This window comes from Rhizobium halophilum, assembly GCF_021648825.1.
Lineage (GTDB): Bacteria > Pseudomonadota > Alphaproteobacteria > Rhizobiales > Rhizobiaceae > Neorhizobium > Neorhizobium halophilum.
Genome location: NZ_JAKJHS010000001.1, coordinates 784,096 through 896,798, shown reverse-complemented (window position 1 = coordinate 896,798; position 112,703 = coordinate 784,096). Strand labels below are relative to the sequence as shown.

At 59.9% G+C, this 112,703-nt stretch carries 108 protein-coding genes and 1 pseudogene (2 of these 109 only partly in view); 54 read left to right on the top strand and 55 right to left on the bottom strand.

All coding sequences use genetic code 11. The annotated features are described in order from the left end of the window. The 3 genes from ehuR to LXM96_RS04475 form a co-directional block, all read right to left on the bottom strand. On the bottom strand, window positions 1–1,139 hold the 5' portion of the coding sequence (ehuR, locus tag LXM96_RS04485; RefSeq protein WP_239997137.1) for a MocR-like ectoine utilization transcription factor EhuR. 310 nt of this gene lie to the left of the window's left edge; the window shows 1,139 of its 1,449 coding nt (coding positions 1–1,139); its start codon is at window positions 1,137–1,139; its stop codon lies off the left edge, out of view. A gap of 173 nt (window positions 1,140–1,312) precedes the next feature. Then, window positions 1,313–2,716, bottom strand: coding sequence for an aspartate aminotransferase family protein (locus tag LXM96_RS04480; protein WP_239997136.1), 1,404 nt, complete (start codon window positions 2,714–2,716; stop codon window positions 1,313–1,315). 12 nt (window positions 2,717–2,728) lie between these two features. Further along, window positions 2,729–4,207 carry an NAD-dependent succinate-semialdehyde dehydrogenase gene (locus tag LXM96_RS04475; RefSeq protein ID WP_239997135.1) on the bottom strand — a complete coding sequence of 493 codons (1,479 nt, stop codon included), beginning with the start codon at window positions 4,205–4,207 and terminating at the stop codon, window positions 2,729–2,731. Between the two features lie 117 nt (window positions 4,208–4,324). On the opposite strand from LXM96_RS04475, the gene LXM96_RS04470 reads away from it, so the two are divergent. Then, window positions 4,325–4,792: an Lrp/AsnC family transcriptional regulator gene (locus tag LXM96_RS04470; protein ID WP_239997134.1), complete on the top strand. Its 468-nt coding sequence runs from the start codon at window positions 4,325–4,327 to the stop codon at window positions 4,790–4,792. Window positions 4,793–4,992: 200 nt separating this feature from the next. On the opposite strand, the gene LXM96_RS04465 is transcribed toward LXM96_RS04470, so the two are convergent. The 3 genes from LXM96_RS04465 to LXM96_RS04455 form a co-directional block, all read right to left on the bottom strand. Next, complete coding sequence (locus LXM96_RS04465) at window positions 4,993–5,652, bottom strand: ABC transporter ATP-binding protein (RefSeq protein ID WP_239997133.1); 660 nt, start codon at window positions 5,650–5,652, stop codon at window positions 4,993–4,995. A 7-nt stretch (window positions 5,653–5,659) separates the two neighbouring features. Continuing rightward, window positions 5,660–5,812 carry a hypothetical protein gene (locus LXM96_RS04460; protein WP_239997132.1) on the bottom strand — a complete coding sequence of 51 codons (153 nt, stop codon included), beginning with the start codon at window positions 5,810–5,812 and terminating at the stop codon, window positions 5,660–5,662. Window positions 5,813–6,034: 222 nt separating this feature from the next. Continuing rightward, window positions 6,035–6,679, bottom strand: a complete 645-nt coding sequence (locus tag LXM96_RS04455; protein ID WP_239997131.1) for a GntR family transcriptional regulator — start codon at window positions 6,677–6,679, stop codon at window positions 6,035–6,037. A 193-nt stretch (window positions 6,680–6,872) separates the two neighbouring features. Between LXM96_RS04455 and LXM96_RS04450 the strand changes: the two genes are divergently transcribed. The 5 genes from LXM96_RS04450 to LXM96_RS04430 are packed head-to-tail and all read left to right on the top strand — an operon-like array spanning window position 6,873 to window position 12,706. Then, the gene (locus tag LXM96_RS04450) at window positions 6,873–7,805 is read left to right on the top strand and encodes a TRAP transporter substrate-binding protein (RefSeq protein ID WP_394801887.1); all 933 of its coding nucleotides are present in this window, start codon (window positions 6,873–6,875) and stop codon (window positions 7,803–7,805) included. Between the two features lie 59 nt (window positions 7,806–7,864). Next, entirely contained in the window at window positions 7,865–8,437 is a 573-nt protein-coding gene (locus LXM96_RS04445) for a TRAP transporter small permease subunit (protein ID WP_239997129.1), read from the top strand. Next, window positions 8,434–9,750 carry a TRAP transporter large permease gene (locus LXM96_RS04440; protein WP_239997128.1) on the top strand — a complete coding sequence of 439 codons (1,317 nt, stop codon included), beginning with the start codon at window positions 8,434–8,436 and terminating at the stop codon, window positions 9,748–9,750. The genes LXM96_RS04445 and LXM96_RS04440 overlap by 4 nt, the downstream gene beginning before the upstream one ends. Continuing rightward, the gene (locus tag LXM96_RS04435) at window positions 9,747–11,174 is read left to right on the top strand and encodes a malonyl-CoA decarboxylase (RefSeq protein WP_239997127.1); all 1,428 of its coding nucleotides are present in this window, start codon (window positions 9,747–9,749) and stop codon (window positions 11,172–11,174) included. Before LXM96_RS04440 ends, LXM96_RS04435 begins: the two co-directional genes overlap by 4 nt. After that, the gene (locus LXM96_RS04430) at window positions 11,171–12,706 is read left to right on the top strand and encodes a malonate--CoA ligase (RefSeq protein WP_239997126.1); all 1,536 of its coding nucleotides are present in this window, start codon (window positions 11,171–11,173) and stop codon (window positions 12,704–12,706) included. Before LXM96_RS04435 ends, LXM96_RS04430 begins: the two co-directional genes overlap by 4 nt. Before the next feature lie 136 nt (window positions 12,707–12,842). On the opposite strand, the gene LXM96_RS04425 is transcribed toward LXM96_RS04430, so the two are convergent. Next, window positions 12,843–13,517 carry a FadR/GntR family transcriptional regulator gene (locus LXM96_RS04425; RefSeq protein WP_239997125.1) on the bottom strand — a complete coding sequence of 225 codons (675 nt, stop codon included), beginning with the start codon at window positions 13,515–13,517 and terminating at the stop codon, window positions 12,843–12,845. 265 nt (window positions 13,518–13,782) lie between these two features. On the opposite strand from LXM96_RS04425, the gene LXM96_RS04420 reads away from it, so the two are divergent. The 11 genes from LXM96_RS04420 (at window position 13,783) to LXM96_RS04370 (ending at window position 23,986) form a co-directional block, all read left to right on the top strand. Continuing rightward, window positions 13,783–14,772: an ABC transporter substrate-binding protein gene (locus LXM96_RS04420; protein WP_239997124.1), complete on the top strand. Its 990-nt coding sequence runs from the start codon at window positions 13,783–13,785 to the stop codon at window positions 14,770–14,772. A 79-nt stretch (window positions 14,773–14,851) separates the two neighbouring features. Next, entirely contained in the window at window positions 14,852–15,619 is a 768-nt protein-coding gene (locus LXM96_RS04415) for an ABC transporter permease (RefSeq protein WP_394801886.1), read from the top strand. A 1-nt stretch (window position 15,620) separates the two neighbouring features. Beyond that, window positions 15,621–16,427: an ABC transporter ATP-binding protein gene (locus tag LXM96_RS04410; protein WP_239997123.1), complete on the top strand. Its 807-nt coding sequence runs from the start codon at window positions 15,621–15,623 to the stop codon at window positions 16,425–16,427. 6 nt (window positions 16,428–16,433) lie between these two features. Next, window positions 16,434–17,186 (top strand): ABC transporter permease, encoded by a 753-nt coding sequence (locus LXM96_RS04405; protein ID WP_239997122.1) that lies wholly within the window; start codon window positions 16,434–16,436, stop codon window positions 17,184–17,186. After that, window positions 17,186–17,893: a fumarylacetoacetate hydrolase family protein gene (locus LXM96_RS04400; protein WP_239997121.1), complete on the top strand. Its 708-nt coding sequence runs from the start codon at window positions 17,186–17,188 to the stop codon at window positions 17,891–17,893. Before LXM96_RS04405 ends, LXM96_RS04400 begins: the two co-directional genes overlap by 1 nt. 107 nt (window positions 17,894–18,000) lie before the next feature. Then, window positions 18,001–18,834, top strand: a complete 834-nt coding sequence (locus tag LXM96_RS04395) for a sulfite exporter TauE/SafE family protein (RefSeq protein WP_239997120.1) — start codon at window positions 18,001–18,003, stop codon at window positions 18,832–18,834. Window positions 18,835–19,197: 363 nt separating this feature from the next. Further along, window positions 19,198–20,025, top strand: coding sequence for a transporter substrate-binding domain-containing protein (locus LXM96_RS04390; RefSeq protein ID WP_239997119.1), 828 nt, complete (start codon window positions 19,198–19,200; stop codon window positions 20,023–20,025). Between the two features lie 55 nt (window positions 20,026–20,080). Further along, window positions 20,081–21,361 (top strand): NAD(P)/FAD-dependent oxidoreductase, encoded by a 1,281-nt coding sequence (locus LXM96_RS04385; protein WP_239997118.1) that lies wholly within the window; start codon window positions 20,081–20,083, stop codon window positions 21,359–21,361. 13 nt (window positions 21,362–21,374) lie between these two features. Further along, on the top strand, window positions 21,375–22,346 hold the full coding sequence (locus LXM96_RS04380) for an amino acid ABC transporter permease (RefSeq protein ID WP_239997117.1): 972 nt from the start codon (window positions 21,375–21,377) through the stop codon (window positions 22,344–22,346). Beyond that, the gene (locus LXM96_RS04375; protein ID WP_239997116.1) at window positions 22,336–23,247 is read left to right on the top strand and encodes a DMT family transporter; all 912 of its coding nucleotides are present in this window, start codon (window positions 22,336–22,338) and stop codon (window positions 23,245–23,247) included. The genes LXM96_RS04380 and LXM96_RS04375 overlap by 11 nt, the downstream gene beginning before the upstream one ends. A 22-nt stretch (window positions 23,248–23,269) precedes the next feature. Further along, complete coding sequence (locus LXM96_RS04370) at window positions 23,270–23,986, top strand: amino acid ABC transporter ATP-binding protein (protein WP_239997211.1); 717 nt, start codon at window positions 23,270–23,272, stop codon at window positions 23,984–23,986. A 108-nt stretch (window positions 23,987–24,094) separates the two neighbouring features. On the opposite strand, the gene LXM96_RS04365 is transcribed toward LXM96_RS04370, so the two are convergent. Then, window positions 24,095–24,826, bottom strand: coding sequence for a GntR family transcriptional regulator (locus tag LXM96_RS04365; protein WP_317208190.1), 732 nt, complete (start codon window positions 24,824–24,826; stop codon window positions 24,095–24,097). Between the two features lie 204 nt (window positions 24,827–25,030). Here LXM96_RS04365 and LXM96_RS04360 point away from each other — a divergent pair, with 204 nt between their 5' ends. Then, window positions 25,031–26,044, top strand: a complete 1,014-nt coding sequence (locus tag LXM96_RS04360) for an SIS domain-containing protein (RefSeq protein WP_239997114.1) — start codon at window positions 25,031–25,033, stop codon at window positions 26,042–26,044. A 61-nt stretch (window positions 26,045–26,105) separates the two neighbouring features. Next, window positions 26,106–26,933, top strand: a complete 828-nt coding sequence (locus tag LXM96_RS04355) for a PfkB family carbohydrate kinase (protein WP_239997113.1) — start codon at window positions 26,106–26,108, stop codon at window positions 26,931–26,933. Between the two features lie 172 nt (window positions 26,934–27,105). Here the strand turns inward: LXM96_RS04355 and LXM96_RS04350 are convergent, their stop codons facing one another. The 4 genes from LXM96_RS04350 to LXM96_RS04335 are packed head-to-tail and all read right to left on the bottom strand — an operon-like array spanning window position 27,106 to window position 30,626. Continuing rightward, a complete protein-coding gene (locus tag LXM96_RS04350) occupies window positions 27,106–27,627 on the bottom strand; it encodes a winged helix DNA-binding protein (RefSeq protein ID WP_239997112.1) in 522 nt (173 codons plus the stop codon). Between the two features lie 55 nt (window positions 27,628–27,682). Beyond that, window positions 27,683–28,672: a TRAP transporter substrate-binding protein gene (locus LXM96_RS04345; RefSeq protein ID WP_239997111.1), complete on the bottom strand. Its 990-nt coding sequence runs from the start codon at window positions 28,670–28,672 to the stop codon at window positions 27,683–27,685. Window positions 28,673–28,689: 17 nt separating this feature from the next. Continuing rightward, the gene (locus LXM96_RS04340; protein WP_239997110.1) at window positions 28,690–30,006 is read right to left on the bottom strand and encodes a TRAP transporter large permease; all 1,317 of its coding nucleotides are present in this window, start codon (window positions 30,004–30,006) and stop codon (window positions 28,690–28,692) included. A gap of 2 nt (window positions 30,007–30,008) precedes the next feature. Next, window positions 30,009–30,626 (bottom strand): TRAP transporter small permease, encoded by a 618-nt coding sequence (locus tag LXM96_RS04335; RefSeq protein ID WP_262913463.1) that lies wholly within the window; start codon window positions 30,624–30,626, stop codon window positions 30,009–30,011. Between the two features lie 166 nt (window positions 30,627–30,792). Here LXM96_RS04335 and LXM96_RS04330 point away from each other — a divergent pair, with 166 nt between their 5' ends. After that, window positions 30,793–34,401 carry a hydantoinase B/oxoprolinase family protein gene (locus LXM96_RS04330; protein WP_239997109.1) on the top strand — a complete coding sequence of 1,203 codons (3,609 nt, stop codon included), beginning with the start codon at window positions 30,793–30,795 and terminating at the stop codon, window positions 34,399–34,401. Between the two features lie 621 nt (window positions 34,402–35,022). Here the strand turns inward: LXM96_RS04330 and LXM96_RS04325 are convergent. The 11 genes from LXM96_RS04325 to LXM96_RS04275 all read right to left on the bottom strand — a co-directional run bounded on the left by LXM96_RS04325 (window position 35,023) and on the right by LXM96_RS04275 (window position 46,062). Further along, entirely contained in the window at window positions 35,023–35,601 is a 579-nt protein-coding gene (locus tag LXM96_RS04325; protein ID WP_239997108.1) for a rhodanese-like domain-containing protein, read from the bottom strand. 10 nt (window positions 35,602–35,611) lie between these two features. Then, window positions 35,612–36,427, bottom strand: a complete 816-nt coding sequence (locus tag LXM96_RS04320) for a quinoprotein dehydrogenase-associated SoxYZ-like carrier (RefSeq protein WP_239997107.1) — start codon at window positions 36,425–36,427, stop codon at window positions 35,612–35,614. A 28-nt stretch (window positions 36,428–36,455) separates the two neighbouring features. Beyond that, window positions 36,456–37,358: a quinoprotein relay system zinc metallohydrolase 2 gene (locus tag LXM96_RS04315; protein WP_317208193.1), complete on the bottom strand. Its 903-nt coding sequence runs from the start codon at window positions 37,356–37,358 to the stop codon at window positions 36,456–36,458. A 229-nt stretch (window positions 37,359–37,587) separates the two neighbouring features. Continuing rightward, on the bottom strand, window positions 37,588–39,312 hold the full coding sequence (locus LXM96_RS04310) for an ABC transporter substrate-binding protein (RefSeq protein ID WP_239997106.1): 1,725 nt from the start codon (window positions 39,310–39,312) through the stop codon (window positions 37,588–37,590). Window positions 39,313–39,377: 65 nt separating this feature from the next. After that, window positions 39,378–39,797, bottom strand: coding sequence for a DUF2160 domain-containing protein (locus tag LXM96_RS04305; protein ID WP_239997105.1), 420 nt, complete (start codon window positions 39,795–39,797; stop codon window positions 39,378–39,380). After that, a complete protein-coding gene (locus tag LXM96_RS04300) occupies window positions 39,797–40,615 on the bottom strand; it encodes a carbohydrate ABC transporter permease (RefSeq protein ID WP_239997104.1) in 819 nt (272 codons plus the stop codon). The genes LXM96_RS04305 and LXM96_RS04300 overlap by 1 nt, the downstream gene beginning before the upstream one ends. A 10-nt stretch (window positions 40,616–40,625) precedes the next feature. Next, on the bottom strand, window positions 40,626–41,492 hold the full coding sequence (locus LXM96_RS04295) for a carbohydrate ABC transporter permease (RefSeq protein ID WP_239997103.1): 867 nt from the start codon (window positions 41,490–41,492) through the stop codon (window positions 40,626–40,628). Then, entirely contained in the window at window positions 41,489–42,565 is a 1,077-nt protein-coding gene (locus tag LXM96_RS04290; protein ID WP_239997208.1) for an ABC transporter ATP-binding protein, read from the bottom strand. Before LXM96_RS04290 ends, LXM96_RS04295 begins: the two co-directional genes overlap by 4 nt. After that, on the bottom strand, window positions 42,565–43,644 hold the full coding sequence (locus LXM96_RS04285; RefSeq protein WP_239997102.1) for an ABC transporter ATP-binding protein: 1,080 nt from the start codon (window positions 43,642–43,644) through the stop codon (window positions 42,565–42,567). Before LXM96_RS04285 ends, LXM96_RS04290 begins: the two co-directional genes overlap by 1 nt. A 40-nt stretch (window positions 43,645–43,684) precedes the next feature. Further along, window positions 43,685–45,199: a glycerol-3-phosphate dehydrogenase gene (gene glpD, locus LXM96_RS04280; RefSeq protein WP_239997101.1), complete on the bottom strand. Its 1,515-nt coding sequence runs from the start codon at window positions 45,197–45,199 to the stop codon at window positions 43,685–43,687. Window positions 45,200–45,300: 101 nt separating this feature from the next. Beyond that, window positions 45,301–46,062: a DeoR/GlpR family DNA-binding transcription regulator gene (locus LXM96_RS04275; protein WP_239997100.1), complete on the bottom strand. Its 762-nt coding sequence runs from the start codon at window positions 46,060–46,062 to the stop codon at window positions 45,301–45,303. Between the two features lie 325 nt (window positions 46,063–46,387). On the opposite strand from LXM96_RS04275, the pseudogene LXM96_RS21720 reads away from it, so the two are divergent. Further along, window positions 46,388–46,831, top strand: a pseudogene (locus LXM96_RS21720) (hypothetical protein); the annotation flags it as partial. A 21-nt stretch (window positions 46,832–46,852) separates the two neighbouring features. On the opposite strand, the gene LXM96_RS21715 reads toward LXM96_RS21720, so the two are convergent. Then, window positions 46,853–47,371, bottom strand: coding sequence for a hypothetical protein (locus LXM96_RS21715; protein ID WP_317208194.1), 519 nt, complete (start codon window positions 47,369–47,371; stop codon window positions 46,853–46,855). A gap of 30 nt (window positions 47,372–47,401) precedes the next feature. Between LXM96_RS21715 and LXM96_RS04265 the strand changes: the two genes are divergently transcribed. From LXM96_RS04265 to LXM96_RS04255, 3 genes are all read left to right on the top strand, one after another. After that, window positions 47,402–50,203: an EAL domain-containing protein gene (locus tag LXM96_RS04265; protein ID WP_239997098.1), complete on the top strand. Its 2,802-nt coding sequence runs from the start codon at window positions 47,402–47,404 to the stop codon at window positions 50,201–50,203. A 240-nt stretch (window positions 50,204–50,443) separates the two neighbouring features. Next, window positions 50,444–51,148, top strand: a complete 705-nt coding sequence (locus LXM96_RS04260) for a GntR family transcriptional regulator (RefSeq protein WP_239997097.1) — start codon at window positions 50,444–50,446, stop codon at window positions 51,146–51,148. Window positions 51,149–51,257: 109 nt separating this feature from the next. Further along, a complete protein-coding gene (locus LXM96_RS04255; RefSeq protein WP_239997096.1) occupies window positions 51,258–52,220 on the top strand; it encodes a dihydrodipicolinate synthase family protein in 963 nt (320 codons plus the stop codon). An 11-nt stretch (window positions 52,221–52,231) separates the two neighbouring features. Here the strand turns inward: LXM96_RS04255 and LXM96_RS04250 are convergent, their stop codons facing one another. Continuing rightward, entirely contained in the window at window positions 52,232–53,269 is a 1,038-nt protein-coding gene (locus tag LXM96_RS04250) for an Ldh family oxidoreductase (protein ID WP_239997095.1), read from the bottom strand. Between the two features lie 418 nt (window positions 53,270–53,687). Here LXM96_RS04250 and LXM96_RS04245 point away from each other — a divergent pair, with 418 nt between their 5' ends. From LXM96_RS04245 to LXM96_RS04235, 3 genes are all read left to right on the top strand, one after another. Further along, a complete protein-coding gene (locus tag LXM96_RS04245) occupies window positions 53,688–54,689 on the top strand; it encodes a 4-hydroxyproline epimerase (protein WP_239997094.1) in 1,002 nt (333 codons plus the stop codon). Further along, window positions 54,689–56,377, top strand: a complete 1,689-nt coding sequence (lhpI, locus tag LXM96_RS04240) for a cis-3-hydroxy-L-proline dehydratase (protein WP_239997093.1) — start codon at window positions 54,689–54,691, stop codon at window positions 56,375–56,377. Before LXM96_RS04245 ends, lhpI begins: the two co-directional genes overlap by 1 nt. 103 nt (window positions 56,378–56,480) lie before the next feature. Next, window positions 56,481–56,714, top strand: coding sequence for a hypothetical protein (locus LXM96_RS04235; protein WP_239997092.1), 234 nt, complete (start codon window positions 56,481–56,483; stop codon window positions 56,712–56,714). A gap of 30 nt (window positions 56,715–56,744) precedes the next feature. Here LXM96_RS04235 and LXM96_RS04230 read toward each other — a convergent pair whose 3' ends face one another. Further along, window positions 56,745–57,491, bottom strand: coding sequence for a GntR family transcriptional regulator (locus tag LXM96_RS04230; RefSeq protein WP_239997091.1), 747 nt, complete (start codon window positions 57,489–57,491; stop codon window positions 56,745–56,747). Between the two features lie 205 nt (window positions 57,492–57,696). Here LXM96_RS04230 and LXM96_RS04225 point away from each other — a divergent pair, with 205 nt between their 5' ends. From LXM96_RS04225 to LXM96_RS04190, 8 genes are all read left to right on the top strand, one after another. Beyond that, window positions 57,697–58,467 (top strand): LamB/YcsF family protein, encoded by a 771-nt coding sequence (locus LXM96_RS04225; protein ID WP_239997090.1) that lies wholly within the window; start codon window positions 57,697–57,699, stop codon window positions 58,465–58,467. A 49-nt stretch (window positions 58,468–58,516) separates the two neighbouring features. Further along, window positions 58,517–60,124 (top strand): 5-oxoprolinase subunit PxpB, encoded by a 1,608-nt coding sequence (gene pxpB, locus LXM96_RS04220; RefSeq protein ID WP_239997089.1) that lies wholly within the window; start codon window positions 58,517–58,519, stop codon window positions 60,122–60,124. Beyond that, entirely contained in the window at window positions 60,121–61,899 is a 1,779-nt protein-coding gene (locus tag LXM96_RS04215; RefSeq protein ID WP_239997088.1) for an acetyl/propionyl/methylcrotonyl-CoA carboxylase subunit alpha, read from the top strand. Before pxpB ends, LXM96_RS04215 begins: the two co-directional genes overlap by 4 nt. A 1-nt stretch (window position 61,900) precedes the next feature. Then, on the top strand, window positions 61,901–63,721 hold the full coding sequence (locus LXM96_RS04210) for an ABC transporter ATP-binding protein (RefSeq protein ID WP_239997087.1): 1,821 nt from the start codon (window positions 61,901–61,903) through the stop codon (window positions 63,719–63,721). Window positions 63,722–63,763: 42 nt separating this feature from the next. Further along, a complete protein-coding gene (locus LXM96_RS04205; RefSeq protein ID WP_239997086.1) occupies window positions 63,764–65,296 on the top strand; it encodes an ABC transporter substrate-binding protein in 1,533 nt (510 codons plus the stop codon). A 61-nt stretch (window positions 65,297–65,357) separates the two neighbouring features. Further along, window positions 65,358–66,281, top strand: a complete 924-nt coding sequence (locus tag LXM96_RS04200) for an ABC transporter permease (RefSeq protein ID WP_239997085.1) — start codon at window positions 65,358–65,360, stop codon at window positions 66,279–66,281. 5 nt (window positions 66,282–66,286) lie between these two features. Next, on the top strand, window positions 66,287–67,132 hold the full coding sequence (locus tag LXM96_RS04195) for an ABC transporter permease (protein ID WP_239997084.1): 846 nt from the start codon (window positions 66,287–66,289) through the stop codon (window positions 67,130–67,132). A 5-nt stretch (window positions 67,133–67,137) separates the two neighbouring features. After that, window positions 67,138–68,880 (top strand): M14 family metallopeptidase, encoded by a 1,743-nt coding sequence (locus LXM96_RS04190; protein ID WP_239997083.1) that lies wholly within the window; start codon window positions 67,138–67,140, stop codon window positions 68,878–68,880. A gap of 138 nt (window positions 68,881–69,018) precedes the next feature. Here LXM96_RS04190 and LXM96_RS04185 read toward each other — a convergent pair whose 3' ends face one another. Genes LXM96_RS04185 through coxB form a run of 3 tightly spaced genes read right to left on the bottom strand, consistent with a single transcriptional unit; the run spans window position 69,019 to window position 72,484 of the window. Next, window positions 69,019–69,369: a hypothetical protein gene (locus LXM96_RS04185; protein ID WP_239997082.1), complete on the bottom strand. Its 351-nt coding sequence runs from the start codon at window positions 69,367–69,369 to the stop codon at window positions 69,019–69,021. Further along, entirely contained in the window at window positions 69,366–71,867 is a 2,502-nt protein-coding gene (ctaD, locus tag LXM96_RS04180) for a cytochrome c oxidase subunit I (RefSeq protein ID WP_239997081.1), read from the bottom strand. The genes LXM96_RS04185 and ctaD overlap by 4 nt, the downstream gene beginning before the upstream one ends. Beyond that, window positions 71,864–72,484 (bottom strand): cytochrome c oxidase subunit II, encoded by a 621-nt coding sequence (gene coxB / locus LXM96_RS04175; RefSeq protein ID WP_262913509.1) that lies wholly within the window; start codon window positions 72,482–72,484, stop codon window positions 71,864–71,866. The genes ctaD and coxB overlap by 4 nt, the downstream gene beginning before the upstream one ends. A gap of 111 nt (window positions 72,485–72,595) precedes the next feature. On the opposite strand from coxB, the gene LXM96_RS04170 reads away from it, so the two are divergent. Beyond that, a complete protein-coding gene (locus LXM96_RS04170; protein ID WP_239997079.1) occupies window positions 72,596–73,096 on the top strand; it encodes a DUF2231 domain-containing protein in 501 nt (166 codons plus the stop codon). Here the strand turns inward: LXM96_RS04170 and LXM96_RS04165 are convergent. Further along, window positions 73,050–73,574, bottom strand: coding sequence for a CopD family protein (locus tag LXM96_RS04165; RefSeq protein WP_239997078.1), 525 nt, complete (start codon window positions 73,572–73,574; stop codon window positions 73,050–73,052). The two genes, LXM96_RS04170 and LXM96_RS04165, sit on opposite strands and share 47 nt — an antisense overlap. 280 nt (window positions 73,575–73,854) lie before the next feature. On the opposite strand from LXM96_RS04165, the gene LXM96_RS04160 reads away from it, so the two are divergent. The 3 genes from LXM96_RS04160 to LXM96_RS04150 all read left to right on the top strand — a co-directional run bounded on the left by LXM96_RS04160 (window position 73,855) and on the right by LXM96_RS04150 (window position 76,927). Continuing rightward, on the top strand, window positions 73,855–74,385 hold the full coding sequence (locus LXM96_RS04160; RefSeq protein ID WP_239997077.1) for a DUF992 domain-containing protein: 531 nt from the start codon (window positions 73,855–73,857) through the stop codon (window positions 74,383–74,385). 166 nt (window positions 74,386–74,551) lie between these two features. Beyond that, the gene (nspC, locus tag LXM96_RS04155) at window positions 74,552–75,646 is read left to right on the top strand and encodes a carboxynorspermidine decarboxylase (protein ID WP_317208192.1); all 1,095 of its coding nucleotides are present in this window, start codon (window positions 74,552–74,554) and stop codon (window positions 75,644–75,646) included. 39 nt (window positions 75,647–75,685) lie between these two features. Then, window positions 75,686–76,927 (top strand): saccharopine dehydrogenase family protein, encoded by a 1,242-nt coding sequence (locus LXM96_RS04150; protein ID WP_239997076.1) that lies wholly within the window; start codon window positions 75,686–75,688, stop codon window positions 76,925–76,927. A 48-nt stretch (window positions 76,928–76,975) separates the two neighbouring features. Here the strand turns inward: LXM96_RS04150 and LXM96_RS04145 are convergent, their stop codons facing one another. Then, window positions 76,976–77,704 carry a response regulator transcription factor gene (locus tag LXM96_RS04145; RefSeq protein ID WP_239997075.1) on the bottom strand — a complete coding sequence of 243 codons (729 nt, stop codon included), beginning with the start codon at window positions 77,702–77,704 and terminating at the stop codon, window positions 76,976–76,978. A gap of 14 nt (window positions 77,705–77,718) precedes the next feature. Next, window positions 77,719–78,945, bottom strand: a complete 1,227-nt coding sequence (locus LXM96_RS04140) for a GAF domain-containing sensor histidine kinase (RefSeq protein ID WP_239997074.1) — start codon at window positions 78,943–78,945, stop codon at window positions 77,719–77,721. Between the two features lie 262 nt (window positions 78,946–79,207). Between LXM96_RS04140 and LXM96_RS04135 the strand changes: the two genes are divergently transcribed. The 5 genes from LXM96_RS04135 (at window position 79,208) to LXM96_RS04115 (ending at window position 84,611) form a co-directional block, all read left to right on the top strand. After that, a complete protein-coding gene (locus LXM96_RS04135) occupies window positions 79,208–80,224 on the top strand; it encodes an ABC transporter substrate-binding protein (protein WP_239997073.1) in 1,017 nt (338 codons plus the stop codon). Window positions 80,225–80,315: 91 nt separating this feature from the next. Then, window positions 80,316–81,776, top strand: a complete 1,461-nt coding sequence (locus LXM96_RS04130; RefSeq protein ID WP_239997072.1) for a sugar ABC transporter ATP-binding protein — start codon at window positions 80,316–80,318, stop codon at window positions 81,774–81,776. Next, a complete protein-coding gene (locus LXM96_RS04125) occupies window positions 81,773–82,714 on the top strand; it encodes an ABC transporter permease (RefSeq protein WP_239997071.1) in 942 nt (313 codons plus the stop codon). The genes LXM96_RS04130 and LXM96_RS04125 overlap by 4 nt, the downstream gene beginning before the upstream one ends. Further along, complete coding sequence (locus tag LXM96_RS04120; RefSeq protein ID WP_239997070.1) at window positions 82,711–83,658, top strand: ABC transporter permease; 948 nt, start codon at window positions 82,711–82,713, stop codon at window positions 83,656–83,658. Before LXM96_RS04125 ends, LXM96_RS04120 begins: the two co-directional genes overlap by 4 nt. Before the next feature lie 44 nt (window positions 83,659–83,702). Next, the gene (locus LXM96_RS04115) at window positions 83,703–84,611 is read left to right on the top strand and encodes an SMP-30/gluconolactonase/LRE family protein (protein WP_239997206.1); all 909 of its coding nucleotides are present in this window, start codon (window positions 83,703–83,705) and stop codon (window positions 84,609–84,611) included. Here the strand turns inward: LXM96_RS04115 and LXM96_RS04110 are convergent. Together LXM96_RS04110 and LXM96_RS04105 are read right to left on the bottom strand one after the other, a co-directional pair. Then, window positions 84,608–84,877 carry a DUF982 domain-containing protein gene (locus tag LXM96_RS04110; protein ID WP_239997069.1) on the bottom strand — a complete coding sequence of 90 codons (270 nt, stop codon included), beginning with the start codon at window positions 84,875–84,877 and terminating at the stop codon, window positions 84,608–84,610. The genes LXM96_RS04115 and LXM96_RS04110 overlap by 4 nt on opposite strands. 123 nt (window positions 84,878–85,000) lie before the next feature. After that, window positions 85,001–85,480 carry a pyridoxamine 5'-phosphate oxidase family protein gene (locus tag LXM96_RS04105; RefSeq protein WP_239997068.1) on the bottom strand — a complete coding sequence of 160 codons (480 nt, stop codon included), beginning with the start codon at window positions 85,478–85,480 and terminating at the stop codon, window positions 85,001–85,003. Between the two features lie 259 nt (window positions 85,481–85,739). Between LXM96_RS04105 and LXM96_RS04100 the strand changes: the two genes are divergently transcribed. Continuing rightward, window positions 85,740–86,561: a bifunctional allantoicase/(S)-ureidoglycine aminohydrolase gene (locus LXM96_RS04100; RefSeq protein WP_239997067.1), complete on the top strand. Its 822-nt coding sequence runs from the start codon at window positions 85,740–85,742 to the stop codon at window positions 86,559–86,561. A 19-nt stretch (window positions 86,562–86,580) separates the two neighbouring features. On the opposite strand, the gene LXM96_RS04095 is transcribed toward LXM96_RS04100, so the two are convergent. The 4 genes from LXM96_RS04095 to LXM96_RS04080 form a co-directional block, all read right to left on the bottom strand. After that, on the bottom strand, window positions 86,581–87,201 hold the full coding sequence (locus tag LXM96_RS04095; RefSeq protein WP_239997066.1) for a nucleoside/nucleotide kinase family protein: 621 nt from the start codon (window positions 87,199–87,201) through the stop codon (window positions 86,581–86,583). Further along, the gene (locus tag LXM96_RS04090) at window positions 87,198–87,977 is read right to left on the bottom strand and encodes an ATP-binding cassette domain-containing protein (protein ID WP_239997065.1); all 780 of its coding nucleotides are present in this window, start codon (window positions 87,975–87,977) and stop codon (window positions 87,198–87,200) included. Before LXM96_RS04090 ends, LXM96_RS04095 begins: the two co-directional genes overlap by 4 nt. Continuing rightward, window positions 87,977–89,059: an ABC transporter permease gene (locus LXM96_RS04085; protein WP_239997064.1), complete on the bottom strand. Its 1,083-nt coding sequence runs from the start codon at window positions 89,057–89,059 to the stop codon at window positions 87,977–87,979. The genes LXM96_RS04090 and LXM96_RS04085 overlap by 1 nt, the downstream gene beginning before the upstream one ends. 105 nt (window positions 89,060–89,164) lie before the next feature. Continuing rightward, complete coding sequence (locus LXM96_RS04080) at window positions 89,165–90,190, bottom strand: sugar ABC transporter substrate-binding protein (RefSeq protein ID WP_239997063.1); 1,026 nt, start codon at window positions 90,188–90,190, stop codon at window positions 89,165–89,167. A 183-nt stretch (window positions 90,191–90,373) separates the two neighbouring features. Here LXM96_RS04080 and LXM96_RS04075 point away from each other — a divergent pair, with 183 nt between their 5' ends. Continuing rightward, on the top strand, window positions 90,374–91,612 hold the full coding sequence (locus tag LXM96_RS04075; RefSeq protein WP_239997062.1) for an ROK family transcriptional regulator: 1,239 nt from the start codon (window positions 90,374–90,376) through the stop codon (window positions 91,610–91,612). 45 nt (window positions 91,613–91,657) lie between these two features. On the opposite strand, the gene LXM96_RS04070 is transcribed toward LXM96_RS04075, so the two are convergent. Beyond that, window positions 91,658–91,846, bottom strand: coding sequence for a hypothetical protein (locus tag LXM96_RS04070; protein ID WP_239997061.1), 189 nt, complete (start codon window positions 91,844–91,846; stop codon window positions 91,658–91,660). Window positions 91,847–91,941: 95 nt separating this feature from the next. Between LXM96_RS04070 and LXM96_RS04065 the strand changes: the two genes are divergently transcribed. Then, entirely contained in the window at window positions 91,942–92,361 is a 420-nt protein-coding gene (locus LXM96_RS04065; RefSeq protein ID WP_239997205.1) for a DUF4112 domain-containing protein, read from the top strand. 27 nt (window positions 92,362–92,388) lie between these two features. Here LXM96_RS04065 and LXM96_RS04060 read toward each other — a convergent pair whose 3' ends face one another. The 7 genes from LXM96_RS04060 to uxaC form a co-directional block, all read right to left on the bottom strand. After that, window positions 92,389–92,727, bottom strand: coding sequence for a cupin domain-containing protein (locus tag LXM96_RS04060; RefSeq protein WP_239997060.1), 339 nt, complete (start codon window positions 92,725–92,727; stop codon window positions 92,389–92,391). Window positions 92,728–92,750: 23 nt separating this feature from the next. Beyond that, window positions 92,751–93,599, bottom strand: coding sequence for a 5-dehydro-4-deoxy-D-glucuronate isomerase (kduI, locus tag LXM96_RS04055; RefSeq protein WP_239997059.1), 849 nt, complete (start codon window positions 93,597–93,599; stop codon window positions 92,751–92,753). 32 nt (window positions 93,600–93,631) lie between these two features. Continuing rightward, on the bottom strand, window positions 93,632–94,402 hold the full coding sequence (locus LXM96_RS04050) for a FadR/GntR family transcriptional regulator (RefSeq protein ID WP_239997058.1): 771 nt from the start codon (window positions 94,400–94,402) through the stop codon (window positions 93,632–93,634). Between the two features lie 9 nt (window positions 94,403–94,411). Beyond that, window positions 94,412–95,692 carry a TRAP transporter large permease gene (locus tag LXM96_RS04045; RefSeq protein WP_239997057.1) on the bottom strand — a complete coding sequence of 427 codons (1,281 nt, stop codon included), beginning with the start codon at window positions 95,690–95,692 and terminating at the stop codon, window positions 94,412–94,414. A gap of 4 nt (window positions 95,693–95,696) precedes the next feature. Next, a complete protein-coding gene (locus tag LXM96_RS04040) occupies window positions 95,697–96,257 on the bottom strand; it encodes a TRAP transporter small permease (RefSeq protein ID WP_239997056.1) in 561 nt (186 codons plus the stop codon). 99 nt (window positions 96,258–96,356) lie between these two features. Next, window positions 96,357–97,331: a TRAP transporter substrate-binding protein gene (locus LXM96_RS04035; RefSeq protein WP_239997055.1), complete on the bottom strand. Its 975-nt coding sequence runs from the start codon at window positions 97,329–97,331 to the stop codon at window positions 96,357–96,359. 40 nt (window positions 97,332–97,371) lie between these two features. Continuing rightward, window positions 97,372–98,781, bottom strand: a complete 1,410-nt coding sequence (gene uxaC, locus LXM96_RS04030) for a glucuronate isomerase (RefSeq protein WP_239997054.1) — start codon at window positions 98,779–98,781, stop codon at window positions 97,372–97,374. A gap of 152 nt (window positions 98,782–98,933) precedes the next feature. On the opposite strand from uxaC, the gene LXM96_RS04025 reads away from it, so the two are divergent. Further along, window positions 98,934–99,947, top strand: coding sequence for a Gfo/Idh/MocA family protein (locus LXM96_RS04025; RefSeq protein WP_239997053.1), 1,014 nt, complete (start codon window positions 98,934–98,936; stop codon window positions 99,945–99,947). Between the two features lie 6 nt (window positions 99,948–99,953). On the opposite strand, the gene LXM96_RS04020 is transcribed toward LXM96_RS04025, so the two are convergent. Further along, window positions 99,954–101,558: a sulfatase-like hydrolase/transferase gene (locus LXM96_RS04020; RefSeq protein WP_239997052.1), complete on the bottom strand. Its 1,605-nt coding sequence runs from the start codon at window positions 101,556–101,558 to the stop codon at window positions 99,954–99,956. Window positions 101,559–101,656: 98 nt separating this feature from the next. Between LXM96_RS04020 and LXM96_RS04015 the strand changes: the two genes are divergently transcribed. Then, entirely contained in the window at window positions 101,657–101,842 is a 186-nt protein-coding gene (locus LXM96_RS04015; RefSeq protein ID WP_239997051.1) for a lysylphosphatidylglycerol synthase domain-containing protein, read from the top strand. A 288-nt stretch (window positions 101,843–102,130) separates the two neighbouring features. Continuing rightward, window positions 102,131–102,655, top strand: a complete 525-nt coding sequence (locus LXM96_RS21835) for a lysylphosphatidylglycerol synthase domain-containing protein (protein WP_394801875.1) — start codon at window positions 102,131–102,133, stop codon at window positions 102,653–102,655. On the opposite strand, the gene LXM96_RS04010 is transcribed toward LXM96_RS21835, so the two are convergent. From LXM96_RS04010 to ribA, 3 genes are read right to left on the bottom strand one after another with little or no spacing between them, the layout of a single operon-like run. Further along, window positions 102,588–103,334, bottom strand: a complete 747-nt coding sequence (locus LXM96_RS04010) for an FkbM family methyltransferase (RefSeq protein WP_239997050.1) — start codon at window positions 103,332–103,334, stop codon at window positions 102,588–102,590. The two genes, LXM96_RS21835 and LXM96_RS04010, sit on opposite strands and share 68 nt — an antisense overlap. Beyond that, window positions 103,324–104,130 carry a CDP-alcohol phosphatidyltransferase family protein gene (locus LXM96_RS04005; protein ID WP_239997049.1) on the bottom strand — a complete coding sequence of 269 codons (807 nt, stop codon included), beginning with the start codon at window positions 104,128–104,130 and terminating at the stop codon, window positions 103,324–103,326. The genes LXM96_RS04010 and LXM96_RS04005 overlap by 11 nt, the downstream gene beginning before the upstream one ends. Next, window positions 104,123–105,268, bottom strand: coding sequence for a GTP cyclohydrolase II RibA (gene ribA / locus LXM96_RS04000; protein WP_239997048.1), 1,146 nt, complete (start codon window positions 105,266–105,268; stop codon window positions 104,123–104,125). The genes LXM96_RS04005 and ribA overlap by 8 nt, the downstream gene beginning before the upstream one ends. A gap of 179 nt (window positions 105,269–105,447) precedes the next feature. On the opposite strand from ribA, the gene LXM96_RS03995 reads away from it, so the two are divergent. From LXM96_RS03995 to LXM96_RS03980, 4 genes are read left to right on the top strand one after another with little or no spacing between them, the layout of a single operon-like run. Further along, a complete protein-coding gene (locus tag LXM96_RS03995) occupies window positions 105,448–106,452 on the top strand; it encodes a zinc-dependent alcohol dehydrogenase (RefSeq protein ID WP_239997047.1) in 1,005 nt (334 codons plus the stop codon). Between the two features lie 12 nt (window positions 106,453–106,464). Then, entirely contained in the window at window positions 106,465–106,863 is a 399-nt protein-coding gene (locus LXM96_RS03990; RefSeq protein ID WP_239997046.1) for a 6-pyruvoyl trahydropterin synthase family protein, read from the top strand. Beyond that, window positions 106,860–107,897, top strand: a complete 1,038-nt coding sequence (locus LXM96_RS03985; RefSeq protein ID WP_239997045.1) for a glycosyltransferase family 4 protein — start codon at window positions 106,860–106,862, stop codon at window positions 107,895–107,897. The genes LXM96_RS03990 and LXM96_RS03985 overlap by 4 nt, the downstream gene beginning before the upstream one ends. After that, window positions 107,894–108,682 (top strand): class I SAM-dependent methyltransferase, encoded by a 789-nt coding sequence (locus LXM96_RS03980; RefSeq protein WP_239997044.1) that lies wholly within the window; start codon window positions 107,894–107,896, stop codon window positions 108,680–108,682. The genes LXM96_RS03985 and LXM96_RS03980 overlap by 4 nt, the downstream gene beginning before the upstream one ends. Here LXM96_RS03980 and LXM96_RS03975 read toward each other — a convergent pair. From LXM96_RS03975 to LXM96_RS03955, 5 genes are all read right to left on the bottom strand, one after another. Next, a complete protein-coding gene (locus tag LXM96_RS03975; RefSeq protein WP_239997043.1) occupies window positions 108,641–109,507 on the bottom strand; it encodes a RibD family protein in 867 nt (288 codons plus the stop codon). The two genes, LXM96_RS03980 and LXM96_RS03975, sit on opposite strands and share 42 nt — an antisense overlap. A gap of 107 nt (window positions 109,508–109,614) precedes the next feature. Continuing rightward, window positions 109,615–110,385, bottom strand: coding sequence for a carbon-nitrogen hydrolase family protein (locus tag LXM96_RS03970; RefSeq protein ID WP_239997042.1), 771 nt, complete (start codon window positions 110,383–110,385; stop codon window positions 109,615–109,617). Next, entirely contained in the window at window positions 110,382–111,176 is a 795-nt protein-coding gene (locus LXM96_RS03965; protein WP_239997041.1) for an ABC transporter permease, read from the bottom strand. The genes LXM96_RS03970 and LXM96_RS03965 overlap by 4 nt, the downstream gene beginning before the upstream one ends. Then, complete coding sequence (locus tag LXM96_RS03960) at window positions 111,173–112,027, bottom strand: ABC transporter permease (protein WP_239997040.1); 855 nt, start codon at window positions 112,025–112,027, stop codon at window positions 111,173–111,175. The genes LXM96_RS03965 and LXM96_RS03960 overlap by 4 nt, the downstream gene beginning before the upstream one ends. Next, window positions 112,024–112,703, bottom strand: the 3' portion of a protein-coding gene (locus tag LXM96_RS03955; protein WP_239997039.1) for an ABC transporter ATP-binding protein. It continues 355 nt past the right edge of the window; 680 of the gene's 1,035 nt are visible here — the last part of the coding sequence; its start codon lies beyond the right edge, outside the window; it ends in the stop codon at window positions 112,024–112,026. Before LXM96_RS03955 ends, LXM96_RS03960 begins: the two co-directional genes overlap by 4 nt.

Below are 112,703 nucleotides of genomic sequence, written 5' to 3'. Positions count from 1 at the left end.
GCTTCCCGGCGCTGGACGTCGAGCAGCCTCTGGGCCGTACCGTTCTCGATCCATCGGGTCGCGATCTCACCGCTCAGATAGGTGCCGCTCCAGCTCGACACGCGCAGGATCGACGCAGCGCGGATTGAATAGGACGGGGGGACCACCAGATAGCCGACGCGCAGTCCCGTCAGCACCGTCTTCGTAAAGCTGGTGACGAAGAAGCCGAGCTCCGGCAGCATCTCCGCGACCGACGGGAGATCCTCGTCGATCATCGGGCGGCAGACTTCATCCTCGACAACGAAGATTCCGTAGCGAGCGGCAATGGCGGCGATCTCCTTCCGCCGTACCGCCCCCATGACGTGTCCCGTTGGGTTGTTAAGAGTCGGGATCAGGACCATCGCGCGCACGCCGCCGGCAGCACAAGCCGCCTCCAGCGCGTCAGGCAGGATTCCGTCGTTGTCCGTGGGTAGGCCCCTCAAGCTAAAGCCAAGGACGTTGGAGAGACCGATGATGCCGTGATCTGTCAGGTTTTCGCACAGCACGACGTCGCCTGAGCGCACGACGCAGCTGAGCGCGAGAAAGACACCGTGGGCTGCGCCGTTGGTGACGATGATGCGATCGGCGCCGGCCGTGACGCCCAGTCTGCGCAGCCAGAGGCGCGCCGTCTCGCGATGCCGGTCAAGGCCTGCAATCGGCCGACAGGGGCGCATGAAGCTTGCAGTGTCGCTTTCGGCAAGCTCGTGGAAGATCTCGCGGCAGGCCGCCTCATGTTCCTCGAGATAGACTCCGCGAATGATGGAAAGGTCGAGCACCTCGTTGGGGCTGTGATCGAGCATCATGCGCCCGGCGCGGTCGGTCACGCGCGCCTTGACGAAGGTGCCGCGGCCAATCTCGCCGCTAAGAAAACCCAGCCGTTCCGCTTCCTTGTAGGAGAGGCTGACGGTCTGGACGGAAAGACCGAGATCGCGCGCCAGGTCGCGATGCGTCGGCATGCGATCCATCGGCTTCAGCACGCCGGCATCGATATCGGCGATGATGCGCTCGGTCAGCGCCGCGTGCTTCGTCACACCCTTCTGCTTGGTGAGGTGCGGCCGCCACGCCACGGGTCTCGTCGCGAGAACGGGACCGGTGGCGAGCGGATTGGCTTGGCGACGCATGAAATTGACTCGTTATTCGAGAACATGATTTCATGACAATATGCATGCTTCAGTGCAAAAGATGAAGCACTATGCAGTCCCGCAGCGCCTTTGCCTTTTGAAGAGGCGATGTGCTGGTGTTTGCACGCCGGGGCAAACGGCAGCCGAGGTGAAAGGCCCGCGGCCCGGAGAAGTCAAACCGCTTCGCCCGCGCGCACGAGATCGTCCATGACGGCACGAACCGCGGCCTCGGCAATGGAGACGATCTCGTCGACCTCGGCCGTCGTCGTCACCAGCGGCGGTGCAAAGCCAAGGATATCGCCATGCGGCATGGCGCGGGCGATGAGGCCGCGCTCGCGCGCCGCCTTCGACACGCGTGCTCCGACCGTCAGGTTCGGCTTGAATCGTGTCTTCTTCTCCCGGTCCGCGACGAACTCGATCGCGCCCATCAGTCCCACGCCGCGTACTTCGCCGACGATCGGAAGCTGTGCGAACTTCGTCTTCAGCTGTTCCTGGAAATAGCTGCCCACCGTGCGGGCATTGCCCGGAAGGTCCTCCTTCTCGACAATGTCGAGGACGGCGTTTGCTGCGGCGGCGCCGATCGGGTGGCCCGAATAGGTATAGCCATGGGAGAATGCGCCGACGCGGTCAGCGCCGTCTTCCAAGACCTTGAACACCTTCTCGCCGACGATTGCGCCCGAGAGCGGGAAATATGCGGACGTCAGTCCCTTCGCGACGGTGATCAGGTCGGGTTCGATGCCGTAATGCTGCGATCCGAACATCGAGCCGGTGCGCCCGAAGCCGGTAATGACCTCGTCGGCGATGAGCAGGATGTCGTACTTTCTGAGGACCTTTTGCACTTCCTCCCAATAGCCCTGCGGCGGCGGCGTGATGCCCCCGGTCCCGAGAACGGGTTCGGCGATGAAGGCACCGATCGTGTCCGGATCCTCGCGCAGGATCAGAGCCTCGAGCTCATCTGCGCGGCGCTTGGAGAATTCCTGCTCCGTTTCGTCTGCTTCCGCGCCCCAGTAGTGATGCGGGGCTCCGGTATGGAGAATGCCTGCACGCGGCAGGTCCATGTGGTCGTGATAGAAGCTCATGCCGGTCATCGAACCGGAAACGACGCTGCAGCCGTGATAGCCGCGCTCGCGGGAGATGATCTTCTTCTTGTTCGGCTTGCCGCGCAGGTTACTGTAGTACCAGACGAGCTTGGCCTGGGTCTCGTTGGCGTCCGAGCCGGACATCCCATAGAACACCTTGCTCATCTTGCCCGGTGCCATCTTCACCAGGCGATTGGAGAGGATCGCCAGTTCATCCGTCGTGTGGGCGGCATAGGAGTGGTAGTAGGCGAGGCGGTAGGCCTGGCGGGAAATGGCCTCGGCGACTTCCGTCCGGCCATATCCGACATTGACGCAGTAGAGCCCGGCAAAACCGTCGATCAGTTCCTTGCCATGTGCATCCTGGATGCGGATGCCCTTGCCGGTCTCGACGATGGTCGGGTCGCCCATCTTGCCGGAGGCGAAGTCCTTGAGCTGCGTGAAGGGATGCAGGACCGAGTTGCGGTCCATCTCGGCGACTTGGTTAAGGTTCATGGTCATGGGAGGCTCCTTTCATGCAGCGAGGTTGCCGAAGCAGACGTATTTTGCCTCGAGATATTCCAGCAGGCCGTGGCGTGATCCCTCACGGCCAAGGCCGGATTGTTTCCAGCCCCCGAAAGGAATCGGCGCTCCGGTGAATTTCGGGGTGTTGACGGCAACCATCCCGTATTCGAGCCGGTCGGTAAGACGCATGGCGCGGCCCAGATCGTTTGTGTAGACATAGGCTGCGAGTGCCATTTCGCTCGCATTGGCACGGGCCAGCACCTCTTTCTCGTCGTCGAAGGGAAGGATCGCGGCCACCGGCCCGAACGTCTCCTCCCGTGCGATCAGCATGTCGTCGGTGACATCGGCAAGCACGGTGGGCGTGACGAAATTGCCGCCGAGTGGGCTGTCCTGCCCGCCGCAGACGAGACGCGCGCCGGCTGAAAGAGCCTGTGCGATCTGCTGGCGGCACTTTTCCCCGACCGACGGGCGCGTCATCGGGCCGATATCGACGTCGGGTTCAAGGCCGTGCCCGACGTTCAGTTCATAGGTAGCCTTGGTGAACTGCTCGACAAAGCGATCGTAGATGCTGCGCTGGACGTAGATGCGATTGGCGGCCAGGCAGTCCTGGCCGGACGTAGCGAATTTCGCCTTGATGCAGTCGCTGACGGATCTGGAAAGTTCGGAATCGTCGAACAGGATGAAGGGGGCATGGCCACCCAGTTCGAGCGAGGCCTTCTTTACCGTCGCGGCGGACTGGGTGAGGAGGATGCGCCCGACCTCCGTCGAGCCGGTGAACGAAAATGCCCGCACCTCGGTGTTTTCCAGGAGGCGGCGGGCAAGCGGCGCGGCCTCGCCCGTGAGGACCTGGAAGACGCCCGCCGGCACTCCGGCCTCCTTGGCGAGCCTGGCCAGGGCAAGCGCCGAAAGCGGCGTTTCGGGCGCGGGTTTGACGATCATCGTGCAGCCGGCCGCGAGAGCAGCGCCGGCCTTGCGTGTGATCATGGCGGAGGGAAAATTCCATGGCGTGATGGCGACGGTGACGCCGAGAGGCTGCATCTGCACCGAAAGGCGGCTGCCGGGCAGATGGCTGGGCATCGTCTCCCCGTAGGCGCGCTCGCCCTCGGCGGCGAACCAGTCCAGGAAGTTCGCCGCATAAGAAATCTCGCCCAGGGATTCCGCCAGCGGCTTGCCCTGTTCGCAGGTCATGATGACGGCAAGGTCCCGCGCGTTTTCCTGCATCAGCCTGGCCCATGTCCGCAGGATCTCCCCACGTGCAGCCGGCAGCCTGTTGCGCCAGTCGAGGAAGGCACGTTTCGCTGTCTCCACAGCGTCGTCAGCATCCTGCAGCGAGCAGGCAGCGACGTCGGCGAGACGTTCTTGTGTCGCCGGATCGATGACGCGCAGGGTTTCCCGGCGCTCCGCCCACTCGCCGTTCAAGAAGGCGCGGCTTTCGAGCAGATCCGGCCGGCGCAGGTTTTTCAGAGCAGCAATAGCGATGCCTTCCATGGGGCCTCCAGGGGGTTTACACGCAGTCTAGTCTCGGACGAAGGTCGAGAGGCTGCGTCGCCTAGGGAGGTGGTGCAGTAATTCGGCTTGTTTCAACTCAGATCGCAGGAATTCTGCATGACCTCACTCGATAGGGCTGACCGAGCTCTGCTTGAAGCCGTTCAGAAGAACAACCGACTGACATCGGAAGAGCTGGCGCAGATCGTCAATCTTTCACCGACCGCCTGCCAGCGGCGATTGAAGCGGCTGCGTGAGGAAGGCGTGATCGAGGCAGACGTATCGATTGTTTCGCCTAAGGCGGCCGGGCGTGGCATCACGATGATCGTTCTCGTCTCCCTTGAACGCGAACGGGCGGATATCGTCGACCGGTTCAAAGCCGCGATCCGGGCCACGAAGGAAGTGATGATCGGCTACTATGTGACCGGAGATGCAGACTTCATCCTGGTCATCACCGCTAAGGACATGGAGGACTATGAGGCCTTCACCCGCCGGTTCTTCTACGAGAACCATGACATCAAAGGGTTCAAAACCATGGTGGTGATGGATCGCGTTAAGGCCGGCTTCGCTTTTCCCATCGAAGACTGAAGCCTTCAGAATTCAGACCCATGACGATTCAGGTTCCGCTCAAATGCGAAGCCGTAATGGATCTGCAGGCAGGGCGCTCGAGACAACGGGCCTGCTCTATGGTCGGAGCGGGTCGGGCGATGGTGCGCTTCGGGTAGCAATCGCCGATATACGGATCTCCGGCCATTCTCCGTATGGTTCTTGATGCCATTTCCGTCATACTAACGCCGTCGCAAATTGTTTTCATGCACGGCGATAGCTTCGTCCAACTTGTCGTAATACGTGAGCATTCCGTCTTCCAGCACGACGCCCGTCTCGCAATAGTCGCGCAGGGTCGACGGGCTATGAGATACCATCACCACATCGGCATCCCTAAGTCGCTCCTTGAACGCCTTCTGAGACTTTCGCTTAAAGTTGGTATCGCCGACGGCGGTGATCTCGTCGACCAGATAGTAGTCGAATTTGACGCCCATGCTGACTCCGAATGCAAGCCTTGCCTTCATGCCTGATGAATAAGTCCGAACGGGTGCTCTGAAGAATTCGCCGAGTTCTGCAAATTCCGCCACGTACTCAACAAGTTCATCGGTATCCACGCCGTAAATCCTGGCAACGAAACGGACGTTCTGCTCCCCCGAAAGACTCCCTTGGAAGCTGCCGGCAAAGCCGAGCGGCCACGATACCTTGCCCTTGCGAATGACGCGCCCGCTGTCGAGGTCGAGCGTGCCAGCGATGATCTGCAGCAGGGTCGACTTCCCCGCCCCGTTGCGCCCCAGCAAGCCGATGCTCTTGCCGCGGGGGATCGTCATCGTCACGTCGTCGATGATCGTTTTTTTCACGCCCTTCATGCGGACGAGCTTAGTTGCATTTTCCAGCCGGATCATCGCGCTCTCAACGCTCCTTGGAACATCGTACGGATAATACCAAAAAACGGGAAAAAGGGCGTGCCACCGCATCCGTCGTTACTGGCATATCGTACCACTTTGCATTGGCAATAAGGGCCATGCGGAGCTCCATCATGATATGGGCGAGCGGATTCATCATGATGGCTTCCTGGTCCCGGTGAGGAGAACACGGCAGATAGACCACGTCCGAGACAAGGACAAGCTTCTGAAGCCGACCGTTCGGCGTTGTCGGCAACGCGCGTACGCGGGACATCGTAGTTGTAGCGACGCCTGACTATAGGTCCCTAACTCAGGACTTGCGAGGACGGTAGCTTAGCACAGTTCTCTTTCAATTCGCTCGTGTAACCTCCGAATTTCGCGGCTACGTCTTCAGGCTTGAGATCAGATCGCCAAAACGATCGCCTTGGACGGCAATATGGTTGCGAAGCAGGAATCTTGCCTGTTCGGCGTCACCGGCGGCGATCGCTTCCACGATGTCGCCGTGCTCGGAAAGTGACATCTTCATGCGGTTGCGCACCCTCAGTTGAAGTCGGCGGTAGGGGCGCAGGCGGCGGTGCAGGGCCAGGCACTGTTCCTCAAGAAAGCTGCTGTGGCTCGCCGAGTATATCGCGCGGTGGAAGATCTCGTTCTCATAGTAGTATTGGTCGGTATCATCGCTTGCGGCGGCATTCTGGCATTGCTCCAGCGCCGCGAGAATGGAGGCCATGTCGGCTTCATTATGGCGACGAGCAGCCAATGCGCCGGCCATGGCTTCGAGCTCCGCCATGACTTCAAACATCTCAAATACCCGCTCCGGGCCATGCTCTGCCACAACAGCACCACGTCGGGGCCGGATCTCAATCAAGCCGATAGCTCCGAGCTGCATCAAGGCTTCCCTGACGGGAGTTCGCGAAACCCCATAGCGGGTCGCAAGCTGAACCTCGTCCAGGCGCTCCCCAGGCTGAAAGTCGCCGGTCACGATACCATTCTCGATCTCGTCCCGCAGCGTTTTTGATGTCGCTGTCATGCGCCCCCTTCCTCGGTATGCAATGGCTGATCTCTTGTATACAAAATGGTTGACTTCGTGTGCAAGGTCATTTCAACTCTTGTCGATCCAACGGGAGGGTTGGAGCAACGGGAGGATAATCATGTTCAATCTAAAAAGTGCAGTGAAGCTGTCGACGGCCCTCGCACTCCTTGGTGCGCTTGCTACCGGCGCCATGGCGCAGACGGTACTTAAGGCCTCGCACCAGTTCCCTGGCGGCAAAGGGGATATCCGCGACGAGATGGTTCAGATGATTGCGCGCGACGTCGCTGCCGCCGACGTCGGCCTTGAAATCCAAGTATTTCCCGGATCGTCGCTCTACAAGCCGAACGACCAGTGGAACGCTGTGACCCGCGGTCTCCTCGACATGACGTCGTTTCCGCTGGACTACGCCTCGGGCCGCCACCCGGAGTTCTCCGCCACCTTGATGCCAGGGCTGGTCGGCAACTTCGATCGCGCCAAGCGTCTGAACGATTCCGAGTTCATGGCCGACATCAAGAAATCCATCGAGGATGCAGGTGCGATCGTGATCGCGGATGCATGGCTGTCGGGCGCTTTCGCGTCGAAACAGGGCTGCATCACATCCCCCGACAGCCTGAAGGGGCAGGTGATCCGCGCTGCGGGTCCGGCGTTCGAGGAGATGCTTGTTGCTGCTGGCGCGTCAATTTCGTCGATGCCCTCTTCCGAGATCTACACGGGAATGCAGACCGGGGTGCTCGATGCAGCCAACACATCGTCGGCAAGCTTCGTTTCTTACCGGCTCTTCGAGCACGCCAAGTGCCTGACGGCTCCTGGAGAGAATGCACTGTGGTTCATGTATGAGCCGGTGCTTTTCTCCAAGAAGGTCTTCGATCGTCTAACGCCAGAACAGCAGGAGGCGATCACGGCGGCCGGAGAGAAGGCTGAAGCTTTCTTCGATGAAGAAGTCCGCAAGGGCGATCAACTTATGGTCGATACCTACAAGAAGGCGGGCGTCGAAGTCGTGGAAATGTCGAAGGAAGACTATGATGCGTGGCTCGAGTTGGCCAAGCAGTCCTCCTACAAGAATTTCGCAGAGAAGGTTCCGGGCGGTGACAAGCTGATCGAGAAGGCTCTGGCCGTGGAATAGCGAGTGTGAGGCGCGCGCAAGCTGCGCGCCTCGTCGCACCACTCCTCAAGGAAGCAACCATGATCAAGGCTTACATCCGTTGGACAGGCAACCTGTCTCGCCTGTTCGCGATCCTGTCGACCATCCTCATCATCCTCGCGATGCTGGTCGTCTGCCAGATGATCCTGATGCGCTATGTTTTTCGCGTCGCCACCATATGGCAGACAGATTTCGTCGTCTTTTCCGCAACTGCGGCGATGTTCGTGGGAGCGCCTTACGTGCTTCTCAAGGGCGGCCACGTCGGGGTTGACGTCGTTGAACTGCTTTTAGCGGACAAGAGCCGGGCGCGGCTTCGCCTCGTTGGCGCCGTCCTTGGCTTGATCTTCTGCGTGATCATGCTGGCAGCGACCTGGGTCCAGTTTCATGAAGCCTGGGTCGGCGATTGGAAGCATTCCAGCGTCTGGGCGCCGCCTTTGTGGATCCCGCTGCTCGCGCTGCCGGTGGGGTTTGCCATGCTTTGTCTGCAGTACGTCGCCCAGATCCTCGTGCTCGCGATGCCAGGAATGCATGCGGTTGTTCATGATCCGCTCGCAGTCGTTCCGGCCATTTCGCGGGACGAACATTCCAGCAAGGTGAAGGAGTATCCGCGGTGAGCGTTACGGTTTCGGGACTTCTGATCATCTCCGCGCTGTTCCTACTGCTGGCGACCGGGATGCCGATCGCCTTCGCGCTCGGGCTTGCTGCTTTCGTCGCCCTTTTCCTGCAGGACGGAATGCAGATCTTCTACATTCTTGGCGACACCATGTTCTCGGGTATCGCCAATCTTGCCTATGTCTCGATTCCCATGTTTGTCCTGATGGGTGCAGCCGTTGCCTCATCTCCCGCAGGCTCAGACCTCTATACCTCGCTTGATCGGTGGCTGAACCGGGTCCCTGGGGGGCTGGTGCTGTCGAACATCGGCGCCTGTGCCGTCTTCTCCGGAATGACGGGATCGTCGCCGGCCACCTGTGCGGCGATCGGCAAGATGGGGATCCCGGAGATGCTGCGCCGAGGCTATCCAAATTCCGTCGCGACGGGTTCGATCGCCGCCGGTGGCACGCTCGGCATTCTCATTCCGCCGTCGGTCACGCTCATCGTTTACGGGATCGCCACGGAAACATCGATCGGCCGGCTGTTCATGGCCGGCGTCTTTCCGGGGATCTTGCTCACAGGCATGTTCATGACCTGGGCCATCATCGACTGCAAGCGAAAGGGCTACGAGTTCAGCGCGCGCTCCGTGCGCTACACGTTGAAGGAGCGCCTGTCCGGCCTGCCGCGGATCCTGCCCTTCCTGCTGATTATCGCAGGCACTCTTTATGTCCTCTACGGCGGGATCGCCACGCCGTCGGAAGCGGCGGGAGCCGGCGCGTTCCTGACCCTGATCGTGGTGATCATCGCCTACCGGCTGTTTCGCTTCAGCGCTGTCAGCGGCATTTTCGGCTCTGCCATGCGCGAGAGCGTCATGATCATGATGATCATGGCTGCGGCGGAATTGTTCGCCTTTGCGCTTTCCTCGCTGTTCGTCACCCAGACCGTTGCCGCCGCCATCGCGGACATGGACGTCAATCGCTGGGTTCTTATGGCGGTCATCAATGTGTTCCTGCTCGTCTGCGGGATGTTCCTGCCTCCTGTCGCGGTGATCGTGATGACGGCGCCGATGCTTTTTCCGATCATCACGCAGGCAGGCTTCGACCCCTATTGGTTCGCCATCATCTTGACCATCAACATGGAGGTCGGGCTGATCACGCCGCCCATCGGGCTCAATCTCTTTGTCATCAATGCGATTGCACCGACCGTGCCGACGAGAGACATTCTTTGGGGTTCGCTCCCGTACGTCCTCGTCATGTTCCTGGCGATCTTGATCCTGTGCATCTTTCCGGAAGTCGCCACCTGGCTGCCCGACCAGATGCTGGGAGTAGTCGAATGAACACGTCGTCCTTTCTAGCAGACATGCTGCAGACGATCAGCGAGCGCGGGCGGCGCTTTCTCGCCTTCAACCAGCGGGAGAGCCTGGATGACCCGATGGGGTCTGCGAGCGCGCTTTGCGAAACGCTGCTGTCGAGCCGCGGAGAAGCTTCAGGCATGGCGCTGGCAAAAAACATTCTCGACCGTTGGCGAAGTTTCGACGAGGCTGAGAAGCGTGAGTTCATGATCATGCTGCTCGACCGTTTCGGTCCGGATACGCAGCGGCTGGAGACAGCAATCGACGCCTATCGCGGACATCGGGATGCTTCGGCTCTCCTGGAACTGCACTTGGCAGCCGAACCAAGGCGGCAGGAGTTGATCCGCCGCTTCAACCTAGCCCCAAACGGGATCGAGACGCTGGTGCGGATGCGGGAGGTCCTGCTGAGGCTGACGAAAGAGCGGCCGGACCTCTCCGCGGTGGATTCCGATTTCTCCCATCTGTTCGGATCCTGGTTCAACAGAGGCTTCCTTGTGCTGCGCCCGATCAGTTGGTCGACGCCAGCCAATATCCTCGAGAAGATCATTCGATACGAAGCCGTGCACGACATCGGCGGCTGGGACGAACTGCGCCGCCGGCTCGAGCCTGAAGATCGTCGTTGCTTTGCCTTCTTCCATCCACAACTGGCGGACGACCCGCTGATTTTCGTCGAGGTGGCGCTCACGCGGGATATTCCTTCGCGCATCGATGACCTGTTGCGGGAAGATCGTACAGTCGTTCCCAAGGGCGAGGCGACAACCGCGGTCTTCTACTCCATCTCCAATTGCCAGGAAGGCTTGAGAGGTATTTCCTTCGGCAACTTTCTGATCAAGCAGGTAGTCGAGGATCTTCGCCGGGATTTGCCGAAGCTGGATCGGTTCGTCACGCTCTCGCCCGTTCCGGGCTTTGCCGCATGGCTGGCGCGCGAGCGCCGGGACGAGGCGTCGGAGGCCCTTTCTCCTGCGGCAAAGGCGATCTTGTCCGTGCTCGACGATGAGGACTGGGCAGAAGACGCCGAGAAGGCTTCGGCGGTGGAACCGGTGATGACGGCTGCTGCGGCCTGGTACTTCCTGAGGGCGCGCGATGCCGCCGGTCGCACCATCGATCCGGTGGCGCGGTTCCATCTTGGCAACGGGGCCCGGCTGGAGCGACTGAACATCTTGGGAGATCGTTCTCAGAGAGCGCTCAGGCAGGCACACGGGCTGATGGTCAACTACCTCTACAAGCTGGATGACATCGAGGCCAACCACGAGGCCTTCGCGGGCCGGCGGGAAGTGGTGACAACACAGCAGATCCGGCGCCTCGTGCCGGCCAACAAACCCAGCCTGAGCATCGGGTCGGGCCAAGGTTCCTCGTCGACCAGACAGGTCGCGATCAACGAGCATGCGAGTACGGAGCGCACCTCATGAACAACCACCTCTTCGACGCTATCCGCGCGGCCGCGAACAGGGGAGGCGTTTTCATCGAGACTATTGATGGCAAACGATGGACCTATGACCAGATGCTCACGCAGTCGGCAGCGCTCGCTGGCAGGCTCGTGGACCTGGGCGTTCAGCCGGGCGACAGGGTGGCCGTGCAGGTCGAGAAGAGCCCCGAAGCGCTGCTGCTGTATCTGGCTTGCGTGCGGGCCGGCGCAGTCTATCTGCCTCTCAATACAGCCTATACACTCGCCGAACTGGAGTATTTCATCGGCGACGCGGGGCCGAGGCTTGTCGTTTGCACTCCTGTGGCGCGGGGAGGATTGGCCCCTGTCGCTGCTGGACACGGAGCCCGTGTGGAGACGCTTGACGAGCAGGGCGGCGGAACGCTTCTGCAGGGGCTCAAACAGGGAAGCTCCTTCGAGGACGTCGGGCGCGGACCGGACGATCTTGCCGCAATCCTCTACACCTCGGGTACGACGGGCCGATCCAAAGGCGCCATGCTGACCCATGACAACCTGCTGTCCAACGCGCAAACGCTGCGGGAATACTGGCGCTTTTCCGAAAGCGACCAGTTGATCCACGCATTGCCGATCTTCCACACGCACGGGCTGTTCGTGGCTTCGAATGTCGTCCTGCTGTCCGGCGCTTCGATGTATTTCCTGCCCAAGTTCGACGCCGACCAGGCTCTGAACCTGATGCAGACGTCGACGGTGATGATGGGAGTACCGACGTTCTATGTCCGGCTTGTCCAGCATGACGGTCTGACGCGGGAGGCGGCCTCCAGGATGCGCCTTTTCATCTCGGGCTCAGCGCCTCTGCTGGCCGAGACACACAAGGCGTTTGCTGAGAAGTCCGGCCACCAGATCCTTGAGCGCTACGGGATGACTGAAACGAATATGAACACATCCAATCCCTACGAGGGAGAACGGATTGCGGGTACGGTGGGCTTTCCGCTGCCAGGGGTCTCATTGCGCGTCACCGATCCGGAAAGCGGTCAGCTCTTGCCTGACGGCGCGACTGGAATGATCGAGGTGAAAGGCCCCAACGTCTTCATTGGCTACTGGCGAATGCCGGAGAAGACCGAGGCCGAGTTCAGGCCAGACGGCTTTTTCATCACCGGAGACCTCGGGAAGATCGACGAGAAGGGCTATGTCCACATTGTCGGCCGCGGCAAAGACCTGATCATTTCAGGCGGCTACAACATTTATCCGAAGGAGGTCGAGGGAGAGATCGACCAGATCCCTGGCGTCATGGAGAGTGCTGTCATCGGCGTCCCGCATCCCGATTTCGGTGAAGGCGTCACAGCACTCGTAGTGAAGAAAAGTGGTGCAACTGTCGACGAAAGCGCGGTTATGGAGGGGCTGAGGGAGCGCTTGGCCCGCTACAAGCAGCCGAAGCACGTGATTTTCATCAAGGAGCTGCCGCGAAACACGATGGGCAAGGTGCAAAAGAACGTCCTGCGCGACCAGTACAGGCAGTTGTACCAGCCAGCCGCAGCCTCCGTTGGCCGGTCAAGTTGATGCCTCCCTTATTTCAAACTCCCCCACCTTGCCCCGACGGTAGGCTGTTGCCCGCTCATCGCAATTGAGCTTGGTCGGCGGAGGTGGCCTGTTGCAGGAGTCCGCCCTCTGTGACGGCCCTCCACCGCCCCCTTGGTCAGCGCCTGTCGCGCAGATGGCTTTCGACGCTGCGAAGATGGCGCCTCATGGCGTCGGCCGCAGCTGCGCCGTCGCGATCCGCGATCGCTTCGACGATCTGCTCGTGTTCGGCGAAGCTGTGATGGTCCATGGGAGGGCGCAGGGGCGTCTGGCGCAGCCGTCCCCACGTAACGGCGCGACGCACCGCGTTGAGAGTATCAAGGAGCCCCAGCAGCAGTGAGTTCTGGGAGGCCTCTCCGATGGTGCGGTGCAGGCGGTTGTCCCATTGCTCGTATTGCCGCCATGTCGGTGCCTGCTGTGCCTTGATCATGCAATTGCGGATTTCGGCAATCTGAGCGCCCGTCGCATTGAGGGCAGCGCAGCGTGCTACCTCCGGCTCGAATGCAATGCGTGCCCCCATGACCTCAAGCGGATTGGTGCGCTGGACCATGGCGTTGATGTCAGCGACCGTGTCGATAGGTCGGTCCCCGATGAAGGTACCCTTGCCAACATGTCGCCACACTGTGCCTTCCGCCTGCAAGGTTGCAAGCGCCTTGCGCAGTACGGCGCGGCCGACATCCAGCGATTGAGCCAGCTCCCGCTCCGGCGGGAGGCGCCCATCGTCCGGTAGCTCTGCGGTGGCAAGGAAGCCCTTGAGCTTTGCCAGCACATCCATTTCCAAGTTTTGATCCATCTTCGAAACCAATATATGAATTGGTTTATAAATAGCTGGCGTGTGTTGCAGTGTCAATACGCAGGTAAGTTCTTATTAGGGGGTTGTTAATGTCTGGTAACGCTCTGAAAAGTTGAGAAATTTGCATGAGAGCCGGTGGATTCCGCTTGCTTCTCGCCTTGATCAGTAACGGCATCGGCAAAGAAATTAGTTGACAGAAATCTATGTTAATAGATGATTGGTTCGCAATTGGGTTCTGGGGAGGGCCCAGTAAAGGGAGGAAAAAATGAAAATGCTTGCCAGAAAGATCCGGGCGTCGGCGTCTGCCGCTGCCGTCTGCTTTGCTGTCGCTGTGCCGGGCATCGCCTGGGCAGATCCCATGCGCGTTGCCTTCGGCGACATTGCGACGGTGGAATCGCTTCATCTTCTCGCAGCCTTCGAGCGAGCTAAGGAAAAAGGCGTCGATGTCCAGATCACCTATCTGAAGAGCGAGGATATCGCAGCCCAGGCGGTCGTCAGCGGTCAGGCCGATATTGGCGTGGGAGCGCCATACGCCCTGCTTCAGAAGGTGAAGGCGCCTATCCGCATCTTCATGCAGTTGAGCAAGCTGCAGTTCTATCCGGTGGTCAACACCGAATTCTATAAGGAGTGGAAGGATCTCGACGGTCAGGAGATTGCCGTCCATTCGCGCGGGTCCGGCACTGAAGCCATCATGCAACTGATGGCTGAAAAGAATGGCATCAATTATTCCAGCATCGCTTACGTTCCAGGGGCGGAAGTGCGCACCGGCGCATTGCTGCAGGGCAATGTAAAGGCGACGATCGTGGACTCGTCCGGAAAGCGCGTGCTGGAGGACAAGGCGCCCGGCAAGTTCGCGTTCCTGCCGCTCGGCGAGGTCGCCGCAACGGATGAGGCGCTCTTCGCGAACACGGACTATCTTGCCGCCAATATCGAGGACGTGCAGATCCTGATCGAGGCGATCCTGACAACATGGCGGGAAGTCGCCGCGGATCCGAAGTCGGTCGCGGCCCTCAAGGAAAAGTACAATCTTCTTCCCGACGCTACACCCGAAATGGTCGCCGATATCGAGCCGTACTTCACGGAGGCCGCGCCGAACATGCCCCTCAATGGAGGGGGCGAAGATGCTGCGCGCGATGACTTCGATTTCTACACGATCTCGGGGGCACTTGAAGGAGAGGCGAAGGACCTGAAGGTTGAAGACTTCTGGGACCTCACGGCGCTCAACAATGTGCTCTCGAAGGTCGGTACGAAGTAAGATGCAGATGTCAATTTCGCCAGCAAAAATCGACAACGGAATCGGAGCCTCACAAGAGGCTCCATCCACCACCGCCGAGATGATCCGGACATTCGCCGACGAGCGGCGTTCGTTCTGGATTGTCGTATCGCTCGCTGTTCTCTTCATTACCTGGGAGATTGCGGGGCGTGTCCCCATCAGCTTTGCGTTCCCAACCTTTCTCGAAACCGTTTCCGCCTTCGGCGAGATGGTAGCGGACGGAAGCATGCATAGGGCCTACTTCCTAACACTGCAGCCGCTGGTCCTGGGGATTGTGGTCTCCGCGATCGTCGGAATCGGCCTTGGTGTCGCCATGGGGCTTTCGGACAAGGCGGAGTGGCTGCTGGCTCCTGTGTTCATCGTCCTCCAGGCAGCCCCGATGGCCGCGCTCGTTCCGCTCGTGACCTTCGTCTACGGCATCGGCCTGACGGCAAAGACGCTAGCGGTCATCATGCTGGCCCTGCCGGTCATCGTGCTGAACTCCTACAAGGCCGTGCGGCACGTCAATCCTTCTCTGGTGGACATGTGCCGCTCCTTCCAGGGCTCGCGGATGCAGCAGATCTTCAAGATCATCATTCCGGATGCGTCTCCGGTCCTGTTTGCCGGCCTCCGCCTTGGTATCGCCGCCGGTTTCATAGGCGTCATGCTGGCAGAGCTGCTGATCACGCCCACCGGTATCGGCGACCTCATCACCTATCACCGTTCGGTTGCGAACTACGCGCACATGTATGCGGCAGTTGCCTCGATCATTGCTGTCTCGACATTGACGCTTGCGGGCTTGCAATACGTCGAAACGCACCTGCTACGTCCCGAAAAGAGGAGAAAGTAACATGGCCAATCCTGCTTTGGCACGCAGCGGCAGCGTGACGTCCGCAGCCAGCAATGATGCGGTCGTTCAAGTCCGCGAAATCTGCAAGAACTACGGAGACGTTGAAGCGCTCCGTGGCATCAACCTCGAATTCGAGCGCGGCAAGCTCACTACTCTTCTTGGCCCTTCTGGCTGCGGGAAGACAACACTGCTCAAGATCATCGCAGGCCTTGTTCCTGCTACCTCGGGGGAAATTTGCGTGAACGGTCACGCCGTGACGGGGCCGGGGCCGGAGCGAGCCTTCGTCTTTCAGGATTTTGCTTTGATGCCCTGGGCGACGGTGCTGCGCAATGTTGGTTTTGGGTTGGAACTGAAGCGGGTGCCGGCCGCGGAGCGAGACCGCACCGCCCGACGTTACATCGAGCAGGTGGGGCTGGCAGGCTTCGAGCAAAAGTATCCACACGAACTCTCCGGCGGCATGCGCCAGCGCGTCGGGATTGCACGAGCCTTCGCAGTGAATGCCGACGTGCTTCTGCTGGACGAGCCGTTCTCCGCTGTCGACGAGCAGAACCGCCGCAAGTTCCAGGAGGATCTGCTGCGATTGGTCGAGCTCGAGAAGAAGACGTTCATCTTCGTGACCCACTCCATCGAAGAGGCCGTTTATGTCTCGGACAGGATCGTTCTCCTGTCTCCTCGGCCGGGCCGCGTCTCCCAGGTCATCGATCCAATGATCGACCGCAGCGCTTCCCCGGACGATATTCGCCGTGATGCCGGTTACCTCGACGTGGTTGAGGAGATCTGGCAGGGGCTGCGGCAATATGCGGAGTGATACGCCATGACCCTATTCGGCACTCGCGTTCCCATGATGGCGTCTCTGCTGTTCTGGTTGCTCGTATGGGAGATCGTCGGGCGGCTTGACGTCATGTTCCTCATCCCACCGTTCACTTCCATTGTCAGCGCGGGCTTCGAACTCGTCCAAACCGGCTCCTGGCAAAGCGCATCGATGATTACGCTGCGCTCTTTCCTGTACGGCATGACCCTTGCCATCACCGTTGGCGTGCCGCTTGGGGTGCTCATGGGACGCTTCAAGGTCATCGACAACATCTTTGGCCTGTGGGTGAACATGTTCGTCAGCGCTCCGCTGTCGGCGCTGGTGCCCATCCTCATGATCCTGTTCGGCATGGGCGAGACGACCGTCGTCGTCACCGTCTTCCTGTTCGCAGTCTGGATCATCGTTCTGGATGCCCGAGCCGGTGTTATGCAGGTTCCGACATCACTCATCGAGATGGGGCGCAGCTATGGCGCCTCCCGATGGACCATCTTCACCAAGATCATCCTTCTCTCGGCGCTGCCGGAAATACTGGCCGGCATCCGGATCGGGCTCATCCGCGGGGTCAAGGGAGTGGTTATCGGCCAGATCCTGGTCTCCATCATCGGTTATGGAGAGCTTTTCGAACTCTACTCAAGAAGCTTCGACATGGAGCGGTTCTGGGCTCTCACCATGCTTCTCTTCGCGGCGGCCATGCTGCTCTCCGCCGGAGTCGAACACTTCGAAAAACGCATCGAATATTACGCAGGAGCGCGATAATGAACGAAATGCCTCAACTCAAGAACTATGTCATCAAGCCGGCGCCGGTGCCGACGCTGGCGGTCGCCGGAAGCGACGCGCTCTTTCCCATCCACCGCATTTACTGCGTCGGCCGCAACTTCGCCGACCATGCCATCGAGATGGGCCATGATCCCAACAAGGAGCCGCCCTTCTTTTTCCAGAAGAACCCGGACACCATCGTTCCGCTCGGTGAAGATTTTCCCTATCCAACGGAAACCAAGGACGTTCATCACGAAGTTGAACTGGTCGTGGCGCTCAGCAAGGGCGGCATCAACATCCCGCTCGAGAGCGCCCTCGACCACGTCTATGGCTATGCTGTTGGCCTCGATATGACACGCCGCGACCTGCAGGGGGAGGCCAAGAAACTCGGACGTCCTTGGGAAACCGGCAAGGCATTTGAAGCGTCGGCACCCTGCGGGCCGCTGCATCCCGTCAGCGAAGTCGGGCATCCGACGGAAGGGGAAGTCTGGCTGAAGGTGAATGGCGAGACGCGCCAGAGCGGCGACCTCAATCAGATGATCTGGAAGGTGCCGGAGATGATCTCCTACCTGTCGCGCCTGTTCGAGCTGAAGGCAGGCGATCTGATCTTTGCAGGAACTCCGGCGGGCGTCGGCGCCGTCGTCAAGGGCGACGAAATGGTCGGATACGTGGCCGGCGTGGGCGAGATTCGTTTCCGGGTCAGCTGACCGGCGCACGGGCGCTATTACATCCAAGGGACAGGGTGCGCTCTGCGCGCCCTGTCCCTTGAAAGAGCCTTTCGGGCACCTCCATCACCCCATTTTCTGGACTCGCTATGCCTGCATCGATCATGCTGCTGACTTCGTTTGCCCTCGTTCTTGGTCTGGTGGGATGCGTTTCCGGCTTTTTGGCCGGGCTCCTGGGGGTCGGCGGCGGGATCGTTGTGGTGCCGGTTCTCTACCACGTGCTTGCGGCGTTCGACGTCGATGTCGGTTTGCGGGCACACATAGCCGTGGCAACATCCCTTGCAACGATCATTCCAACATCGATACAGTCGATCCGCACCCACAAGGCAAAGGGGGCGGTCGATACGGAACTTCTGAAGCTGTGGGGGCCATTTGTGGCCCTCGGCGTTATCCTGGGCGTTGTTGTTGCCGCCTATGCGTCAGGGTCCTTGCTGACTAGCGTATTCGGTATCGTTGCCGCGCTAGTGGCGCTCTACATGCTGTTCACCCGTGAAGGCTGGCACCCGGTCACGGGGCTACCCCGACGGCCGGGACAAGCGGGTATGGCGACAGCCATAGGAACCATCTCCACGCTCATGGGGATAGGCGGCGGAACGTTGACGGTTCCTACACTGAGTGTCTTCAGCTACCCCGTCAGACGGGCGATCGGCACTGCATCGGTGATCGGATTGATCATCGCGGTTCCCGGGACCGTCGGCTACGTCGTTAATGGCTGGGGTAAGACTGGGCTGCCGGTTTTCTCACTCGGTTACGTGAACCTGGGAGGTTTGGTTGCCATTGTCGCCACTAGCATGTGGTTTGCACCCTTGGGTGCCCGCACCGCCCACTCCATCGAGCCACACACTCTTCGCATCCTCTTCGGCATTTTCCTGACCATCACATCGGCCAAAATGCTGTTCGACAGCTACCGGATGCTGTTCTAGCGGTGCCAGCCTGCGTAACCAGATGTCGGTCGCGATGAGACGCCAGGACGGCGCAGCATGAAGCACCCGCTTACCCGATTGTTTGCTGGCCTCGATAGGAAGCCATTAGTGGGTCGACGCTGAAGCATGGGCAGATGGGGCGCCTTTAATCGCACCTAATGCTGGAGCTGATGTTTACCTAACGTTACTTGAGGTATGTGCGCAAGCTCGCCCTATCATTCATTCCGCTCAAACATCAGCGCATCAGGATTTTTCATAAGTCCCTTCACGCACGGCGATTGACATGTTTCGTCCGATGTCTTCAAATCCTGTTGTCAGACATCTTACACGGAGAGGGCGGTCTGGCACTCATAGGAGGAGAGAATGAAGGCTTTCATGATCAAGTTTGCAATCGGTGCAGCAGCGCTAGCTGCGGCAACGGTCGCACATGCCGGGGCCACGCTGGACCGCGTGATGGAGAGAGGCGCGATGGTCGTTGCGACCAACAGTGGATGGCCTCCACAAAGTTTCCTCGACGATAGTAACCAACTGACCGGTTTTGACGTCGATGTGGCCAAGGAAATCGCTAAACGGCTAGGAGTTGAGGTGTCGTTCGAGACGCCGGACTGGGCGACGCTCACCGGAGGGCGCTGGCAGGGACGGTATGATCTTGGCGTTGGTTCGGTTACGCCGACGAAGGCTCGTGCCCAGGTCATCGATTTTGCCGGCGTCTACTATTACAGCCCCTATGTCTATGTCGTTCACAAGGACAGTGACGCCAAGTCGGTCGAGGACCTCAACGGGAAGGTGATCGGAGTCGAAACAGCTACGACCTCGGAAGATTTTATCCGGCGCCAGCTGGAGATCGACGCTCCTGGACTTCCCCCCATCGAGTACAAGCTGGAGCCGGGCGACATCCGCACCTTCGCGGACTCCATGCTCCCCTTTGACGATCTGCGGCTGGGCGCCGGCGTTCGTCTGGACGCCGTTATCGCGCCGGAACAGACGGCAGAGAATGCCATTAAGAATGGCTATCCTCTCCGAATTTTGGAAGGTGACTACGCCTTCCGCGAGCCGCTCGTGGTGATCGCAGAAAAAGGCGACGACGAGTGGACCGCCAAGATCGGCGAGATCATCGACCAGATGAAGGGCGACGGCACTTTGTCGGCTTTGACGACAAAATGGTACGGGAAGGATTTCAGCGCCGACTGACCATCTTTTCGGGTGCGGGAGCATCATCCCGCACCTCCTTCGGGGAGGCGTTTTCATGGACTATCCGGACACCTACTATTCACGAACCATTACAGGCACGGCGACACGAGCCGCTGTCACCGGGACTATCGAATGCGACACCGTCATCGTCGGCGGCGGGCTCGCAGGATTGACCACGGCGCTACAACTCGCGCGAGGGGGCCAGTCGGTCGTGGTTTTCGAAGCCCATAGCATCGGTTTTGGCGCCTCGGGGCGCAACGGCGGATTTGTCAGTCCTGGTTATGCAACGGGCGGTGACGAGATTGCCCGCATGGCCGGTTTGGAGACTGCGCGGCACCTGCATTTGATGTCCATCGAAGGCGTCGATTTCGTGCGCGATACGATCGCGGAGCTCAACCTCGCGGATGCTGATCCAAAACCCGGGATCATCAGTGTTCTGCGATACGACGACGGCGAAAGCTTGAAGCGTCACGCGCAGAGCATGGCTCAGACCTACGACTACCCGCTCGAGTATCTTGACACGGCGACAGTGCGGGGCGTGTTACGCTCCAAGCGCTATTTCCAGGCACTGCGCGACGAACGCAGTTTTCACATCCACCCCCTGAACTATCTGCGCGGGCTGGCGCTGGAGATCGAGCGGCTTGGCGGACGGATATTCGAGCAGTCCCCGGTCACCAGACTCGACCTTGATCAAACCCGTAAGACCGTGCGCACATCCTCAGGCGAAGTGCGTGCGAAGGATGTGGTGCTTGCCAGTGGCGGCTACACTGGGAAACTGGACCGCCGGCTCAGCCGCGCCTTCTTGCCCATCGCAACCTACGTGATGATCAGCGAGGAGGCGCCGGATCTGATTGGAACGGCGATCGCGACCGGCGCTGGCGTCGGAGACAATCGCCGTGCGGGAGACTACTACCGCCTGGTTGACGGCGGGCGCCGTCTCCTCTGGGGCGGCAGGATCACCACGCGTGCTGCGTCTGCGTCCGGCGTGGCCGCAGAGCTGCGCCGCGAGATGCTGACAACCTATCCGCAATTGGCGGGGCTGAAGACAGAGCTCGCCTGGTCAGGACTGATGTCCTACGCCCGCCATCTCATGCCACAGATTGGGCAGCTTCAGCCTCACGTCTGGCATTGCACGGCGTTCGGAGGGCACGGCCTCAACACAACAGCAATCGGCGGCAAGGTGGTGGCGGAAGGCATCCTCGGACATACCGAGCGCTACAAGCTCTTTCAGCCTTTCCGCCTGGCTTGGGCGGGAGGCGTCGCGGGTCTTGCGGTGGCGCAACTGACTTACTGGAAACTGCAGGCACAGGACTGGTGGCGCGAGCGCGCTGCCTAGGCTGGAAAGTTCGATGATCGCTAAACTGATACTTGCGCATCCAGACGCATCGCGGCGTCTCGGTGCATTCTTGGCACTCCTTCTTGTCACTGCTGCACTCTATCTCCTTGGGGTAAGCCCCGACTGGATCGGGTATGTTTTGCCCGGAAGCGTCGATTGGCTGACACAGCACCCCTCATACGGGCGGATCCTGTCAGCCTTCCTGATTGCGATGATCCTGGCGGCCAACTGGAAAGCCCTGCAGACGCTGAGCCGCTTCCAGCAGATCGTTGCCGTGTGGGTGGAGCTTTTCGCCCTGTTGATGCTTTTCTTCTACTCGTTCGATCTGTCGTTCGCGTTTATCGCCAAGAAGATCGGCTTTCTCATCACTCAAGGCGTGACGACCACCCTTTACATCTCCGCGATCTCCATCGTCATCGCTACGGTGATTGCACTGATCGGAGCGATTGCAAAGCTTTCCCGCAACGGCGTCGTCTATGGATTGGCCACCTTCTACACGTCGCTTTTCCGCGGCCTGCCACTGCTGATGCAGATCTACATCATCTACCTAGGCCTGCCCCAGGTGGGCTATGTGATAGGCGCCGTCCCCGCCGGTATTCTGGCGCTTTCGCTCTGCTACGGTGCCTATATGACCGAGATTTTCCGTGCAGGCATCGAGAGTATCTCCCGGGGCCAACGAGAGGGGGCAACCGCGCTCGGTCTGAGCCCGAGCCAGACCATGGTGCTCGTGATCCTTCCACAGGCTATGCGCGTTATCATTCCTCCGACCGGGAACCAGTTCATTGCAATGCTGAAGGACTCGTCGCTCGTGTCTGTCGTCGGCGTGTGGGAGATCATGTACCTGGCTCGTACGCAAGGGCAGACGGAGTTCCGGCACATCGAAATGCTGATCACGGCGTCAATGATCTACTGGGCACTGTCGATCTGCCTGGAGTACATCCAGGCCAGGGTCGAAGAACGCTTTGGTCGCTTCAATGTCCGTTGACGGCGTGCCTATCGTTGACTCTCGCGATGCGGCCGCGTCGAACGTTCGGGCCAGTATGCTCGTGCTGGCTGCGTTCGCGGTCTTCTCGGGAACCGACGCCATCGTCAAGCTGCTGGCGATAGAACTGCCCGTGGCCGAGGTTACCTTCCTTGTCACCGCGGTCGCCTTCCTTCTCTTGGTTCTGGGCATGGTGGTCCGAGGCACGGTCAAGCGGTTGGTGCCGCGACAGCCGCGACTAGCGCTTCTTCGTGCGCTGCTTTTGGCGGGCGATACTTTGCTCATCCACTACGCATTCGCAATGTTGCCAATGTCGGAAGCCTATCTCCTCGCCTTCTTGACGCCTGTCATCGTTGCAGTGCTGTCGGCCGTTCTTCTGCAGGAGCGGCTATCGGCCGTGGGATGGCTTGGCGTGCTCCTGGGTTTTGCCGGCGTAGCCGTTGCCCTCCGCCCCGATGTCGGCTCCCTCAACCTCGGGCATGCGGCGGCTGTGGGTTCTGCCTTGCTGTTTGCCTTGTCGCTGATCCTCCTGCGCTGCACCAAGGCGCAGGAGAGTGACGAGGCTCTTGTAGCCACCCTGCTGCTGGTGCTCATGCCGTTGTCACTTTCTGCAGCTTACTTGAGCGGTGGACTGATCGAGCCGACGCCTTTTCATCTTCTCCTCGTTTGCGTTGGCGGACTGGCGCTGCTGGCGGGCCATGCCCTGCTTGTGCGGGCCTTCAGGATTGGCGAGGCCTCCGTCGTCGCCCCCTTCCAGTACAGCCAGATCATCTGGGGATGCATCTACGGGCTGCTGCTGTTTGCAGCGCCGATTGAAATCTACACGCTGGTTGGAGCAGGCATCATCATCCTGTCGGGCTGGCTGGTCTTGCGAAAATCAGCGGAGGAAACCTTTGCCCACTGACATCGACGCCCCGGAAATCCTCATGCGCAATGTCCACAAGTGGTACGGCATCTATCATGCTTTGAATGATATCAGTCTTGCCGTCGCGCCGCGGGAGCGTGTTGTCATCTGTGGCCCGTCGGGATCCGGAAAGTCCACACTTATCCGCTGCGTTAATCGGCTGGAGGCACACCAGGGCGGAGAGATCATCGTCGGTGGCATTGAGCTGGACGGCGACGAGCGAAAGGCCGAGGCAGTCCGTCGTGACGTCGGTATGGTCTTCCAGCAATTCAACCTCTTCCCGCATCTGACGATCCTGGAGAACTGCACCCTTGCGCCCATGTGGGTGAAGAAGATGCCCCGCAAAGAGGCGAACGAGATCGCGATGCACTTTCTGGAGCGAGTGCGCATCCCCGAGCAGGCCAACAAATACCCAGGCCAACTGTCAGGAGGGCAACAGCAGCGCGTCGCAATTGCCCGGGCGCTGTGCATGAGCCCCCGGGTCATGCTGTTCGATGAACCGACCTCTGCGCTGGACCCGGAAATGGTAAAGGAAGTGCTGGACACAATGGTCGAGCTTGCTCGCGAAGGCATGACGATGATTTGCGTGACGCACGAAATGGGCTTTGCACGGCAGGTGGCCGACCGAGTGATCTTCATGGATCAGGGTCGCATCGTGGAAGAAGCGCACCCGCAGGAGTTCTTCGCACATCCGAAGTCCGAGCGGGCGAGCCTGTTCCTCAGCCAACTACTACACTAGGCGCTGCCGTGGTGACACTCAGCCACGTTGCGAGATTTGGCGCAGTTCATGGGGTCCCAGATGAGACCGCCGCCCTTCTGCACTCAACCGATCGTGCGCGGCAGCGGGCTACTTCCTGGCGAGGCTGAATGTGAAATGAGTTCCGCGATGATAGTCCAACGCGTAATTCACGGCAACGCCGGCTGCGTTGAAGCAAGTTTCCGCGATCAGCAGAGCAGGCCCGAAACCTTCAAGATCATGGCGTCCTATAACGTCGCTCGGTAACATTACCGCCGAGACATTCGCCGCCGACATTCTCGGCCGGTTCTTGTACTTCTCCAGGAGATTGAGAAGCGAGCCGCTCCAGTCGACGTCGTAGAGCTTGGTCGGGATGATCGTTCGCGGCACATAGTCAATACTGTAAATGATGGGCTCCGAGCCCTGCATGCGAAGCCGCTCGACACGGATCACCCGTGCCTGTTCATCGAGCTTCAGCTTTTCCCGGAGTAGATCACTCGCGACCTCCTCCGAGATGGAAAGAACCTTGGTCGCTGGCTTATAACCGAAGTGCCGCGTCATTTCGGTGACGCTCTCGAACACGGTGATCGGCCGATCCACCTGAACGGCCGACATCGCCGAGACGAAACGCCCCCGGCCATGTTCGACGTAGATGATGTCGTCCTGTTCCAGGAGCTTGAAGGCTTCCCGCAGGACCGGACGAGAAATCTTAAATCGCTGTGTCAACTGCGCTTCCGTCGGAAGCTTGTCGCCGGGGCGCAATCCTTCTTCTCGGACAAGGTCCGCAAGTCGGTCCCTCAACTGGACAACCAGAGAGCGGGAATCTCTTAAGGGCTCTTCCAAGGCGTTCCTCGTCTGTGCAACCAGCCAATGTTCTTGTCCGACAACGTGGGGCAGGTCAAGCTTCAAGTCCTGAGGGGGAGGAGGCAGATAAGCATGCATATCGCTAACGAGGACCGTCCTTCCACTCTTGACGCCATGGCGTCTGAATGTAAGATGTCTTACAATCATTCGCCTGAGGCAGATTCCAAACGGAGACACTAGAGAATGCTGAATTTCGATGAGCAGCGATTTCTTCGCATCCAAAGCGGAGCGACGTCGCTCCAGAAGCGGATCAATACGGTAATCTCATCCTGTTTGGCGGGTGGAGCAGAAAACATCTTCTTTCTGGGCACCGGAGGCGCTGCCATCTTGATGCAGCCGGCCGCCGAGCTCTTGCGGCATCGGTCGCGTTTCCCAGTCTTCCTCGACATGCCGGCCGAGATCGTGATCACCGGCTCTATTCACCTGACCAGCAAGTCAATCGTGGTCATGCCGTCTCTGTCGGGTACCACGAAGGAGAGCGTGGCGCTGCTGGAAAAGCTGAAGGAAATCGGTGCCACGGTTATTACCTTGGTTGGTCATGAGGAAACGCCTCTCGGCAAGGGCGGCGACCATGTCTTCGTGAACTTCGCCGAAGACGATACATCCTGCGAGTCCTTTTATCTGCAGTCGCTCTTCATCGCGCTGTCGATCCTGCATTATCACGGCGAGATTTCGAACTACGAGCAACTGGCCGGCGAACTTAGCCGAATGCCCGAACTCCTGCTGGACGTTAAAAGGGCTTTCGAGCCACGGGCAGAAGCCTTCGCGCGGGTCTTCGCGGGCTCCGATTATCACATCATCACTGGCGCCGGTAACGTCTGGCCTGAGGCCTTCTACTATGGGATGTGCATCTTGGAAGAGATGCAATGGATCCGAACGCGCCCCGTGCACGCCTCCGACTTCTTCCATGGCACGCTGGAACTTGTGGACAAGGATGTCAGCCTCATTCTGTTCAAGGGCGAGGATGCGCTGCGCCCGCTTGCAGAGCGAGTGGAGAGCTTCGCGCCAAACTACACCAACAAGCTGACGGTGCTGGACACAGCGGAATTCGATTTGCCCGGCATCTCGTCCGAAGTGCGTGCGCTTGTTTCTCCCATCCTGCTGGCGACCGTCCTCGAACGGATCAGCGCCCATCTTGAGGTCATGCGCAATCACCCCCTGACAACCCGCCGTTACTATAAGCGGGTGGCTTACTAGCGCAAACAGGTGCAAGCAGAGCCGTGCGGCATCGCCGGCTCTGCTTGAATGGGAGGTGGCCATGAAGAAGCTTCGCTTCGCCAGTGTGGGCGACAACTGTATCGATCGCTTTAGGGCACCCGTTGCCCAATCGCTGGTTGGCGGAAATGCGGTCAACGTAGCCGTGCAACTCGCCCGGCTGGGCCACATCTCCTACTATTTTGGCGCCATCGGCCCGGATCCAGACGGGGTCCGTACCCGCGCGCTTCTGGCGGAAAATGGCGTGAAGGTCGATCACGTTCAGGTGCGCAACGGCAAGACAGCCTTCACGGATATCGAGGTTCTCCCATCTGGCGACCGCGTGCTCGCCTTCGAGGACTTCGGTGTCTGTGCCGGCTACCGCCCAACGCCGCCGGAAGTCGAGGTGTTGAAGACGATGGATCACGTTCATCTTGGCTGGTTGGACGACGATGGCGCATTGCGGCAGATCCTTTCCGAAGCAGGAGTTAGCGTATCGCAGGATGTCTCCGTCAACACCGACATTGCCAATATTGGCGTTGCCGGTCTCAGTATTGCGTTTGGATCGGCCGGTTCCGATGACGCGGCAATGGAGCGCATGCTCCTAGACTTTGTGTCAGAGGGCGCCGCGTTGGCGGTCGTGACGCGTGGGGAGAAGGGATCCGTCGCCGCGTCTGTGTCCGTTCGTGCCTCGACCGGCATCGTGGCCGTCGACGTGGTGGATACCACGGGTGCGGGCGACAGCTTCATCGCCGGGTTTCTTTCCGCTAGGCTGCAGGGAGGCGCATTGGAGTCATGCCTTGTTGCGGGTCGGGACATTGCCGCCGAGACCTGCCAGCACGTTGGTGGGTTTCCACAGCAGCCGATGGCCTTCGTAGACGCCCCCCGCTAGGTCGGCTGTAGGACAAGTCTTCCATGAGGCTCGTCGGCTGTATTGGGATCTCGTAGCGTCTAGTCCCATTGTATTGCGACAGCTGTTTTCCTCGCTCAGGGGCGGTCAGGAGTTCCGGGGGGCGAGGCCGCTACGGTGCATCTTGAGGATCACGAGTCTGCCAGGTGACGGATCAAAGCGATGCTGCGGCTCTTGCGGCATGGTCGTAGTGACCGGAGAGGGCTCTGAGGCGGGAGGCAATGCCAGATAGGGTCTCAGGCGAGACTTCGGTTGCAAGTACGGAAGGCACGAGCAAACTTTCCCGCATCGCCTTATAGCGCTTGCAGGATTCGGCGCCTGCTTCCGTCATCATCACGAGCTTTTCCTTGCCGCGTCGTCCCGATTTGATGAGCTTCATGCGCTCCAGCTTTTTGAGCGCATAAGTGACGACGTGGGTGTCCTCAATGTTGAGCACGAGGCAGATGTCGGCGAGCGTCTTTGGCTTGTTGCGGCTGTTGATGTTGTGCAGGACCAGGATGTCCACGGGAGAGAGATCCGGAATGCCGGCGGCAGCCATGCAGCGCACCATCCACCGGTTGAAGGCGTGGTTCAGCATGATCAAGCCGAACTCAATCTCGGAAAGCGCTGGAAGGGCACCACTTGCGAGATGACCGGAGGAGACGATGGGCCCGAGTTCTTCCTTCTGCGCCGACATGTTCTTCCCTACCTAGAAAAGAAGCGCCGCCAGCTTTCCCGGCGGCGCTTGTTGATTACATCTTCTTGTAGGCGTCGATGATGGCCTTGCCTTCGTCGCCGGCCTTGGACAGCCAATCTTCGGTGAGTTGAGTTCCGACCTCAGTCAGTCCGCTCTTCAGTTCCTCGCTTGGCGGAAGGACCTGCATGCCGTTCTGCTTGAGCGTATCCATGTAGGCTGCGGTCTTCTCGGCAGCGAGCGTCCATCCGCGCTCCTCGGCCTCGCCAGCTGCCTTGGTGACAGCCTCCTGCACGGCTGGATCGAGTGCTTCGAAGGCCTCATTGTTAACGAAGATGACATTCTTCGGGATCCAGGCCTGAGTGTCATAGTAATGCGTCAGGGATTCCCAGATTTTGGAGTCGACACCGGTGGCACTGGAGGTCATCAACCCGTCTACGACACCTGTCGCCAGCGCCTGCGGCAGTTCCGCCGCCTGCACCGTGACAGGTTGCGCCCCGACCAGTTCTGCGATGCGTGACGTGCCGACGTTGTATGCCCGCCACTTCAGCCCCTGTAGGTCGGCAACGCTGTTCACATCCTTCTTGGTGTAGATACCCTGCGGCGGCCATGGCGTCGTGTAGAGCAGCTTCAATCCCTGATCGTCGAGTGCTTTCTCTACCGTCGGCTTTGATGCGTTCCACAGCTTCTTCGACTCCTCGAAGCTTGTGGCGAGGAAGGGCACGACGTCGATCCCGAAGACCGGGTTCTCGTTTTCGTGCAGCGAGATCAGGACCTCGCCGGCCTGCGCCTGGCCCGTCTGAACGGCGCGCTTGATTTCCGGCGCCTTGAAGAGGGCGGCACCGGGATGCACGGTGATCTTCAGTTCGCCGTTCGTCGCTGCGTCCACGTCAGAGGCGAACTGCATGAGGTTTTCCGTGTGATAGTTCGCCGGTGGATAGGCCGAAGGCAGGACCCATTCCGTCTGGGCAAGTGCGGCGCCCGCGCCCAGGGCGAGTGCCGCTGCCGTCATGCCCCACCGGGCGATCGATCGCATGTGCAAGTTCATTGTCATTCCCCTTTGTGTTACCCCGGAAATGCCATTCGCGGCAGGACCATCACGATGTCCGGGAAGACCGTGATGATGGCGACAGTCGCCACGAGCAGGAAGAAGAAAGGCAGCGCTGCGCGGGCAACCGTCAGGCTGTCGCGGCCGCTCATCGTCTGCAGCACGAAGAGGTTGAACCCCACAGGCGGCGTGATCTGCGCCATCTCGACCATCAGGACCAGAAAGACACCGAACCAGATGAGGTCGAAGCCGGCCTGCTGGATCATCGGAAGCACCACGACCGTGGTGAGTACGATCATTGACAGCCCGTCGATGGCGCAACCGAGCAGGATGTACATGATGGTCAGAACCGCAATCAGCGCGTAGGGGCTGAGACCGAAGCCTTCGACCCAACCTGCTAGAGCAGCGGGAATGCCTGTATAACCCATAGCGATCGACATATAGCCGGCGCCGGTGAGGATCAGCATGATCATTGCCGTCATGCGGGTCGCCCCCATGACGCTTTCCTTGAAGCTCTTCCATGTCAGCGCCCGTTGCCATGCTGCGATCACCAGTGAGCCCAGCACGCCCCAGGCCGCACATTCGGTTGCCGTCGCCCAGCCCAGGAGCAACGCCGAGAAGACGGTCATGATCAGGAGCGCCAGCGGGATAAGGTTCAGACTTTCCCTGAGCTTGCTGGCCAGGCTCGTCTTCGGCGCCGGCGGCGGGCTCTTGTCCGGGTTCATCAGCGACCACACGACGATGGCAGCCATGTAAAGCACCATGACGATTGCAGCAGGAATGAGCCCCGCAATGAACATCTGAATGATGGAGACATTGGCCGCGACCGCATAGACGATCATGGTGATCGACGGCGGCACCAGGAAGCCGAGCGTTCCGGCACCGGCGAGCGAACCAAGGCTGATCATATCGTCATAGCCACGCTTCTTGAGTTCCGGCAGGGTGATCTTGGCGACCATGGCGGTGGTTGCCGCAGACGAACCCGACACGGCCCCGAATAGCCCGCACCCAAGAACATTCACGTGGACCAAGCGTCCGGGGAGCCAGTTCAGCCAGGGCGACAGGCCGCGGAACATCTCGTCCGACAGCCGCGTGCGATAGAGAATCTCGCCCATCCACACGAACAGGGGCAAGGCCGCGAGGCTCCAGGAAGCAGAGCCGCTCCAGGCGTTCGTAGCAAGGGCAGCACCAATCTGGATGCCGGGAGGGGCGAACTGCATGGCGACGAAGCCGCAGACCAGCAGCGCTATGCCGATCCAGACGCCACCGATAAGGAGGAAAAGGAGGGCCGCGAGGATGAGACCGGAAATCTCGACAAGAGAGGAGGCTTCCATGGTCAGACCCCGCTTTCCATAACGCGTTCGATGATCTGTTCTTTACTCTCGGCCTTCGGCTTCTCGTACCGAGGCACGCCCCCAAACATCACGTGCAGGAGCTCGTCGAGGAACGCGATGGCCAGAATCGTGAGGCCCACGGACATGCCGAGTTGCGGGATCCATAGGGGAACGGCGATGACTCCCATGGAGACGTCATTGAAGCGCCAGGAGAACAAGGTCATCTCAATCGCGAACCACGCGAAGTACGAGACGGCTACAGTTCCTATCGCCGTGCAAGCGATTTCGATCAGCTTTCTCATTGGGCCCGAAAATCGGTCGATGAGCAGGCCCATGCGGATAAGCTCTCCCGAACGAAAAGTGTGGGCAAGTCCGAGAAAAGCCGTTGCCGCCATGCACCAGGAGGCAAAGTCATCCCCCGCTGGGACATCAATTCCAAGGGGTCGCCCCGCCGAGAGGGAGAGCATGATCAGGAAGATTGCAACGAGAAAGATTCCGGCGAGCCAACCAGCGGACAGGTAGAGACCATCGAGTGACCTCCTCAGCCACTCCGGCAAAATGCTGTGATGGGGATCAATGGAGGACACAGGTCGTCCTTCCGCGTGAACTACGGTAGTCAAACATCGTCGGCTCCCCTCGGTTGCCGTGGTCGGGCGACGCTCTGACGGCTTTTTTGCCCTTCTGGAAGCCATGATGCAGCAGTGTGCAATTTGCTGTCAATCAATCATTGACGTTTTGTCGACGAAATGTTCACGTGTAAGAAAAGCAGTCAGTGAGGGGCATGTGATGACCAGCGGCAAATGGGACTTCTGGATCGACCGAGGTGGCACATTCACTGATATTGTCGGCCGCAAACCGGATGGCTCTCTCATCGCTCACAAGCTCCTGTCGGAAAACGCGGAAGCTTATCACGATGCCGCCGTGCAAGGCATTCGCGAGCTTCTCGGTCTGAAGGCCGGAGAGCCGGTACCTGCCGAACTGATTGGCGCGGTCAAGATGGGCACCACGGTTGCGACCAATGCCCTCCTCGAACGCAAGGGCGAGAAAACGCTGCTCGTGACGACGCGCGGCTTCCGGGATGCGCTGGCGATCGGCTACCAGGCGCGGGCCGACATCTTCGCCAAGAAGATCATCAAGCCGGAACTGCTCTACAGCGCCGTGGTTGAAGTCCACGAGCGCGTGCGGGCGGATGGCGAGGTCGAGGCAGCTCCGGACGAAGCCGTCATCCGCCGGGACCTGCAGGCGCAGTTTGATGCCGGATTCCGCGCCGTCGCGATCGTTTTCATGCACGCCTACCGGTACCCGGAGCACGAGCAGTTGGCCGCCAAGGTCGCTCGCGAGATCGGCTTTACCCAGGTCTCCGTCAGCCACGAGGTCTCGCCGCTGATCAAGCTGGTGGGCCGTGGCGACACGACGGTCGTTGACGCCTATCTCTCGCCGATCCTGCGCCGCTATGTCGAGCAGGTAGCATCCGAGCTTGGTGCCGACGCCGAAGGCGGGGCGCGTTTGATGTTCATGCAGTCCTCCGGCGGCCTTACGGCGGCCGACCTGTTCCAGGGCAAGGACGCCATCCTCTCCGGTCCCGCCGGCGGTGTCGTTGGCGCAGTGGAGACGTCGAGGCTCGCTGGCTTTGACCGCATGATCGGCTTCGACATGGGCGGCACATCGACGGACGTATCTCATTATGACGGCGAACTGGAGCGATCCTTCGAGACGGAAGTGGCGGGCGTGCGGATGCGTGCGCCGATGATGTCCATCCACACCGTTGCGGCCGGCGGCGGCTCCATCCTCCACTTCGAGAACGGGCGCTTCCGCGTCGGACCGGATTCCGCCGGCGCCAATCCCGGTCCGAAAGCCTATCGCCGCGGCGGCCCGCTCACCGTGACGGACGCCAACGTCATGCTCGGGAAGCTATCGCCCGACCTCTTCCCGAAGATCTTCGGCCCGAACCGCGACCAGCCCCTGGACGCCGAGGCCGTTCGCGCTGCCTTCGAAGACATGGCCGTGACCATTGGTGACGGCCGTACGCCGGAAGAAGTCGCAGACGGCTTCCTGGCGATCGCCGTCGAGAACATGGCGAATGCGGTGAAGAAGATCAGCGTCCAGCGCGGCTATGACGTCACCAATTACGTGCTGACCTGCTTCGGCGGTGCGGGCGGCCAACATGCTTGCCTGACGGCCGATGCGCTTGGCATTTTGACCGTCATGATCCACCCCTTCTCCGGCATCCTGTCCGCCTATGGCATGGGACTTGCGGACATCCGCGCCACCCGCCAGAAGACGGTGTCCATAGCCCTCAGCGAGGCCCTGGATGCGCTGCCGCCCGTCCGCGACGAACTGACAGCGAGCGTTCTGCAGGAGATGGCTGCGCAAGGCGTGACCGAAGCCGATACCGACGTCATCCATCGCGCTCACCTGCGCTACCAGGGCACCGACACGACCCTTGCCGTCCCGGTTTCGTCCGTTTCGGAGATGACGGAGGTGTTCGAAGCGCTTCATCGCAAGCAGTTCGGCTTCATCTTCGAGAACCGCGAGATCATCTTCGAATCCTATGAAGTCGAAGCCATCGGCGGCGGTGCAGAATCCACCGAACCGACCCATGCCGTCGACGCCGCCGCTCCCACTGCCACCGAGGAAACGCGTTTCTTCTCCGGCGGAGAATGGCGTCAGGCGCCTGTCTATCGTCGCGCCGATATCCGCCCCGGCGCCCGCGCCGCCGGCCCATGCCTCATCGTCGAGCCGCACCAGACGATCGTCGTCGAGGATGGCTGGTCGTTCGAGATCACCGCGCTCGACCATGTCGTGCTGAAGCGGGTGAAGACCCTTGCGCGCAGCAAGGCGCTCGGCACGGAAGCCGATCCGGTGCTGCTCGAGGTCTTCAACAATCTCTTCATGTCGATCGCAGAACAGATGGGCGTGACGCTGCAGAACACGGCGTCGTCGGTGAACATCAAGGAGCGGCTGGACTTCTCCTGCGCCATCTTCGACGAAAACGGTGCGCTCGTCGCCAACGCGCCGCACATGCCGGTCCATCTGGGGTCGATGGATCGTTCGGTGGAATCGATCATCGCCCAGAACAAGGGCCGGATTCGTCCGGGGGACGTCTTTGCCTTGAACGCCCCCTACAATGGCGGAACGCATCTTCCGGACATTACCGTGGTAACGCCGGTCTTCGACGCAGAGGGCAAGAACATCCTCTTCTACGTCGCGTCGCGCGGCCATCACGCGGATGTCGGCGGCACTGCGCCCGGCTCCATGACGCCACTCGCCACCACCGTCGACGAGGAAGGGGTACTTTTCGACAACGTGCTCCTGGTCGATCGTGGCCGTTTCGACGAGGAAGGCATCACCCGCCTCTTGTCCGACCACCCCTATCCGGCCCGCAATGTCGCCCAGAACGTCGGTGACCTGCGCGCCCAGATCGCCGCCAACGAGAAGGGCGTCCACGAGATGCGCAAGATGATCGCGCAGTTCGGGCTCGACGTGGTGCAGGCCTATATGGGCCATGTGCAGGACAATGCGGAGGAGAGCGTGCGCCGCGTCGTCGAGAAGCTCGGAGATTCCGAATTCTCCTACGACACCGACCAGGGCAGCACGATCAGGGTGAAGATCACCGTCGACAAGGAAAAACGCGAGGCGACGGTCGACTTCACCGGCACAAGTCCGCAGAAGCCAAACAACTTCAATGCCCCCGAGCCCGTCACGCGCGCGGCGGTTCTCTATGTCTTCCGGGTCATGGTCGAAAGCTCGATCCCGATGAATGCCGGCTGCCTGCGACCGATCCGAATCATCGTGCCGGAGGGTTCGATGCTGAAGCCTCAATACCCGGCGGCCGTTGTTGCCGGGAATGTGGAAACAAGCCAGCACGTTACGAACGCCCTTTTCGGCGCCCTCGGTGCGATCGCTGCGAGCCAGGGCACGATGAACAACCTGACCTTCGGAAATGAAACCTACCAGTACTACGAGACGCTTTGCTCCGGCTCGCCCGCCGGCGTCTTCAACGATGGCACGGGCTTCGACGGCACGGATGCGGTCCATGTTCATATGACGAATTCCCGTCTCACGGACCCTGAAATTCTCGAGACGCGCTACCCGGTCCTTCTCGAGGATTTCCACATCCGAGAGAATTCAGGCGGCAAGGGCAAGTGGTCAGCGGGCAACGGCACGAAGCGCACGATCCGTTTCCTCCAGACCATGGCCTGCGCCATCCTCTCCTCCCACCGCACCATCCAACCGCATGGGCTAGAAGGCGGTGAGGCCGGTGAGCTCGGCCAGACCATGGTCCGCCGGCTCGATGGGCGGCTCGAAGACCTCGGCGGCTGCGGCCAGACCATTCTCGAGGCCGGCGAAGCGGTAACTGTCGTCACGCCCACGGGTGGCGGATACAGACGCTGAGACATCCTTTTGCAGACGGGGAGGGGAAGGGTTACCTCCGGCGGCGATCCCGGAGTATTGACCCTTCGCCGCACCTCTTGGACATGATGGCGCTCAGCGGCGGGCGTGTCGCTTGGTGCGACTTTTCGCACTTTACGAGCATGCAAAGAACATGATCTTCTTGCATTAGACGAAAGGATAATATCGTCGACGTCGTTCTACACTGGGCGGAGGGGAGTGCCGTGATGCGAGAACAACCCGTGGACATCTTCGAGAGGGACGGAAAGTTCGTTGTTCAGTTCGTTGAAAAGGGGGCATTGATCGAGCGGCAATTTAGCCATGAGGTCCATGCGCACTCTTGGGCTGATGGACAGCTAATTCGCCTCAATGGGAACGTAGCGGGCTCGCCAAGCAGTCCCGCTGGCGGGAAATAACCCGCTTTTGAAAATCTGACTGCTGCGCGGCTCCGCACGGTTTGCCGGGGGAGGCCAGGCTGCCGCAGATCGCCCTAACAATTTGGACGCGCGTTGGCGAAGCGACGGGTGACGTGGGACAGCAGGACATTTCCGCCGCTTCATCCTGTGGCTTATGCTCAATGTAACGGCGTAGGTCGCACAGCATGCTGGATGGGTGCCAAATCGTTCATTGTTCGGGACCCCAGCCCTTCTCCGGCGTAACTTGCCGAACGTCGTGAGCTTCCTGCCATTTGGTGATGCCACCGGGAAACCAATGGACGCGGCTATACCCCCTCGCCACGAGCCGTTTCCCCGCGTTCCAGCTTCCCCAGCACTCGGGGCGGCAGAAAACCACCAAGGGCTTTGAACGGTCACCACCGGTCAACTCCTCCAGACGCCGGAAGAAAATTATCTCTTTTGCCGGCTCCAGGACTGCTGCTCCGGCGCCAGGAAACCACGCCGCACCTGGTATGGAGCGGTGCGTTGGCAGCCAGAGCCGATCTTGTGGTAGATCTTCCGGCTTTTTCTGAGCGGGGCCGACGTCGACAAGGACTGGCTGTTGAGGCAGGAGAGCGACCAGTTCCGCCAAGTCTATCACGCGCGCCCCGTTAAGCGTGGAGGGTGTCTCCCCCTGCATGGGGCCCGTCCACAAGCCGTCCGGCTCTCGTATCTCCGCGACGGAAAAGGGCGCGCCGGTCGTGGCGCTCATGAAAACCACAAGCACCAGCACGATTGCTGACCGAGGCTTACCGAGGAGGCGCAGCATCGCGTTGTACCTAGTTGTTGGCTGAGACGTCAAAGGCGCTCTCCCAACGTCCTCCCTTGTTATCCGACGCGACCACCTTCATCGACTGCCTGCCGTCCGACACGAAGTTGAAGCCAATTGCGGGATTGGTAGACAACGAAATATCGCCGGCAACGTCGAGAACCGTCTGATCTCCATAGGTGACGGTCATCTTCTCGATGTATCTCGGCGGCGTGTATAGCCGCGTAAGCTGGTTCATCTGCATGCCCGTGAAGTTGGGATGGCGGATCATCAGGGTAGCTGCAGTAGACTTCCCCTTCTGCGAAGGCTCCGAGAGCCTTAGGCGCATCTCTCCCATCCCCTTCATTGCTTCCAAGTCGCTGGGGCCGGATGGGGCCGAACAGCCACCAGACGCCTTGACGAACGCCACTGCTGAAAACAACCGCCCTTCCTTGGTTTCGGCGACGGCGTGCACATTTGTATAGGTGTCGATGCGAACGCGCATTTGCAGGCTTCCGGCATCTGCCGCCGGCCCGAAGGTGACATGAGCTGCGAGCGGGACGGGGTTATCGTCGATCACCAGATAGACCGATTTGATCTTGTCCTTCTCCGGCATCGTTAGAGTGATGGGGACAAGTGCAGCATCCTGAGCGCGGGCAGGGGCCTCGATCTTGATCAGCGTTTCCGTGGGAACGACCTCACGATCATCAAAGAGATAGGAGACAAGCTGCTGCCAGCGCTCTTCCCGTTCTCGATCAGCCTGAGCGATAGCGATGGTCGGTGTGAAGCTAAGGCAGCACGTTCCGATGATGCCAAGAGCGAAGGTGCGCCGGGATATCCGCATCATGTTCTCCTCCTTGCCTCCCGTCAGGAAGCTATTCCCATTCAAGTTCCTTGTAAGCCTGGATGACATTGCGTTCGTGGTAGGCCTCATAGAGCGCCCAACCGCCTCCTTTCCCCGCGGTAACAGCGGGAAGCGCGTCGTTTAGGGTAAGGCCTCTTGCGATCGCTTGGCGGGTCTGGTCGGCAAGTGCCGTCAGATATTCAACTTGTTTGGCCATTGCCGGTTCGAACGCCACTATCGCCGGTCCATGCCCAGGCACTGCGCGCGCGGGTCGGATTTGCCTTAGGCGTTCGACCTCCGCCAGCCACCCGAGGAGGCTTCCGTCGAGCGAGGGGACGCGGTCAACGAACAGGAGATCCGAGGGAAAGAGCGTTCCAGTGGTGACATCCAGCATGGTGAGGTCACAGTCAGTGTGCGCACGCCCGTGCGCCATCATCCGTATGATACGATCGCCCAGATCCACTTCCGCAGCGTGTTCTACTTCCTGATTTGGATAGATGATCTCACCAACATCGTCCCGTTCGAGAACCTCCGCCAGGCGCTCCCGATAGAAATCACCCCGCGCATGGAGTGCATTCTTCAATCTGTGGTGCCCTAAGAAAACCGGTACTTCGTCTCCGAAGGCGGCGGCGCCGAGACAGTGATCAGGGTGAACATGCGACATCACCACGTAACGAACGCGCTTCGTCGTCCTTATCTTGATCTCGGAGCGCAACCATCGCCCATCCGCGAGACTTCCACCGGGATCCGTTACCAGAACGCCATCGCGGCCAATGATGAAACCGATGTTGGCGATGCCACCGCGATTCCTCCGCGTGGCTTCCTCGTGTGGAGCTTCTCGGATGAAGATGCCATTGCCAACATCCTTTATGCCAGACGGCCGGGCGGCCTGGCCACGGTCGGGGAGGCAGCAAAGGCAAAATCCGAGAGCCATGGCTTCACGGCGCGTGAAGCACATCCCGTTACCGGACTGTCGAACATGACCGGTCGCTCTGACCTCGTTCCCAGACATGGGAGACAGTAGCATGTCCCGGGGCTACCCGATAGTGTGCATCAGGCGATGATGCTTCGTGGATTGGCGCTGACGGCTGTGTCTTGATCGGGCGGAAGGCGGGGCAGCGGAAATAAGAAAGGGGCAGCGAGCTGCCCCTTTCTTGCGCCGACTAGTTCGACTGCCAGCTCTTCACCAACTCGTCGTAATTTACCGTAATGGGCTTTTCCTTCTCGTCCTCGATCTTCAACTGAGGGGCGAGATTGCCTGCCTTTACAGCTTCCGCGTTCCAGTATTCGAGGTCATGCTCCTCGGCGAGCTTTGGACCGATGTCACCCTGAACGCCTGCACGCTCGAGACGCTCCATCACCTTTTCCTGCTCGGCGCAGAGCGAGTCCATCGCTTCCTGCGGCGTCTTTGCGCCGGAAGAGGCATCACCAATCGCCTGCCACCAGAGCTGGGCGAGCTTCGGATAGTCCGGAACGTTGGTGCCCGTCGGAGACCACTGCACGCGGGCTGGCGAGCGGTAGAACTCGATCAGGCCGCCGAGCTTGGGCGCACGCTCGGTGAAGCTCTCATGCTGGATGGTGCTTTCGCGAATAAGCGTCAGTCCGACATGACTTTTCTTCACATCGACAGTCTTGGATGTAACGAACTGGGCATAAAGCCAGGCCGCCTTCGCCCGATCGTCCGGCGTTGACTTAAGCAGCGTCCAGGAACCAACGTCCTGGTAGCCGAGCTTCATGCCTTCCTTCCAGTAAACGCCATGCGGCGAGGGTGCAAACCGCCACTTGGGGGTACCGTCCTCGTTGACGACCGGCAGCCCGTCCTTGACCATGTCGGCGGTGAACGCCGTGTACATGAACATCTGCTGGGCGATCTCACCCTGAGCAGGTACCGGGCCTGATTCCGAGAACGTCATCCCCTGGGCGGCGGCCGGTGCATAGGCATTCATCCAGTCCAGGTATTTCTGAATGGAATAGACCGCCGCTGGGCCATTGGTATCACCGCCGCGGGCAACGCAAGAGCCCACCGGACGCGAATTCTCGTCCACCTTGATGCCCCACTCATCAACCGGCAGACCGTTCGGAAGGCCCTTGTCGCCGTTGCCGGCCATGGAGAGCCAAGCGTCGGTGAAGCGCCAGCCAAGCGACGGATCCTTCTTACCGTAGTCCATGTGGCCATAGACCTTCTTGCCGTCAATCTCACGGCCGGTGAAGAATTCAGCGATGTCCTCATAGGCTGACCAGTTGACCGGAACGCCGAGATCGTAGCCGTACTTCTCCTTGAAGTCCGCCTTGTTCTTCTCGTCGTTGAACCAGTCGTAGCGGAACCAGTAGAGGTTGGCGAATTGCTGGTCGGGCAGCTGGTAGAGATCGCCATCCGGTGCCGTAGTGAACTTCAGACCGATAAAGTCCTCCAGATCCAGGCCGGGATTGGTGACGTCCTTGCCTTCGTTCGCCATCCAGTCGGTCAGCGAGCGGGCCTGCTGGTAACGCCAATGGGTACCGATCAGGTCGGAGTCGTTGACATAGGCGTCGTAGATGTTCTCGCCGGACTGCATCTGTGTCTGCAGCTTTTCGACGACGTCTCCCTCGCCGATCAGGTCATGAGTGATCTTGATGCCGGTGATCGCGGTGAAGGCCGGCGCCAGAACCTTCGACTCATACTCGTGCGTGGTGATCGTTTCCGAGACGACCTTGATGTCCATGCCGGCGAAGGGCTGAGCCGCGTCGATGAACCACTGCATTTCCTGTTCCTGCTCGGCGCGGGAAAGCACCGACATATCGCCGATCTCCGCGTCGAGAAACTGCTTTGCCTCCTCCATCCCGGCAAAGGCATTGCCGGTCATGGCCAGCAGCACCGCTGCCGTTGTTGTCAAAAGATGCCGTCGCATATCATCCTCCCAAGTTGCGATTGCACATATTCACGGGATGTCGCCTGACATCCCGTCCACTTGCGTCAGACGGTCCTGAACACCGTAAAAGCGTAGACAAGGCTGAGCGCAAGAGACCACCACAGGCTGGCGCCGGTAAGCCCCAGCCATGCGAGATTGATGAAGGCCGCTCCCAGCAGCGAGATGAAAAGCCGGTCGCCGCGGGTCGTCTCGAACCGCAGGATGCCGACCCTCGGATGTCCTCCGGGCCGCGCATATTCCCAGACAGCCATCAACGCGAGAAGCGTCAGGATCGTTAGAAAGAATACCGCCGTCGGGAAGGACCAGGCCATCCAACCGCCGGGGGACAGAGGCGCAAACCAGTCGCGCTCCCCGTCCTCTACCGGCAGTGCCAGGATCAACGCCACGACGACGATGGCATAAACGGCGACGACGCCCGCGAGAGCAATCGGCCAGCGGCGGCTGCGTTTGGAAGCTGCGGCCATCAAACCCTCCCCAGGGCAAAGCCCTTGGCAATGTAATTGCGAACGAAATAGATCACGAGGGCGCCAGGAATGATCGTCAGCACACCGGCTGCCGCCAGCACGCCCCAGTCCATGCCCGACGCGGAAACGGTACGCGTCATGGTCGCTGCAATCGGCTTCGCATCCGTCGTGGTGAGCGTGCGGGCAATCAGCAGTTCCACCCAGGAGAACATGAAACAGAAGAAGGCGGCCACGCCGATGCCGGACGCGATCAGTGGCATGAAGATCTTAACGAAGAACCGCGGAAACGAGTAGCCGTCAATATAGGCTGTCTCGTCGATTTCCTTTGGCACGCCGGACATGAAACCCTCCAGAATCCACACCGCCAGCGGCACGTTGAAAAGGCAGTGCGCGATCGCCACCGCAATATGCGTGTCAATGAGACCGAAGGCGGAGTAGAGCTGGAAGAACGGCAGGGCAAAGACGGCCGGGGGCGCCATGCGATTGGTCAGCAGCCAGAAGAAAAGATGCTTGTCGCCGAGGAACCGGTAGCGGGAGAATGCGTAGGCGGCCGGCAGTGCCACCGTCACGGAGATGACGGTGTTCATGACCACGTAGATGATCGAATTGATGTAGCCGTTGTACCACGACGGGTCCGTGAAGATCACCATGTAGTTGCGCAGCGTCGGGCTTTGCGGCCACAGCGAGAAATTCCCAAGGATCTCGGAGTTGCTCTTGAAGCTCATGTTGATCAGCCAGTAGATCGGCAGGATCAAAAACAGGATGTAGAGGGTCGCGACGATCCAGGACCAGCTTCTTTTGACGTTCGACGTGCTCATGGTGCCCCTCCTAGCTCTTCGCATCCTGGCTGGTCATCACGGTGTAGAAGACCCATGACAGCAGCAGGATGATGAGGAAGTAGATGATCGACATGGCCGCTGCCGGACCCAGATCGAACTGGCCAACGGCCATCTTCACGAGGTCGATCGACAGGAAGGTGGTCGAGTTGCCGGGGCCGCCGCCTGTAACCACGAAAGGCTCCGTATAGATCATGAAGCTGTCCATGAAGCGCAGCAGGACGGCAATCAGCAGCACGCGCTTCATCTTCGGCAGTTGGATATAGCGGAACACGGACCAGCGCGACGCGCCGTCGATCTTGGCGGCCTGATAATAGGCGTCGGGGATCGAGACGAGGCCGGCGTAACACAGAAGCACCACCAGGCTGGTCCAGTGCCAGACATCCATCACGATGACCGTGACCCAGGCGTCTACCGGATCCTGCGTATAGTTGTAGTCGATCCCGAGGATGCGCAGGTAATGGCCAAGGAGACCAATATCGACGCGGCCGAAGACCTGCCAAATGGTGCCCACGACGTTCCAGGGGATCAGGAGCGGCAGCGCCATCAGCACGAGGCAGACGGGCACGCCGATCCCGGTCTTCGGCATATTCAAGGCGATGAAGATGCCGAGCGGGATTTCGATCGCCAGGATGACGAAGGAGAAGATCAGGTTGCGGACTAGGGCATCCCAGAACCGGTCGGAGTGCAGGACGTCACTGAACCAGTCCGTGCCTGCCCAGAAGAACTGGTTGTTGCCGAAGGTGTCCTGCACCGAATAATTCACCACCGTCATCAATGGGATGATCGCGGAGAATGCGACGAGCAGGAGCACCGGCAACACTAGGAACCAAGCCTTGTTGTTCCACGTCTTGTTCATTGTTGGCCTCCCGCCTCGACACGCCAGGAGTCTGCATAGAGGTTGAGACCAGCAGGCTCGAAGGTGACACGCGGGTCTGCAGGGATTTCGGTATCCTCGGACATGACGGCTGCTAGCGGATAGCCTTGAAAGCTTGCTCGGACGATCTTCTGTCGCCCGACGTCTTCGATCTGAGAAATCGAGATCGGCATTCCCTCCCGGGCCACGCGGACGAACTCCGGCCTGATGCCGAGTTCGAGCTTGGCGTTGGGTGCAGTTAACGGCTGGCCCTCCAAAGGAATTTGTTGATCCCCCACAACGAGGGCGGAGCCACTCACGGCGGCAGGCATGAAATTCATGCCCGGCGACCCGATGAAATAGCCGACGAAGGTGTGGCGTGGCCGTTCAAAGAGCTCCACTGGCGTGCCGATCTGGACAATCTCGCCTTCGTACATGACCACCACCTTGTCGGCGAATGTCAGGGCTTCGGTCTGGTCGTGGGTCACATAGACCATGGTGAAGCCGGATTGGCGATGCAGCCGCTTCAGCTGCGAGCGCAGCACCCACTTCATGTGCGGGTCAATTACCGTCAGCGGTTCGTCGAAGAGGATGGCGTTGACGTCGCTTCGCACAAGCCCCCGGCCGAGCGAGATTTTCTGCTTCTGGTCGGCGGTCAGCCCCTGCGCCTTGCGGCCCGCCCATTCAGAAAGATCGATCATCGACAGGATGTCGTGAACGCGCTTGTCCACCTCGCCCTCCGGCATCCTGCGGTTGCGCAGCGGGAAGGCAAGGTTGTCGTAGACCGTCATCGTGTCGTAGATCACCGGAAACTGGAAGACCTGTGCAATGTTGCGTTTCTCGGTGGACAGATGGGTCACGTCGGTGCCGTCGAAGAGGATCTTTCCTTCCGAGGGCGTGAGCAGACCGGAGATGATGTTGAGCAGGGTCGTCTTGCCACAGCCGGATGGCCCCAGAAGGGCATAGGCGCCGCCGTCGTCCCACTCGTGATGCACTTCCTTCAGCGCATAGTCCTTGTCCGTGGACGGCTTTGGCCCGTAGGCGTGACGGATATGGTCGAGCGTGATCCGAGCCATCATGCGCCTCCCGTCGTGGCATTGAGGGACCGACCGTCTTGTCCGAACGCCATCAGGTGGCGCGTGTCGAGATGGACGTCGATCATGGTATCCGGTTCGACGTGGTGTACCCCGTGCTGCAGCATTACCCAGCGGTTTCCGCGATACTCGATGTGGACGAAGCTCTCGGAGCCTGCGATCTCGGAGATCAGCGCCTGAACGGAGAGCCTGGCGGCTGCGTCAGACACCGGTTGCACCGACAGGTGATGCGGATGGAAGGCGATTGTAACCGGGCCATCCGGAACCGAAACGAGATGGGGCGGCACGGGAATGGCCTGCTGCTCGTCGACATGTAGCCCCTGTCCCGTCTTCGTCATTCCGATGGTGTTGAGCGGCGGATCGGCAAATGTTTTCGCCGTCAGCAGGTCGGCCGGCCGCCGATAGACCTCGATCGTTTCGCCGTACTGCGTCACCCGCCCTTGGCTTAACGTCGCGGTCCTGCCGCCGAGGAGCAGCGCTTCTGTCGGTTCGGTGGTGGCATAGACGAAGACGGCGCCGGACTGGGAGAAAATCCGCGGAAGCTCCTCGCGCAGTTCTTCGCGCAGCTTGTAGTCGAGGTTGGCCAGCGGCTCGTCCAGGAGGACGAGGCTGGCGTTCTTGACGAGCGCGCGTGCCAGCGCCGTGCGTTGCTGCTGTCCGCCGGACAAGTTGAGAGGCGTCCGGTCGAGATAGGGCGTCAGCTTCAAAAGGTCGGCCGCCTTGCGCACCTCCCGGTCGATCGTGTCCTTGTCCTTGCCAGCGACCCGCATCGGCGAGGCGATATTTTCGTAGACTGTCATGGCCGGGTAGTTGATGAACTGCTGGTAAACCATCGCAACATGGCGATCCTGCACCCGGACGCCGGTGACGTCCCGGCCATCGAAATGGATGGAGCCGGCGGTCGGTACGTCGAGCCCCGCCATCAGCCGCATGAGCGACGTCTTGCCGGAAAGCGTCGGTCCCAGAAGGACGTTCAACGTTCCCCGTTCGAGCACGAGGCTGGTGGGGTGGATGTGATACTCCTCCCCGACAACCTTTTCGATGTTTCGCAATTCAAGCATTCGGGATCCCGGGCCTCCTCCTCCGCGGGGACCACATGCGCTATCCCACCGACCTCGCTGGGATTGCCGCCATGTACTCCTCCAGTGCATGTGCTTGATCTGTCGTAAGGCGCAGGCCCTGTTTCGTCCTGCGCCAGAGAATGTCGTCTGCTCCATGCGCCCATTCGCGGGCAATCAGCCATTCAACCTCACGGGCGTAGAGATCGCCGCCGAACAGCGCTCCAAGATCGGCCGCCGATGTGGCGCCCGCCAGCATCTCGAACGTGTCGGTGCCATAGGCGCGGACCAGACGCCGGGCGTGGGCATCCGCCAGGAACGGGAAACGCCCCAGAAGCCGGTCGACAAGCCCTTCGTAGCCGGTTGCTGGAAAATCGCCGCCGGGCAGGTGGCTGCCGGCCGTCCAGGGGCTTCCCTTGACGCCGATCGCGTCGCCGATCTTTTCCAGCGCGTGTTCGGCAAGGCGGCGATAGGTGGTCAGCTTGCCGCCGAAGACGTTCAGGAGCGGCGCTCCCGCGGTCTCGTCCGTCTTCAGCACGTAGTCGCGGGTAGCCTCCTGCGCCTTTGATGCCCCGTCGTCGTAAAGGGGGCGCACGGCGGAATAGGTCCAGACGATGTCTTCGGGCCGAACCGGTTCTCGGAAATATTCGCTGGCGGCAGAGCAGAGGTAATCGGTTTCCTCTTGGCTGATCCGGACATCCGTCGGATCGCTGCCGAAATCCCGATCCGTGGTGCCGATCAGCGTGTAGTCCTGCTGGTAGGGGATGGCGAAAATGATCCGGTTGTCCGGGTTCTGAAAGAAATAGGCCCGCGGATCATCAAACTTCTTCTTCACGACGATGTGGCTGCCCTGCACCAGGCGGACCGTCGCCCGGCCATTGTGCCCCATCGCCCGCGACAGAACCTGATCGACCCAGGGGCCGGCTGCGTTCACCAGCATGCGTGCCGTCATGCTGCGACGGGCGCCGCTGCGGGTATCCTCGAGCTCGATCGCCCAGCAGCCTTCGCGGTGTTCAGCCCGGACCACCTTGGTGCGTGCCAGGATCCGCGCGCCGCGGCCGGCGGCGTCGCGCGCATTCAGCACCACCAGGCGCGCATCGTCCACCCAGCCGTCCGAATATTCGAAGGCCTTGGTGAAGATCGGCTTCAACGGCTTGCCTGCCGGGTCGCGTCGCATGTCGAGGCTCTTTGTCGGCGGCAGCAGCTTGCGGCCGCCGAGGTGGTCGTAGAGAAACAGGCCCAGGCGGATCAGCCATGCCGGGCGCACGCCGCCCTTCTGGAAGGGCAGCACGAAGCGCATTGGCCAGATGATATGCGGCGCCATCGCCCAAAGCACTTCGCGCTCCATCAGCGCTTCGCGCACCAGGCGAAATTCGTAATGTTCGAGATAGCGAAGTCCGCCGTGGATGAGCTTGGTCGAGCCGGACGAAGTGCCTGAGCCGAAGTCGTTCATCTCGGCCAGCGCGACACGGTATCCCCGGCCCGCAGCGTCACGCGCGATGCCGCATCCGTTGATGCCGCCGCCGATGACGAAGATGTCGAATTCCGGCTCGATCATACCCGGCCCGCCCGCTCGACTTAAGATGAAGTATTCGCATAAAGAAAGTGGATTCAATTGAACCGAAGTGAATCCGAATGTCAAACGAAAGTGCGTCTGTCTTAATCCGTTTCAACCAGGCGGACATTGCTCTCTGCACAAAGGCGCCTCAAGCCCGGAACGGGACAGCGGTCGGTGATAAAGCTGTGGACCTGGGCAATCTGCGCGATCCGGACCGGCGCGGTCCGTTCGAACTTGGTGGAATCGGCGACGAGAATGACGTGCCGGGCGTTCGCTATGATGGCCTGTGCGACTTTGACTTCACGGAAGTCAAAGTCGAGAAGCGCTCCGTCCGCATCAATGGCGGATGCGCCGATAATCGCAAAATCGACCTTGAACTGGCGAATGAAGTCGACCGCTGCCTCACCCACGATCCCTCCATCCGAAGCGCGAACGACACCGCCCGCAATGATTACCTCGATTGCGGGTCGAGGACGCAGGTGATTGGCAACATTAATGTTATTTGTGATGACCATCATGTCCTGATGGTCCGTCAGAGCCTCCCCGACCGCCTCCGTGGTCGTCCCGATGTTGATGAAAAGAGAGGTATTGTTCGGGATCATCTTGGCGGCAGCCAGCCCTATGGCCTGTTTCTCCCTAGCAGCGATCTGTCGGCGGGACTCATACTCCATGTTCTCCGTGCCGCTGGGAACGGTCGCTCCGCCATGTATCCGCGTAAGCAGCCGTTGAGAGCAGAGATCGTTAAGGTCCTTGCGGATGGTCTGCGGCGAGACCTCGAAAGTATCCGCGAGTTCCTCAACGATTACGCGCCCATGAGACTTGGCGAGTTCGATGATCTCCAATTGCCGGGGACTGAGGAACATCGGCACCTTCGCTTTGGTTTCACACTGCGAGCATCATGAACGAGAAGAGCTGCAGAAGCCAAGCGGAATATTGCGCCCGCTCCCCAACATACTCATTGGGCAGGGACAAAGCGCCCTCCACGGCAATCCGACTTTCGCTCAGGTCAAGCTGATGATCATCTCGGCGCGACCTCGTGCAGTGAGAGCTACCGGTGCAACAAGCATCGTGTGGCCCTCCGAGGCGAGGCAATCTGCATGAAAGTGGGAGATGTCACTCATTTACGAACCTAAATGAAGGGATTCTTAATTAGCCGGTGCTCTGCTGGAGTGAATCCGGAGGGGTTTCATGTTCAGCTTGCTGCGTCAGATCACGCTCGTTACTCTGCTTGTTTGTGTCTTCACGACTTCCGCTGTTGCGCAAGAATGGCTCGTCGCGCGGGCCACGTCCCAAGTGCTGTATACGGTGGACAAAAGGAATTGGCAGCCCGTTCGTCCGGGCGCTGCAATCCCCGACAGCTCATGGATCTCTGCGGGCCCCCACGGTCGCGCTGTTATCGCGCGTGGCAGGGAAAGCATCGCCGTCCACCCGGGAACATTGGCCCTCATCGCTGCAAGAGGCCCGTTCGGTCGAAAGACCGAGGTCGTACAACATAAGGGGAGGCTCACACTCGACATCGAGAAGAGGTCCAGACCTCATACATCCGTTCAGACGCCGTTCCTGGCTGCGGTGGTGAAAGGGACTTTCTTCGAGGTCTCGGTCACGGCCACGGATGCCACGGTCTCGGTGCAAGAGGGCCTTGTTCAGGTCAGCTCATTCACAGGAGGACAGCAGACGAATGTTGGGCCGGGGCAACGTGCGACGGTGAATGACGGTCAGCGCATGTCGGTGGCTGGTGCTGTTGATGCGCCGTCCATAGCGTCGGTGGCGCCCACCGCGGCGTTTGTTCCGGCCGTGGGCAAGGCTTCGCCAATCGGGGCCGAGGAGGCAGCAGACCGCGCGGTGTCTCGGACCTCGCCGTCCAGCGATCACGCAAGCTCCGCAGCGAACGGCTCCAAGGATAACGCCGGTGCAAACGGCAGGGGTAACGCTGGCAGGAGCGGCAATGGCAAAGGTAGCAACGGCGGAGGGAATGGCAACGGGAACGGCAATGGTGGTGGAAGCGGAAATGGCAACGGCGGGGGCAACGGCAACAGCGGCGGCAGCAACGGCAACGGTGGCGGAAATGGCAACGGCGGAGGGAACGGCAACGGGAATGGCGGCGGAGGGAACGGCAATGGCAATGGCGGCGGGAATGGAAACGGCGGCAATGGCAAGCAATAGTGCAATCACTAAAAGAGCTGCCGCGCGTTGAGCTCGTTCATGAAAGAAAAGGTCCTGAAGTTAAATCCGACGCGCCTAGTCCTCGCTGGGTTGCTGCTGTTGATGCCGTTTGCTCTCCCGAGCATCGACATGGTCCGGCAGATTGATCACGAAATTGTCGATCTGCGAGCGGAACTCGCTCCGCGCGGCGCCTCGGACCGTCTTGCCTTTGTGGCGATCGACAAGGAAAGTCTCGATCACGTGGGTCAGTGGCCTTGGCCGCGCTCCGTACATGCTGACATCATTGACGCTTTGATGAGCGCGGGTGCCGCTGACGTGTTCCTCGACGTCGATTTCAGCACCCCCTCTACCCCCGAAGGAGATCAAGCACTGGCAGCCGCGCTTGAACGAGCAGGCGGTGGCGTGCTTTTGCCTGTTTTCGAGCAGCATCAGCATATTCAGGATGCGGCTTCGGTTGCCGTTACGCATCCGATAGAGCTTCTGGCCCAGCATTCCTGGCCAGCTGCGGCGAATGTGATCGTAGATGATGCAGGACGCTTCCGCGGGTTCGGAGCTGGCTTGTCGGTGGGTGATGTCATCCTTGATTCGGCTCCCGTCCTGCTTGCAGGCGTGCAAAGGCCCGACCTCCCAGTGCTTCCCATCGATTTCTCGATCCACCCCGGTTCCGTATCTGTGATCTCCGCTGCCGATCTCTTGCGTGGTGAAGCGAACCCGGACCTTTTGCGGGGCCGCTCAGTTGTGGTGGGCGCTTATGCGACCGAGCTGAAGGATCTTTTTCCGGTGCCGGTCTACGGCATACTTAGCGGGCCGATGCTGCATGTCCTTGCTGCCGAGACGCTCCTGCAGGACCGGGTGCCGCAGGTAATTCCAGTTTGGCCACTAGGCCTTCTATTGGCGCTTACGCTGCTGGGCGGATCAAAGCTGCTTCGGACCCAGCGCGTCGAAACAGTTGCGGCCATCGCGATTATGGTGAGTTGCCTCTTGGAGATTGGGGGCTATCTCCTCCAGCGGGAATGGTCGCTTCAGCTGCTTTCAGTGACCTACCACCTCATGATCGTTACGGGTCTGGCGGCCGTGCTTCTGGAAAAGATTGGTCTCGCCGCCTGGCTTCTAGAGATCGCAAGCGCCGAAAGGCGCAACAGCAGACGCATTCTTAAGCGCGTGATCAGCGACAGCACGGACGCCGTCCTGATCATCGACAGCGGTGGACGGATCATTGACTTGAGTCGATCTGCTACCAACTTTTTCGATGTCCCCTATGGGCTCAGGCGAGGCGCCGATTTCCGAGCGGGCGTGCCGGCGCAAATCGTTGCGCTGGTCGAAAGGCTCAGCCTGACCGTCACCGTGACCGATAAGCTGCTTCCGAGTGTGAAGGAAGAAATCATGGTGATGCAGAACGGTCAGCCTCTGGATCTCGAGGTTGCGGTGACACTGTCTCGTCTTGAGGACAACATGCATGAAGACGCCGGTTTCAGCTCCTTCGTGAGCTGCTTGACCATTCGTGACGTCAGCGCCCGCAAGGCATATGAAACCAAGCTTCGCCGTCTGTCGCAAATCGACGATCTTACCGGCGCCCTGAATAGGAGGGAACTGGTCAATCGGCTCGCTCAGTGTGGGGATCAGGGTGTCGCGATGGCCGTGGCAGCCATCGACCTGCATCGTTTCGCCAGCGTAAACACCACCTTCGGACGAGCAACTGGTGACCATCTGCTTTCGGCGGTGGCGCGGCGATTGATGGCTGGGGCGCATGAGATTGCCTCCGATTCCACACGCGCCTTTGTCGCCAGGTTGGGCGGTGACGTCTTCTGTGTTGCTGTTGCTGTTGGAGAAGCCGAGAATCTTGCAACAATCCCGGAGAGAATTCTCGCTCTCTTCGTCAAGTCATTCGACGCACATGGGATCAAGGTGCACATGGACGTGCGGATCGGTGCATGCCTCTTGGCGGACGCGCTCGGTGCAGCCGCTTCCCTGGATGCAGCAGAGCTTGCGCTCGACGAGGCCAAGAAGATCGGGGGATCGGGGTGGCACGTTTATGATCCGTTGGCGGCCGTGCAGCAGGCGAAGCGCATGCGACTGGAGCAGGAGATGCGGCATGCGTTGCGAGACAATCAGTTCTTTCTGACTTACCAGCCACAAGTTGCCATGGCCTCGGGAGCAGTATCGGGTGCAGAGGCGTTGATGCGCTGGAGGCATCGGGATCTGGGGCTCGTTTCGCCGCTGGATTTCATTGAGGTCGCGGAATCAAATGGCTTCATCTGCGAACTAGGTCGATGGGCGCTGGTGGAGGCCTGTTCCGCAGCTTCGTCGTGGCCATCCCATCTCACGGTCGCGGTGAACGTCTCGGCGGTCCAATTCGCCAAGGCCGATCTCTGCGCCGACGTCGGCCACGCGTTGGCGCTTTCTGGACTGGAGCCTGGACGGCTTCATCTGGAGGTCACCGAAACTGCCTTTCTCCTCGATCCTGAACGGCTTCTGCGACAGGTGACGGAGCTACGAGCGCTTGGCATAGGGATCGCGCTGGATGACTTCGGAACGGGATATTCCTCCCTAGGCTATATCGCACGCTTTCCGTTCGACAAGATCAAGATTGATCAATGCTTCATCCGCGGGATCGTCGACAATCCCGCCAATCAGGCCATTGTCCAGTCGATCCAATCGTTGGCCAGGGGGCTTGGGATGGCAACTGTGTGCGAGGGTGTTGAAGAGGAGGCCGAGTGGCGCATGCTGGCCGGGTTTGGCTGCCAACAAGGCCAAGGCTATTACTTTGGAAAACCCCAGACGGCGGAGGAGCTGTTGGAGGGTATCAACCAAAAGAGGCCTGAGTACAGAGCGATCGCTTGAGGCGACAAATCGCACAGTTCCGGCGGTATCGGTGAGTGCTGTTGACGTGCTGCCTAGGATCAAGCTCGCAGCTCCGCCTTCCATCTACAAGGAATCGACCGGACTGACTTTCAGTGCTGTGCATGAGGATGCCCCGTCAAAATGGTGTGGGGTTGACCGCATCTTCCGTTGAATGCCTAGATCTAGCCGATGATGGCGTTGTAGCAGGACTACTTCTTTCGTCGGCAAGAGGCATTTAGCATGAGCAAGTCCGTTCCCAACGCAAGACCAGGCCGCAAGCGGGGCTCTGGCGTCAGAATGGTTTACGACCTCCTGCGCGACGAGATTCTCGACCTGAAGCTTGCTCCGGGTAGCTTGCTTGATGAGGTGCAACTCGCTGAACGTTTCGAGATGTCTCGAACACCTATCCGGGAGGCGTTGGTTCGCTTGTCTGGAGAGGGACTGATTGAGACGCTGCCGAACCGTTCGACTATGGTTTCAAATATCGATTTTCTGAACCTGCACACGTTCTTCGACGCGCTGGTGCTGATGTATCGCGTGACCACGCGGCTTGCGGCGGAGAAGCATCGGTCTGACGATCTGCAAGCGATCAAGGTTCTTCATGAGGATTATGCAGATGCGGTTGCGGCGCGGGACGCGTTGACGATGATCGCAACGAATGTCGCCTTCCATGCCGCCATCGCCGAAGCGGGACGCAACCCATATTTCACAGCCTTGTTTCGGCGTTTGCTGGATGAAGGGAGGCGCATCCTGCGGCTCTACTATCAGTCATATGAAGAGCAGTTCCCGCAGCGTTTCGTCGACGAGCATGCCAAGATCATCGCCGCGATCGAGGCGCGAGATTTGGAAAAGGCAGATCAACTGGGAAAGACGCACGCTGAGCAAATTGTGGCGCAGGTGCAAACCTTGTTCAGCCGCAACGGTAACCTGGACATCAAGTTGTAGGCCTGCATTTTTCAAGTCGACAAGGAAAATACAACGAGTTATTGCTCCTGATCGACGGGTGACAGTTGTTGCGGCTCGCCGTTCGCCACGCGGCAAAAGGAGATGGATGATGAAGGCCAAGATATTCTCGGGCGTGATCCCGGCCCTGATGACGCCGTGCAAGGCAGATAGATCCCCAGACTTTGATGCGCTGGTTCGCAAAGGGCGGGAATTGGTCAGGAAAGGCATGTCAGCGGTCGTCTATTGCGGCTCCATGGGCGACTGGCCGCTCCTGACAGACGAGCAACGAATGCAGGGTGTAGAGCGCCTGGTCGCGGCAGGCGTGCCCGTGATCGTCGGCACCGGCGCAGTCAACACGGCCTCAGCCGTGGCGCTTGCCGCGCACGCTCAGAGGATCGGCGCTCAAGGCTTGATGGTTATCCCCCGCGTGCTTTCCCGCGGTTCGGTCGTCGCTGCGCAAAAGAACCACTTCAAGGCTATTCTTGCCGCAGCACCAGACTTGCCAGCCGTCATCTACAACAGCCCCTATTACGGCTTTGCCACCCGCGCCGATCTGTTCTTTGCCCTGCGCGCCGAGCACTCGAACCTGGTGGGCTTCAAAGAGTTCGGGGGCGCGGCGGATATGCGTTATGCCGCCGAGAACATCACCAGTCGCGACGACGGCGTGTCGCTGATGATCGGCGTGGATACATGCGTCTTCCACGGCTTCGTAAACTGCGGTGCAACCGGGGCAATCACAGGCATTGGCTGCGTGCTGCCGAGGGAGGTTCTGCATCTATGCAACCTCGCTCAGGGTGCTGCCGCAGGGGATCCGGACGCCCGACAGCGGGCGCTGGAACTGGAATCTGCTCTAGGCGTCCTCTCGTCTTTTGACGAGGGGCCGGACTTGGTCCTCTTCTTCAAGCACATGATGGTCCTGAAGGGTGACTCGGAATACGCATTACACTTCAACGAGACGGACGTGCTTTCGGACAGCCAGCGGGGCTACGTGGAGGCACAGCTCAAGCTCTTCGACACCTGGTATGCACAGTGGAGCACGCTGCCGGGCGCGGTGCAGACGTATAAGGTCTGAACCTGCAATCGTCAGGAAACGGCCTCCAGCCCCAGTTCCCGTAGACGGTCTAGCTGCTCCACCTCGGCTTCTGTAAGGATGATGCCTTGCGTCTCCGAGGTCTGTCGTGCGGCGAAACGGCGCTGGGACGGGAGGCGCGCGCCCTGTCCCACTATTGCGTCGAACAGTTTTTCGGCGCGCGCGAAGGGGTCACCCGGTCGTCCGGCCGCGAATGCTTCGGGAGACATTCCGATGATCAATTCGCCATGGAACGGGGCAAGGGTGGTCGTACCGAGATAGTCAAGCACTTCCGGGCTCGTCAGGTCTCCGATCATGATCCCCGCCAAAAGCTCGATCATCGTTCCAATGGCCGAGCCCTTGTGTCCGCCGAAAGGTAACATGGCCCCTGCCAGCGCAGCTTCCGGTTCGGTTGTGGGATTGCCCTCGGCGTCGATCGCCCAGCCTTGCGGAAGCGATCTGCCTGAACGGCGGTGCAGTTCGATCTCCCCCCTAGCGGCGACAGAGGTGGCAAAGTCGAAGACATAGGGGGCGGCATCCTTGCGAGGCCAGCCAAAGGCGAAGGGATTGGTACCCAGCAGCGGCTTATTGCCTCCGGTCGGGGCGACCGTTGCGTAGCTTGGGCACATCACCAAGGCCGCGAGCCCTTCCTTGGTGACGGCCTCAACCTCGGGCCAGAGGGCGGAAAAATGCGTGCAGTCATTGATGACGAGAGCAGCGAGGCCAAACTCGCTGGTTCGCTTGGCGAAGGCGGGTAGTCCGAGTTCGAATGCAGCATTGGCGAAGCCGCGCTTTGCGTTCACCTTCACGATTGCCGATCCCTCGTTCAGTTGCAGTTCTGGTATGGCGCGGGGATCAACTTTGCCCGCCTTGACTGTGCGGAGCGCTCCTTCGATCCGGTAGATGCCGTGCGACTTGCACGCGTCCCGCTCACCGGCAACGATAACTGTTGTAAGAGCCGTTGCCTGCACTGGGTTGAGTCCCGCGTTCAGGAAGATCGCCTCTACGCGTTCTCGAAGCGCGGTTATCGTGAGAGTGAGACTCTGAGCCATAGGTTCTCCGTTGCGTCCAGCCGTAGCTTCCGTTGCTCGGCCCTATTCGCAGTTGGCCTCGCCCTGGGCAAGGCCCGAACAGCCGCACAATTTCGTTCACGGCGCCATATATTTCTTGTATATCGATTGTATTTTCGAGCAATCGATTTCCGCTGCATGAACCGCGATGAGTGAGCCTAGATTTTGTCGGTTATGTGCAGGAAACAAAGCACTGATCGGGGCATTGGTCGGCGTCGTTCGTTGCTGTCAAACTCCGGCGTTCGAAGAGGGACAAAGCGCGCGCGGAGACATTTCGCCTGGAAGATCTCAATCTGAAGAAGTGCCGGAACCACGAACTTTGCCGCTAACTTGACGAGAAGCGACTTCCCGACGACATCTCAACATTCCTTGCCGCGAGGCTTCAGACAGGGACACGAAAATGGCTTCTTTCACATTCTCCTGCATTGACGGGCACACTTGCGGGAATCCGGTTCGCCTTGTTTCCGGGGGCGGGCCACGGCTTGAGGGGTCCAACATGCTCGAGAAGCGGGCCCATTTCCTCCGCGAGTACGACTGGATCCGTACGGGCCTCATGTTTGAACCACGCGGGCACGATATGATGTCCGGCTCTATCCTTTACCCATCAACACGGGCGGACTGCGACGTCGCAGTGCTCTTCATCGAAACGTCCGGCTGCCTGCCCATGTGTGGTCATGGAACGATCGGCACGATTACCATGGGGATCGAGAACGGCCTGATCACACCACGCGAGCCGGGCAAACTCTCCATCGATGCACCTGCCGGCAAGGTTGACATCACGTATCGGCAGGAGGGGCGCTTTGTCGAGGAGGTCCGCCTTACCAACGTTCCTGGGTTCCTCTACGCGGCGGGTTTGACTGCAGAGGTTGAGGGCCTGGGCGAGATCGTTGTGGACGTCGCATATGGCGGCAATTTCTACGCCATCGTCGAGCCGCAGAAGAACTTTCGCGACATGTCCGATCACACAGCAGGTGAACTTGTGGGCTGGAGCCCTAAGCTGCGGGCTGCTTTGAACGAGAAATACGAATTCGTGCATCCGGAACATCCGGAAATCCGTGGGCTCAGCCATATCCAGTGGACAGGTGCTCCTACCCGACCGGAGGCGGATGCGCGAAATGCGGTATTCTACGGCGAGAAGGCGATTGACCGCTCTCCCTGCGGCACAGGAACCTCCGCGCGCATGGCGCAACTGGCCGCCAAGGGGAAGCTCCAGGTCGGGGACGAGTTCGTTCACGAGTCCATCATCGGATCGCTCTTCAAGGGGCGGCTCGAGGGCGCAACGACCGTTGCTGGTCGCGAGGCAGTCATCCCCTCGATTGCGGGATGGGCCCGGATGACTGGCATCAACACGATCTTCATCGACGATCGCGATCCTTTCGCCCATGGCTTCGTCGTCAGGTAATGTTTCCAGAGCGCTGCCTAAGCATACTTCCCGGAGAAGCCGAAGGTGCGGTGCTCGTAACCGACGAGCCGCTCAGCTTCTGGGGAGGGGTCTCGCCTGATGATGCCAGGGTGATCGACGTACACCACTCGCTGCACGGACTCTGCCTTTCCGGCTCCGTACTCCTGATGCCGTCCAGTCGCGGCTCTTGTTCCGGTTCGGGCGTATTCCTCGACCTGATCTTGAATGGTCGCGCGCCTGCCGCCCTGATCTTCAGCGGTTCGGAGGATGTCCTCACTCTTGGCGCCCTGGTGGCGGCGATGATGTTCGCTCACTCTGTCCCGGTAGTTCGCGTAACGCCCTCCGTATTCCAAAGCTTGTCCACCTGCCGCAATCTGCGCGTTACGCAGGAAGCGGTGGAGGGCAATGGAATTACCGTTCCGCTCGATCCGCCGCCCACATCTGGCATTGCGCTGACAGAGGCCGATCGCGCCATGCTTTCGGGAGAGGCGGGACCAAGCGTCCAGCAGGCAATGCAGATCATCTGCGCGATGGCAGCTCAGCAGGGTGCTCCCCGACTCGTGGATGTGACGCAGGCACATGTCGATGGCTGTATCTATGCCAGCCCAGCGAACTTGACTTTTGCGGAACGGATGGCGGACCTAGGCGCTCGAGTGCGCATCCCCACGACCCTGAACGCGATTTCTGTCGACCATGAAAACTGGCGGGCGCAGGAGGTGCCGGCGGCTTTCGGTGTGCCGGCAGCGAGGCTGGCCGATGCCTACGTTCGCATGGGTTGTCGGCCGACCTATACCTGCTCGCCCTACCTGCTTCCCACTGCGCCGAAGTTCGGTGAGATGATAGCATGGGCAGAATCGAACGCAGTCATTTTCGCAAACTCGATCCTAGGCGCGCGCTCCCCTAAGCATCCCGATTTTCTCGACCTCTGCATCGCGCTCACCGGGCGCGCGCCGTTCTCCGGGGTTTATCTTCACCAAAACCGCAGGGCGCATTTTGTCGTGGACGTAGAGCTCCCCGCAGGGGCCGATGATGCGTTGTGGCCGCTGATCGGCTACGCGGCCGGACAGATCGCTCCAGATCGCATTCCCTTGCTGCGCGGACTGGCTCCCGGGACCCCCTCTGTGGATGATCTGAAGGCATTGTGTGCTGCTTTCGGAACCACATCAGCCGTGCCTATGCTTCATATAGAAGGCATCACGCCTGAGGCCGCGTCGCAAGTCGTGCGGGACCTGCCCCAAAAGACCCTGACCCGGGCGCAGCTCGCGGCAGCATGGGATCAACTCTCCAGCGGTCCAGAAAGAATCGACTTGGTAGCGATCGGCAGCCCGCATGCTTCATTGGACGAGTGCCGCGCCTTTGCCTCTGCTCTTGCGCGTAGGAAGCGGCACGCGGATGTCTCCGTTATCATCACGGCAGGTCGACATGTGATCGCCGAGGTCGAACGGGACGGGACGTTGGCGCAGTTAGCAAGCGCAGGGGTTAATGTCTTTCCTGATCTTTGCTGGTGTTCCATAAGTGAGCCGCTGTTCCCGCCCAAGGTGCGCACCGTCATGACAAACTCCGGCAAATATGCCCATTACGGACCGGGGCTCAGCGGACGGCATGTCCGCCTTGGTAGCATCGCGCAATGCGCCGACGCCGTCGTTACCGGTCGGGCTCCAGCGCATCGTCCAGCTTGGCTTGCCTGATCCCTAGTCGATAACGAGCCGGCTTAGAGAATGCTCCGGCGAGGTCGATCAAGGCGAAGGAACAATCGCGATCCCCTCAGGTTTCATCCCTATGGAGGGCGTAATGCCGGAATTCCATCTCTTGATTGCGGATCATCGGGAAGGCGAAGTCACCATCGATGTCGGTGACTCCGCCGAAGCGATGAATGCAGGGTTCAACGCTCTTGCGCAATTTGTCTGCCGGAATTTTCCGCCGCCCGAAAATGTCGAGATCACTGTGACGGATTCCGACAAGCGTCTTGTGGGCAGGCTCAAGATGACCTTCGAGGTCAACTGGGCCGGAACCGCCTCTGGATAGCGTTGCGACGGATCAGGACTTCCGTCCGCTTTAGGGATTGGCCATCAGCCGGCTATAGGCACCGAGAATGAAACGTTCTGCCTGCAGGAGATAGGCTTCAAGCGTATCCGCCCCGAGCACAGAATTGCCCTCTTCCAGCTGTGAGACGATGGCCCGGTTCTGGTCGATGAATGGTCCGTGGAGGAACTCCGGATCGCGAAGCAGCCCGAAGACCAGCCGGAGTTCCAGCGAGATCTGCCTGTAGAAATCGCTCAGCCGCTGGCTATCCGCGAGCTCGACGATCGACGCGTGAAATGCAATGTCGGCACTTCCCACTCCGAGCCAATCGCCGGCTTCCCGACATTGGTGAGCGATGTCGACTGCCTCTCGCATCTTTCTCGCTGCCGGATGCCTCGGATGCGCTTGCCGAAGGGCCGGACACTCAATGAGCCGCCGGACCCGGTAGATGTCGACGATGGTGGACATGCTGGGCGTCGAGACGAAGACGCCGCGGTTGGCCTCGTAGCGGAGCAGACCCTCCTTGGTCAGGAGCCGGAAAACCTCGCGCAGCGTATTGCGGGAAACCTGCAATTCTTCGGTTAGGTGAATCTCTGAGAGATGGCTTCCAGGCACCAGGATGCCGGAGACGACACGTTCGCGGATGTGGTCGGCGACACTCTCGGCGAGCGTCGGGCTCGTGTCCGAACCGTTTCCGCCGCCCCGTCGCGTCCGCGGCGCGGCTAGCGCCTCCTGCTCCAGCAATTTCGGCAGTTCCGTTTTGTCTTGCTTCTTGTTCATTTGAACGCCCCCACTGCTTTTGTGCCATTGCAGGAAACCTCAGCGACTTCAACCGCAAAGGCCCCGAGCGAACGCAGACAAGAGTTCCACGCCCTGGTGCCGAAACAAGCACATGTAGAGCAATGTCCAAAAATTGTTCAACAGTCTGGACAGCATTGTCACGAGTTGGTAGCGTCCCTGTCAAGATAAGGCGGGGCAAGCAGCAATGCGGGTGATCGATCTCAACAGCGACCTGGGCGAAAGCTTTGGCCCCTGGATCATGGGCGAAGACGCTGCCATGCTTGACGTTGTCAGCAGCGCCAACGTTGCGTGTGGTTTCCATGCTGGTGATCCTGCGGGAATCCTGCGCACCCTGCGGGCAGCCAAAGAGCGGGGCATCGCCGTGGGCGCCCATGTCGGATACCGCGATCTCGTAGGCTTCGGTCGACGCGACATGGATCCGACCAGCGACGAGCTGGTCGGCGACGTGATCTACCAGATCGGCGCTTTGAAGGGATTGGCCGCAGCCGCAGGCACGAAGGTGACCTACGTGAAGCCGCACGGTGCCTTGTACAATACCATCGCAACCGATCGCCGCCAGGCCGCAGATGTCATTGACGCGATCCTTTCCGTCGACCCGGATCTCATTCTCCTCGCGCTGGCCGGTTCACCGATCGTAGAGCAGGCCAGGCATGCAGGGCTCACAGTGGCTGCCGAAGCCTTTGCCGATCGCGCCTATACCCCAAGTGGCATGCTTGTTTCGCGCCGCGAAAGTGGTGCGGTGCTCCACGATCCGGAGCTTGTTGCTGAGCGGATGCTGCGGATGGTGACAGAAGGTATGGTGGAAGCGATAGATGGGACCATGACCAAGGTCGAGGCGCAGTCAATCTGCGTCCACGGTGACAGCCCAGGCGCAGTCGCCATGGCACGACGCTTGCGCGAGCGTCTTGTCGAGGCGAGCGTTACAGTGGCGCCCTTCGCCGGCGCTGGGTTGTAGGTCGCCGATGCAGGCTGCTTCTGTCCCTCCGTTGCCCAACCAAAGTCCGATGCGCTTCCTGTCCGTGAGGGAGAACTATGTGCTGGTGGAGTTGGCGGATCTTGAAGAGACGCTTGCGCTTTATGGTGCTCTTGAAGAGGCGCCTATCGCTGGGATACGGGAAGTCATACCCGCAGCCCGAACGCTCCTCATTGAATTTGATCCTCGTGAGGTCTCGGTGGCGTCGCTGCGGCCGGCGTTGGCTTCGCTTGGGAGCGGTGCAAGAAAGGCGCCGTCAGCGGTCGTTGTCGAGATTCCGGTGCGATATGACGGGGAAGACCTGCCGGAGGTGGCGTCCCTGCTTGGGCTGAGCAAGGATGAGGTCATAGAGCTTCATACGGAAAGCGAATACACCGTCGCCTTCACCGGGTTCGCGCCAGGCTTCGCCTATCTGTCAGGCGGCAATCCGCGTCTTGCGGTGCCGCGGCGGACATCGCCTCGCACCAGCGTCCCGGCCGGGTCTGTTGGGCTGGCCGGCGAGTTCTCCGGCGTTTACCCCAAGAATAGCCCCGGCGGCTGGCAGTTGATCGGCTCGACCTCCTTGGAGATGTTCGACATAAACCGGGAGCCTGCCGCCCTTCTTCAGCCGGGCTACCGCGTGCGGTTCAAGCGGGTGACGGTCGCGGGAAGGACAAGCGTTGCCGCAGCAAAGGTTTCCTCCTCTCCCTTGCGTGAGGAGCAGCTGATACCGGCGGGCGAGGCCTCGATAGAAGTCGTCTCCTGCGCGCTCCCCGCGGTCTTTCAGGACCTTGGTCGTGCAGGCCAAGCAAGCCAGGGAATAAGCCGCTCGGGTGCGGCGGACCGGGCAAGCCTGAAAGCGGCCAATCGCTTGGTCGGCAACGCGGCCGGGGCGGCGGCGCTGGAAGTTACCCTGGGTGGGCTCGTTTTTCGGATGCGGGGAAGAGGCGAGGTCGCGCTAACCGGGGCCGCAGTGCCCATCTCCATCGCTTCGGCGTCGGGGAAGCGCTTCTCGGCGCCTTTCGGAAAGCCAATTGCGCTCGATGATGGTGATGTCGTGACACTTGGCGCTCCGGGGAGCGGTATGCGGTCCTATCTGGCTGTCCGCGGCGGTTTTGACGTAGAGCCGGTGCTGGGAAGCGTCGCCATGGACACGCTGGCACAGATCGGGCCCCTGCCGCTCGCCGCAGGCGATGTCATCGGAATATGCCGGGCTCGGCCAGGTGCTTCGGTCTCGACCGAAGAACTGCAATCACCCGCACTTCCCGCAGCCGGCGAGGAAGTTACTCTCGATGTCATCCTTGGCCCGCGGACGGACTGGTTTACGGAAGAAGCTGTCACGAGCTTCCTGTCACAGCGCTGGGTCGTCACCGGTCAAACCAGCCGCGTCGGCATTCGCCTGCAGGGCAAGGCACTCGAGCGAGCGGTGAAGGATGAACTACCTAGTGAAGCTACCGTCCGGGGGGCGATCCAGGTGCCGGCGAGTGGCCAACCGGTTCTGTTCCTTGCGGATCATCCGTTGACCGGCGGGTACCCTGTTATCGCCAACGTTGCCTGCCATCACCTCGACCTCGCGGGGCAGATCCCGGTTGGGGCGAGGATACGCTTCAACGCCGTCGACGGACCCTTCGGCAGCATTCATTCAGGAAACCACGCATGAAGAAGGTTCTGATCGCGAACCGGGGCGAAATCGCTTTACGGATTATCCGCGCCTGCAAGGACTATGGCCTTGCATCCGTGGCGGTCTATGCCGACGCGGATGCAGCAGCATTGTTCGTCGAGCAGGCTGATGAGGCGTACGCACTTGAAGGGTCGAGTGCGAAGGAAACTTACCTCGACATCGGCAAGCTCATCGCCATTGCCAAGCGTGCCGGGGCAGATGCCGTTCATCCCGGCTACGGGTTTCTTTCGGAGCGTTCCGAATTTGCTCAGGCGGTGATGGATGCGGGCCTGACTTGGATCGGACCGGATCCCCATGTGATCGAGGCTCTGGGCGACAAGCTCGAGGCACGGCGAATCGCCCAGAAGGTCGGCGCGCCGCTCGTGGCCGGCAGTGATGGCGCGATCTCCAACTCCGCCGAGGCTCTCGCCTTTGGCCGCAGCTTCGGTTTGCCGATTGCGATCAAGGCGGCGCATGGCGGTGGCGGTCGCGGCCTGAAGGTCGCTCGCCACCTCGACGAGGTGGAGGAAATGTTTGAATCTGCCACGCGTGAGGCAGTCGCCGCCTTCGGGCGTGGGGAATGCTACGTCGAGCAGTATCTCGATCGCCCGCGCCACATCGAGGCGCAGGTGCTGGCGGATCGTCAGGGCAATGTCGTCGTGGTGGGAACGCGGGATTGCTCGCTGCAGCGGCGCAACCAAAAGCTTGTCGAGGAGGCGCCGGCCCCTTTCCTTTCGCCAGAGCAGCGGGAAAAGATCCATCAGGCCGCCCGCGATATCTGTGCAGAAGCCGGTTACACCGGTGCAGGTACCGTCGAGTTTCTGCTGAGTACCGACGGGGTCATCTCCTTCCTTGAGGTCAACACGCGCCTCCAGGTGGAACATCCGGTGACGGAAGAGACGACGGGACTCGACCTCGTGATCGAACAGTTCCGGATCGCGGAAGGCCTGCCACTCAGCTTCACCGAGACGCCGGAGCCACGTGGGCATGCGATCGAGTTCCGCATCAACATGGAGGACCCAGGCAGGGGCTTCCTGCCTTCTGCGGGGGATATCAAGCAGTTCAAGGCTCCTGCGGGTCCCGGCGTTCGTCTGGATTCAGGTATCGGCAGCGGATCGGCGATCCCAGCGATGTTCGACTCGCTTGCCGCAAAGCTGATCGTCTGGGGGCCTACACGGGCGGCCGCCCTCGCGCGATCGCGCCGGGCGCTTGCCGAATTCGAAATCGAGGGCGTCCCTTCGGTCCTGCCTTTCCATCGGGCGGTGGTCGATCATCCCGATTTTGCCGGCGAGGAGTTTCGCATCCACACCCGCTGGATTGAGAACGACTTCGCTGGTGACTTGGCGGCCGCCGCGCGACCAGCGCAGCCGGCAGCGCAAAGCCTCCTTCGAAGCACGGTCGAGATCGATGGCAAGAAGGTCACAATCGGTCTTCCCGCCAAATTTCTTGCCCTGTTTGGACAGGCACCTTTGTCGCCGACTCCTGTCGACCAAGCGGACGAGAGGGAAGCAGATGAGAATTCAATTCTCGCACCCGTACCCGGCACGCTCGTCCAGTGGAACGTTGCCGATGGCGACAAGGTCCGGGAGGGCGACATCCTTGCGATGATGGATGCGATGAAGATGGAAACCTGCGTGGCCGCTCCGGCCACAGGCATCATCTCAATCCTGGCAGAGGCGGGCTCCTTCCAGAATGCCGGCGCCCTCATTGCTCGACTGGCGCCTGCCGACAAAGCAGAGGCCGCTCGCGAAGAGCAGAAGGGCGGGAGACGCTGAGATGACGATTGAACAGGCAAAGCCGCTGCTGGCCGTCGAGGGGTTGAGCGTCGAGTTCGGCAATAGCCGTGTCGTCGACGACCTCTCCTTTACCGTCCATCCCGGCAAGACGGTTGCGATCGTCGGAGAGTCCGGTTCCGGCAAGTCCGTGACCTCGCTGTCGATCATGCGCCTAGCGGACACGATGGGTGCAAAATTTGCCGCAGGCCGCATCGTCTTCGGCGATCGGGATCTGTTGAAGGCGTCACAGAAGGAAATGCGCACCATCCGCGGCAAGGAGATCGCCATGATCTTCCAGGAGCCGATGACCTCGCTCAACCCGGTATTCACCATCGGCGACCAGATCTGTGAAGTCCTGATGCTGCACGAGAAGATGGGCAAGTCTGCGGCCATGGCCGAGGCGAGGCGGCTTCTCGACATGGTGCGTCTGCCGGACTCCGAGCAGCTTCTGAAGCGCTATCCGCATCAGCTCTCCGGCGGAATGCGGCAGCGCGTGATGATCGCGATGGCGCTCGCCTGCCGGCCGAAGCTCTTGATCGCCGACGAGCCGACGACAGCGCTCGACGTCACGATCCAGGCCCAGATCCTGACGATCATGCGGGAGCTGCAAAAAGACCTCGGCATGGGGATGGTCTTCATCACCCACGATATGGGCGTCGTCGCCGAAATGGCGGACGAGGTCGTGGTGATGTGGAAAGGCAAGAAGGTCGAGCAGGGGCCGGTGTCGCAGATCTTCGCCGACCCGCAGCATCCCTACACCCGCACCCTTCTTGCGGCCGTGCCCCGGCTCGGCAGCATGACGGGAGAGGAATTCCCGAAGCGGCTGCCGCTGACCGTTCTTGAGAACGACGTTCCGACAGTAGTCGGCGAGGAAAGGGTGCAGGATACGGCGCGCTACAACGAGGTGCCGCTTCTTTCCGTCAAAGATCTCTTCGTTCGCTTCGATATGCGCAAGACGATGTTGGGCAAGGTCACCCATCGGCTGAGCGCAGTGTCGAAAGTCGGCTTCGATATCTATCCGGGCGAGACCTTGGCTCTGGTTGGCGAATCCGGTTCGGGCAAGTCGACCATCGGCCGGACAATCCAACAGTTGCAGACGGCTCACTCGGGAGAAATCTCCTTCAACGGCAGGAGCTACTCGGCAATGTCGGCGGCTGAGCGCTTCCGCATGCGCCAGGAGGTCCAGTACATCTTCCAGGACCCATTCGCTTCACTTGATCCGCGCAAGACGGTCGGGTTCTCGATCGCCGAGCCGATCAACACGCATGGGCTTATTTCCGGTGGCAAGGCAGTGCGTCGGCGGGTCGACGAACTGCTGGAGCGGGTTGGCCTCAGTTCCGCTCATGCCGACAGATACCCGCACGAGTTCTCCGGCGGCCAGCGCCAGCGCATCTGCATCGCCCGCGCTCTTGCCTCGGACCCCAAGCTGATCATTGCAGACGAGGCGCTGTCGGCGCTCGACGTCTCGATCCAGGCGCAGATCATCAATCTGTTCATGGATCTGCAGGCGGAACGCGGCCTGGCTTACCTCTTCATCAGCCATGACATGGCAGTGGTGGAGAAAATGAGCCACCGCGTGGCAGTCCTCTATCTCGGACAGATCATGGAGATGGGAAGCCGGCGCCAGATCTTTGAGACGCCCCGGCACGCCTATACCCGTCGGCTGCTGTCTGCGGTCCCGGTGGCCGATCCGTCCGCCGAACGCAATGTCACATTGATGGAAGGGGAAATCCCAAATCCCGTTCGCCGTGTCGGCGACGAGCCCGCAATCCTCGCGCATGAGGAGATCGATCCAGGCCACTTTGTTGCGAAGAGTGCCTGAACAACCGCGAAAAATCGCACGCATCTGAAGAGGAACAGGTACATGAGAATAATGAAACGGGGACTTCTGACCGCTTTCGTCGCGCTCGCGATGACGGGAACGGCGTTCACGACTGCGGCGCATGCCGAAGGCAAGCTGACGCTGTCCAGCTCCCAGGATCCGGGCAGCTGGGATCCGATCGACACCTTCCTGGTCGCCTGGGCGGCCGTGTCGACCAACATCTTCGAAGGGCTGACCTATCGTGGCCCCGACATGGAGCTGGTCCCGGCCCTGGCTGAAAGCTGGGAAGAACTCGACGAAGGCAAGCGGATCCGGTTCAAGCTTCGCCAGAATGTTTCTTTCCACAACGGCGAGCCCTTCAACGCCGAAGCGGTGAAGTACACCTTCGACCGCCTGCTCGGCGAAGAGGGTGCCAAGGGTCCGCAGCGGTCGAACTATGTTGCCATCGAAAGCGTCGAGGTCATCGACGACTATACGGTCGACATGAAGCTCTCGACGCCCGACCCGGTTCTGCTGACGAAGCTTGCCGGCTATGGCGCCATGATCGTGCCGCCGAAGTATATCGAGGAGAAGGGTGAAGACTTCTTCAACCTCAACCCTGTCGGCACCGGTCCTTTCAAGTTCGTTTCCTACGAGCCGAAGGTCGGCATCAAGCTTGAGGCCTTCCAGGACTACTGGGGTGGGGCGCCGAAGCTTTCGGAACTCGACTACCGCTTCATCACCGAGCCTGCGACTGCCGTTGCCGAACTGCAGGCCGGCCGGGTCGACATCGTGATCCCGCCGATCATTCCGATCGGCATGATCCCGGTCATTGAATCTGACCCGAACCTGGAAGTGGTCAGCGTTCCCGGTCCGACCGTCGATTCACTGCGCTTCAACACGCGCGAGGGCATCACGGCAGATCCGAAGGTCCGCAAGGCCATTATCATGGCAGTCGATCGCAAGACCATCGTCGATTCCATCCTGGCCGGACAGGGCGCCGAAATCGCGACATTCCAGAGCGCGCTTTCCTTCGGCCATGACGAAGAGCTCGCTCCGCTTCCCTACGACCCGGAAGCGGCAAAGAAGCTTCTTGAAGAAGCTGGCGTCGAGCCGGGTGCGAGCCTGCAGATCGACATCCGCGGCAATGACGCCACGATGAACGAGGTCGCCCAGGTCGTGGCAAGCTACCTGCAGATGGTCGGCCTCAACGCCACCATCAAGCCCTACGAGACCAACGTGCTGCTGAACGACATCATCCCGCAGGGCAAGACCGGCGCGATGTTCCAGCAGAAGTGGGGCGGCTGGACGTTCGACTACGACAACACGGCTTACTCGATGTACCACTCAGGCGAGAAGTGGAACCCCTACGAGAAGGACGACACGCTGGACAAGCTCCTGGAGTCCCAGCGCCCACTGACCGATCGTGCAGAGCGGGAGCGGATCCTCAAGGAGATCGGAGCCTATGTTGCCGACCGTGCACTCGAGCTTCCGCTCTACAACACGAACGCGATCTACGGCGTGTCCAAGCGGGTGAAGAACTTCATCGCTCCGCCGGACAACCGCCTGAAGCTGACCGACGTCACCGTCGAATAAGCGTCCTATCCGGTGCCGCCCGAGGAACGGGCGGCACCTCCTCGACTTCAAGGAAAGAAACGTGGCCGGCTTCCTCGTCAAACGCTTTTTGCAGGCGATCTTCGTCGTCATCGCCATCACACTGCTGGTGTCCTTCGCCATCCGCCTGACCGGTGATCCCGCCGTCACGATGTTCCAGGGCGGCGGCAGCATGACGGAGGATGACCTGGCGCGCATCCGTGCGGCGCTTGGTACGGACAAGCCGTTCTTCGTTCAATATTTCGACTTCCTGAAGGGGATCATCACCCTAGACTTCGGCCGCAGTTTCGTCGGCGGCACACAGGTCTCGACGCTGATCGGCAATGCCGTTCCGGCAACATTGATGCTCGCCTTCGTCTCCATGGCGATTTCGATCGTGCTGTCGATCCCGCTCGGCATCATGGCCGCAACGTCACGGGGCAAAGGGTTGGATCAGGCGATCCGGATCTTTTCACTGATCGGGCTATCCTTTCCCAATTTCTGGCTCGCCACCATGCTGGTGCTGTTGTTCTCAATCACGCTCGGACTGCTGCCACCAAGCGGGATGGGCGGCATCCAGAGCTACATCATGCCCGGCGCCACCATGGCCATCATCCTGACAGCAACCAACGTCCGCCTCGTTCGCACCACCATGCTCGACACGCTGCAGTCACAGTACGTCATGGTCGCGCGTGCCAAGGGGCTGAGCGAAACAACGGTGCTCTACAAGCACGCGCTGCGCAACTGCGCGATACCGCTCGTCACCTATTTCGGCCTGCAGTTCGGCAGCCTGCTGGGCGGCATCGTCGTCATCGAGCGCGTCTTCAACTGGCCAGGTCTGGGAACGCTGGCCTTTGATGCAGTTGGAGCGCGAGACTATCCGGTTCTCCAGGCTGTCATCACCGTACTCTCGCTGTTGATCGTCGGCATCAATCTCCTGGTCGATATTGCCTACGGGCTGATCGATCCCCGCATCCGCACGGAGTAGTCACCATGGCCGCAAATACTTCACGCCTGCAGCGGTTCCACAGTCTCGAGTTCATCCTGGGTGCCTCTCTAACCATCATTATCTGCGGCGCAGTGCTTCTCTCGGATGTGCTTTTTCCGGGTGCTGAAAAGGTCAACCTGCTGTCACGGCTGGTCCCGCCGTTTACGGACATTCAGCACGTGTTCGGCACGGATCCCCTAGGCCGGGACGTGCTGGCGCGCGTGGTGGCGGGAGGCAAAATCTCGCTCCTCGTCGGGTTCACATCCGTCGTTGGCGCCGTGATCTTCGGCGTCTTCATGGGCCTCGTCGCCGGCTACTACCGCGGCTTCTGGGATATGCTGGTGATGCGCTTCGCTGATCTTCAGCTTGCCATGCCCTTCATCCTACTGGCGATTACCTTCATTGCCATCGTCGGCGGCAGCCTGACCAACACGATCATCCTGCTGATCGTATCGCAGTGGGTGCAATATGCTCGGGTGGTACGCGGTTCCGTGCTGACCTTGCGGGAGCGGGAATTCGTCCTCTCCGCGCGTGCCATCGGTGTGCGCGACTGGCGCATCATTGTCCAGCACCTGTTGCCGAACCTCATCGGCCCGGTGATCGTGCTGATGACGCTCAACGTCGCCAACAACATCCTGCTGGAAAGCAGCCTGACCTTCCTCGGGCTCGGCGTCGATCCGACCATACCGAGCTGGGGCGGCATGCTCGCCGACGGGCGAACCTATCTGCAGACCGCCTGGTGGGTCAGCGTCTTCCCGGGACTTGCGATCCTGCTCACCGTGCTCGGCCTCAACCTGCTGGGTGACTGGCTGCGCGACAGCCTCGATCCCACCGGCAGAACGACAGGATAACTCAGATGACCAAGATCTTCAGCAATTCCTTCGAGCGCACTCTGAACACATTGGTTGCGAAAGCCGTGCCCGGTCAGTCTTTTGAAGCCTGGACGTTCGACGATCGCAGAAGCCGGCAGGCGGCGGAGCGTGCGCTGGCGGAGAAGGGGGTGAGTGCCCGCATCCGAAGCGCCTATAAGCCGCTTCTCCACGCTTTCCGCGAAGAGATCGATCTGGAAGGCGTGGAGACAATCGAAATCCGCTATCCCGTCCATCCGGGTGCGCCGGCAAATCGGTTCCGCCTGGAGGCCTATCCTCTCGCGGCGTTGGTTGGCGACATCGATATCGCGTTCAACGAACGCGCCGATGGTGACTTCTTCTATGACGTTGTCCTGACCTGTGGCACCGAAAAGCAAGAATTGAAGGTTCTGGCGCCAAACCGCGTTCATGTCGACGTTGCGGGCGAGACAAATGTCTCGCCGACCGGCTGGTATCGCGCTGCCGGCGACGAGACGGGCGGACGGCTGACAACGGACTACGAGGCCCTGTTTGAAGCGACGGTTGATGCGATTGTCGCCTATCCGTGGGCAGACAAGGAGCCTTACTTCGAAGAACTGAACATCCGGGTTGCGCATCCCGCCGAGGACGAACCGCTGCCTGTGGGCGACGAGGTAGTCAGTCTCCGCGAGGCCCTGCACGAAGACTTCTATTTCTCTCTGCTCGAGGTCTTCCAGAAGAAGTCGGGTCGGCCTCTGGGTGACCGTGGGTTGAAGCCTGGCCAGATCGTGCCCGAAATCGTGAGATCGGATGCGGACGTTTCGGTTGCGGTCGAGCTGAAACAGTTTTCCGCCGAGGTGGCGCAAGGTGCAGAGCAGGAGCTCGACACAGCCCGAGAGCCGCTGGCAGCGTCTCAGATATATCGACTCCTGGAAGGTCTGGGTGGTGAGGCCTTCGCCGCGAATGCCCGATCAGGCCGCGAACTCCAAGCCCGTTATCATGCCGGCCGGGATGCAGCCGTGATGATCAGCGGCGGCCAGCACCCCAATGAAACGACCGGCATCGTGGGGGCACTTCGGGCGGCAGAACGGCTACGGCAGCGGACGGATACCCACTTTACGATTTCGCCACTCGAAAACCCGGACGGCTATGCGGTGCACCAGCGTCTTCGGATCGACAACCCTCGCCACATGCATCACGCCGCGCGTTACACTGCGCTGGGTGACGACCTGGAATATCGGACAGCGGAGAACGCCGGCCCACACCTCCACGAGAAGGCCATCCGCCTTAAGGCCGAAGAGGTCAGCGGTGCTCTCCTGCACGTAAACCTGCACGGCTATCCTTCGCACGAATGGACCAGGCCTTTGTCAGGTTATGTGCCTCGTAACTTTGCGATGTGGACGCTGCCGAAGGGCTTTTTCCTGGTCCTGCGCCATCACGCAGATTGGGCTCGCGAGGCAGAGCAACTGCTCGACAAGGTCACCCGTCATCTCGGCGCCATCCCGGGGCTGCTGGAGTCCAACAATCGGCAGATCGAGCTCTACGAGATCCATGCGGGTGAAACGGGCTTCAGGGTCATCAACGGCTTCCCGTGCCTGTCTTCGGTGGATGATCGCCACACGGTGCCGATGACTTTGATCACGGAATACCCTGACGAGACGATCTACGGGGAGGAGTTCATCAAGGGCCACGCAGCCCAGATGGAGACGGTCCTTGCAGCGTATGACGCGTGGCAGGAGATCACGGCGGCGCGAGGTATCATCGCGGCGTAGGCTTGGCCGAAGGCGGCTCGGTGGTGCGAGATTTGGAGGCGCTGTTCTCGGGCAGCGACATGGCGCACGGTTAGAACACGGCGTCTGCGAAATCCACGTCGGTGTTGGCTGGCGATGGGAGCAGGTGCTCGCCAGCAGCTAGGTGCCGCAGAGGCTTAACCACATCACGCCGGCGAAGCAGAAGGGGGTCGCAACCGCGGCCGCGATCCAGACATAGCCTGCTACCTCACGCGTAAAGTCCACGGTTTCGTTGTCGCTCCGTGAAGCCGTGTAGCGACGTCTCAGGAGCAAGAACGGGATGAGGACGGCCAGCAGCGAAAGCAGGAAAGCGATGATCAGGATCACGCGCAGGATCGGGTATCGTTCAAGGGCCACCAGCGGTCTCCCCGCAAAATGGCAGCCGGTGGCTTGAACCGCGTAGAGCAGCAAGAAGAAAAGGCTCCAGAGAACGAACCCGGAAATGATGGTGATTATCGGGTTTCGCATCATCGGGATATCTCGCTGGCAAGTGCCGACAACAGGAACGGAAAACCGGCTGCGGTAATGGCAATCAATGCGCTGTACCCGTGCCACATTGCTCCGATGCGGAGGTCGAGGCTTCTTGCATGGGAAACAAAGCCACTTCGGATGCGCCAGATGCCGTAGCCGGCGAAAACCGCGCCCATCAAACTGTGAAGCGCGGCGTAGCAGAGCACCACAAATACCGTTGCTGCAGCTGCATGCGCGTGGGGATTGGGTACGGAGGTCAGGGCCAACCAGAGCATGATTCCAGCTGTAGCGAGGTGGGTGAGGCTGGCAAGGGACAGCAATCCGGTGGAGGAAGGCAGACTGGCGGCTGCCCGCCAACCGGCGACGGCGGCAACTGTGCTCGTCACGGCCGCAAGCGCCGGCAAAGAAAGCCCGATTTCGTGGGCGTCCTGTGGTGGCCAGTTTGGCGCCGAGATCCACAGGAAGAGACCACCGAACAGCAAGGAGATGTATGCCGTGGCGTCTGCGGTGATGGCAAACACCATTGCCCACCATGAAGGAGGTCGATCTGCCTCAATGTGGGTGGGTAGCTCTTGGCCGTTGCCGATCGGCAACCGGCCGACATCCTTAGACTCGGCCGTGTCCCCGCACCAGAGCAAGAAAAGGGCGATGACGGCGACAAATGCAACCGGCGTTGCCCAGTAAACCTTAAAGAGGAGGGACAAGAAGAAGCAGCCGGTGGCGATCGCGGTCCAGAGAGGCAGGAAGGTCTGGCGTGGCAGGCGTACGACGTGCTCCGGAGCGCCGGACACCATGTCGATCGCAAGGAGCTCCATCCGGCCGCCTCGCGGCCAGGCCAGAAGCCCGTTTCCGGCCGCAAGATGTGGTCCGATGGCGTTGGGATCCAGCATGTCGGCGCGGCGATCTATGGTGGGCAGAGACGCAAAATTATAAGAAGGAGGTGGGGTCGCCATGGCCCATTCGAGCGTTCCGGCGCTCCAAGGATTGCGGTGAAAGGGGCGGCCAAACCGGAATATCAGGATGAAGTCGAGAGCAACCAGAGCGAAGCCCATGGTCATCACGAAGCCGCCGGCGGACGAGATGAAATTGAGGGTCTCCCATCCCGACTCCGGGGGGTATTCGAAAACCCGCCGCGGCATTCCACGCAGTCCTGTCAGATGCATCATAAAGAAGGTGACATTGAAGCCGACAAAGATCATCCAGAAGGCAGCCGAAGATAGGTGCTGTACCGGCTGACGACCGCTGATGTGAGGAAGCCAGTAGTAAGCGGCTGCGAGCATGGGGAAGACGAAGCCACCGACTAGCACATAGTGCAGGTGGGCGACCACGAAGTGGGTGTCGTGAGCCTGCCAGTCGAAGGGCACCATTGCCAGCATCACGCCTGTGAGCCCACCAATGACGAACACGAAGAAAAAGCCGAAAATGTGCAGCATCGGGATCGAAAAGCGGGGTTTCCCGTGGCTGATGGTGGCCAGCCAGGCGAAGATCTGGATTGCTGTTGGAATGGCAACGAGGGCACTTGCCGCGGAGAAGAATGAGAGAGCCACGTGCGGGATGCCGACGGTATACATGTGGTGGACCCAAAGCCCGAAGGAGAGAAACGCCATCGAAACGAGTGCTGCGATGATGATCCGGTAACCGGCCAGAGGCGCGCCTGCAAAGACCGGCAAGATCGTGGATATCGCTCCTGCCGCGGGCAAGAAGATGATATAAACCTCTGGATGCCCGAAGAGCCAGAACAGGTGCTGCCACAACAGAGGATCGCCGCCGCGCGTCGGGTCGAAGAACGGCAGGTCGAAGGCCCGTTCCACCTCAAGCAGGACCGATCCCAGGATGAGCGGTGGAAAGCCGATCAACATCATGGTTGCCACCACGAGCATGTACCATGCGAAGATCGGCATCTTGTCGAGGGACATGCCCGACGCCCGCAGCTTCAGGATCGTTACCATGATTTCGATGGCCGCCGACAGGGCAGAGATCTCGACGAATGTCACACCCAGCAGCCAGACATCCGAATTGATGCCTGGTGAGTAGGTATTCGAGGAGAGGGGCGTGTACATAAACCAGCCGCTGTTCGGTGCCACCCCGGCGACCAAGGCAGCAAGCAGTAAGCTCCCTCCAAAGAGATAGCACCAGAAGCCGTAGGCGGAGAGCCGCGGGAAGGCGAGATCCCGAGTGCCCAGCAGCTTTGGAAGCAGGTAGATCGCCAAGCCTTCGAAAAATGGGATCGCGAACAGGAACATCATGATCGAGCCGTGCATGGTAAATACCTGCGCGTACTCTTCCGCGTCCATGAAGACGCTTTCGGACGAAGCGAGTTGCGTGCGGATCAACATGGCGAGCAGTCCGCCGACTGCGAAGAAGATGAGCGACGTCAACATGAAGCGACGGCCGACCACGTTATGATTGACCGCGGCGAGACGAGTCAGGCCAGGCTTCGTTCCCCATATTTCCTCAAGTGCACGATGCAGCTCAATTGCGGATGTTTCGGGCTTCATGGCGTTTGTTCTCCGGGCCCGAGTGCATTCAAATAGTCTTCGGCTGCATGGGCACGGACCTCGAAGTCCATACCTGCGTGCCCGACGCCGCAGTACTCGGAACACTGGCCGCCGTAACGTCCTGGCCGGTCCGCGCGAAGCCTCAGAAAGTTCGTATGTCCGGGCACTGCGTCTATCTTCCCGGCTAGTCTAGGGACCCAGAAGCTATGGATGACGTCATCGCTTTCCACCGCCACTTCAATTGTGCGACCGGCAGGAATGTGGAGTACGCCAACGGTGGAAGGGTTTCCTTCCACTTCAGGATAGCGGAAGACCCACTGCCAACGCGTTCCCGTTGCCTCGATCCTCACCAGATCAGCGGGAAGCTCAGACCCGCCTCTCAGCAGATACTCCCCTTGCCAGAAGGCGTAGAAGGTCAAGGCAGCGAGAATCGGGATCGGCAGGCCCAGGCCGCCGGCGAGTATCCAGGTGCGGGGCGAGAGCCGTCTGCCAAGTTGCGGCTTATAAACGAGGAGGAGAAACAGTCCGACGACCAGGAGAAACAGCGGGACGGAGGCTGCCAACATGACCCACCAGAGCTTTGCTATAGACTCGGCTGAGGGCCCAGCCGGATCCAGAGCGGAAACATGGCCTGTGCATCCGCCGAGGGCGAATGCACAGGATACTGTGAACGCCCACTGGAACCAGCGCCAACCTTGCTGGATTGATGTCGCAAAGGGAGCCTTGCTATGGAAACGAGCGAAATCCAAGAAAATCCAGTCATTTCGAAAATCGAGGAAAAGGACGTGACGTCGGCCGTCGCCGTTGCTGGTCACCCTTTGCATGCGATGACCGTCCATTTCCCTATTGCGCTCGTTTTCATCACTCTGGCGATCGATGTTCTGTATTGGTGGACCGGCGATCAATTCTGGCTCCGATCCGGGGTTTGGTCCTCGGGCGGTGCGTTCTTGATGGGTGTAGCCGCGGGCCTTGTCGGTACCGTCGAACTCCTGTCGGTGGCTGGTATCCGTGAACGCGTGGCGAGTTGGGCGCATGCGATTGCGGCGATGATGCTCATCGCCATCGCCGGGTTGAACTGGGGCCTGCGCGTTACCGACTCTATCGATATCGTTCCTCATGGATTGTTGGTTTCGACATTGGCGGCTGTCGTAACCGGAATGGCCGGTTGGCATGGGGGCAAACTCATCTTTGATCATGGGATCGGACTAATGGTATCTCCCAAGGACTGATGGACTGGACAAAGCGGCCCAATCCCCCTGGTGCCAAAAGATCTTCCGCAGCGGGTTCACTGAGAACAGGCTTGGCCAGCACCACGGTGAGGATCGCGATGATCACCCCGCTCGTGAGAACCGTAGCCAGTATAAACCGCCAGATCGGGTAAATCTCCCCTTCGCGAAACAGGCGGATAATGACGAGACCTGTTAGGACGTGAAGAACGACTAGCACTGCGACGAAGAGAAGCTTGAGCGAAAACCACCCTGCGAACGTTTGTTGGCCGAAGATCAGAAGAATGCCTGTCGCAACGGCAATGAATGCAGCCGGCGAGATGATGACGACATAGGAAAAGCGGACCATCATCTGGAGGCGGTAGAGTGCATCATCGTCCTGAACATAAGCGCGCTGGACGTACAGGCCAGGCAGGCTGATCAGGCCCCCTGCCCAGATCGCGATCGCTGCGATATGAAAAAACTTCAACGCCAGGATCATTCGGTTACTCGTTTGGTTTTCTCTGGTCAGCCTTGATCATTGGCTGAACGGCTTCGCTAGCTCGGGTGTGATGGCACTTAGGGCGGGAGGCTATCGCTTCTAGTCACGAGGAGGAGATTCAACTCGAGGTCGGTACTTACGATCACAGGCGCCGCTGAAACATTGGGTAATCATCCGTTATCAGATGAGTTGGATCATTCTTCCACCATAGTCGTTCTCTCACATTACAAAGGCGGCTGGCTTCAGCGGTCACCGCATGCTGTTCAGAAGGAGATTGAAGATGAGAACTTTACTCGCGTTGAGCCTGACGGCCTCTGCCCTTACATTCGCCACAGCGCCGGCGGCTTTCTCCGCCGATGCGGTTCGTTATCAGGAAGCGGCGCCCTACCAGGAAGCGGACGCTCGAAACGGCGTAAAGATCGGCTATCTGACCTGCGACATCGGTGGGGGCGTTGGCTACGTTCTCGGATCCGCCAAAGAGGTGAGCTGCGTGTTTACGTCAACGGACGGGGATCGACACGACGCCTATGTTGGCAGCATCCGAAAGATGGGCATCGACGTTGGGTTCACCACCCGCGGTAAGATGGTCTGGGCAGTCTTCGCACCAACAGCCGGTTATCACACAGGCTCGCTCGGTGGCCTTTACCAGGGTGCGACGGCAGAAGCTACCGTGGGTGCCGGCGTCGGCGCCAACGTCCTGATTGGCGGAACTTCCGGATCTATCCATCTGCAGACGGTTAGCGTCCAGGGCCAGTTGGGCCTGAACCTGGCTGCAGCCGGCACTTCCATGACGCTGACCCCCGTCAGCTAATTTAGACTTGCCATCTGTTCTAGAGCGGCCTCTCCGCCCAACGGAGGGGCCGCTTTTGCTTCTTGTGCCCATCAGGCCCTCCTTTGCGTGGCTTGAGTATCCGACCGATCCGGGGTATTCGCCCCCTTCCGACCGGAAACCTCAGAGGTTAGGCGTGACCAGCCACATTCAGACCCCCTACTACCTGATCGATAAATCCAAGTTGCTCCGCAACATGGAAAGGATTGCGCATGTGAGGGAAAACTCGGGCGCCAAGGCTTTGCTGGCACTCAAATGCTTTGCTACGTGGTCGGTGTTTGACTTCATGCGGGAGTACATGGACGGCACCACGTCTTCTTCGCTGAACGAAGTCCGCCTCGGTCACGAACGCTTCGGAAAGGAAACGCATGCCTATTCTGTCGCCTATGCGGACTATGAAATCGACGAGGTGGTGAGCCACGCCGACAAGATCATCTTCAATTCCATTGGGCAGTTGGAGCGCTATTCGGATAATGCATCAGAGATCGTGCGGGGCCTGCGCCTGAACCCACAGGTGTCTTCCTCCAGCTTCGATCTTGCCGATCCTGCGCGGCCATTCTCTCGCCTGGGGGAATGGGATGTCTCGAAGGTTGAGAAGGTAATGGATCGCATCAGCGGTTTCATGATCCACAACAACTGTGAGAACAGCGACTTTTCCCTGTTCGACCGCATGCTCGGCCAGATTGAGGAGAGCTTTTCACCACTGCTGAAGCGTGCCGAGTGGGTAAGTCTTGGAGGAGGCATCCATTTTACAGGCGAGGACTATCCGGTTGACGCGCTCTGCGAACGGTTGAAGCGTTTTGCCGGAGACTATGGGGTGCAGGTCTATCTGGAGCCAGGCGAAGCCTCTATCACCAGATCAACAACACTAGAAACAACGGTTCTCGACACGCTCTACAACGGCAAGCAGCTCGCGGTCGTGGATTCGTCGATCGAAGCGCACATGCTGGATCTGCTGATCTACCGTGAGAGCGCGAAGGTTTCTCCCAATCAGGGGCCACATCGTTACATGGTTTGCGGCAAGTCCTGTCTCGCCGGCGATATCTTCGGCGAGTTTGACTTCGCAGAGGAGCTCAAGATCGGCGACCGCGTCTCGTTCCAGGACGCCGCCGGTTATACGATGGTCAAGAAGAACTGGTTTAACGGCGTGAAAATGCCCGCAATCGCCATCCGCGAGCTGGACGGCAGCATCAGGACGGTCCGTGAGTTCGACTATGCGGACTACGAAGAAAGCCTCTCCTGAGGCTTCTGACGATTGGACACGAAGGAGTTGGTCCCCATTATGAAAAAGAACGTCCTCATCATCGGCGCCGGCGGCGTCGCTCAGGTGGTGGCGCATAAGTGCGCTCAGAATAACGATGTGCTGGGCGATATCCATATCGCGTCGCGCACCAAGGCCAAGTGTGACGCGATCATCGCCTCAGTTCACGAGAAGAAGGCGATGAAACAGCCGGGCGTGATCGAGGCTCACCCTCTCGACGCCCTCGACATCGAAGCCACCAAGGCGCTCATCAACAAGCTCGGCACCGAGATTGTCATCAATGTCGGCACTGCCTTCCTCAACATGTCGGTCCTGCGCGCCTGCATGGACACCGGCGTCGCCTACATCGACACCGCCATCCACGAGGAGCCGAACAAGATCTGCGAAACGCCGCCATGGTATGGAAACTACGAGTGGAAGCGTGCGGCTGAATGCGAAGAGAAGGGCATCACCGCCATTCTCGGCGCAGGTTTCGACCCGGGCGTCGTCAATGCCTATGCCCGTCTTGCTAAGGACGAGTATCTCGACAAGGTCACCGATGTCGATATCGTCGACATCAATGCCGGCAGCCACGGCAAATATTTTGCCACAAACTTCGACCCGGAAATCAACTTCCGGGAATTCACCGGCGTCGTCTATTCGTGGCAGAACGGCCAGTGGCAGACCAACAAGATGTTCGAGGTCGGCAAGGACTACGACCTGCCGGTCGTCGGCACGCGCCGCGCCTATCTCTGCGGCCATGACGAGGTGCATTCGCTGGCCAAGAACATGGATGGCGCCGACGTCCGCTTCTGGATGGGGTTTGGCGACCATTACATCAACGTCTTCACCGTCCTGAAGAACATCGGCCTGCTCTCGGAGCAGCCGGTGAAGCTCGCCGACGGATCGGAGGTCGTGCCGCTCAAGGTCGTCAAGGCTTGCCTGCCGGATCCTGCGTCGCTCGCGCCCGAATATGAAGGCAAGACCTGCATCGGCGACTTTGTGAAGGGTATCAAGGACGGCAAGGAACGGACGGTATTCATCTACAACGTCGCCGATCACAAGGAAGCCTTCAACGAGGTCGGCAGCCAGGGCATCTCCTATACGGCGGGTGTTCCCCCGGTCGCTGCCGCCATGCTGGTCGCTTCCGGCGAGTGGGACGTGAAGAAGATGGCAAACGTTGAGGAACTGCCGCCCAAGCCGTTCCTGAACATTCTCAACCGCATCGGCCTGCCAACCTGGATCCGGGACGAACAGGGCGAGCGGCCGCTGACTTTCTCCTGAGGATCGGGCTAAGAGGTAGCGAGGCGCCGCGGCATTTTCTGCGGCGCCTTAACTGTGTTTGCCCCCCAGCCACTCGTTGAGGTCCGCTTCCGCACGTTCCAATGCGCTATAGTTGATCAGCTTGCGCATCAACGCGACCGCGACCGCACGGCTGCGAAGGTTGTATCGGCCTTCGCCGTCGTCTTCGCCAATCCTCTGATAGACATCCAGCTTTTCATATAGCTGCTGCAGCCGATTTTGCACGCTTCTCAGAGAGAGGTTGTGGCGGCGCGCGATCATTCGGTCGGTCAATCCCAGCGCGATATCGATCAGGATCTCATACTCGACTTCGGTGAAGCCGTTGACGTGCCCCAGGCTCTTCTGCTGCACACCGCGCACCTCGCGGTCGATAACGCATTGCGATTCCATGAAGATGCTGCGAAGGGCAAGCTTCAGCCGATCGTCGGATGCAGACTTCAGGACATAACCATAGGCAGCACCTTCGGGTACGATTCGGGAAACGCCCCGGACATAAGCCTCGTCCGCATAGTTGGACCAGAAGAGAATGCGGGTGTCAGGCCTTTCCTTCCAGATCGTGCGGGCGGCCTCGATGCCATTTCGCTCCGACATCTGGAGGTCCATGACAATGTGCGCCGAGTGGTGCTGACGCGCCAAGCCTTCGCCGACCTTGCCGTTTTCAGCCTCCAGCACCAGGTCGCATTCCGGCAGAGCCGCCCGCACTGCGTCGTGCAAATAGGAGCGATGGAGGGGATCGTCTTCAACAATTAGGACTTCCATTCTGCCTTTCCCGTTTATACGGTCTTCAAGGTGTGCCGCGGGAGCGAGAGCTTGACGCATGTGCCGCTTTTTGACCCGATGCTGCCAATCTCGAACCGGCCGCCGATCAGGCGGGCTCGTGTGCGCATGTTGTCGATGCCATGGCCGACCTGCTCGCAGGGCTCCCCGAGACCCAACCCATCATCGGTCACCGCCACCGAGAGACCCGTGCTGCAGTTTTGCAGAACAACCAGGATCTCGGACGGCTGGCCGTGCCGAACGGCATTGTTGATCGCTTCTTGGACGATGCGGAAAAGCGCGGTGGCAACGGTCTCATCGATCCCATCGAGTTGATCCTGGCTTTCATCGATCACCCGGAAAGTGATCGCCGATCCGCTTTCCCGAACTGAGCGATCAAGGTGGTTCTCGATGGCCTGCGCTACGCCAAAAAGTTGTAATACGGAAGGCTTTGCCTCTTCGATAATCTGGCGAAGGTCATGCATCGAATGCTGCAGGCTGCGGAAGAGCGGCTCCAGGCTTTCTCCGGGTACATCCGGGAGATGAGTCAGGCGCTCCATTCGTCGCGCCAGCCGCGTCAGGTCAGCGAGCGTCTGGTCGTGGAGATCCATTCCGATCCGCTGGCGCTCAGCTTCCAGCGCCTCCGTAAGCTTGAGTGCACCCAGGCGAAGGCCCTCCTCGCGTGCGCGTGCTTCCGTCTCGACGACAGCGGAACGCTTGGCTTGCTCCGCTGCGCGAAGGGCAAAGAAATAGGGTGCCAGGAGATCTGCGATTGAGCGCGCGTTCTCGACATCTTCCACTGTGTAGTGGTCGGGCTGATGGCTCGAGCAGCTGAGGGCGCCGATGATGTCACCCTGAACGCGCAATGGGACGTGCAGTCGGCTACGGAGCGCAAGAGCAATAATCGGGCTCGAGAACGCTCCTTCGAAGTGAAAACGCGGGTCGCTGCAGGCGTTCCCAGAGAGGAGGTAGTCGACTTCTCCGGACAAAAGGCTGCGGATCGGGCTTCCGGTCAGCAGGGCGGGCGGCTGCTGGCTCCAGGCCGTCTCCAGGCCGCTCTCGTATGCAATATGGTACTTGCCATCGAGCATCTTGATGCAGACATCGAGATGATCGTGTGGGATTATGTGTCCGATCTCCACTGCGACGGCCTGAATAATGGCATTAAAATCCAGCTGGCCTGCCAGCAGCCGGGAAATGCCGAGATAGTGGTCGAAAAGCGCGCTTCGCGTGCCGTTTAGCATTTAGCGACACCCTCCCAGCTGTCGGCTTCGGCGCCTTGGCACCCAAGACAATAAGCGCCTCGTTGTTGCATCTGTCTTGCGGGATCCCGCAGATTTTGCGCGATCCTTCGCATGCGAGGTGCTTTGATTTGCCTTTGCAAGATAAAGCTTCTCCGTCATTCTTCCCATACTGACGCCGTGGCGCCAGTTCAAATGCGAATCCGATGGCGCGTTGAGGAGCGGGTCACGGTGCTAAGCCTGATGAGCTATGAGGGAGGAAAACATGACCATCAAGAAGATGCTTCTGGCATCCATTGCCATTGCGTCCGTCGCAACGCCGTTCGCAGTGTCGGCTGAGACGGCCGACAAAAGGATCGCGCTGTCCAACAACTATGCTGGCAACTCCTGGCGCCAGGCCATGCTGACAAGCTGGGACAAAATCACTAAGGAGGCCGTTTCCCAAGGCACCGTCGCTGCAGCCGATGCCTTCACCACTGCCGAAAATCAAGCAACCGAACAGGCGGCCCAGATCCAGAACCTGATCCTGCAGGGCTATGATGCAATCGTCATCAATGCTGCCTCTCCGACAGCACTCAACGGTGCGGTCAAGGAAGCCTGCGATGCCGGCATCGTTGTTGTGTCGTTTGATGGCATTGTTACAGAACCGTGCGCCTGGCGGATAGCTGTGGACTTCAAGGCGATGGGGGAAAGCCAGATCGAGTATCTCGCCGAGAAAATGCCTGACGGCGGCAGTCTGCTTGAGATACGCGGTCTTGCCGGCGTTTCGGTGGACGATGAGATCCACGCGGGTATTCAGGCCGGCGTCGAAAAGAACCCGCAGTTCAAGATCGTCGGCGCGGTAAATGGCGACTGGGCGCAGGACGTGGCGCAACGTGCTGTCGCTGGCATCCTGCCAAGCCTTCCCGAGATCGCAGCCGTCGTGACCCAGGGTGGTGACGGCTATGGTGCAGCGCAAGCGTTCGCCGCTGCCGATCGGCCGATGCCAACCATCGTCATGGGCAACCGCGAGGACGAGCTCCGCTGGTGGAAGGAGCAAAAGGATGCCAACGGCTATGAGACGATGTCCGTGTCGATTGCGCCCGGCGTTTCCACTCTGGCTTTCTGGGTCGCGCAGCAAATCCTCGATGGCAAGGACGTCGAGAAGGAGCTCGTCGTGCCGTTCCTTCGCATCGATCAGGACAATCTAGAAGCCAATCTGGAGAATACCGAAAAGGGTGGCGTCGCCAACGTGGAATATTCCCTTGAGGACGCCCAGAAGGTGATCGGCGGAGCCAACTGAGCAAGCGATGTCGCTTGACCTCCCATTCGGATGCGGATCAGTGGCCGCATCCGGACGGGCATGATCTTAATGCCAATTGAACAGCGTCATCATGAATGAGTCAGTTCCCAAACCGGAAGTCGCGGCTGCGCGTGGCGTCAAGGTCGCATTCGGTGCGGTCAAGGCTCTGGATGGCGCAGACCTCATCATTCGACAGAGTGAATGCGTCGGTCTGGTCGGCCACAACGGCGCCGGAAAGTCGACCATCGTTAATGTCATCAACGGCGGCTTGAGCCCGCACGAAGGCACGATCAGCTATGGTGGAGTGGAGGCGCAGGGCATTTCGACCGCCCGTGCCCACGGCATTCGTTGCGTCTTCCAAGAGCTGTCACTCTGCCCGAACCTGACGGTGGCGGAAAATGCTCGTGTCATGCACAGCGACCTCAAAGGGAGTGGCTGGCGTCGCCGGGGGCTTGAGCTGGTGACGCAGAAGCTGGACGATATCTTCCCTGGTCACGCGATTGACTGCGAGAGCGTGGTGGAGGATCTGTCCATCGCCGAAAGGCAGATGGTCGAAATCGCAATCAGCTTCGCTGCTGTAGCGGAAGCGCCCAAGCTCGTTATCCTCGATGAACCCACTTCCTCGCTCGATGCCGGCCTTGCCGCACAACTCATGGCCTATGTGCGCCGTTTCGTCGGCTCGGGAGGATCAGTGCTGCTGATTTCCCACATCCTGGGTGAAATCTTATCAACGTCAGACCGTATCGTGGTGATGAAGGACGGCAAGGTGGTCGCGGACAGACCTGCCTCGGAGTTTGACACGCGCCGGCTGGTGGAAGCCATGGGAAGCGTCGTGCGGCACCAAGGTTGGGAGCGGGCCGCAAAAGCCCACAGCGGACAGCCGGTGCTTTCGGTGCAACTCCATCCGCGCAGCAGCCATCGTCTTCAGGCGTTTGGTGGGGAGATCGTTGGTCTGGCGGGGCTGGGGGGGCATGGACAGACGGAAGCTCTCCTGGAAATTTACCTCTCCGCCAATGGCAACTGGTGGCCGACCAAGGAGCCGAAGATGGCCTTCGTTGCGGGCGACCGTGCGCTAAACGGTGCGTTTCCGCTATGGAGTATCCTGAAGAATCTCAGCATTTCCTCTCTTAAGGGTCTCTCAAAGAGAAAGCTGATTGATCCCGTGCGGGAGCAGGAGGTCAGCGAGCGCTGGAAAAAGCGGATCGAGATCCGAACCCCCGACATGCATAACCCGATCCTTTCGCTCTCCGGCGGCAACCAGCAGAAGGTGTTGTTCGCAAGGGCTCTCGCAACCACCTCGAAGATCGTCTTGATGGACGACCCGATGCGTGGGGTTGATATCGGTACAAAGCAGGAAGTCTACGAAATCCTTCGTTCCGAAGCGTCTGCCGGGCGAACCTTTATCTGGTATTCCACCGAAATGGACGAGATCCGTCTTTGCGACCGTGTCTACGTCTTCCGCGACGGTGCGATCGCAGACGAACTGGTCGGCGCGGACATTACGGAGGCAAATGTCCTGGCTGCATCTTTCGCCGGAGGAGCGGCCGCATGAAGCTTTCTTCCGGTGCCATCAGGCTCGTCATTCCGGCCGTGTCGCTTGCCGTCCTGCTCGCAGCAGTCTTCTACATGCAGCCGCGGGCAATGAGCTATACGGGCTTGAACCTGTTGTTCAATCTTGCGGTGCCCATTGCGCTCGCGACGATCGCCCAGATGCTGATCATGTCGGTCAACGACCTCGACCTCTCCATGGGGACCTTCGTCAGCTTCACGGCCTGTGTCACGGCAACATTCCTACAGACCTCACCTGCAATCGGTATCCTCATCCTGGCAGGGGCAATCGCGGCATACGCAGCACTCGGCGTCATCATTCATATCCGGCAGCTGCCCTCGATCGTCGTTACGCTCGGCATGAGCTTTGTCTGGGGCGGTCTGGCAGTGCTCCTGCTGCCTTCCCCAGGCGGTGCCGCTCCGGGATGGGTCCGGTGGATCATGACCGCAAAGCCGCCGGTTGTCCCGATGGCAATCGTTGCGAGCGTGATCATCGCCGCGATCACACACTTCCTGGTCATGCGCTCGTCCCTCGGTGTCCTGATCCGCGGCGTGGGCGGCAATCAGCGTTCGGTTGAACGAGCCGGCTGGTCGGTCGTCGGGCTGCGTGCGGCGGCCTATGCCATGGCCGGCTTTTTCGCAGTGCTTGCCGGGATCGCGCTTGTCGGGCTGACGACGTCGGCGGATGCCAATATCGCGTTGCGTTACACGCTGCTGTCGATTGCCGGAGTTATCCTCGGCGGAGGCGAGTTCGTCGGCGGACGCGTCTCGCCGATCGGTGCCGTGATCGGCGCGCTGACGCTGACTTTGGCCGGCTCCTTTCTATCGTTCATGCGCATCTCACCAGACTGGCAGATCGGCGCCCAGGGCGCGATCCTCATCGTCGTGCTCGCGCTGCGCCTCTTCCTCAATCGTCTCGAGAAGCGGGAGAAGAACCCATGAACGGCATGCGCACGCTTGGCGCGAAGCCCTGGATCTGGTCGTTTGCTGCTGCGGTGATCGTCTGGGTGACGACTGTTTGGTTCACCGGAGGCTCAAGTGCGGTCGGCCTTTCACAGGCAACCCTAACGTTTGCAGCCTTTTCCATCATTGTCGGCGTCGGCCAGATGTTCGTTATCACCCTTGGTCCGGGAAACATCGATCTCTCGGTCCCTGCTACCATGACGCTGTCCGGCACGGTTGCACTGAAGGTGATGGACGTGCAGGACAGCATGATCCTCGTCGGCCTCCTGCTTGCAATCTTCGTCGGGATAGCGATCGGCATGGGCAACTATGCGCTGATCAAGCTTCTGCGTATCCCGCCGATCATTGCGACGCTGTCAATGAGCTTCATCGTGCAGTCCTTTGCGATCTGGACCAATCGCGGTCTGCGCATCAAGCCGCCGGAGATGCTGTCCAGCTTCGCCACCTCCTATACCTTCGGTATCCCCAACGTCGCGCTGATCGCGTTGCTCATTTCGGTCCTGGCCTGGGTTCTTCTGGAAAAGTCGGTCTACGGACGCCGGATTTCAGCGATCGGCCAAAGCAGCTTCGCTGCCCGGATGGCGGGCATCCCGATCGACGGTACCCGCTTCGTTACCTACGTCCTCTGCTCCGTCCTAGCGGCTCTTTGCGGCTACCTTCTCGCCAGCTTTTCCGGCGGGGCGGCGCTCAACATGGGCGCCGAATACCTGCTCATGTCGATCGCTGTCGTGGTGATCGGCGGTACGGCGGTTGCCGGCGGGAACTCGAACGTGCCGGGGATATGGGGCGCTTCGCTTTTCATGTTTCTCGTCGTGTCGATGCTCAACACCTACGGGTTCGGCGCAGGTGTCAGACTAATCCTGACGGGGCTCATCATCATCGCCGTCATCCTGGCGGCCGGAGGCAGGAAAGCGCTCCGATGATGCACGAAACCGCCCACCACTACTCAAACGACCAGGCCTCGCACATGTCGCAGTCAGATTCGATCTACGAAATCCACGATGAGCGCTTCCGTCACCTCATCGTCGCCAGCGCCGGCCTCGACGAACTCTACTCGGGGTGCCGATGGGCGGAGGGGCCGGTCTGGTTTGCGGATACACAGTGCCTGATCTTCAGCGACATCCCAAACCAGTTGATGCTGCGCTGGGTGGAGGGCGGCGGCGTTTCAGTGTTTCGCTCACCGTCCAACTTCACCAACGGCAACAGCCGCGACCGCCAAGGCCGACTGGTATCCTGCGAGCATGGCGGGCGGCGCGTTGTGCGCACGGAACTAGATGGCTCCATTATCGTGCTGGCGGACAGCTACCAGGGCAAACGTCTCAATTCACCGAACGATGTGGTCGTCCGCTCTGACGAGAGCGTGTGGTTTACCGATCCGACGTACGGGATTCTATCAGATTACGAGGGGTACAGATCCGAGCCGGAGCAGCCGACCCGCAACGTCTATCGCCTTGATCCGCAGTCGGGCCGCTTGGAAGCCGTTGTTACCGACTTCCGACAACCTAACGGGCTTGCCTTCTCTCCCGACGAGAGGCGGCTCTATGTGGCCGATTCTGCGTCCAGTCATGATGTGGATGCCCCGCGGCATATTCGCGTCTTTGACGTGGTAGACGGTCGCAGACTCATCAACGGCCGCGTCTTTTGCGAGATCGATAATGGCTTGCCCGACGGGTTTCGAGTGGACCGAACAGGAAATGTCTGGACAAGCGCTGGCGACGGAGTGCACTGCTTTTCGCCAGAAGGGCAACTGCTCGGAAAGATAAGGGTGCCGCAGGTGGTGGCGAATGTGGCCTTTGGCGGGACACGTCGCAATCGGCTTTTCATCACCGCGACAAAGAGCCTCTACGCAGTTTACCTGGCGGTGGAAGGCATCTAAGCCGCAGCTTCATCCAGCATCCTTGCCTCAACGCACGCCTTGATGAAAGCTTCGCGCGCTGCGTCCGGCGACACGAGGTCCAGCAGTGCATCCGCGCAAGCCAGTTGGGCGGCGTGGCAGTCGTTTCCGTCTACGGCAGGCCAGCGAAACTTGAGATAGCCGAGGGCTTCTCGCGGCCCTCTGACGAGCTCGGGAAAGCCATAGCCAAGTCTCACCCGCACGGGAGAAATCCAGCGGACGTCGCTGGTACGCATCATCATGTTCATTGCAGTACCCTACATTCGGGCTGCTAAACGTAGTTGGGGCATAAGAGTTGCGGCGAGGGCCAAAAATTGTTGGGCGCGTCGGCATCCGCACCAGCGGGAGGTCTCTGCCGACGCGCCCGAACCTCAGAGGCTCACCTTTTCATTATCCCCCATGTCGGGTTTCGAATTGGAGACGGCGGCAGCAGCCATCTTGATGTAGCTCACGACCGTTCCCGGGCTGTCCCAGTATTCCGCGAAGCCGGGGTCCACCTTGAGGATGCGGATCGAGGGGTCGTCAGGGCTGTCCCACCAGGCTTTCGCTGGCGTGGACCAAATCTCCCGGACAAGCTCACGATCGTTTGAGACCTGCGCGGTCCCAGAAACCGACACGTATTTCTGAGCCTTGGGGTCCGCAAACGCAAGGCAGACATTCGGCCGACGTGAGATCTCCTCGTCCTTGTGGCTAGCCACATCGGTCAGGAAGTAAATGGCGTGGTCGTCTTTCTTCGTGTATGCCGACATTGGCCGCGAACGGATGTCGCTCCCGCTCTGCGTGGCAAGCATGCAGAAGCCAATTCGGTCAATAAGCTCCCAAACTTTTGCGGTATCATCGTGATGGGACATTCTGATCTCCTCTGTTGAGACCAAGAAAACCCGATGCTCGGCAGTGAGTTCCGCTTTTGCCCGGCACGGCCTCTTTGGAAGATTGAAATGGTTGCGCCGGACCCGTTGGTACGAGGAGCGCGGGCCCGCTCCAAATTCCCGCGAGGTGTGGTTTCCACGGAATCCCGTTGCGAGACCACGTGTACCCGCCTACACGATAAACGAAGGCAGACGGCAATTTTTGCGGCTCCTCCCGTTGCGGTATATGAACAGGTCCACGATGACAGATCCCTCCTATTTCTCCCGCCTCGGCGGACTACCGGCGCAGACCGAGCTGCTTTCGAGCAAGGCGATTTTTACGACCGCCTATGCCATTATACCGCGTACGGTAATGACGGACATTGTGACCAGCATGCTTCCCCATTGGGAGAAGACGCGTGCCTGGATCATCTCAAGACCAATGACAGGATTTTCCGAGACCTTCGCGCAGTACATCATGGAGGTGGAGGCGGGAGGCGGGAGTACGAAACCGGAGCCGGATCTGCGGGCGCAAGCGGCCCTCTTCGTTACAGAGGGTCGAATGACGGTGGAGATCGATGGCACCGCCCACGACCTGCGAACCGGATCCTTCGCCTATCTACCTGCAGGCTCGAACTGGAGCTTGCAGAACCGCGGCTCTGAACCGGTCCGGTTCCATTGGATTCGAAAGACCTTCCAGTCGGTGGAAGGGCTTCAGGCGCCGCCGCCCATCGTCACGCACGAGAGCGAGCAGGAGATGGTGTCCATGCCGGACACCGAAGGCAGATGGGCAACGACCCGTTTCATCGATCCCGCGGATATCCGCTATGACATGCACGTCAACATCGTAACGTTTGAACCCGGCGGCACCATTCCCTTCATGGAGACGCATGTCATGGAGCATGGGCTCTACGTGCTGGAAGGGAAAGCGGTCTATCGGCTCAACAAGGATTGGGTTGAGGTAGAGGCGGGCGATTTCATGTGGCTTCGGGCTTTCTGCCCGCAAGCCTGCTACGCAGGCGGACCAGGGAAGTTCCGGTATCTTCTCTACAAGGACGTTAACCGGCACGTCGCCTTGTGGTGATCCGAGCGGGCCCAGCCACTTACTCTAGTGTTATGTCGGCTTTCCGGCTTCGTGCACGAACCAGCCGACCGTTGGGAAGATCGTTTGCTTCGACCTTTCTGCGTGCCATTTCCCGTTCCAGCCCAAGATCAAGCCATCTGCGTGTCAGGCGGTCGGCCAGTATAGCTTCGGATGGCAGGATCATGATCGACAGATCAAAGATGTCCGTCATGTCTATCCAGCCAGGCTCGTCCAGCAGCAGGTAATTTCCCTCCATCACAACGAAGCGAGTGTGGCGGGGAACAGCTTTGGCAGCGGCGATCGACAGCTCCCGGCTCCTGTCAAATAAAGGTACCAATATCTCGTCGTCGGCGCGCCGCAGAGCCTTCGCCATCTCCAGCAGGCCTCTCAGGTCGAAGGTGCATGGTGCCCCCTTTCGATCGAGAAGGCCCTTCTCCTGCAGAACAGAGTTGTCCATATGGAATCCGTCCATCGGGACGACGGCAGCATCCTGGCCTCTGCTAATCAGCTCATGGGCGATCTTCTCCGCCAAGGTGGACTTGCCCGAGCCGGGCGGTCCGGCGATCCCTGCGATGAAGCGAGACGCGCTTGCGCCACGACGAATGATTTCATCTGCGATCGTGCCTGCTGTTGGTATCATGCGGCAACAGGTTCTTCTGGTGCCTTTGCTCCGGTCATCAAGGCGACTGCATCCGACATGCTGTAGTCCTTGGGATTGATGACCGTGAGCCTTTTGCCCAGGCGGTGAATGTGGATGCGATCAGCAACCTCGAAGACATGGGGCATGTTGTGCGAGATCAGCAAGATCGGAATGCCGCGGCGGCGGACATCGAGAATGAGTTCGAGAACTCGTCGGCTCTCCTTCACGCCAAGGGCGGCGGTCGGCTCGTCGAGGATGATCACCTTTGAGCCAAAGGCCGCGGCGCGAGCGACGGCAACTCCTTGGCGCTGTCCACCGGATAGCGTCTCCACCGCCTGGTTGATGTTCTGGATTGTCATCAGCCCCAACTCCGTCAACCTGTCTCGAGCAAAGCTCTCCATCGCTGCTCGGTCGAGCTTGCGAAGCCACTTGCCCATGAATCCTGGTCTGCGAAGCTCGCGGCCGAGAAACATGTTGTCTGCGATCGACAGAGCAGGAGATAGTGCCAGGTTCTGGTAGACCGTCTCGATGCCGGCCTCTCGCGCCTCGAGCGGCGAGCGAAAGTGCACCTGCTGGCCTTCAAGACGAATCTCGCCTTCGTCTGGCGTCACCGCGCCGGAGATCGCCTTGATCATCGATGACTTCCCTGCACCGTTGTCGCCAATGACGGCAAGGATTTCTCCCGGATAGAGGTCGAAGTCAGCATGGTCGAGTGCAGTTACTCGGCCGTATCGCTTCACCAGCCCGCGAGCGCTGAGAATAGGTTCTGCGGTCATCAGCTCGCTACCTTTCTGATCCACTGGTCGATGGCTACGGCGGCAATGATCAGGACGCCGATGAGCAGGTAGGTCCATTGGGGATCAGTTCCCACCAAGCGCAGGCCAAGAGAGAACACACCCACGATCAAGGCCCCGAACAGCATTCCGAGAATGGAGCCGCGTCCGCCAAAGAGAGATAAGCCTCCTATGACCACCGCTGTGATGGACTCTATGTTGGTGAACTGTCCCGCGGTTGGCGAGACGGAGCCGATGCGCCCGATCAGCGCCCATCCCGCGAAAGCGCAGATGATCCCGGACAAGGTGTAAACGGAAATGAGCATGCGCCGGACGTTCACGCCAGCCAGCTCTGCGGCATCCGGATCGTCTCCGACCGCGTAAACATGGCGACCCCACGCGGTGTTGTTCAGTACGTACCAGAGCAGGGCGACGAGCAGCACCATGGCGATGACGCCGTAGGTGAGCACGGCGCCGCCAATGCGCAGGTTTTCTCCGAAGAACTGTAGGATTGGCGCGTTCTGCGCGATGTCTTGCGAACGGATGGTTTCATTGGCGGAGTAAAGGAAGTTGGATGCCAGCACGATCTGCCACATACCCAGAGTCACGATGAAGGGCGGCAGCTTCATTCTGGCGACCAGAATGCCGTTGATCCAACCGCATAGAGCGCCGACCGCAAAGCCGGCCATGATCGCCACCGTCGGCGGCAAGCCGTAGCGGAAGGTGAACTGACCCATGATGACGGAGGAGAGAACCATGATCGCGCCAACGGACAGGTCGATCCCGGCAGTGAGGATTACCAGCGTCTGGGCGGCGCCGACGATACCGACAATAGCAACCTGTTGAAGAATGAGGGTGAGCGTGAAGGCGGAAAAGAACTTTCCCCCGAGGGCCATGCCAAAGAAGGCGATCGAGAGAACTAAAACGATCAACGGTACGGCGGCGGGGTTGGAATGCAGAAAATGCTGCACCTTCCGAAGCGCGCCTTTTTCGTGTGTATCGAAGGCTGCGATCGTCGTCGGGCTGCTGGTCAGCGCCGTCTCGTAGTCGTTTCCAGAATGAGATGCGGCTTGCGGTTCGCTCATGGCGTCCTCTCAAGATATCCTTCGACCAGCGTGGTGGTGGTAGGACTGCAGCGCAACGGGAGGGTGGAGGAGCGGTGTGCCGCCCCTCCAGCGCCCGTGGCTAGGTTAGCCCCAGCACTTCTCCTCGCCTTCCTTCGTGTCGATGGACTCCACACCCTCAACTGGCTTGTCCGTGACGAGTGCAACGCCGGTGTCGAAGAAGTTCTTGCCCTCGGTGGCCTCGGGCTTTTCGCCGGTGTCGGCGAACTTCTTGATGGCCTCGATGCCCATTGACGCCATCAACAGCGGATATTGCTGAGAGGTCGCGCCGATAATGCCTTCTGCGACGTTCTTGACGCCGGGGCAGCCGCCATCGACCGAGACGATCAGAACATCGTTCTCGCGTCCAACAGACTTCAGCGCCTCATAAGCGCCGGCCGCTGCCGGTTCGTTGATCGTGTGGACGACGTTGATCGTAGGATCCTGCTGCAGAAGGTTTTCCATGGCAGTTCTGCCCCCTTCTTCGTTCCCGTTCGTCACGTCGTGGCCGACGATGCGCGGATCATTCTCATCGCCGATTCTATTGATGTCCGCGACATCGATGCCGAAGCCCTTCATGAAGCCTTGGTTGCGCAGAACATCTACAGAAGGCTGTGAGGGGGTGAGGTTAAGGAAGCCGATCCGGGCTTCTTGGGCAGCGTCACCGAGCGTGGCGGCGGCCCATTGCCCGATCAGTTCACCGGCGCGCAGGTTGTCGGTCGCGAATGTCATATCCGCGGCATCGATCGGCTCAAGCGGTGTGTCGAGCGCAATCACAAGGATGCCAGCATCCCGTGCCTTCTGCACGGCTGGAACGATCCCCTTCGTGTCGGAGGCCGTGAGCATGATGCCTTTCGCGCCGTCAGCGATGCAGGTTTCGATGGCGGCGACCTGGCTCTCGCTGTCACCGTCGATCCGGCCGGCGTAGGACTTCAGGTTAACCCCCAGTTCTTCGGCCTTTGCTGTCGCCCCTTCCTTCATCTTGACGAAAAAGGGGTTCGTATCCGTCTTCGTGATCAAGCAGGCTGATACTTCCTGGGCCTGAACCGGCGAGGTTAGCAGCGCGCCCAGGACAAGCGTGCCGAACACGGTGGTGTAGAGTGATGTCTTCATGGTCTCCTCCCAGAGCCTCAAGTGTTCGCGGCGCAATGCCGCAATATCTCCCAGGGGGCTCCTCCAGCCGCCCTTAACGTCTGACATTAAGAAAGAAGCCGGTAGGGTTGTCAATTAATAAATCCAGTTGATTTATTAATCTGTCAGGGACATTCTCTGATGTGCCCAGGTGGTGGAGGATCAATGTCGGCGTCAGAGAGGGGTACAGATGGTGTTCTCCTGGTGCCACGCGGTGCTTGGGCAGGCGGCGCCAATCAGGTCCGCGTGCGCGCTTACAACGAGCGCCTTGTCCTCTCCCTTGTTCGCCTCCACGGCGCGCTCTCCAAAGCAGAGATCACGAGGCTCAGTGGATTATCGGCACAGACTGTTTCGGTCATCATGCGCGCTCTTGAACATGACGGACTGCTTTTGCGGGACGAGCCGGTGAGGGGGAAAGTCGGTCAGCCTTCCGTTCCCATGCGGCTCAACCCGGATGCCGTGTATTCATTTGGGGTCAAGATGGGCCGTCGGAGCGCCGATGTGGTCTTGATGGACTTCATCGGCAATATCCGGCTGCACGATCACCGAACCTACGCATTCCCGCAACCAGACGAAATCCTGCAGATCATTACTTCGGGTATTGCGCGGTTGGGCGAAAAGCTTGATCCCCAAGAGCGAGAGCGGATTGCCGGCGTTGGTATCGCCGCGCCCTTCGAGCTTTGGAGCTGGTCGGAAGAGCTAGGGGCGCCGGTCGGAGCCATGGATGTGTGGCGCAATTTCGACCTGGAGGCAGAGGTCGCGAGCCGGGTGCCGTATCCGGTATTCTTGCAGAACGATGCCACAAGCGCCTGCGGGGCGGAGCTTGTTTTTGGGGTGGGACCCTCCTACCCGGATTTCATCTATTTTTTCGTTGGTTCCTTCATTGGAGGCGGCATCGTTCTGAACTCGGCGCTGTATTCTGGCCGTACAGGCACTGCAGGTGCGGTGGGGCCGCTGCCCGTCAGGGGACGAGATGGGACCACGCAACAGCTTCTGGATATTGCATCCATCTTTGTTCTCGAAAACCTTCTGCGTGAACATGGCGTCGATCCACAGCCGCTGTGGTACTCCCCCGATGACTGGATCGACTTTGGGGAGCCGATGGAGACGTGGATACGATGTAGCGCGGCGGCTTTGGCGCAAGCCATCGTCGCAGCAGCTTCCATCATAGACTTCGGCGCCGCCATTATCGACGGAGGCTTTCCCGGCTGGGTGCGAAAACGACTAGTCGCAGCGACTCTGGACGCGGTGAACGATCTGGATCTGCAGGGTGTAATAATACCCGATATCATCGAGGGGCGCGTCGGTGCACAAGCACGGGCCATCGGTGGCGCCAGTCTGCCTATCTTCGCGCGCTATCTGATTGACCAAAACGTGTTGTTCAAGAATTCCGCCGCATCCTGATCGACCGGAACAGGATGCGATCGCAAATGCCTATTTGAACCAACACTAGATTCTCTGCTTGGAGCCCGGGCTTTTACCGTCGGAGCTGCGCGAGCGTTCTTCGACACGATCTGCACTTTTGGCCAGATCCGACCCCTTCTGCTTTTCGACGCGCTGCTCCTCGCCGCTGCTGCTTTCCTCCAGTCCTTGCGAAGACTCTTTACCCTTCGATGTCGGTGCCTGTTCGCTACCCATTGTGGCCTCCCTTGGTGACAGAAAGATCAACTCGGCATGCTAAAGGTTGTTCCGTGTCAGCTGGAACCACAGATGGGGTTATCCATTCCTTCAAGATGAACCATGAGGCGGGTATAACAGTGGGTAGCGAACAGGCTCTTGGCCGAATAGAATTACTTCGTCGATTGCGCAGGTTGAGCAACGCAGCGCGATTGATGGACACCGCCGTTCGCATCCCGGGTACGGGCATTCGCCTGGGCGCGGACTCCTTGATGGGCCTGATCCCTGTCGTAGGTGACGCCGGCGGCGCCATGGTCGGGCTTGCGATCGTCTATGAAGCCAGACGACTGGGCGTTCCCCCGCACAAGCTTGGCCGCATGCTGGGCAACCTTGCAGTGGACGCAGCCGTCGGAAGTGTCCCTCTGCTTGGGGACGTCTTCGACGTCTATTTCAAAGCGCATCGCCGCAACATCGGAATGATCCTTGATCATTTCGAGGTCGATCCTGCGGACCTGCACACCCAGCGGACACGCTAAGGTCCAAAGGGTGTGTGCAGTGCAATCCTATTCCAGGAAGTCGGCGCGGTGAGGCGTGAAGCTGTCGATAAGACGCCCTGCCTCCAAAGCCCTCACTCCATGCACCAGATTCGATGGCACTATGAAGGAATCACCGGCCGACAAGATGTCGCTGTGCCCCCCTACCGTGACTTCAAACCGGCCCTCGGCCACGTAGCTTGACTGCACATGCGGGTGATTGTGCGCGGCACCAACGGCGCCTTTTTCAAACGCGAACTCAACCACCATCAACTCCGCCGTATGAAGAAGCACGCGTCGACGATTTCCGGCGCCGAGGTCTCTCCAACCGTCATCGCTATTGTGAAAGAAGAAGTTTTGATCGCTCATCTGATGCTCCCGCCTACCCGCTGCTAGCGCAAATTCTCGATCGGAACGGCGTCAACATCGGTGTAGTCTACGTTGTCTCCAGCCATCGCCCAGATGAAGGTGTAGTTGGACGTGCCGCAGCCCGAGTGAATTGACCATGGAGGGGAGATGACAGCCTCTTCGTTGGCCATAACGATGTGCCGGGTCTCGTTCGGTTCTCCCATAAAATGGAACACACGTGCCGTTTCCGGCAGGTCGAAGTAGAGATAGGCCTCCATGCGCCGATCATGCACGTGGCAAGGCATCGTATTCCAAACTGATCCTCGAGCCAGCTGCGTTATGCCGACAACCAGTTGGCAGGTCTTGACGCCATCGGCGTGGATGAACTGAAAGATCGACCGCTCGTTCGACGTCTCTTGGCCCCCTAGATCCAGACGCTTGGCGTCTCCGATGCGAATGAGCTTTGTCGGGTAGCGCTGGTGAGCCGGTGCACTGAGGAGGTAGAACTTTGCAGGTTCGGATGCATTCTCGGATGAGAACGTGACCTTGCTGCCCATACCGACGTAGAGCATGTCCCGCGTTTCCATTCGGTAAGGTTCACCGTCGGCCTCGATCGTGCCTTTGCCGCCAATGTTGACGACGATCATCTCTCGACGATCAAGAAATGCGGGCGTTCCGGTCGGCTTGATTGTTTCCAGCTCCAGGGCGGCAGTCGTTGGCACGGCTCCACCCACGATCATGCGGTCGTAATGGGTATAGGTAAGCTTGACCCGAGCAGGCGTGAAAAGGTTGCTGATGTGGAAATTGTCGCGGAGCTCGCTGCTGCCCATCCGTGCGCCTGTTGCAGGATCAAATGCCTGACGAATGGAATAGTCGGTGTGATTTGCAGTCATCGCGTCCTCGCTTTTTTGGATCCGGTGGTCTGTCAGGGCTTGAGAGGAGACCCGAAGCGGTATTCCGCCTGTTGGTCCGTCAATCGTCCGTGATAGCGTTTCTGGCTTTCAGCCAGATGGAAGCGCATTGCAGCGCGCGCCGATTCGGCGTCTCCGGCGGATATGGCCTTGAGTATCGCCAGGTGCTCGCGTTGAAGCATCTCCTGGTACTCACGGCTCAGAAGGCTATCGGTGCCCCAAGGCGATGTGACGTCGCAGGGAATTGCCCGCAGTCCCAACGCATCCAGAACCTCAACGTAGAAGGGATTGTTGGTGGCAGCCGCGATGGCACGATGAAACATGAAGTCGCTGTGTCCGGTCGCCTCACCGATGGAAAGTAGTCGATCGAACTCGAAAAACGCTTCCTGGATCGCAGCTTCCTGAGAAGCATTTCTGCGAGAGGCAGCGAGACCAGCGCTTTCGATTTCCAGGCCCATCCTGACCTCGATGACATTCAAGGCATGGGAGATTTTCATCCCCACGTCTTGAGTGAGGGAGGCAAAGGCCATGGCAGGACGTTCACACACGAAGATGCCGGCGCCTTGACGCGATTCTACCAATCCATCGGCAGCAAGGCTTGTGACGGCTTCCCGGACGACCGTTCGGCTTACACCGAAGGCTTCGGTCAGCTGGCTTTCCGTCGGGAGCTTCTCGCCGGTACGGATGTCCCCTGAAACGATCTGCGCGCGCAGAGACTCGGCGACATGCTCAGAGAGCTTGGGCCTTCTTTCGACCCGATTGGAGACGATAACGTCCGCAGTCATGATCCTCTCCTATCTGAAGACACTCGGAAGCCAAAGAGAGATCGCCGGCACGTAGGTCACGAGGCCGAGCACGCCGATGCCCGCGAGATAGAATGGCCAGATCGACCGCATTGCCTGCCAGACGCTTATCTTGCCGACGGCGCAGGCCACGAATTGGACTGCGCCAACGGGTGGCGTGTTCAGCCCAATGCCGAAGTTCAGGATCATGATGACCCCAAAGTGTACCGGATCGACCCCATATGCCTGCGCCACGGGCAGGAAGATCGGAGTCGCAATGATGATCGTTGGCCCCATATCCATGAAGGTGCCAAGGAAGAGCATCAGGACATTGAGCAGCAAAAGGATGATCAGCGGATTATCCGAGATGGTATTCAACCAGGCGATCAAGGCAGCGGGCACCCGGAGGAAGGCCATCAACCAGGAGAACGCGGCTGCCATTCCGATGATGAGCAAGACCATGGCGGTCGTGCGAACGGCGCCCATTGTGGCGTGGACAAATCCCTCCCAAGTCATCTGTCGGTACACGAACACTGTGATCAACAGCGCGTAGATCACGGCGATGCAGGAGCTCTCGGTTGCTGTAAAGATACCGGAACGGACGCCGCCGAAGATGATGGCGATCAGCAGGAGGCCCGGAATGGCCACAGCCGCCAAGTGTAGTACCATCTGGAACCCCGGGAAGGTTTCGACAGGGTAGCCTCGGCTTCGTGCGACGAAATATGCTGTGACCATCAAGGCAAGTGCCAGCAGGATGCCTGGAACAACCCCAGCGGTGAATAGATCAGCAATGGATATCTTACCGCCTGCGGAGATCGAGTAGATGATCATGTTGTGCGAGGGCGGCAGGAGCAGCGCGATCAAGGCAGCCATGGACGTAACATTGACTGCGTAGTCCGTGCCGTAGCCGCGGGCTTTCATCTGGGGGATCATCAGTCCGCCGACGGCTGCGGCCTCGGCAACGGCCGAGCCGGAAATGCCGCCGAACAGCGTCGCGGTGACAATGTTAACCTGACCAAGCCCACCGCGGATGTGCCCAACCAGAGAGGCGGCGAAGGCAACAATTTTTTGGGCGATCCCGCCACGCACCATCAGGTCGCCGGCATAGATGAAGAAGGGGATCGCCAACATGGAGAAGACGCTCATGCCGGAATTCAAACGCTGGAAAACGACCAGCGGGGGCAAGCCGATATAGGCTGCGGTCGCAAAGCTTGCGACGCCAAGGCAGAAGGCGATCGGGGTGCCGATCAGCATCAGAAGCGTGAAGACGCCGAAGAGGATCCAGTATTCCATTGGTTCAGGCCTTCAGGTTTGCAGTGTCGACCTCGGCGGCCACGTCGCTGGGGAGTGCTTCGTCAACAACCTGATCGATCGGCGCTCCCGATAGCCTGAGGACGATCCGTTCGAGGGTGAAGAGGACGATCAGGAAACCTCCAGCGACCAAGGGCAGGTAGTCCCATGCGCCGGAGATACCGAGGGACGGCAGGATAGTGTTCCACGTCAACGCCATAAGCTGCCAGCCGTACCAGATCATCCCGATGCCAAAGCTGAGCGCGACAATGTCCGTGATCATACGCAGCCATTTCCTCCCACCATCAGGGAGAACATAGAGGAGCACGTCGAAGCCAAGATGGTAGTTTTCGCGGACACCGACGGCGGCGCCCAGGAAGATGAACCAGCTCATCAACATCACCGCGCCCGGTTCAGTCCAACTCGGCGAGTCATTGAGGACGTAGCGGCAGAAGACCTGCCAGGCCACGAAAGCCGTCATCAGGACGAGCCCGATTCCTGCGCTCCAAAGAGCGAGCGTATTGAGCCTGCCAAGGAGGCTGGCTGCCACTTTAAAGGGATCTGACATGGTGCGCTCTTGTTGCTGCTTCACCGAAATGCGCTTCGTCGGACGACGGACCCGCCACGGTCTGCAGGGGCGGCTGGGTCGCAGCCGCCCTTGCACGATTTACTGAACGGCTTTGACGTCTTCGACCATCTTGATGAGGACGGGGTCGGTCACATGCTTTGCGTAGACCGGCTCCATGGCGTCGATGAAACCCTGCTTATCGGGAGTAGAGATCTGCGCACCCGCTTCCTCGACCTTCTTGCGCGATTCGGCCGTCTTGGCTGCCCAGAGTTCGCGCTGCTTGGCGACGCTTTCCTTCGCAGCCTCCTGGAAGATTCTCTGATCTTCCGGCGTCAGTTGGTCATAGGCCGCCTTGTTCATGACGAATACTTCCGGAAGGATGGTGTGCTCGTCGAGCGAGAAGTGTTTCGCCACTTCGAAGTGCTTTGCGGTATCGTAGCTGGGAAAATTGTTTTCCGCTCCGTCGATGACGCCGGTTTCGATGGAGGAATAAACTTCCCCGTAAGGCATCGGCGTCGCATTGGCTCCGAGGGCTGCAACCATGTCGACGAAGATGTCGGACTGGATGACGCGAAACTTCATGCCTTTCAGGTCTTCGACGGTGTTGATCGGCTTGCTGCTGTTGTAGAACGAGCGCGCACCGGCATCGTAGTAGGCGAGGACGACAAGTCCCGTGTTCTCGAAGGCGGCCTTGATCTGGTCGCCCACCGCGCCGTCCATGACCTTGTGCATATGTTCTTCCGAACGGAAGATGTAAGGCAGTGCCGGAACGATAGATTCCTTAACCGTTCCATTGAACGGCGCCATCGAGACCCGGTTCAGCTCCAGAACTCCCGAGCGGACCTGCTCGATAGTGTCCTTTTCCTCGCCGAGTTGCGCGGAGTGATAAACCTCCACCGCGTAGCGACCTTCGGTTCGATCCTTAACCAATTCGCCGAAGTATTCGACAGCCTCAACTGTCGGATAGCCATCCGGATGGGTATCCGACGAACGTAGTACCGTCTGTGCCATTGCCGTGCTGGCCAGCAGCGCTGCCACCGTGAAGGCGGCAGCGACCTTTCCAAGATGCAACATGATGTTCTCCTCCCATTTGCATCGGCGCCCTACGCGCCACTCAAAGCCGATACGCGTTCTTTGCAAGCGTATAGGCAAGCTCCTTGGCCAGATCGAAGGCTTCCTCCTCCCTCAATCTGTGTTCGGTAACTAGGCGCGCCAGGAAGGCGCAGTCCACACGCCGGGCGATGTCGTGACGCGCTGGAATCGACGGAAAGGCACGGGTATCGTCGTTGAAGCCGACCGTGTTGTAGAAGCCCGCCGTTTCCGTCGTCATCTCGCGGAACCGCCGCATCCCTTCGGGGCTGTCGTGGAACCACCAGGCCGGTCCGAGCTTGAGTGCCGGATAAACTCCCGCCAGCGGCGCCAGTTCGCGCGAGTAGGAGGTTTCGTCGAGGGTGAAGAGGACGATGCTAAGGTTCTTCTCTACACCGACGGCATCCAGCAGCGGCTTGAGCGCGCGTACATAGTCGGTCCGGGTCGGGATATCGAAGCCCATGTCACGGCCATGCCGTTCCATCATCGCAGGCGAATGGTTGCGCCAGGAGCCGGGATGAATCTGGAGGACCAATCCGTCGTCCAGGCTCATCTTCGCCATCTCGGTCAGCATCTGGCCGCGGAACAGGCGATGATCATCGAGGCTCGACTTACCGCTCCTCACTTTGTCGAAGAGCATCCTTGCTTCGGACATCGCGAGATTGGCGGTATCTGCCGTGGCGTGGCCGTGGTCGGACGAGGTTGCACCGAACGACTTGAAGAAGTCTCGACGCTTCCGATGGGCCGCGAGATAGCCGGCCCATGTACCGGTGTCCTCGCCGGTGATCTCGCCAAGTTGATCGAGATTGGCTGAGAAACCGTCGAAGTCTGGATCGACAACAGCATCCGGACGATAGGCGGTGATAACCCGGCCATCCCAGCCGCTGTCGCGGATTAGCTTGTGCCAGCGAAGATCGTCCAGAGCGCCTTCCGTCGTGGCGATTACTTCGATGTTGAAGCGCTTGAAGAGCGCGCGGGGTCTGTATTCCGGCTCGCGGAGCTTCTCGGCGATTGCATCGTAGCTGCTGTCTGCAGTCGACGCGGTCAGCGGCTCCTGAACGCCAAACAGCGAGGATAGTACGTAGTCCATCCACAGTCTCGTCGGCGTAGCCCGGAACAGATGGTAGTTTTCTGCAAATGTACGCCAGATCCGGCGTCCGTCCGTTTCTACCGAAGAGCCGTCCAGTCGGCGTACGCCTAAGTCCTCCAGAGCAATTCCTTGACTGAAGAGCATGCGAAAGATGTAGTGGTCGGGAACGATCAGCAGCTGGGCAGGGTCGGAAAACGGCTCGTCGAGCGCATACCAGCGAGGATCGGTGTGGCCGTGGGGACTTATGATCGGAAGGTCCGACACCGTTTGATAAAGCGCCCGTGCCACAGAGCGCGCTGCGGTGTCGGCTGGGAACAGCACGTCGGCATGTACAAGTGCATTCATACCTGTTGCCGCTCCTCCTCCGGCCCCTCATCGCTACCACGCCAATGACGTATGTCAACATACAAAACTCAGTATGTTGTATGACAAATCTTGTGCCTTAGGTCGTTTTGGGGTAGCCGGAGGCAGCGGCGTTTCGGGAAGGGAGGTCCTTGATGCGAGTTGCCATTATCGGATTGGGAATGGCATCGGGGCCGCATGCCCAGAGCTTTCTCGACCTGAACCCTCGAGCGCAGGTTGCCGCAGCCTATTCCCCAACTCAGGCGCGGCGAGAGGCATTCGCCGAGAGGTGGGGGCTCCCGGTAACCGCCAAAATCAACGGGATCTTCGACGACCCCACGATCGATGCAGTTCTGATCCTTACCCCGCCAAACAGCCATCTGGAGTTGGTTCAGCGGGCGGCTGCGGCCGGAAAGCATGTCCTTCTCGAAAAGCCTCTTGACGTTTCATTGGACCGGTCGGTGGCGCTGGTTGATGCCGCCGAGCAAGCGGGCGTGAAGCTGGGGATCGTTCTGCAGCATCGGTTCCGCCCGATCAGCGTGGCGCTGGCCCGTGTGATTGCAGAGGGTCGGCTCGGCGAGCTCGTGGGAGCATCTGCGAAGCTATTCAATTGGCGACCGCAGAGCTACTACGATCAGCCGGGGCGTGGCACCAAGGAAAGGGATGGGGGTGGAGTACTTCTCACACAAGGAATCCACACGCTCGATCTATTGATCTCGGTCGCTGGCTTACCGGTTGAAGCATTTGCGTATGCCACTACAACCCCGGTGCATTGCATGGAGACGGAAGACCTAGTCGCGGGGACGGTGCGCTTTGCCAACGGCGCTTTGGGGACTGTCGGTGCCACAACATGCGCCTATCCCGGGTTGCCCGACATGATTGAACTTATCGGCACGAAGGGGACGGCTCGCATCGAGGGAACCAGATTGATTGCTGAGTTCCACGATGGTACGAATATCGTGATGGACGACGGCGAGGTCGGAGGCGGTGCCGGCGCTGATCCTATGGCGTTTTCTTACCTCCATCACCGGGCAGTCCTCCAGGACTTTGTGAGTGCCGTGGAGGATGATCGGGAGCCGCAGGTCAGCGGCAGAGAGGCCCTCAAGGTCCACCGGTTGATCGAGGCATTGCTCAAATCGGCGAATTCCGGCTGCCGCGAGGCCGTCTGAAGGTCCTTACTGCGCGTCAATGATGCTGAAGGCGCGCACGAAGGCGTCGCGGAAGCGGTCCATCCGCATTGATGGCGAAGCGGAAGACGGAAGCATCCCCTCGGTCCAACCCCAGGCCTCCGTCCGCTTAACCAGATCGCTACTGCCGATGATGTGGATGGGGACGTCCCGGCTGGCATCTTCACCGGTGATGATCGCAGCCGGCTGGTGGTCTCCCAGGATGACGAACAGCGTGCTGTCGCCATGGATTTCGATATACGAACCGAGTGTCTGGAGCACGTAGTCAATCGACGCCAGATACTGTTGTCGAACTCGTGATGGGTCTGACCACACAACTGACGGTGGATCACCCCTCTCCGCCTGGACATTGAAGACGCGCCCGTCGCCGATCCGGCTCCACTCGATGAGCGTGGGAACGGGTGTCCAAGGGGCGTGGCTGGAGATTAACGCAATCTCTGCCATGACTGGCGCATTCGCATCTCTCCGCTCGAGGCGTTCGAAAGCAGACAGCGTATACTGATCGGGCATTGTCACCCAGTTGAAAGGCTTTCCAAGGTAGCCAAGGCCTGCCGCATCACGGATGCTGTCGTATCCGAAGTAGCCGCCCTCAGGCCAGTCCATCGTGATGGCCGGCATGATGGCTGTGGTTCGCCACCCGGCCTCCCGGAAAAGCGAGTTCAAGGACTGCCGCTTGCTTGCGATCATGCGGTCGTAGCGAGCCTGAGTGTCGGTCCAAAGTCCCGATAGCAGCGCACCATGAGCAAGCCAGCTGAGGCCGCCTACGGTCGGTGAAGTCAACCACCCGCTCCGAATCGCGAGGCCAGCATCGTGGACCTGCCGCTCCACTTGCTGCAGCCGGACTTCTATCGTCGGCGAGTACCGGTCATCTTCTATGGCCGTACGTCCATAAGATTCGACAAAAATGATGACAATATCCGTTCCAGCGAGCGAGGCCAGAAGCTCATCTTGCGCGACGTTGGCGATCGGATCGACCTTCAGCTCTTGTTCAAAGGCGGACAGGTCGGCGATCGACTGACGAATCATGGAGACCCTGTTCGAGATATAGGGCCCTGCGTTAGCAGACACCGGCACAATTCCTGGAGCGAGCGTTAACATGAGCGATCCAAAGGCCAGGGCACCGACGGCAGTCACAGCGAGTCGCCGGATGATCTTTGGCGAGAGGTCTCGGAAGCCGCCAAGCGACCAGAAGAACACGAGACAAACAATGATCAGCAGCGCTATCGCTGCGCCAGCATAAGCAACTGCTCCTGTCCCGCCGATTGAACCACTTAGAAGATTCCAGCCATCGACGATGATCTTGAAATCCAGATAAGGATTGAATGGCCTCTGGAAGGCGAGGCCAGTTCCGATATCGGCGAGCTTCAGAAAAAGGAGAACGCCCAGCAACAAGGTGGCCGTGACCCGCACGAGGAAGAACGCAGGAACCGGAAGAAAAATGCACAGGAGGATCAGCGGAAGAACCTCTAAAGGGAACCTGATCTCTGGAACGGTGTTGAAGACTGCCGGATTGGATGGAAGTGCAAGTACGATGGAGCACGTCAAAACCGCAATGGAGATCCGAAAAATCTTACGAAGATCAGTCCCCGGCATTCGGCTGTGGGAGGTCTCGTGAGAGCCCCATCCTGTTGTACGTTCGGTAACTTGGCTATCGGGCACGATCAGCTCTACTCGCTCTCGAAGTTGATCTGATGATCCGACTGTCCGCAGCATTGATAGGACTGGTCGTTGTCACGCTCGTGATTGTCTGGGCCGACCCAGCGGAGATTGGGCGCCGCATCGCTTCCATTCCTCCCGCTTACGTCATCGTAGGCCTGGTCATTGTTCAGGCTCAGATCGTGTTGTCCGCGCTTCGCTGGCGCTTCACCGCCACGTGATTGGGACAGGTGCTGCAGCCCGGAGATGCGGTTCGCGACTACTATCTTTCTTCTTTTCTCAACCAGACGTTGCCAGGTGGTGTAGCCGGTGACGCGCTCCGAGCCGTCCGCCGCCGAGGGCCTGAGGCTGGCGGGTGGAAGGTTCCGGCTCTTGCTGTGGCTATGGAGCGAGCGTCTGGCCAAGGTGTCTTCGCGGGTCTCGCCGGCGCAGGATTGATCATCTGACCCCTGTATGGGTTCGGCGAACTTCCCTCCGACGTCTCCCGGATTTTGACCGGAATTGCCGTTGTGGCGGGATGTCTCGGCGCGTCCATCCTGTTGTTGCTGACGTTCCCGCCCAAGCCTCTCTACAGGCGAATAAGTTCGCTGAAACAGGCGACCCGTACCGCTTTCGTGGACAATGGGGCTTGGAGGGTCCAGTCCGTGCTGAGCCTCATGGTCGTCGGAAGCTACCTCGGACTCTATATGCTCGCTTCTGCTGCAGTTGGCGCTCCGCTGCCGTACGTGGCTGCCATCACTGTGATACCGCTTTGTCTTCTGATGATGCTCGTTCCCGCTACCGTTGCCGGGTGGGGTGCAAGGGAGGCCGCGGCAGCGCTGCTTTGGCCCTTGTTCGGTTATTCAGCTCGGACGGCGTTGCGGCGAGTATCTTCTATGGTGCGCTTCTGCTGGTGGGCGCCGTGCCCGGACTTGCCGTTGCCATTCACATGCTCCTTCCGGCCCGTAGGGCGAGGTAGGGCCTTCATCACCTTTCCAGCCGGGCGTAGATGTCTCCCGATTGCGAAGACTGCTGAAGTTCGAACAGTTGCCTGATCATGTCCTCAGGCTTCAGCCATCGATCATGGACAAAATGGTGTTTCTCGCCGACGGTGCGGTTGAACCGGTAGCTGCCGATCCGTTGAAGCTCTTTTATTGCCTCATGGGCGACCGCAATAGCTGCAGGGATGTACTCGAAGGCAACGGCTGGAAGCGCCTGGCTCAACCCGCGGAGAATGTCCGCCTCCGCCCCCTCGACGTCGATCTTGCAGAACGCCGGGACGCCATGATCGGAGATCATCTGATCGAGCGTCGTCATTTCCACCCGCTCAAGCCGATCCCAAGCTACTTGTTCAAAGCCGGAGGTGTGTTGAACGGACGAGAGCCATGAGGCGGAGGTCGTGGTGACCGTGGGATGACGGCTCGAGATGTGAAGGTCCACAGATCCCGGCTCCCTACCGACCGCGCAACGCAGCAAGGCCAGTCTTTTGTCGCTGATTGTGCGAGCAATGAAGTTGGCGAAGTCTGGTTGAGGCTCGACCGCCACAACCGACGCGCCAAGAGAGAGAAACGCACGGGAGCGGCTACCGACATGGGCGCCGATATCAAAAACAAGATCACCGGGTCGAGCGAACTCCCGATAGAGATTAACCACCTTGCGACGTTGCCAGGGCTGGCCGTAGTAGATGAGCAATGAACGGCTAAAGCCGAGGGCACGCAGGAGTTCACCGGGCATGGCTGGTATCTCTGCTCATGTTCCAAAGATAGGCCGTGTCTACGAAGAAGGAATGGAGCAGCGCGAGAAGGGCAAGCAAAAGAATACTGCTTGCAGCAATCGGCGGAACGACGGGCGCGAGAGCTACGCAGAGAGCAACACCCTGTGTCACACAGATCGCCTTGCGCCGCATCGATTCAGGAAGATCCCCGGTCAAGCGCGTGGACGTCAACTGAGCGGCAAGAAAGAAATAGCGCAGAAGGCCGATGAGCAGGACCCAGGCTCCTGCCTTGCCTAACAGGGCGGCTCCGGCTGCGAGGAAGAGAATCATCAGCGCATCGATTTCCATGTCGAAGCGTGCACCGAAACGAGAGGACGTACCGCTTCGGCGGGCGAGGTATCCGTCCACCCCGTCCAGCAAAAAGGAAATTGCGGCGATGCCGATAATGGTCCAGTCCAGATGGGGGTCTGGCCAGTACTGATGACCCTCGAACGCAAACATCATGCCGCCGACCATTGCCGTCAGCGCGCCCCGCACACTGGTCACCAGGTTGGCGGCTCCGAAGCGGCGATGAGGGTATGTGGACAATCTCATCAATGCCAGCAGCGATATGATTAAGTAGATCCCCAGGCCGAGCCACATGGCACTGGAGGTGTGGTTGAGCTGTGAAGCCAGGACGCGGAAGGCGACAACAATCAGCCCAATCCCGAGCAGGAACGACCCAGCAGCCTGCGCGTATACAGCCAAAGGCGTTCGATGAGGCGCACCTTTTGGCAAGATCAGCTTCGTGCCCGAGAACTGGGCATGGTCAGTCATCAGCAAGCTCCGAAGCGGCACGCGAGATCAGCTCGATGTCGAGCAAGTGTCCCGCTCGTAAGGTCTTCGTGCGCAGGTACTGCACGTTGTCCGCAGTCACGCGGCCCGTTACGGCTATGTGGCCGTTCACGGCGATTCCGCCCGCTTTAAGCGCCGCAATTTTCAAAGGATTGTTGGTCAGAAGATCAACGCTCGACACGTTGAGGCCCTTGAGCATTGCGACCGCAGCTTCATATTTTCGCTCATCTGGTCCAAAGCCCAGTTCCGCGTCCGCATCGATGGTGTCGAGACCATCATGCTGATAGCCATACGCGCGCATCTTGGCGCCGATGCCCGTTCCTCGGCCTTCCTGGTCGAGATAGAGCAGTACGCCGCCGCCCAGTTCCTTCAGCCTGACAAGTCCATTCCTCAGTTGGTCACCGCAGTCGCATTTCAGGGATCCACAAAGGTCGCCAGTGATGCATGACGAGTGAATCCGAACGGGCACGGGCTTCGAAACGTCCGGGCTGCCGACGACGATTGCGATCTGGTCCCTTTGGGCAAGACCGCCCCGGAAGACAACGAACTCGCACTCACCGAGATCACGAAGAGGAACGGCTGTCCGAACGACGATCTGGAAGTCGAGAGCGTGGGCGCGGCTTGTCGTCAGGTCAAGATGGGTTAACTCGACGCAGGCGCTGAAGGCTTTCGATCTGAGGGGCATCTCGACGCAGACCATGGCAGGAAGCAGAAGCGCTAGTTGCGCTACTTCCCCCGTCAGACGCATCTGGGGTGTGGCGGGCTTCCAAGATAGCGGCGCTTTCGCGTCTCTGTCATAGGCCACGGCCGAGGCTGACGCAAAGTCCATGTCGCGTGCTGGTATCGCCATCCCCTCCGGAGCCTCGACACAAAGGCGGGCCCCGCGATGACTTGACAGGAAAAGCACGTGGTTTCCCTCGGCAGCACGTGCAAAGCGCTCATACCCGGAGGGAGAAATGGCGTCCAGTGCAGCGGCAACGAGCGGCTCTTCCTGTGAGCCATGCAGAACGACAGGCCGACCGTATCGCAATTCCGATACGGCCCTTTCCAGCCGCATGACCGAGCTTTCGACCTCGTAGCCGTCGCTTCCGCTCGGCCACAGATGTTGTGAAACATTCATGACGTTCTCCTTGACGGCGTTACATGGGAAGAAATCGGCGCGGGTGCAGAGGGCGCGACTATGCTGGCGTCGTCAAATAAACGTGATGTTTTACAGTAGGCTGGCTCGGCACTTCGTCTACTTGTCCTTCCCACCATTGCTCCTAACTCCGCAACGCGAGGCAATGGAGAACCGCTACTGTGACAGTGACGCATGAGGCCGTAGGCGTGCCGCGACAGTCTGATCAGGCAACGGCACTCTGGATCGAGAGCGCGGGCCATTGCGCTTTGCGCCAGGAGGAACTGCCGCAGCGACTATCCGGCGAGGTTCGGGTGCGGGCACTCTTCAGTGGGGTCAGTCGCGGAACGGAGGCCTTGGTTTTCTATGGCCAGGTTCCAGAGACGGAATTCGACCGCATGCGTGGACCACATCAGATGGGCGAAATGTCGTTCCCCGTGAAGTACGGCTATGCGGTCATCGGGCTGGTGGAGGAGGGGCCGGAGGCATTGGTGGGCAAGAAGATCTTCTGTCTGCATCCGCACCAGGATCAGTTTTGCGTGCCTGTTGAGGAGGTCCAGGTGCTTCCCGACAATCTTCCTTCCGATCGTGCAGTTCTGGCCGCGAACATGGAAACGGCACTGAATATCGTATGGGATGCCGGCGTGCTGCCGGGCGATCGTGTCGCCGTCTTTGGAGCTGGGGTCGTAGGGCTGCTGGTCGCCTATGTCACTTCACGCGTTCCGGCCACGGAGACGGTCATCTGCGATACCGCACCCACCCGCGCTGACGTGGCTAAGGCGCTCGGCATTACCTTTTGCAGCCCGTCTGATGTTCCCGAAGACTGCGACATCCTGATCAACGCTTCCGCGTCGCCGGCGGCGCTTCAAAACGCTCTCTCCCACGCAGGCTTCGAAGCCCGGATCGTTGAGGCGAGTTGGTACGGTGACAAGATTGTTGAGCTCCCGCTCGGACGCGCCTTCCACGCGAAACGTCTATCGATCATCAGTTCACAGGTTGGTGCCGTCGCCGCCGTGCGTCGCGCCCGCTGGAGCTTTGGCAGGCGGATGGGCAAGGCTCTGCAGCTTCTTGGCGACGAACGGCTCGATAACCTGATTTCTGGAGAAACCTCCTTCGCTTCCATACCTGATGTCTATGGATCCATTCTCGGTTCGCCCAAAACCCTTTGCCACCGTATCCGCTACTAGAAGGAACTTGCCATGTTCGCCGTTGAAGTTCGCGACCATATCATGATTGCCCATAGTCTACCGAGGCCAGTCTTCGGTCCGGCCCAAGGCTTGCACGGCGCGACGTTTGTCGTCGACGCCGCGTTTCTTACAGAAGAACTCGATGAAAACGGTCTTGCAGTTGATATCGGTCTCGCTACGGACGTCTTGAAAGAGGTGCTTAAGCCTCTGAACTATCAGAACCTCGATGCGGTCGAGGCGTTTGTCGGCAAGATAACCACCACTGAATTCCTGGCCAAACATATCTTCGACAGCCTGGCGCAGGCCGTTCGGCAGGGGAGGCTGGGGGACGGCAGCCGCCGGATCTGCCGGATGAAGATTACGCTGCACGAGTCGCACGCAGCTCGGGGCTGGTACGAGGCCGATCTGTGACCCGCAGGCTGCATTTTGCCTACCCAGGGAGCTTGGAGACACGCACCGGCGGCTATGGATACGATCGCCGGGTGATAGCTTGCCTTCGCGAGATCGATTGGGATGTATGCCTGGTACCATTGGGTGACGGTTTTCCGGGCGCGCCGGATCTCGCCGCGGCGGAGGCTGCTCTTGTGTCCATTCCGGCGGGCGGCGTCCTATTGGTCGACGGATTGGCATTCGGCGTTATGCACGATTGGGCCGCCAGGTATGGTCAAACCTTCAATCTCTTTGCACTCGTGCATCATCCATTGGCGCTAGAGACCGGACTTTCGAGCGCGGAAAGAGCCAAATTGAGCGCAGGCGAGCGACGCGCGTTGGTCCACACCAATGGCATCATTGTGACGTCTGCGGCGACCGCCCGAATCCTCACCGAGTGCTATGACGTTGACGCTGGTAAGATCCAAATTGCTTTTCCCGGAACGGATCCCGTTCCCCTTGCTCTTGGTGGTGGCGACGATCCACTTATCCTGAGCGTCGGTTCGCTCACGCGTCGTAAAGGGCACGACGTCTTGATCAACGCTCTGGCGTCACTGCGGGACTTGAACTGGACATGCCGGATCGTCGGTAGCCGCGACCTTGACCCTGACGTTGCGGCGGAGCTGGACGAGGAGATTCGAAGATGCGGTCTGGGGGAGCGCATTGTCCTGGTGGGCGAGGTGGATGATGCTCGTTCCGAGTTTTCCCGGGCGGACATATTTGCTCTTGCCAGCCGGTATGAGGGGTATGGAATGGTCTTCGCGGAGGCTCTGGCGCATGGGCTGCCCGTTGTTGGATGTGCGGTCGGTGCCGTTCCTGAGGTCGTCCCGCAGGCCGCCGGTATTCTTGTCGTGCCGGATGACCCCGAAGCGCTTGCCGCGGCCTTGCGTCGCGTGCTGACGGAGCCGGAGACGCGTAGCGCGATGGCTGATGCCTCTGCCGTCGCCGGCGCTCACTTGCCCTCATGGAGAGATACCGCTGCAACCATTGCTTCTTTTTTGGAGCAAAGGATATGAGCGGTTTCGACGTGGACTGGCTTGCTCTGCGGGAGCCGGTCGACCGGTCTTCTCGTAGCCGAAGCCTGTTGGTGGAGGCGGCAGCTTGGCTAAATGGGAAGTCTATGCCGACCATCCTCGACGTCGGTTGCGGTACCGGGTCGACCTATCGCACCCTATGCCCGCTTCTGAACCGCCAGAGCTCCTGGATCTTGTTTGACTATGATGAGGTCCTTTTGGCGGAGGCAGAGCGGCGGCATACTGCCGAGGGCATCGCATTCGTCGCCGGTGACCTGAACGATCTGGCGAAGGTCCCATTGGATCGAGCAGATTTCGTCACGGCTTCTGCTTTCTTCGATCTTTGCTCATCGGCCTTTATTTCTCGTTTTGTGGATCGCGTCGTAGACGAGGGGGCGGCTCTCTACGCTGCCCTGAACTATGATGGCGAGATGTATTGGTCGGTCGAACATCCGCTTGACGCGGCTGTGACGGAAGCCTTCAACACGCACCAGCAGAAAGACAAGGGATTCGGGCTTTCAGCCGGGCCGGAGGCATGGAAGCTTCTGAGCCAGCGGCTCATAGAGCGCGGTTCGACGGTAACCACCGCCGAAAGTCCCTGGGTGATGGGCGGAGACGATGCTGACCTTCAACGATCATTCTTGAAGGGAGTGGTTCGCGCGGTCGCGGAAACCGAGGTTCTGGATCCGGAAGGGCTGGATGAATGGTATCGGTTCCGCAAGAACGCAATTCCAGCTACAGGGAGCCTATGCCGGGTGGGGCATCAGGATGTCCTTGCTCTCCCGTGACGGTTCGGAACGCTGCGTCGCGACGCGCAACTCGCAGTCGAAGACAATGTCGGTTCCGATGTTGAAGACGCTTATCCGAGGCCGGCGTGCCTCCGCCAGTCGCTCTACCGGGGTTAGATTGATGCCCATCGGACCAGAGCCGATAATAAGCGGTGCCACGGCGACATGAAGGCGGTCGACGAGATCCGCCTCTATGAACCTGGCTATGGTCTTCGCACCTCCTTCAACGAGTATGCTCGTCAGTCCGCGTTCAGCGAGGCAATCAAGTATGTCTTGGGGATGAAGGCCCTGTCCGCGCCGCGCAAGCCTCACGACTTCTGCGCCGAGATTGCGCGGTGGCACATCGTCTGCCTGTAGAACCAGCAAAGGGCTTCCGCCGTCGGTGAGCATCTTCGCGTCGAGGGGCAGCCGGCCGTTACAATCGATGACGACCCGCACCGGGCTGCGACCGGAGACGGCGCGCACGGAAAGGCTTGGATCGTCCGCAACAACCGTTCCGACGCCGACGATAACAGCATCCACAAGCGCACGGCAGCGGTGCAAGTGGGCTATTCCGTCGCGTCCGGAAACATTTTGAGCATCACCTGAGGGAGTGGCGACCCTCCCATCGAGGGACTGTCCGACCTGGGCCAGAACAAGCGGCTTACCGCGCCGTGCCAGAGGTTCGTAAAGCAAGAGCGACGCCTCATCCGCATCGGTCGGCCTAGAAATGAATTCAGGGTTCTCGCGGATTGAACGAAGATGAGCCCACGTTTTTTCTGTCATCTTCGCCAGATACATGTCCGCCTCGCACGCTGTGTTGGTAAGATCCGCAATGCCTGACATGAGATGAAGTTCCAGCGTTGCCCCAGGTCACAGGCTGTCGTTGTGGCCATGACTAAGCACAGGGAAGAAAGATTAGAAGCTCTGCTATCCGGGCGATTCCCTTGGGACTAACAAAGATCGCTCAGGTAAGTGTTTTCCGAGCGTGATTTCTCGAATGCTGGCGGATCGATCTTCGCGAAGATCAAAGCTTCGTCATTGGCAGGTGCCTCAGCCAACAGGCTGCCATCCGGAGCTGCAATGCGGGAGAGGCCGGCATAGGAAAAATTCTCGTCTTGTCCGCAGTGATTGATGTACGCGACGAAAACCTGGTTCTCGAAGGCGCGCACCCGGATCATATGCTCGGCAATGAATTGGCCGGACCAGCCAGTGGGCAGGGCTGTCGGAACAACCACGAGATCCACGCCTGCCTTCGCCAGGCGGCGAACATTTTCGGGGAACTCGACATCATAGCAGATGAGCAAGCCGAGTTTCACGCCCTCGACCACAGCGAGGACCGCTTTCGGATCTTCCGGACAGAACCACTGCCGCTCATAGGGGCCGTACAGGTGCGACTTACGGTAGATGGAAGTTTGGCCGCGACCATCAGTCAGCAGGGCGCTATTGTAGACTGTGCTGCCATCAGCCTCGGCGAAGCCTGCAACGATCGCCAAGCCGTTACGGCGGGCGATCTCCGAGACCCCTTGTGGTCCGGCACCGTCTCTAGGTGATGCGAGCGACGGAAAGCGGTCGCCGGCGCCATATCCGGTTAGCGCCAGTTCTGGCGCCACGAGCAGTTTTGCACCCTGCGCCGCGGCCCTCTCGGCCGCAGCTTCTATCTTCCTGAGGTTGGCCTCGATGTCGCCGAGCACCGATTGCATCTGGAATGCCGCGATCTTCATCGGCCTTCTCCCATGGCCCCGAGGAGTTTCGGGAGATCTCCGAAGCGAGCGATGAGACCGAAGACAAGAGCCGCGATAACAAGGAAGAAGACCGTCACCGAAGCCATCGTTGGGGTATAACCGTAGCGGAGCGCGTTGAAGATCTTGATCGGCAGCGTCTCCATCGTGAAGCCCACCGTCATGTAGGCGACGATGTACTCGTTGAGCGAGAGCACGAAGGCGAAGGCATAGCCGGAAACCATGTAAGGCAGGATCAGCGGCAACACGACGGTGCGGAAGATGGTGCGGTCGTCGGCGCCCATGGTGGCCGCGGCTTCGACCAGCGAGCGGTCGATTGCGGAGAACCCGAGCGAGAGGGTCACCAGCGGAAGGGTTACGAAGAAGATCGCGTGGCTGATGACGGCCGTCCAGGGCTGTCCGTAAAAGCCACTCGTTGCCCAGAAGGTCAGGAGCCCGAGTGCGGTGATGACCGGCGGGAGCGTGAAGGGCGCGATCCCCAGAAGCTGGAAGATGTTTGCCCAAGGAGCGACACGCCGCCATAGGAACCAAGCAAGCGGTAGCGCCACCAGCAGGGCGAGTGCGGCGGAGAGGGCGGCTAGCGTCAGAGAGGCGAACAAAGCGTTACGCCAGTCGTCATTCAAGAAGATTTCGCCGTACCACGACAGGGAGAAGCCTTGCGGGGGGAAGGCAAGTGTCTGCTTTTCATTGATCGACACGCCTGCGACCACGATCAGCGGCAGCGCCAGGAACAGGCCGACAGCGACGAAGAACAGGCGGCGCAGCACAATCATGCCGCCTCCTTCTGGCGTCCCGCATAAACGGCGAGGCCCACCAGCGATAGCGAAACCAGAACGAGGAAGACTGCCATCGCTGCCGCGAACGGCATGTTGGACTGGTAGATCGCCTGGTCAGTGATCAGGACCGACAGCGTCCAGTGCTGCGGCCGGCCCAGAAGCTGAGGCAAGAGATAGGAACCAAGGGCAAAGATGAAGACCATGATCAAGGTGGCGAGGATGGTGTTTCTTAAGGCGGGCACGACCACGTTGAAAAAAGCCTTGAAGGGTGAAGCCCCCAGCGTGCGTGCCGCTTCCGTCAAAGTTGGATCAAGCCGGACCAAAGCGGGGTAGAGAATCAGCACCGTGTAAGGCAACGCCTGGTAGGTCATGGCCGTCATCACTGCACCGAAACTTGGCGTCAGCGCCTGCGGGGCCTCCATCAAGCCCAGCAATGCGAACAGGTTGGTGATACCGGCGGTCCGTGAGAGCAGGGTGGACCAGGCAAAGCCGATCATCACTTCCGACAAGGACAGGATCGACAACAGGGCGACCAGCCAGCGGATCTGCGCTGCCCGCGAAGAGCGGGACAGGAGGTAGGTGAAAGGAACACCGATCGTCACGCAGGCGGCAGCAACTGCCATCGCCAAAAAAAGAGAGAAGCCTAGGACCTTGCCGAAGAACAGGCTGAGGAAGCGGCCGTAATTGTCGAACACGAACGCCGGCTCGTAGAAGCCGCCCTGCTGCCGCTCAAAGAACGATACCGCAATCATGGTGGCGAAGGGGATCACGAAGAAGATAACGAGCATGGCCGCTGGGAACACCAGCGGGCCGTAATCGGCGAAGCGCTGCGGCGGCTCCCGTCTCATTGGGCCAGTACCACGCTCGTCTCCGGATCGAACCGAAGTCCGACGGTCTGTCCTATAGAAACGTTTGGTCTGGTGCGGGGAGAGGAGACGGCCACAATCTGCTGCCCACCTGCCTCGATGAAGGTCTCGACCGTGCCTCCGAGGTCGCGAATGAAAGTGACGGTGCCGGTGACACTACTGCCTTCGGCGGTCACAATCTGGACGTCCTCGGGCCGGACGGAGATCGTACCCGCTTTCGCACCCACCAGCGAAAAGCCGTCAACGGCCGATCCGAAGATCGAGGCCTGGCCGCGACCGTCCGCCCGGAAGGGGATAAGGTTTGTCGACCCGATGAAGTCGGCGACGAAGCTATCCGCCGGTCGCCTATAGATATCGACGGGCGCGGCCGCCTGGCGAATCTCGCCGCCGTTCATCACGACAACGGTATCGGCCATGGTCATCGCCTCGCGCTGATCGTGCGTCACGACGATGGTGGTAATGCCGAGCCGCTGCTGCAACTGCCGCAGCTCCACCTGCATAGCTTCGCGCAGCTTTGCATCCAGCGCCGAGAGCGGCTCGTCGAGGAGAAAGAGCTTCGGCGAGATGGCAAGCGCGCGGGCAATCGCCACGCGCTGCCGCTGGCCGCCGGAAAGCTTGTTCACCGACCTATCGGCAAAGCCGGACAGGTGGATCATCC

Excerpts from the sequence above, each read along its gene's own strand:
- LXM96_RS04480 (WP_239997136.1), bottom strand. The coding sequence starts at position 2,716 with ATGACCATGAACCTTAACCAAGTCGCCGAGATGGACCGCAACTCGGTC.
- LXM96_RS04475 (WP_239997135.1), bottom strand. The coding sequence starts at position 4,207 with ATGGAAGGCATCGCTATTGCTGCTCTGAAAAACCTGCGCCGGCCGGAT.
- LXM96_RS04470 (WP_239997134.1), top strand. The coding sequence starts at position 4,325 with ATGACCTCACTCGATAGGGCTGACCGAGCTCTGCTTGAAGCCGTTCAG.
- LXM96_RS04465 (WP_239997133.1), bottom strand. The coding sequence starts at position 5,652 with ATGATCCGGCTGGAAAATGCAACTAAGCTCGTCCGCATGAAGGGCGTG.
- LXM96_RS04460 (WP_239997132.1), bottom strand. The coding sequence starts at position 5,812 with ATGATGAATCCGCTCGCCCATATCATGATGGAGCTCCGCATGGCCCTT.
- LXM96_RS04455 (WP_239997131.1), bottom strand. The coding sequence starts at position 6,679 with ATGACAGCGACATCAAAAACGCTGCGGGACGAGATCGAGAATGGTATC.
- LXM96_RS04450 (WP_394801887.1), top strand. The coding sequence starts at position 6,873 with ATGGCGCAGACGGTACTTAAGGCCTCGCACCAGTTCCCTGGCGGCAAA.
- LXM96_RS04445 (WP_239997129.1), top strand. The coding sequence starts at position 7,865 with ATGATCAAGGCTTACATCCGTTGGACAGGCAACCTGTCTCGCCTGTTC.
- LXM96_RS04435 (WP_239997127.1), top strand. The coding sequence starts at position 9,747 with ATGAACACGTCGTCCTTTCTAGCAGACATGCTGCAGACGATCAGCGAG.
- LXM96_RS04430 (WP_239997126.1), top strand. The coding sequence starts at position 11,171 with ATGAACAACCACCTCTTCGACGCTATCCGCGCGGCCGCGAACAGGGGA.
- LXM96_RS04425 (WP_239997125.1), bottom strand. The coding sequence starts at position 13,517 with ATGGATCAAAACTTGGAAATGGATGTGCTGGCAAAGCTCAAGGGCTTC.
- LXM96_RS04420 (WP_239997124.1), top strand. The coding sequence starts at position 13,783 with ATGAAAATGCTTGCCAGAAAGATCCGGGCGTCGGCGTCTGCCGCTGCC.
- LXM96_RS04415 (WP_394801886.1), top strand. The coding sequence starts at position 14,852 with ATGATCCGGACATTCGCCGACGAGCGGCGTTCGTTCTGGATTGTCGTA.
- LXM96_RS04410 (WP_239997123.1), top strand. The coding sequence starts at position 15,621 with ATGGCCAATCCTGCTTTGGCACGCAGCGGCAGCGTGACGTCCGCAGCC.
- LXM96_RS04405 (WP_239997122.1), top strand. The coding sequence starts at position 16,434 with ATGACCCTATTCGGCACTCGCGTTCCCATGATGGCGTCTCTGCTGTTC.
- LXM96_RS04400 (WP_239997121.1), top strand. The coding sequence starts at position 17,186 with ATGAACGAAATGCCTCAACTCAAGAACTATGTCATCAAGCCGGCGCCG.
- LXM96_RS04395 (WP_239997120.1), top strand. The coding sequence starts at position 18,001 with ATGCCTGCATCGATCATGCTGCTGACTTCGTTTGCCCTCGTTCTTGGT.
- LXM96_RS04390 (WP_239997119.1), top strand. The coding sequence starts at position 19,198 with ATGAAGGCTTTCATGATCAAGTTTGCAATCGGTGCAGCAGCGCTAGCT.
- LXM96_RS04385 (WP_239997118.1), top strand. The coding sequence starts at position 20,081 with ATGGACTATCCGGACACCTACTATTCACGAACCATTACAGGCACGGCG.
- LXM96_RS04380 (WP_239997117.1), top strand. The coding sequence starts at position 21,375 with ATGATCGCTAAACTGATACTTGCGCATCCAGACGCATCGCGGCGTCTC.
- LXM96_RS04375 (WP_239997116.1), top strand. The coding sequence starts at position 22,336 with ATGTCCGTTGACGGCGTGCCTATCGTTGACTCTCGCGATGCGGCCGCG.
- LXM96_RS04370 (WP_239997211.1), top strand. The coding sequence starts at position 23,270 with ATGCGCAATGTCCACAAGTGGTACGGCATCTATCATGCTTTGAATGAT.
- LXM96_RS04360 (WP_239997114.1), top strand. The coding sequence starts at position 25,031 with ATGCTGAATTTCGATGAGCAGCGATTTCTTCGCATCCAAAGCGGAGCG.
- LXM96_RS04355 (WP_239997113.1), top strand. The coding sequence starts at position 26,106 with ATGAAGAAGCTTCGCTTCGCCAGTGTGGGCGACAACTGTATCGATCGC.
- LXM96_RS04350 (WP_239997112.1), bottom strand. The coding sequence starts at position 27,627 with ATGTCGGCGCAGAAGGAAGAACTCGGGCCCATCGTCTCCTCCGGTCAT.
- LXM96_RS04345 (WP_239997111.1), bottom strand. The coding sequence starts at position 28,672 with ATGAACTTGCACATGCGATCGATCGCCCGGTGGGGCATGACGGCAGCG.
- LXM96_RS04340 (WP_239997110.1), bottom strand. The coding sequence starts at position 30,006 with ATGGAAGCCTCCTCTCTTGTCGAGATTTCCGGTCTCATCCTCGCGGCC.
- LXM96_RS04330 (WP_239997109.1), top strand. The coding sequence starts at position 30,793 with ATGACCAGCGGCAAATGGGACTTCTGGATCGACCGAGGTGGCACATTC.
- LXM96_RS04325 (WP_239997108.1), bottom strand. The coding sequence starts at position 35,601 with ATGCTGCGCCTCCTCGGTAAGCCTCGGTCAGCAATCGTGCTGGTGCTT.
- LXM96_RS04320 (WP_239997107.1), bottom strand. The coding sequence starts at position 36,427 with ATGATGCGGATATCCCGGCGCACCTTCGCTCTTGGCATCATCGGAACG.
- LXM96_RS04315 (WP_317208193.1), bottom strand. The coding sequence starts at position 37,358 with ATGGCTCTCGGATTTTGCCTTTGCTGCCTCCCCGACCGTGGCCAGGCC.
- LXM96_RS04310 (WP_239997106.1), bottom strand. The coding sequence starts at position 39,312 with ATGCGACGGCATCTTTTGACAACAACGGCAGCGGTGCTGCTGGCCATG.
- LXM96_RS04305 (WP_239997105.1), bottom strand. The coding sequence starts at position 39,797 with ATGGCCGCAGCTTCCAAACGCAGCCGCCGCTGGCCGATTGCTCTCGCG.
- LXM96_RS04300 (WP_239997104.1), bottom strand. The coding sequence starts at position 40,615 with ATGAGCACGTCGAACGTCAAAAGAAGCTGGTCCTGGATCGTCGCGACC.
- LXM96_RS04295 (WP_239997103.1), bottom strand. The coding sequence starts at position 41,492 with ATGAACAAGACGTGGAACAACAAGGCTTGGTTCCTAGTGTTGCCGGTG.
- LXM96_RS04290 (WP_239997208.1), bottom strand. The coding sequence starts at position 42,565 with ATGGCTCGGATCACGCTCGACCATATCCGTCACGCCTACGGGCCAAAG.
- LXM96_RS04285 (WP_239997102.1), bottom strand. The coding sequence starts at position 43,644 with ATGCTTGAATTGCGAAACATCGAAAAGGTTGTCGGGGAGGAGTATCAC.
- glpD (WP_239997101.1), bottom strand. The coding sequence starts at position 45,199 with ATGATCGAGCCGGAATTCGACATCTTCGTCATCGGCGGCGGCATCAAC.
- LXM96_RS04275 (WP_239997100.1), bottom strand. The coding sequence starts at position 46,062 with ATGTTCCTCAGTCCCCGGCAATTGGAGATCATCGAACTCGCCAAGTCT.
- LXM96_RS04265 (WP_239997098.1), top strand. The coding sequence starts at position 47,402 with ATGAAAGAAAAGGTCCTGAAGTTAAATCCGACGCGCCTAGTCCTCGCT.
- LXM96_RS04260 (WP_239997097.1), top strand. The coding sequence starts at position 50,444 with ATGAGCAAGTCCGTTCCCAACGCAAGACCAGGCCGCAAGCGGGGCTCT.
- LXM96_RS04255 (WP_239997096.1), top strand. The coding sequence starts at position 51,258 with ATGAAGGCCAAGATATTCTCGGGCGTGATCCCGGCCCTGATGACGCCG.
- LXM96_RS04250 (WP_239997095.1), bottom strand. The coding sequence starts at position 53,269 with ATGGCTCAGAGTCTCACTCTCACGATAACCGCGCTTCGAGAACGCGTA.
- LXM96_RS04245 (WP_239997094.1), top strand. The coding sequence starts at position 53,688 with ATGGCTTCTTTCACATTCTCCTGCATTGACGGGCACACTTGCGGGAAT.
- lhpI (WP_239997093.1), top strand. The coding sequence starts at position 54,689 with ATGTTTCCAGAGCGCTGCCTAAGCATACTTCCCGGAGAAGCCGAAGGT.
- LXM96_RS04235 (WP_239997092.1), top strand. The coding sequence starts at position 56,481 with ATGCCGGAATTCCATCTCTTGATTGCGGATCATCGGGAAGGCGAAGTC.
- LXM96_RS04230 (WP_239997091.1), bottom strand. The coding sequence starts at position 57,491 with ATGAACAAGAAGCAAGACAAAACGGAACTGCCGAAATTGCTGGAGCAG.
- LXM96_RS04225 (WP_239997090.1), top strand. The coding sequence starts at position 57,697 with ATGCGGGTGATCGATCTCAACAGCGACCTGGGCGAAAGCTTTGGCCCC.
- pxpB (WP_239997089.1), top strand. The coding sequence starts at position 58,517 with ATGCGCTTCCTGTCCGTGAGGGAGAACTATGTGCTGGTGGAGTTGGCG.
- LXM96_RS04215 (WP_239997088.1), top strand. The coding sequence starts at position 60,121 with ATGAAGAAGGTTCTGATCGCGAACCGGGGCGAAATCGCTTTACGGATT.
- LXM96_RS04210 (WP_239997087.1), top strand. The coding sequence starts at position 61,901 with ATGACGATTGAACAGGCAAAGCCGCTGCTGGCCGTCGAGGGGTTGAGC.
- LXM96_RS04205 (WP_239997086.1), top strand. The coding sequence starts at position 63,764 with ATGAGAATAATGAAACGGGGACTTCTGACCGCTTTCGTCGCGCTCGCG.
- LXM96_RS04195 (WP_239997084.1), top strand. The coding sequence starts at position 66,287 with ATGGCCGCAAATACTTCACGCCTGCAGCGGTTCCACAGTCTCGAGTTC.
- LXM96_RS04190 (WP_239997083.1), top strand. The coding sequence starts at position 67,138 with ATGACCAAGATCTTCAGCAATTCCTTCGAGCGCACTCTGAACACATTG.
- LXM96_RS04185 (WP_239997082.1), bottom strand. The coding sequence starts at position 69,369 with ATGATGCGAAACCCGATAATCACCATCATTTCCGGGTTCGTTCTCTGG.
- ctaD (WP_239997081.1), bottom strand. The coding sequence starts at position 71,867 with ATGAAGCCCGAAACATCCGCAATTGAGCTGCATCGTGCACTTGAGGAA.
- LXM96_RS04170 (WP_239997079.1), top strand. The coding sequence starts at position 72,596 with ATGGAAACGAGCGAAATCCAAGAAAATCCAGTCATTTCGAAAATCGAG.
- LXM96_RS04165 (WP_239997078.1), bottom strand. The coding sequence starts at position 73,574 with ATGATCCTGGCGTTGAAGTTTTTTCATATCGCAGCGATCGCGATCTGG.
- LXM96_RS04160 (WP_239997077.1), top strand. The coding sequence starts at position 73,855 with ATGAGAACTTTACTCGCGTTGAGCCTGACGGCCTCTGCCCTTACATTC.
- LXM96_RS04150 (WP_239997076.1), top strand. The coding sequence starts at position 75,686 with ATGAAAAAGAACGTCCTCATCATCGGCGCCGGCGGCGTCGCTCAGGTG.
- LXM96_RS04145 (WP_239997075.1), bottom strand. The coding sequence starts at position 77,704 with ATGGAAGTCCTAATTGTTGAAGACGATCCCCTCCATCGCTCCTATTTG.
- LXM96_RS04140 (WP_239997074.1), bottom strand. The coding sequence starts at position 78,945 with ATGCTAAACGGCACGCGAAGCGCGCTTTTCGACCACTATCTCGGCATT.
- LXM96_RS04135 (WP_239997073.1), top strand. The coding sequence starts at position 79,208 with ATGACCATCAAGAAGATGCTTCTGGCATCCATTGCCATTGCGTCCGTC.
- LXM96_RS04130 (WP_239997072.1), top strand. The coding sequence starts at position 80,316 with ATGAATGAGTCAGTTCCCAAACCGGAAGTCGCGGCTGCGCGTGGCGTC.
- LXM96_RS04125 (WP_239997071.1), top strand. The coding sequence starts at position 81,773 with ATGAAGCTTTCTTCCGGTGCCATCAGGCTCGTCATTCCGGCCGTGTCG.
- LXM96_RS04120 (WP_239997070.1), top strand. The coding sequence starts at position 82,711 with ATGAACGGCATGCGCACGCTTGGCGCGAAGCCCTGGATCTGGTCGTTT.
- LXM96_RS04115 (WP_239997206.1), top strand. The coding sequence starts at position 83,703 with ATGTCGCAGTCAGATTCGATCTACGAAATCCACGATGAGCGCTTCCGT.
- LXM96_RS04110 (WP_239997069.1), bottom strand. The coding sequence starts at position 84,877 with ATGAACATGATGATGCGTACCAGCGACGTCCGCTGGATTTCTCCCGTG.
- LXM96_RS04105 (WP_239997068.1), bottom strand. The coding sequence starts at position 85,480 with ATGTCCCATCACGATGATACCGCAAAAGTTTGGGAGCTTATTGACCGA.
- LXM96_RS04100 (WP_239997067.1), top strand. The coding sequence starts at position 85,740 with ATGACAGATCCCTCCTATTTCTCCCGCCTCGGCGGACTACCGGCGCAG.
- LXM96_RS04095 (WP_239997066.1), bottom strand. The coding sequence starts at position 87,201 with ATGATACCAACAGCAGGCACGATCGCAGATGAAATCATTCGTCGTGGC.
- LXM96_RS04090 (WP_239997065.1), bottom strand. The coding sequence starts at position 87,977 with ATGACCGCAGAACCTATTCTCAGCGCTCGCGGGCTGGTGAAGCGATAC.
- LXM96_RS04085 (WP_239997064.1), bottom strand. The coding sequence starts at position 89,059 with ATGAGCGAACCGCAAGCCGCATCTCATTCTGGAAACGACTACGAGACG.
- LXM96_RS04080 (WP_239997063.1), bottom strand. The coding sequence starts at position 90,190 with ATGAAGACATCACTCTACACCACCGTGTTCGGCACGCTTGTCCTGGGC.
- LXM96_RS04075 (WP_239997062.1), top strand. The coding sequence starts at position 90,374 with ATGTCGGCGTCAGAGAGGGGTACAGATGGTGTTCTCCTGGTGCCACGC.
- LXM96_RS04070 (WP_239997061.1), bottom strand. The coding sequence starts at position 91,846 with ATGGGTAGCGAACAGGCACCGACATCGAAGGGTAAAGAGTCTTCGCAA.
- LXM96_RS04065 (WP_239997205.1), top strand. The coding sequence starts at position 91,942 with ATGAACCATGAGGCGGGTATAACAGTGGGTAGCGAACAGGCTCTTGGC.
- LXM96_RS04060 (WP_239997060.1), bottom strand. The coding sequence starts at position 92,727 with ATGAGCGATCAAAACTTCTTCTTTCACAATAGCGATGACGGTTGGAGA.
- kduI (WP_239997059.1), bottom strand. The coding sequence starts at position 93,599 with ATGACTGCAAATCACACCGACTATTCCATTCGTCAGGCATTTGATCCT.
- LXM96_RS04050 (WP_239997058.1), bottom strand. The coding sequence starts at position 94,402 with ATGACTGCGGACGTTATCGTCTCCAATCGGGTCGAAAGAAGGCCCAAG.
- LXM96_RS04045 (WP_239997057.1), bottom strand. The coding sequence starts at position 95,692 with ATGGAATACTGGATCCTCTTCGGCGTCTTCACGCTTCTGATGCTGATC.
- LXM96_RS04040 (WP_239997056.1), bottom strand. The coding sequence starts at position 96,257 with ATGTCAGATCCCTTTAAAGTGGCAGCCAGCCTCCTTGGCAGGCTCAAT.
- LXM96_RS04035 (WP_239997055.1), bottom strand. The coding sequence starts at position 97,331 with ATGTTGCATCTTGGAAAGGTCGCTGCCGCCTTCACGGTGGCAGCGCTG.
- uxaC (WP_239997054.1), bottom strand. The coding sequence starts at position 98,781 with ATGAATGCACTTGTACATGCCGACGTGCTGTTCCCAGCCGACACCGCA.
- LXM96_RS04025 (WP_239997053.1), top strand. The coding sequence starts at position 98,934 with ATGCGAGTTGCCATTATCGGATTGGGAATGGCATCGGGGCCGCATGCC.
- LXM96_RS04020 (WP_239997052.1), bottom strand. The coding sequence starts at position 101,558 with ATGCCGGGGACTGATCTTCGTAAGATTTTTCGGATCTCCATTGCGGTT.
- LXM96_RS04015 (WP_239997051.1), top strand. The coding sequence starts at position 101,657 with ATGATCCGACTGTCCGCAGCATTGATAGGACTGGTCGTTGTCACGCTC.
- LXM96_RS04010 (WP_239997050.1), bottom strand. The coding sequence starts at position 103,334 with ATGCCCGGTGAACTCCTGCGTGCCCTCGGCTTTAGCCGTTCATTGCTC.
- LXM96_RS04005 (WP_239997049.1), bottom strand. The coding sequence starts at position 104,130 with ATGACTGACCATGCCCAGTTCTCGGGCACGAAGCTGATCTTGCCAAAA.
- ribA (WP_239997048.1), bottom strand. The coding sequence starts at position 105,268 with ATGAATGTTTCACAACATCTGTGGCCGAGCGGAAGCGACGGCTACGAG.
- LXM96_RS03990 (WP_239997046.1), top strand. The coding sequence starts at position 106,465 with ATGTTCGCCGTTGAAGTTCGCGACCATATCATGATTGCCCATAGTCTA.
- LXM96_RS03980 (WP_239997044.1), top strand. The coding sequence starts at position 107,894 with ATGAGCGGTTTCGACGTGGACTGGCTTGCTCTGCGGGAGCCGGTCGAC.
- LXM96_RS03975 (WP_239997043.1), bottom strand. The coding sequence starts at position 109,507 with ATGTCAGGCATTGCGGATCTTACCAACACAGCGTGCGAGGCGGACATG.
- LXM96_RS03970 (WP_239997042.1), bottom strand. The coding sequence starts at position 110,385 with ATGAAGATCGCGGCATTCCAGATGCAATCGGTGCTCGGCGACATCGAG.
- LXM96_RS03965 (WP_239997041.1), bottom strand. The coding sequence starts at position 111,176 with ATGATTGTGCTGCGCCGCCTGTTCTTCGTCGCTGTCGGCCTGTTCCTG.
- LXM96_RS03960 (WP_239997040.1), bottom strand. The coding sequence starts at position 112,027 with ATGAGACGGGAGCCGCCGCAGCGCTTCGCCGATTACGGCCCGCTGGTG.